At 68.7% G+C, this 115,343-nt stretch carries 89 protein-coding genes and 4 pseudogenes (2 of these 93 running past the window's edge); 53 read left to right on the top strand and 40 right to left on the bottom strand.

Translation table 11 applies throughout. The annotated features are described in order from the left end of the window. On the bottom strand, position 1 holds a 1-nt sliver of the coding sequence (locus tag OG734_RS35740) for a bifunctional [glutamine synthetase] adenylyltransferase/[glutamine synthetase]-adenylyl-L-tyrosine phosphorylase (RefSeq protein ID WP_330291557.1). It extends 3,008 nt beyond the left edge of the window; a 1-nt sliver of its 3,009-nt coding sequence is all that appears in the window; the start codon is cut by the window's left edge — 1 of its three bases falls inside, at position 1; the stop codon falls past the left edge of the window. A gap of 182 nt (positions 2-183) precedes the next feature. On the opposite strand from OG734_RS35740, the gene OG734_RS35735 reads away from it, so the two are divergent. Together OG734_RS35735 and OG734_RS35730 are read left to right on the top strand one after the other, a co-directional pair. Continuing rightward, entirely contained in the window at positions 184-699 is a 516-nt protein-coding gene (locus OG734_RS35735; protein WP_330291556.1) for a pyridoxamine 5'-phosphate oxidase family protein, read from the top strand. 44 nt (positions 700-743) lie between these two features. Continuing rightward, entirely contained in the window at positions 744-1,187 is a 444-nt protein-coding gene (locus tag OG734_RS35730; protein ID WP_330291555.1) for a VOC family protein, read from the top strand. 91 nt (positions 1,188-1,278) lie between these two features. Here OG734_RS35730 and OG734_RS35725 read toward each other — a convergent pair whose 3' ends face one another. Then, positions 1,279-2,640 (bottom strand): glutamine synthetase family protein, encoded by a 1,362-nt coding sequence (locus OG734_RS35725; RefSeq protein ID WP_330291554.1) that lies wholly within the window; start codon positions 2,638-2,640, stop codon positions 1,279-1,281. Positions 2,641-2,975: 335 nt separating this feature from the next. Here OG734_RS35725 and OG734_RS35720 point away from each other — a divergent pair, with 335 nt between their 5' ends. The 3 genes from OG734_RS35720 to OG734_RS35710 all read left to right on the top strand — a co-directional run bounded on the left by OG734_RS35720 (position 2,976) and on the right by OG734_RS35710 (position 6,396). Beyond that, the gene (locus OG734_RS35720; RefSeq protein ID WP_330291553.1) at positions 2,976-3,653 is read left to right on the top strand and encodes a DUF3105 domain-containing protein; all 678 of its coding nucleotides are present in this window, start codon (positions 2,976-2,978) and stop codon (positions 3,651-3,653) included. Continuing rightward, positions 3,650-4,270 carry a DUF305 domain-containing protein gene (locus OG734_RS35715; protein ID WP_330291552.1) on the top strand — a complete coding sequence of 207 codons (621 nt, stop codon included), beginning with the start codon at positions 3,650-3,652 and terminating at the stop codon, positions 4,268-4,270. Before OG734_RS35720 ends, OG734_RS35715 begins: the two co-directional genes overlap by 4 nt. Before the next feature lie 182 nt (positions 4,271-4,452). Beyond that, positions 4,453-6,396 (top strand): S53 family peptidase, encoded by a 1,944-nt coding sequence (locus OG734_RS35710; RefSeq protein ID WP_330291551.1) that lies wholly within the window; start codon positions 4,453-4,455, stop codon positions 6,394-6,396. 43 nt (positions 6,397-6,439) lie between these two features. On the opposite strand, the gene OG734_RS35705 is transcribed toward OG734_RS35710, so the two are convergent. Then, complete coding sequence (locus tag OG734_RS35705; protein WP_330291550.1) at positions 6,440-6,769, bottom strand: hypothetical protein; 330 nt, start codon at positions 6,767-6,769, stop codon at positions 6,440-6,442. 302 nt (positions 6,770-7,071) lie between these two features. On the opposite strand from OG734_RS35705, the gene OG734_RS35700 reads away from it, so the two are divergent. Further along, positions 7,072-8,826, top strand: coding sequence for an NAD+ synthase (locus OG734_RS35700; protein WP_330291549.1), 1,755 nt, complete (start codon positions 7,072-7,074; stop codon positions 8,824-8,826). 458 nt (positions 8,827-9,284) lie between these two features. Further along, positions 9,285-10,784 carry an arabinofuranosidase catalytic domain-containing protein gene (locus tag OG734_RS35695; protein ID WP_330291548.1) on the top strand — a complete coding sequence of 500 codons (1,500 nt, stop codon included), beginning with the start codon at positions 9,285-9,287 and terminating at the stop codon, positions 10,782-10,784. Positions 10,785-11,052: 268 nt separating this feature from the next. Here the strand turns inward: OG734_RS35695 and OG734_RS35690 are convergent, their stop codons facing one another. From OG734_RS35690 to OG734_RS35685, 3 genes are all read right to left on the bottom strand, one after another. Then, positions 11,053-11,595 (bottom strand): DUF4231 domain-containing protein, encoded by a 543-nt coding sequence (locus OG734_RS35690; RefSeq protein WP_330291547.1) that lies wholly within the window; start codon positions 11,593-11,595, stop codon positions 11,053-11,055. Between the two features lie 197 nt (positions 11,596-11,792). Then, positions 11,793-12,098, bottom strand: a complete 306-nt coding sequence (locus OG734_RS48130) for a DUF7660 family protein (protein ID WP_443065123.1) — start codon at positions 12,096-12,098, stop codon at positions 11,793-11,795. After that, the gene (locus OG734_RS35685) at positions 11,998-12,360 is read right to left on the bottom strand and encodes a hypothetical protein (protein WP_330291546.1); all 363 of its coding nucleotides are present in this window, start codon (positions 12,358-12,360) and stop codon (positions 11,998-12,000) included. Before OG734_RS35685 ends, OG734_RS48130 begins: the two co-directional genes overlap by 101 nt. Before the next feature lie 276 nt (positions 12,361-12,636). Here OG734_RS35685 and OG734_RS35680 point away from each other — a divergent pair, with 276 nt between their 5' ends. Next, positions 12,637-13,050, top strand: a complete 414-nt coding sequence (locus OG734_RS35680; RefSeq protein ID WP_330291545.1) for a hypothetical protein — start codon at positions 12,637-12,639, stop codon at positions 13,048-13,050. Positions 13,051-13,706: 656 nt separating this feature from the next. Here OG734_RS35680 and OG734_RS35670 read toward each other — a convergent pair. The 5 genes from OG734_RS35670 to OG734_RS35650 form a co-directional block, all read right to left on the bottom strand. Next, on the bottom strand, positions 13,707-14,567 hold the full coding sequence (locus OG734_RS35670; RefSeq protein WP_330291544.1) for a phosphotransferase enzyme family protein: 861 nt from the start codon (positions 14,565-14,567) through the stop codon (positions 13,707-13,709). Between the two features lie 200 nt (positions 14,568-14,767). Beyond that, the gene (locus OG734_RS35665) at positions 14,768-16,033 is read right to left on the bottom strand and encodes an MFS transporter (protein WP_330291543.1); all 1,266 of its coding nucleotides are present in this window, start codon (positions 16,031-16,033) and stop codon (positions 14,768-14,770) included. A 108-nt stretch (positions 16,034-16,141) separates the two neighbouring features. Then, a complete protein-coding gene (locus tag OG734_RS35660; protein WP_443065122.1) occupies positions 16,142-17,122 on the bottom strand; it encodes an endonuclease/exonuclease/phosphatase family protein in 981 nt (326 codons plus the stop codon). Positions 17,123-17,420: 298 nt separating this feature from the next. Next, positions 17,421-18,083, bottom strand: coding sequence for a TetR/AcrR family transcriptional regulator (locus tag OG734_RS35655; protein ID WP_330291541.1), 663 nt, complete (start codon positions 18,081-18,083; stop codon positions 17,421-17,423). 79 nt (positions 18,084-18,162) lie between these two features. Then, positions 18,163-19,761 (bottom strand): MFS transporter, encoded by a 1,599-nt coding sequence (locus tag OG734_RS35650; RefSeq protein ID WP_330291540.1) that lies wholly within the window; start codon positions 19,759-19,761, stop codon positions 18,163-18,165. 207 nt (positions 19,762-19,968) lie between these two features. On the opposite strand from OG734_RS35650, the gene panB reads away from it, so the two are divergent. From panB to OG734_RS35635, 3 genes are all read left to right on the top strand, one after another. Next, complete coding sequence (panB, locus tag OG734_RS35645; RefSeq protein WP_330291539.1) at positions 19,969-20,844, top strand: 3-methyl-2-oxobutanoate hydroxymethyltransferase; 876 nt, start codon at positions 19,969-19,971, stop codon at positions 20,842-20,844. Positions 20,845-21,188: 344 nt separating this feature from the next. Beyond that, positions 21,189-22,223 carry an ATP-binding cassette domain-containing protein gene (locus OG734_RS35640; RefSeq protein ID WP_330291538.1) on the top strand — a complete coding sequence of 345 codons (1,035 nt, stop codon included), beginning with the start codon at positions 21,189-21,191 and terminating at the stop codon, positions 22,221-22,223. Further along, positions 22,220-23,065 carry an ABC transporter permease gene (locus tag OG734_RS35635; protein ID WP_330291537.1) on the top strand — a complete coding sequence of 282 codons (846 nt, stop codon included), beginning with the start codon at positions 22,220-22,222 and terminating at the stop codon, positions 23,063-23,065. Before OG734_RS35640 ends, OG734_RS35635 begins: the two co-directional genes overlap by 4 nt. A 33-nt stretch (positions 23,066-23,098) precedes the next feature. Here OG734_RS35635 and OG734_RS35630 read toward each other — a convergent pair whose 3' ends face one another. After that, entirely contained in the window at positions 23,099-26,569 is a 3,471-nt protein-coding gene (locus tag OG734_RS35630; protein WP_330291536.1) for an AfsR/SARP family transcriptional regulator, read from the bottom strand. Between the two features lie 224 nt (positions 26,570-26,793). Here OG734_RS35630 and OG734_RS35625 point away from each other — a divergent pair, with 224 nt between their 5' ends. Next, complete coding sequence (locus OG734_RS35625) at positions 26,794-27,594, top strand: site-2 protease family protein (RefSeq protein WP_330291535.1); 801 nt, start codon at positions 26,794-26,796, stop codon at positions 27,592-27,594. On the opposite strand, the gene OG734_RS35620 is transcribed toward OG734_RS35625, so the two are convergent. Genes OG734_RS35620 through OG734_RS35610 form a run of 3 tightly spaced genes read right to left on the bottom strand, consistent with a single transcriptional unit; the run spans position 27,584 to position 29,688 of the window. After that, positions 27,584-27,826 (bottom strand): hypothetical protein, encoded by a 243-nt coding sequence (locus tag OG734_RS35620; protein WP_330291534.1) that lies wholly within the window; start codon positions 27,824-27,826, stop codon positions 27,584-27,586. The genes OG734_RS35625 and OG734_RS35620 overlap by 11 nt on opposite strands. A 25-nt stretch (positions 27,827-27,851) precedes the next feature. Continuing rightward, positions 27,852-28,577: an NADPH-dependent F420 reductase gene (gene npdG, locus OG734_RS35615; RefSeq protein WP_330291533.1), complete on the bottom strand. Its 726-nt coding sequence runs from the start codon at positions 28,575-28,577 to the stop codon at positions 27,852-27,854. Positions 28,578-28,614: 37 nt separating this feature from the next. After that, on the bottom strand, positions 28,615-29,688 hold the full coding sequence (locus OG734_RS35610) for a sialidase family protein (protein WP_330291532.1): 1,074 nt from the start codon (positions 29,686-29,688) through the stop codon (positions 28,615-28,617). A 124-nt stretch (positions 29,689-29,812) separates the two neighbouring features. Here OG734_RS35610 and OG734_RS35605 point away from each other — a divergent pair, with 124 nt between their 5' ends. Together OG734_RS35605 and OG734_RS35600 are read left to right on the top strand one after the other, a co-directional pair. Further along, positions 29,813-30,415, top strand: coding sequence for a hypothetical protein (locus OG734_RS35605; protein ID WP_330291531.1), 603 nt, complete (start codon positions 29,813-29,815; stop codon positions 30,413-30,415). Between the two features lie 174 nt (positions 30,416-30,589). Beyond that, a complete protein-coding gene (locus tag OG734_RS35600) occupies positions 30,590-31,897 on the top strand; it encodes an MFS transporter (protein WP_330291530.1) in 1,308 nt (435 codons plus the stop codon). Positions 31,898-32,085: 188 nt separating this feature from the next. Here OG734_RS35600 and OG734_RS35595 read toward each other — a convergent pair whose 3' ends face one another. After that, entirely contained in the window at positions 32,086-32,316 is a 231-nt protein-coding gene (locus OG734_RS35595; RefSeq protein WP_330291529.1) for a hypothetical protein, read from the bottom strand. A gap of 60 nt (positions 32,317-32,376) precedes the next feature. Here OG734_RS35595 and map point away from each other — a divergent pair, with 60 nt between their 5' ends. Further along, entirely contained in the window at positions 32,377-33,234 is an 858-nt protein-coding gene (gene map / locus OG734_RS35590; protein WP_330291528.1) for a type I methionyl aminopeptidase, read from the top strand. Between the two features lie 80 nt (positions 33,235-33,314). On the opposite strand, the gene OG734_RS35585 is transcribed toward map, so the two are convergent. Beyond that, positions 33,315-33,959 (bottom strand): PhzF family phenazine biosynthesis protein, encoded by a 645-nt coding sequence (locus tag OG734_RS35585; protein WP_330291527.1) that lies wholly within the window; start codon positions 33,957-33,959, stop codon positions 33,315-33,317. A gap of 350 nt (positions 33,960-34,309) precedes the next feature. On the opposite strand from OG734_RS35585, the gene efeO reads away from it, so the two are divergent. From efeO to OG734_RS35565, 4 genes are read left to right on the top strand one after another with little or no spacing between them, the layout of a single operon-like run. Then, positions 34,310-35,449 carry an iron uptake system protein EfeO gene (gene efeO / locus OG734_RS35580; protein WP_330291526.1) on the top strand — a complete coding sequence of 380 codons (1,140 nt, stop codon included), beginning with the start codon at positions 34,310-34,312 and terminating at the stop codon, positions 35,447-35,449. Between the two features lie 15 nt (positions 35,450-35,464). Next, positions 35,465-36,730: an iron uptake transporter deferrochelatase/peroxidase subunit gene (efeB, locus tag OG734_RS35575; protein WP_330291525.1), complete on the top strand. Its 1,266-nt coding sequence runs from the start codon at positions 35,465-35,467 to the stop codon at positions 36,728-36,730. Positions 36,731-36,732: 2 nt separating this feature from the next. After that, on the top strand, positions 36,733-37,653 hold the full coding sequence (efeU, locus tag OG734_RS35570; protein WP_330291524.1) for an iron uptake transporter permease EfeU: 921 nt from the start codon (positions 36,733-36,735) through the stop codon (positions 37,651-37,653). A gap of 25 nt (positions 37,654-37,678) precedes the next feature. After that, on the top strand, positions 37,679-38,617 hold the full coding sequence (locus OG734_RS35565) for a hypothetical protein (protein ID WP_330291523.1): 939 nt from the start codon (positions 37,679-37,681) through the stop codon (positions 38,615-38,617). Positions 38,618-38,687: 70 nt separating this feature from the next. Here OG734_RS35565 and OG734_RS35560 read toward each other — a convergent pair whose 3' ends face one another. Together OG734_RS35560 and OG734_RS35555 are read right to left on the bottom strand one after the other, a co-directional pair. After that, complete coding sequence (locus tag OG734_RS35560) at positions 38,688-39,437, bottom strand: bifunctional DNA primase/polymerase (protein ID WP_330291522.1); 750 nt, start codon at positions 39,435-39,437, stop codon at positions 38,688-38,690. Between the two features lie 190 nt (positions 39,438-39,627). Then, complete coding sequence (locus OG734_RS35555; RefSeq protein ID WP_330291521.1) at positions 39,628-40,269, bottom strand: TetR/AcrR family transcriptional regulator; 642 nt, start codon at positions 40,267-40,269, stop codon at positions 39,628-39,630. 110 nt (positions 40,270-40,379) lie between these two features. On the opposite strand from OG734_RS35555, the gene OG734_RS35550 reads away from it, so the two are divergent. Continuing rightward, positions 40,380-40,646, top strand: coding sequence for a DUF6243 family protein (locus tag OG734_RS35550; protein ID WP_330291520.1), 267 nt, complete (start codon positions 40,380-40,382; stop codon positions 40,644-40,646). 10 nt (positions 40,647-40,656) lie between these two features. Here OG734_RS35550 and OG734_RS35545 read toward each other — a convergent pair. Continuing rightward, positions 40,657-41,259, bottom strand: a pseudogene (locus OG734_RS35545) (DUF5937 family protein); the annotation flags it as partial. A 4-nt stretch (positions 41,260-41,263) separates the two neighbouring features. Between OG734_RS35545 and OG734_RS35540 the strand changes: the two are divergent. The 3 genes and pseudogenes from OG734_RS35540 to OG734_RS35530 all read left to right on the top strand — a co-directional run. After that, positions 41,264-41,569, top strand: a pseudogene (locus tag OG734_RS35540) (MFS transporter); the annotation flags it as partial. A 17-nt stretch (positions 41,570-41,586) separates the two neighbouring features. Continuing rightward, on the top strand, positions 41,587-42,009 hold the full coding sequence (locus tag OG734_RS35535) for a cytidine deaminase family protein (protein ID WP_330291519.1): 423 nt from the start codon (positions 41,587-41,589) through the stop codon (positions 42,007-42,009). Between the two features lie 97 nt (positions 42,010-42,106). Beyond that, the gene (locus tag OG734_RS35530; RefSeq protein ID WP_330291518.1) at positions 42,107-42,700 is read left to right on the top strand and encodes a hypothetical protein; all 594 of its coding nucleotides are present in this window, start codon (positions 42,107-42,109) and stop codon (positions 42,698-42,700) included. Between the two features lie 307 nt (positions 42,701-43,007). Here the strand turns inward: OG734_RS35530 and OG734_RS35525 are convergent, their stop codons facing one another. Both OG734_RS35525 and OG734_RS35520 read right to left on the bottom strand, forming a co-directional pair. After that, positions 43,008-43,388, bottom strand: a complete 381-nt coding sequence (locus OG734_RS35525; RefSeq protein WP_330291517.1) for a VOC family protein — start codon at positions 43,386-43,388, stop codon at positions 43,008-43,010. A gap of 522 nt (positions 43,389-43,910) precedes the next feature. Continuing rightward, positions 43,911-44,930, bottom strand: coding sequence for a small ribosomal subunit Rsm22 family protein (locus tag OG734_RS35520; protein WP_330291516.1), 1,020 nt, complete (start codon positions 44,928-44,930; stop codon positions 43,911-43,913). 387 nt (positions 44,931-45,317) lie between these two features. Between OG734_RS35520 and OG734_RS35515 the strand changes: the two genes are divergently transcribed. Both OG734_RS35515 and OG734_RS35510 read left to right on the top strand, forming a co-directional pair. Then, positions 45,318-46,670 (top strand): chloride channel protein, encoded by a 1,353-nt coding sequence (locus tag OG734_RS35515; protein ID WP_443064980.1) that lies wholly within the window; start codon positions 45,318-45,320, stop codon positions 46,668-46,670. A 222-nt stretch (positions 46,671-46,892) separates the two neighbouring features. Next, entirely contained in the window at positions 46,893-47,630 is a 738-nt protein-coding gene (locus OG734_RS35510; RefSeq protein ID WP_330291514.1) for a class I SAM-dependent methyltransferase, read from the top strand. 22 nt (positions 47,631-47,652) lie between these two features. On the opposite strand, the pseudogene OG734_RS35505 reads toward OG734_RS35510, so the two are convergent. Further along, positions 47,653-48,727 (bottom strand): annotated as a pseudogene (locus OG734_RS35505) (serine hydrolase domain-containing protein). 59 nt (positions 48,728-48,786) lie between these two features. Further along, complete coding sequence (locus OG734_RS35500) at positions 48,787-50,061, bottom strand: multidrug effflux MFS transporter (RefSeq protein ID WP_330293912.1); 1,275 nt, start codon at positions 50,059-50,061, stop codon at positions 48,787-48,789. 167 nt (positions 50,062-50,228) lie between these two features. On the opposite strand from OG734_RS35500, the gene OG734_RS35495 reads away from it, so the two are divergent. The 4 genes from OG734_RS35495 to OG734_RS35480 all read left to right on the top strand — a co-directional run bounded on the left by OG734_RS35495 (position 50,229) and on the right by OG734_RS35480 (position 54,774). Further along, the gene (locus tag OG734_RS35495) at positions 50,229-51,233 is read left to right on the top strand and encodes a Gfo/Idh/MocA family protein (RefSeq protein ID WP_330291513.1); all 1,005 of its coding nucleotides are present in this window, start codon (positions 50,229-50,231) and stop codon (positions 51,231-51,233) included. Beyond that, positions 51,230-52,006, top strand: a complete 777-nt coding sequence (locus OG734_RS35490; RefSeq protein WP_330291512.1) for an SDR family oxidoreductase — start codon at positions 51,230-51,232, stop codon at positions 52,004-52,006. The genes OG734_RS35495 and OG734_RS35490 overlap by 4 nt, the downstream gene beginning before the upstream one ends. A gap of 462 nt (positions 52,007-52,468) precedes the next feature. Then, positions 52,469-53,977, top strand: a complete 1,509-nt coding sequence (locus OG734_RS35485) for an ABC transporter permease (RefSeq protein ID WP_330291511.1) — start codon at positions 52,469-52,471, stop codon at positions 53,975-53,977. 107 nt (positions 53,978-54,084) lie between these two features. Then, on the top strand, positions 54,085-54,774 hold the full coding sequence (locus tag OG734_RS35480; protein ID WP_330291510.1) for an ABC transporter ATP-binding protein: 690 nt from the start codon (positions 54,085-54,087) through the stop codon (positions 54,772-54,774). A gap of 30 nt (positions 54,775-54,804) precedes the next feature. On the opposite strand, the gene OG734_RS35475 is transcribed toward OG734_RS35480, so the two are convergent. After that, positions 54,805-55,842, bottom strand: coding sequence for an aldo/keto reductase (locus tag OG734_RS35475; RefSeq protein ID WP_330291509.1), 1,038 nt, complete (start codon positions 55,840-55,842; stop codon positions 54,805-54,807). A gap of 83 nt (positions 55,843-55,925) precedes the next feature. Next, positions 55,926-56,249 (bottom strand): nuclear transport factor 2 family protein, encoded by a 324-nt coding sequence (locus OG734_RS35470; protein WP_330291508.1) that lies wholly within the window; start codon positions 56,247-56,249, stop codon positions 55,926-55,928. 101 nt (positions 56,250-56,350) lie between these two features. Here OG734_RS35470 and OG734_RS35465 point away from each other — a divergent pair, with 101 nt between their 5' ends. Both OG734_RS35465 and OG734_RS35460 read left to right on the top strand, forming a co-directional pair. Further along, positions 56,351-56,926, top strand: coding sequence for a DoxX family membrane protein (locus OG734_RS35465; RefSeq protein ID WP_330291507.1), 576 nt, complete (start codon positions 56,351-56,353; stop codon positions 56,924-56,926). 113 nt (positions 56,927-57,039) lie between these two features. Then, the gene (locus OG734_RS35460; RefSeq protein WP_330291506.1) at positions 57,040-57,663 is read left to right on the top strand and encodes a TetR/AcrR family transcriptional regulator; all 624 of its coding nucleotides are present in this window, start codon (positions 57,040-57,042) and stop codon (positions 57,661-57,663) included. A gap of 135 nt (positions 57,664-57,798) precedes the next feature. On the opposite strand, the gene OG734_RS35455 is transcribed toward OG734_RS35460, so the two are convergent. Continuing rightward, on the bottom strand, positions 57,799-58,182 hold the full coding sequence (locus tag OG734_RS35455) for a hypothetical protein (protein WP_330291505.1): 384 nt from the start codon (positions 58,180-58,182) through the stop codon (positions 57,799-57,801). Positions 58,183-58,233: 51 nt separating this feature from the next. Further along, positions 58,234-58,749, bottom strand: coding sequence for a DUF1269 domain-containing protein (locus OG734_RS35450; RefSeq protein WP_330291504.1), 516 nt, complete (start codon positions 58,747-58,749; stop codon positions 58,234-58,236). A gap of 186 nt (positions 58,750-58,935) precedes the next feature. Here OG734_RS35450 and OG734_RS35445 point away from each other — a divergent pair, with 186 nt between their 5' ends. Next, on the top strand, positions 58,936-59,262 hold the full coding sequence (locus tag OG734_RS35445; RefSeq protein ID WP_330291503.1) for a MazG-like family protein: 327 nt from the start codon (positions 58,936-58,938) through the stop codon (positions 59,260-59,262). 216 nt (positions 59,263-59,478) lie between these two features. Here the strand turns inward: OG734_RS35445 and OG734_RS35440 are convergent, their stop codons facing one another. Next, a complete protein-coding gene (locus OG734_RS35440) occupies positions 59,479-60,087 on the bottom strand; it encodes a helix-turn-helix transcriptional regulator (protein ID WP_330291502.1) in 609 nt (202 codons plus the stop codon). A gap of 275 nt (positions 60,088-60,362) precedes the next feature. Between OG734_RS35440 and OG734_RS35435 the strand changes: the two genes are divergently transcribed. Beyond that, entirely contained in the window at positions 60,363-63,302 is a 2,940-nt protein-coding gene (locus tag OG734_RS35435; protein WP_330291501.1) for a helix-turn-helix transcriptional regulator, read from the top strand. A gap of 36 nt (positions 63,303-63,338) precedes the next feature. On the opposite strand, the gene OG734_RS35430 is transcribed toward OG734_RS35435, so the two are convergent. Further along, the gene (locus OG734_RS35430; protein ID WP_330291500.1) at positions 63,339-65,789 is read right to left on the bottom strand and encodes a right-handed parallel beta-helix repeat-containing protein; all 2,451 of its coding nucleotides are present in this window, start codon (positions 65,787-65,789) and stop codon (positions 63,339-63,341) included. A gap of 222 nt (positions 65,790-66,011) precedes the next feature. Further along, entirely contained in the window at positions 66,012-67,061 is a 1,050-nt protein-coding gene (locus OG734_RS35425; protein ID WP_330291499.1) for a DUF6183 family protein, read from the bottom strand. 219 nt (positions 67,062-67,280) lie between these two features. On the opposite strand from OG734_RS35425, the pseudogene OG734_RS35420 reads away from it, so the two are divergent. From OG734_RS35420 to OG734_RS35385, 8 genes and pseudogenes are all read left to right on the top strand, one after another. Next, positions 67,281-68,027 (top strand): annotated as a pseudogene (locus OG734_RS35420) (putative T7SS-secreted protein); the annotation flags it as partial. 149 nt (positions 68,028-68,176) lie between these two features. Then, the gene (locus OG734_RS35415) at positions 68,177-68,449 is read left to right on the top strand and encodes a type II toxin-antitoxin system Phd/YefM family antitoxin (protein WP_330291498.1); all 273 of its coding nucleotides are present in this window, start codon (positions 68,177-68,179) and stop codon (positions 68,447-68,449) included. Next, positions 68,446-68,709 (top strand): Txe/YoeB family addiction module toxin, encoded by a 264-nt coding sequence (locus tag OG734_RS35410; protein WP_330291497.1) that lies wholly within the window; start codon positions 68,446-68,448, stop codon positions 68,707-68,709. Before OG734_RS35415 ends, OG734_RS35410 begins: the two co-directional genes overlap by 4 nt. A gap of 683 nt (positions 68,710-69,392) precedes the next feature. Further along, the gene (locus OG734_RS35405) at positions 69,393-70,622 is read left to right on the top strand and encodes a serine/threonine protein kinase (RefSeq protein WP_330291496.1); all 1,230 of its coding nucleotides are present in this window, start codon (positions 69,393-69,395) and stop codon (positions 70,620-70,622) included. 215 nt (positions 70,623-70,837) lie between these two features. After that, positions 70,838-73,762 carry a DEAD/DEAH box helicase gene (locus tag OG734_RS35400; protein ID WP_330291495.1) on the top strand — a complete coding sequence of 975 codons (2,925 nt, stop codon included), beginning with the start codon at positions 70,838-70,840 and terminating at the stop codon, positions 73,760-73,762. Between the two features lie 60 nt (positions 73,763-73,822). Next, positions 73,823-79,099 carry a class I SAM-dependent DNA methyltransferase gene (locus tag OG734_RS35395; RefSeq protein WP_330291494.1) on the top strand — a complete coding sequence of 1,759 codons (5,277 nt, stop codon included), beginning with the start codon at positions 73,823-73,825 and terminating at the stop codon, positions 79,097-79,099. A gap of 73 nt (positions 79,100-79,172) precedes the next feature. Then, a complete protein-coding gene (locus tag OG734_RS35390; RefSeq protein ID WP_330291493.1) occupies positions 79,173-80,420 on the top strand; it encodes an AAA family ATPase in 1,248 nt (415 codons plus the stop codon). Further along, positions 80,420-81,094, top strand: coding sequence for a hypothetical protein (locus OG734_RS35385; RefSeq protein ID WP_330291492.1), 675 nt, complete (start codon positions 80,420-80,422; stop codon positions 81,092-81,094). Before OG734_RS35390 ends, OG734_RS35385 begins: the two co-directional genes overlap by 1 nt. Before the next feature lie 25 nt (positions 81,095-81,119). Here the strand turns inward: OG734_RS35385 and OG734_RS35380 are convergent, their stop codons facing one another. From OG734_RS35380 to OG734_RS35355, 6 genes are all read right to left on the bottom strand, one after another. Beyond that, a complete protein-coding gene (locus tag OG734_RS35380; protein ID WP_330291491.1) occupies positions 81,120-81,332 on the bottom strand; it encodes a DUF397 domain-containing protein in 213 nt (70 codons plus the stop codon). Further along, complete coding sequence (locus OG734_RS35375; protein ID WP_330293911.1) at positions 81,329-82,168, bottom strand: helix-turn-helix domain-containing protein; 840 nt, start codon at positions 82,166-82,168, stop codon at positions 81,329-81,331. The genes OG734_RS35380 and OG734_RS35375 overlap by 4 nt, the downstream gene beginning before the upstream one ends. A gap of 449 nt (positions 82,169-82,617) precedes the next feature. Beyond that, a complete protein-coding gene (dcd, locus tag OG734_RS35370) occupies positions 82,618-83,133 on the bottom strand; it encodes a dCTP deaminase (RefSeq protein ID WP_330291490.1) in 516 nt (171 codons plus the stop codon). A 33-nt stretch (positions 83,134-83,166) separates the two neighbouring features. Further along, positions 83,167-83,679 (bottom strand): dCTP deaminase, encoded by a 513-nt coding sequence (locus tag OG734_RS35365; RefSeq protein WP_330291489.1) that lies wholly within the window; start codon positions 83,677-83,679, stop codon positions 83,167-83,169. Further along, on the bottom strand, positions 83,676-84,284 hold the full coding sequence (locus OG734_RS35360) for a hypothetical protein (RefSeq protein WP_330291488.1): 609 nt from the start codon (positions 84,282-84,284) through the stop codon (positions 83,676-83,678). Before OG734_RS35360 ends, OG734_RS35365 begins: the two co-directional genes overlap by 4 nt. Beyond that, positions 84,281-86,467 carry a hypothetical protein gene (locus OG734_RS35355; RefSeq protein WP_330291487.1) on the bottom strand — a complete coding sequence of 729 codons (2,187 nt, stop codon included), beginning with the start codon at positions 86,465-86,467 and terminating at the stop codon, positions 84,281-84,283. Before OG734_RS35355 ends, OG734_RS35360 begins: the two co-directional genes overlap by 4 nt. A gap of 249 nt (positions 86,468-86,716) precedes the next feature. Between OG734_RS35355 and OG734_RS35350 the strand changes: the two genes are divergently transcribed. From OG734_RS35350 to OG734_RS35310, 9 genes are all read left to right on the top strand, one after another. Further along, positions 86,717-88,213 carry a serine/threonine-protein kinase gene (locus OG734_RS35350; protein ID WP_330291486.1) on the top strand — a complete coding sequence of 499 codons (1,497 nt, stop codon included), beginning with the start codon at positions 86,717-86,719 and terminating at the stop codon, positions 88,211-88,213. A 495-nt stretch (positions 88,214-88,708) separates the two neighbouring features. Further along, on the top strand, positions 88,709-89,803 hold the full coding sequence (locus OG734_RS35345) for a hypothetical protein (RefSeq protein ID WP_330291485.1): 1,095 nt from the start codon (positions 88,709-88,711) through the stop codon (positions 89,801-89,803). A gap of 229 nt (positions 89,804-90,032) precedes the next feature. After that, entirely contained in the window at positions 90,033-91,628 is a 1,596-nt protein-coding gene (locus tag OG734_RS35340) for a hypothetical protein (RefSeq protein WP_330291484.1), read from the top strand. A gap of 269 nt (positions 91,629-91,897) precedes the next feature. Then, on the top strand, positions 91,898-92,320 hold the full coding sequence (locus tag OG734_RS35335; protein ID WP_330291483.1) for a hypothetical protein: 423 nt from the start codon (positions 91,898-91,900) through the stop codon (positions 92,318-92,320). After that, on the top strand, positions 92,317-94,386 hold the full coding sequence (locus tag OG734_RS35330; RefSeq protein ID WP_330291482.1) for an Hsp70 family protein: 2,070 nt from the start codon (positions 92,317-92,319) through the stop codon (positions 94,384-94,386). The genes OG734_RS35335 and OG734_RS35330 overlap by 4 nt, the downstream gene beginning before the upstream one ends. Before the next feature lie 198 nt (positions 94,387-94,584). Continuing rightward, a complete protein-coding gene (locus OG734_RS35325) occupies positions 94,585-95,811 on the top strand; it encodes a DUF262 domain-containing protein (protein WP_330291481.1) in 1,227 nt (408 codons plus the stop codon). Further along, positions 95,804-96,931, top strand: a complete 1,128-nt coding sequence (locus OG734_RS35320) for an AAA family ATPase (protein WP_330291480.1) — start codon at positions 95,804-95,806, stop codon at positions 96,929-96,931. Before OG734_RS35325 ends, OG734_RS35320 begins: the two co-directional genes overlap by 8 nt. 72 nt (positions 96,932-97,003) lie before the next feature. Further along, positions 97,004-97,930: a hypothetical protein gene (locus tag OG734_RS35315; protein WP_330291479.1), complete on the top strand. Its 927-nt coding sequence runs from the start codon at positions 97,004-97,006 to the stop codon at positions 97,928-97,930. Between the two features lie 114 nt (positions 97,931-98,044). Beyond that, positions 98,045-98,521, top strand: a complete 477-nt coding sequence (locus tag OG734_RS35310) for an ATP-binding protein (protein WP_330291478.1) — start codon at positions 98,045-98,047, stop codon at positions 98,519-98,521. Here the strand turns inward: OG734_RS35310 and OG734_RS35305 are convergent. The 3 genes from OG734_RS35305 to OG734_RS35295 form a co-directional block, all read right to left on the bottom strand. Further along, positions 98,507-99,811 (bottom strand): hypothetical protein, encoded by a 1,305-nt coding sequence (locus OG734_RS35305; protein WP_330291477.1) that lies wholly within the window; start codon positions 99,809-99,811, stop codon positions 98,507-98,509. The two genes, OG734_RS35310 and OG734_RS35305, sit on opposite strands and share 15 nt — an antisense overlap. Before the next feature lie 371 nt (positions 99,812-100,182). After that, positions 100,183-102,837: an AAA domain-containing protein gene (locus OG734_RS35300; protein WP_330293910.1), complete on the bottom strand. Its 2,655-nt coding sequence runs from the start codon at positions 102,835-102,837 to the stop codon at positions 100,183-100,185. Between the two features lie 548 nt (positions 102,838-103,385). Further along, on the bottom strand, positions 103,386-104,441 hold the full coding sequence (locus tag OG734_RS35295) for a beta family protein (protein WP_330291476.1): 1,056 nt from the start codon (positions 104,439-104,441) through the stop codon (positions 103,386-103,388). A 248-nt stretch (positions 104,442-104,689) separates the two neighbouring features. Here OG734_RS35295 and OG734_RS35290 point away from each other — a divergent pair, with 248 nt between their 5' ends. The 3 genes from OG734_RS35290 to OG734_RS35280 all read left to right on the top strand — a co-directional run. Continuing rightward, positions 104,690-111,769 (top strand): DEAD/DEAH box helicase, encoded by a 7,080-nt coding sequence (locus OG734_RS35290; RefSeq protein ID WP_330291475.1) that lies wholly within the window; start codon positions 104,690-104,692, stop codon positions 111,767-111,769. Then, complete coding sequence (locus OG734_RS35285; protein WP_330291474.1) at positions 111,766-114,021, top strand: UvrD-helicase domain-containing protein; 2,256 nt, start codon at positions 111,766-111,768, stop codon at positions 114,019-114,021. Before OG734_RS35290 ends, OG734_RS35285 begins: the two co-directional genes overlap by 4 nt. 192 nt (positions 114,022-114,213) lie before the next feature. After that, positions 114,214-115,343 carry the 5' portion of a DUF262 domain-containing protein gene (locus OG734_RS35280; RefSeq protein ID WP_330291473.1) on the top strand. Its footprint extends 721 nt past the window's final position, so the window shows 1,130 of its 1,851 coding nt (coding positions 1-1,130); it begins with the start codon at positions 114,214-114,216; the stop codon falls past the right edge of the window.

Genomic DNA, 115,343 nt, shown 5'->3' with positions numbered 1-115,343 from the left:
TCCTGGGCCTCCCGTCGGACCATCGGATCAAGGTCGTACGGGCACGAGCCTAACCGGAGAGTCCGTGGGAAGCGCCGGACGGATCGAAGCGATGTTCACTGGTCGGACCGATGATTTCCGCCGCGGTACGAGGTCTGCACTTCGACACTTCGACGGGATCACCGACATCGAGGAGGCCGTCCCATGCCCGACATCGCTGCGCCGCAGAGCAGCCTCGACCCCCGCTACAGCGACAGCGCCGCCACGGCGACCGCCTGGGCCGACGCGGAGGGGATGCTCGCCGAGGCCGAGCTCTTCTGGATCTCGACGGTACGGCCCGACGGCCGCCCCCACGTCACGCCGCTGCCCGCGGTCTGGTCGGAGGGCGCTCTGCACTTCTGCACGGGCCCCGAGGAGCGCAAGGCCCTCAACCTCGCCGACAACCCGCACGTCGTGCTGACGACCGGCGCCAACACCTGGAACGAGGGCTACGACCTGGTGGTGGAGGGCGAGGCGGTTCGGGTGTCGGACGACGACCGTCTGCGTGAGCTGGCCGCGGCCTGGGAGGCCAAGTACGGCAGCTTCTGGCACTTCGAGGTGCGGAACGGGTTCTTCCACCACGGCCCCGGAGACGCCTTGGTCTTTTCGGTGGCGCCCCGCACGGTTTTCGGCTTCGGTAAGGGGGAGCCGTTCAGCCAGACGCGCTGGCGGTTCGGCTGACGCCCCCGTCAAGGGCGACGTGAAGGCGATCTGGAGGACCAGCGATGCAGTACACACTCGAAGTGATCCCGCTGCCCGTGACCGACATCGACCGGGCCCGTGACTTCTACCGCGACAAGGCCGGTTTCCACGTCGACATCGACCAGGAGGTCATGCCGGGGATGCGCATCGTCCAGCTCACGCCACCGGGCTCGGGCTGTTCGATCGCCCTCGGCGACACCATCTGGGAGACGATGGACGGCCCGACGCCCGCGCCGGGCTCGTACCAGGGCCTCCAGCTGTGCGTCGCCGACATCAAGGCGGCCCACGCCGAGCTGACCGAACGGGGCCTGGAGGTGTCGGAGCCGATGCAGTACTCGCCGGACGACGGCGCCACGTTCATGTACTTCAAGGACCCGGACGGCAACGGCTGGGCGATCCAGGAGTACCGCCAACGGGCGGCGAAGCCGCTGCACGCGCTGCTCACGGAGATGGCCCCGCGCCCGTAGCGGCGCGGGGAACTGCGCGACAAGCCCCCACCGGCCGCACGAAGGAAAGCGGCCGGTGGACCCGAAGAATCGACCCCTACAGCACCGGCAGTTACAGCACCGGCAGGTTCTTCCGCAGCTCGAAGGCCGTGACCTCGCTGCGGTACTCCTCCCACTCCTGGCGCTTGTTGCGCAGGAAGAAGTCGAACACGTGTTCGCCGAGCGTCTCGGCGACCAGTTCGCTGCGCTCCATGAGCGTGAGCGCCTCGCCCAGGTTCTGGGGAAGCGGCTCGATGCCCATCGCACGGCGCTCCGCGTCCGAGAGGGCCCAGACGTCGTCGTCGGCGCCCGGCGGGAGCTCGTAGCCCTCCTCGATGCCCTTGAGACCGGCGGCCAGCAGGACGGCGTACGCCAGGTACGGGTTCACGCCCGTGTCCAGGGAGCGGACCTCGACGCGCGCCGAGCCCGTCTTGCCGGGCTTGTACATCGGGACGCGGACCAGGGCCGAGCGGTTGTTGTGGCCCCAGCAGATGTACGAGGGGGCCTCGCCGCCGGCGCCCGCGGTGCGCTCCGAGCCGCCCCAGATGCGCTTGTAGGAGTTCACCCACTGGTTGGTGACCGCCGCGATCTCCGCCGCGTGCTTCAGCAGGCCCGCGATGAACGAACGGCCGACCTTGGAGAGCTGGTACTCCGAGCCGGACTCGTAGAACGCGTTGCGGTCGCCCTCGAAGAGGGAGAGGTGGGTGTGCATGCCGCTGCCGGGGTGCTCACTGAACGGCTTCGGCATGAACGTCGCGTGGACGCCCTGCTCCAGCGCCACCTGCTTCATGACCAGGCGGAACGTCATGATGTTGTCCGCCGTGGAGAGCGCGTCGGCGTAGCGGAGGTCGATCTCCTGCTGGCCGGGAGCGCCCTCGTGGTGGGAGAACTCGACCGAGATGCCCATGGACTCCAGCATGGTGATCGCCTGGCGGCGGAAGTCCTGGCCGACGTGGGTCGGGGTGTGGTCGAAGTAGCCGGAGTTGTCGGCCGGGGTCGGGCGGGAGCCGTCCAGCGGCTTGTCCTTCAGGAGGAAGAACTCGATCTCCGGGTGGGTGTAGAAGGTGAAGCCCAGGTCGGAGCCGCGGGTGAGGGCGCGCTTGAGGACGTAACGCGGGTCCGCGAAGGACGGCGAGCCGTCCGGCATGAGGATGTCGCAGAACATCCGGGCGGTACCGGGGGCCTCCGCACGCCACGGGAGGATCTGGAACGTCGACGGGTCCGGCTTGGCGATCATGTCGGATTCGTACACACGAGCGAATCCCTCGATCGCGGAGCCGTCGAAACCGATGCCCTCGTCGAAGGCCTGCTCGAGCTCGGCCGGGGCCACGGCCACGGACTTGAGGAAGCCCAGCACGTCCGTGAACCACAGCCGGACGAACCGGATGTCACGCTCCTCCAACGTCCGGAGCACGAACTCCTGCTGCTTGTCCATCTTCCGCTTCCCCATCCTTGCTGGTCAGGCCGACTGTCTCCCGCACCACAGAAGGCGGTCGGGCACCTGAGCATCCCACCACGACAGCATTTCATGCGCGTTGCGCACCTTGATCGTCCAGCCGACCCCGGAGTGAACGCCTCGCGTACGGCAGGTGTACCGCTCTGCCTCTCATCTTGCCTGTTCGCGGCGACATCCGTAATGGGTGATCCCTGACCGGAACCGTTGCGGGTGGCCGCGGATTACGATCAGTGGCCACGGATTACGATCAGAGACCGATCGACCGGCCAACCGACCGGTCACCGACCGCCCCTTTCCCCAGAAGGATCGATCCCATGGGTTCCGCCAAGAAGAGCGCCAAAGACAGTGGCAGCGCGGCGCGCAAGGCGCGCATAGAGGAGATGCGACGCGCCGAGCGCTCGCGTGAGCTCCGGAACCGGATCCTCACGATAGGCGTGAGTGTTGTCATAGTCGCCGGCCTGGTCGTCGGCGCGACGGTGCTCGTGAAGAAGCAGTCCGACGACAGTGACACCGCGGCGACCGACTCCAAGGGCGCGGGCAAGTTCGTCACCGGTGCTGACGGCGTGAAGACCTGGGACAAGAAGCTCACCCAGAACCACGTCACCAAGACCGTGAACTACCCGATGGAGCCCCCGGTCGGCGGTGACCACAACCAGGTCTGGATGAACTGCAACGGCGACGTCTACGCCAAGGCGCTCAACAACATGAACGCCGTGCACTCGCTGGAGCACGGGGCCGTGTGGGTGACGTACAACACCAAGGCGTCGAAGACCGACATAGACGCGCTCGCGGCCAAGGTGAAGAAGACGCCGTACACGCTGATGAGCCCCGACGACAAGCAGGCGGACCCGATCATGCTCTCCGCCTGGGGCAAGCAGCGCACGGTGGCCAGTGCCACCGACCCGAACGTGGACAAGTTCTTCGAGGAGTTCGTCCAGGGCAAGCAGACCCCCGAGCCGGGTGCCGCCTGCACGAACGGGCTGGCCCAGTGAGGCGGGCTCCCTGGATCGCCGGTGCCGCCGCCACGGCGCTCGTCGCGGCCGGCGCGATCACCTACGCGGTCGCCGACGGCGACGACTCCGGGATGCAGGCCCCCGCCGCCGACTCGGCGGACGCGGGCTTCGCCCGTGACATGGCGGTCCATCATCAGCAGGCCGTCGAGATGTCGTACATCGTGCGCGACCGGACGAGCAACGAGGAGATCCGGCGGCTCGCGTACGACATCTCGCAGACGCAGGCCAACCAGCGCGGCATGCTGCTGGGCTGGCTCGATCTGTGGGAGCTGCCGAAGGTGTCCTCGGACGCGCCCATGACCTGGATGGACATGGCGGGCATGGCCGACGGCAAGGACGGCGCGCTGATGCCGGGCATGGCGACCAACACCGAGATGACGAAGCTCGGCAAGCTGAGCGGCAAGCAGGCCGAGGTCTTCTATCTCCAGCTGATGACCAAGCACCACCAGGGCGGTATCCACATGGCGCAGGGATGTGTGGAGCGGTGCGAGGTGGGGGTGGAGAAGCGGCTCGCGCAGGGCATGGTCAACGCGCAGGAGTCGGAGATCTCCCTGATGGCGGGGATGCTGAAGGAGCGCGGCGCGAAGGCGAGTTGATAGATTTATCGACGTTTCGCCGTCGGACGTAAGCCTCAAATCGCTTGCGTATACGTTCCCTTGGGTGCTTCTTGGCACAGCCATTCCCCCTGGATTCCCCTGGCATGAACAGTTCATCGCGAGAGTGGCCAGCGGCGAGTGATCACTCGTCTTGCTCGCGTTGAACCGCATCAGGGGGTTCCATGAGATCCAACCGCGCCATCAAGCGCGCCGGTGTGAGCCTGGCAGCGACACTGCCTCTGCTCGCCGGCGCGCTGGCGCTCGGCATTCCCGCGGCCCATGCCGCGGACGCCCCGGGCCGGGACACGCTCGCCGGCACCAGGCCCGCGTGGGCCACCGCCAAGGCGGACAAGGGAGCCACGCCCGACGGTTCCAAGGTGACCGCCCGGGTCTACTTCGCCGGCCGGAATGCCGCCGGTCTGACCGCGTACGCGAAGGCCGTCTCCGACCCGGCGTCCGCCGCGTACGGCAAGTACCTCACCGCCGCGCAGGTCCAGCAGCGCTTCGGGGCCTCCCCGGCCCAGGTCGCCGCTGTCAAGGCGTGGCTGAAGGCGTCGGGCCTCACGATCACCGGCGTCACGGCCCACTACGTCACGGTCACCGGTGACGTGGCCGCCGCCGAGAAGGCCTTCAGCACGCAGCTGCACAATTACGCCAAGGGCAAGAAGACGTACCGGGCGCCCGCGAAGGCCGCCTCCGCGCCGGACAGCCTGAACGGTGCCGTCCTGACCGTCACGGGTCTGGACAACGCCCCGCACCACGCGACCCACGACGACACGTTGCCCGCGCCGGAGACGGTGTTCCGCAACTCGGGTCCGTTCTCGACGTACTACGGCTCGAACACCGCCGCCTCGCTGCCCACGGCGTACGGCGCTCAGATCCCGTACGCCATCGAGGGCTACTCGGGCAAGCAGCTGCGGGCCGCATACGGCGCGGGCAGCTGGACAGGCAAGAAGGTGCGCGTCGCCATCACCGACGCCTACGCCTCGCCGTACATCGCCGCCGACGCCGCCACCTACGCGGCCAAGCACGGCGACGCCGCCTACCGGGCCGGCCAGCTGAAGCAGGTCCTGCCCGCGAAGTACACGAACACCGAGGACTGCTCCGCTGCCGGCTGGTACGGCGAGGAGACCCTCGACGTCGAGGCCGTGCACGCGGTCGCGCCGGGCGCCGACATCACGTACGTCGGCTCCGCGTCCTGCATGGACGACGACCTGCTCGACTCGCTCAGCAAGGTCGTCGACAAGCACCTTGCCGACATCGTCTCCAACTCGTGGGGCGACATCGAGGCCAACCAGACGCCGGACCTGGCCGCCGCCTACGACCAGGTGTTCAAGCTCGGCGCGGTCCAGGGCATCGGCTTCTACTTCTCCTCCGGCGACAACGGCGACGAGGTCGTCAACACCGGCCAGAAGCAGGTCGACACCCCGGCCAACTCGGCGTGGGTGACGGCGGTCGGCGGTACCTCGCTGGCGGTCGGCCGGGGCGACAAGTACCAGTGGGAGACCGGCTGGGGCACCGAGAAGGCCGCGCTGTCGGCCGACGGCAAGAGCTGGACGAACTTCCCGGGCGCCTACACCTCGGGCGCGGGCGGCGGCACCAGCGCGACCGTCGCGGAGCCCTTCTACCAGAAGGGCATCGTGCCCAACTCGCTGGCCAAGGCCAACAGCGAGAAGGGCAACCGGGTCGTCCCGGACATCGCGGCGATCGCCGACCCGAACACCGGCTTCAAGGTCGGCCAGACCCAGACCCTGCCGGAGGGCGGCACCGCGTACAGCGAGTACCGCATCGGCGGTACGTCCCTGGCGGCACCGGTGATCGCGGCCGTACAGGCCCTCGCGCAGGAGGCCCGCGGCGGCGCGCCGATCGGCTTCGCCAACCCGGCGATCTACGCGAGGTACGCCTCGCACGCGAAGGTCTACCACGACGTGACCGACAACCCCACGGGGTACGGACTCGCCGTGGCACGCCTGGACTTCGCCAACGGATACGACGCTGCGGACGGGATCCTCACCTCCGTCCGCAGCCTCGGCAAGGACAGCTCGCTGAAGGCCGTACGCGGCTATGACGACGTGACCGGCGTGGGTTCGCCCGCGCAGGGTTACGTGGAGTCGTACCGCCGCTGAGGCGGCAGCACGGCAACATGCCCGAAGCCCGTCCCCGGAGTGTTCATCGTCCGGGGACGGGCGCTTTTCGGGTACCTCGCTCGATCATGAGGAAGATCACGAAACCCGCGACGAACAGGAGCACGCCGCCGACCAGGAACGGTATGGGGGTGTACTCCTCGGTGCACGTCTGGCCGCCCGACGACGAACGGCAGACATCCCCCGGGCCGCCCCGGTTCAGGTACGCGATGTAGAAGAGTGGCAGCGCCAGACCCGTGAGACCTCCGACAACGGCGTTCCGTGGCCCCTTCCACAGCAGGAGCCCCGCGGCCGCGGCGGCCAGGACAAGGAAGACCAGCCCCACCGACAGGATGGCGGCGAGCCCGACGGCCACGCACGCTCCCACCGCGAACCACGCAAGGAACCAACCCCAGCCCGTCCCGCGGCCTTCACTGTCCACATGTGCCCTGTTGTGCGCCATATCTCTCATTGAAGACGCAGCCATGATGGTGCGGCAATGCACTTCAAGATCCCATTGCCCCACCATCATGGAGAGATGACCCCAAGCCTCTTGCCGCGGGCCCGGCCTGGGTCAGGTGACCGGTAGAACGGGGATGGACTCCCCAGTCCCGGCGTGGGGCGGCCCACACTCCTCCACCACCCCATCGCGTCGCATTGACGATTACACTTGGCGGCGTGCCTCAACTACGCCTCGCCCTGAACCAGATCGACTCGCGCGTCGGCGACATCGCCCAGAACGCGGACTCGATCCTCCGCTGGACCCGGCACTCCGCCGAGCAGGGAGCGCATCTCGTGGCGTTCCCGGAGATGGTGCTGACCGGGTACCCCGTCGAGGACCTCGCACTGCGCTCCTCCTTCGTGGAGGCGTCCCGCGCGGCCCTGCGTTCCCTCGCCGCGCGCCTCGCCGAGGAGGGCTTCGGCGAGCTGCCGGTGGTCGTCGGCTACCTCGACCGGTCCGAGAGCGACCTGCCGAAGTTCGGCCGCCCGGCCGGCTCCCCGCGCAACGCGGGTGCGGTGCTGCACCGCGGCGAAGTGATCCTCACCTACGCCAAGCACCACCTCCCCAACTACGGCGTCTTCGACGAGTTCCGCTACTTCGTGCCGGGCGACACCATGCCCGTACTGCGCGTGCACGGCGTCGACGTGGCGCTCGCGATCTGCGAGGACCTCTGGCAGGACGGCGGCCGGGTCCCGGCAGCGCGCTCCGCGAAGGCGGGCCTCCTGCTCTCGATCAACGCCTCGCCGTACGAGCGCGACAAGGACGACACCCGTCTGGAACTGGTCCGCAAGCGCGCCCAGGAGGCGGGCTGCACGACCGCCTACCTGGCGATGGTCGGCGGCCAGGACGAGCTGGTCTTCGACGGCGACTCGATCGTGGTCGACAAGGACGGCGAGGTGATCTCACGGGCGCCGCAGTTCACGGAGGGCTGTGTGGTCCTGGACCTGGACCTGCCGGCAGCCCTGCCCGACGCTCCGGAGGGGGTGGTGGACGACGGCCTGCGTATCGATCGTGTCGTGCTGTCCGAGGACCCGCTGCCGGCGTACGAGCCCGAGCTGACCGGCGGGTACGCGGAGCGCCTGGACGACGACGAGGAGATGTACTCGGCGCTGGTGGTGGGCCTGCGCGCGTACGTGACGAAGAACGGCTTCAGATCGGTCCTGATCGGCCTCTCGGGCGGCATCGACTCGGCACTGGTCGCTGCGCTCGCGTGCGACGCGGTGGGCGCGGAGAACGTGTACGGCGTGGCGATGCCGTCGAAGTACTCGTCCGACCACTCGATCGGCGACGCGGAAGAGCTGGCTCGACGGACGGGGCTGAACCTCCGTACGGTGCCGATCGCGCCGATGTTCGACGCGTACATGGGCTCGCTGGGCCTGACGGGCCTGGCGGAGGAGAACCTCCAGTCGCGGCTGCGGGGCACGATGCTGATGGCCATCTCCAACGAGGAGGGGCACATCGTGCTGGCGCCGGGCAACAAGAGCGAACTGGCGGTGGGTTACTCGACGTTGTACGGGGACTCGGTGGGCGCGTACGGCCCGATCAAGGACGTGTACAAGACGTCGATCTTCCGGCTGGCGGAGTGGCGCAACCGCGCGGCTGCGGAGCGGGGCCAGACTCCGCCGATCCCGGAGAACTCGATCACGAAGCCGCCGAGTGCGGAGTTGAGGCCGGGGCAGATCGACACGGATTCCCTGCCTGACTATCCGGTGCTGGACGCGATTCTCGAGCTGTACGTGGACCGGGACTCGGGCGCCGATGCGATTGTGGCGGCCGGGTACGACGCCGAGTTGGTGACTCGGGTGCTGCGGATGGTCGACACGGCCGAGTACAAGCGGCGGCAGTATCCGCCGGGCACGAAGATCTCGGCCAAGGGCTTCGGGAAGGACCGACGGCTGCCCATCACCAACGGGTGGCGCGAGTCCGCCTGAGTTGAGGGCTGCGGGCTGAGGTCTGCGGGCTGCGGGCTGCGGGCTGCGGCGAAGGGGCGGGGCAGGTGTTGGCGGGGATCCGCCGTCGACACCCGCCCCGCCCCTTCCGCTGTTACCGGTTCGGAATTTCGAGCAATTCATTCGGTTCGGCATTTCGATCACGCAATGTTCGGCATTTCGACCGAATTCCTACCCACCCTATTTCTCCACAAGAACTTGACGACCTATTGGCCGACACTTGACGACTTGTTAGCGCTCGCATTCGACTCACGCCGGAAATATTGACGCAACTTCACCCCGAAGCCATACTGGCGGCCACCTGACCTCCAGGTACTCTTCCCGGTCGTTCGAAGTCCCGCACAACACCCTTCCCTTGAGCGTAAAAATTGTTAGCGCTCACATTCTGTCCACGACGAAATTCGCCCCGCCGCACATGCACACAGGAACGGAGATCAACGATGATTTCTCTTTCAGGTCGCCAACGTCTGAGAGGAATACTCCTCTCGGCCGGCGCGATCATCGCGGTGGTCGCCGGCCTCCTGGTCGGCACCGCCGGCCCCTCGCAGGCCGCCACATCGCTCCCCTGCGACATCTACGCCGCGGCCGGCACACCCTGCGTCGCCGCGCACAGCACCACTCGCGCGCTCTACTCCGCGTACAACGGCTCCCTCTACCAGGTCAAGCGAGCCTCGGACTCCGCGACGACCAACATAGGCACCCTCGCCGCGGGCGGCTACGCCAACGCCGCAGCGCAGGACACCTTCTGTGCGGGCACGACGTGCATCATCACGGAGATCTACGACCAGAGCCCCCGGCACAACCACCTCACGATCGAGGGCCCCGGCGGCAACGGCGGCCAGGACGTCGGCGCCATCGCCAACGCGCTGCCGGTGACGGTCGGCGGACACGCGGCCTACGGCGTCTTCGTGTCGGCCGGCGTCGGCTACCGCGACAACACGACGACGGGCGTCGCCACCGGTAGCGCCCCCGAGGGCACCTACATGGTGACCAGCGGCCACCACGTGAACAACCGGTGCTGCTTCGACTACGGCAACGCCGAGACGTCCGGCAACGACACCGGCAACGGCCACATGGACGCGCTCAACTTCGGTACGGAGTGCTGGTTCTCGTGTTCCGGCGCCGGATCGGGCCCCTGGGTCGAGGCCGACCTGGAGAACGGGCTCTTCTTCGGAGCGAACGGGTCCCACCCGAGCAACACCGGCAACAGCAGTGAGTTCGTCACGGCCCTGCTCAAGAACAACGGCACAACGACCTATGCCATCAAGGGCGGCAACGCGCAATCAGGGTCATTGACCACCTGGTACGACGGAGCCCTGCCCAACCTGGGCGGATACACCCCGATGCAGAAGGAGGGCGCCATCGTCCTCGGCACCGGCGGTGACAACAGCAACGGCTCCGACGGCTCCTTCTTCGAGGGCGTCATGACCGCCGGCTATCCGACCGACGCCGCCGACAACGCCGTACAGGCCAACATCACCTCCGTCGGCTACAGCACCCCGGCCGCCACCTTCCCCGTCGCCGGCACCGCCTACCGGCTGACCAACACCAACTCGGGCAAGGTCCTGGACGCGGTGAACTGCGGTACTGCCAACGGGACCACCGTCGACCTCTGGGCCTCGCTCGGCAACACCTGCCAGCAGTGGAAGTTCGCCGGCGCGGGCAACGGCCACTACACCATCAGCAACGTCAACAGCGGCAAAGTCCTGGACGACAAGGACTGCAAGCAGTCCAACGGCACGGCCGTCCAGCTGTGGGCCTCGCTCGGCAACCGCTGCCAGCAGTGGGACGTCACACGCGTCGGCAGCCACTACACCATCAGCAACGTCAACACCGGTATGACGCTGGACGTCACGAACTGCGCAACGGCCAACGGCACCCTGGTCCGGCAGTGGCAGCAGCTCGACAACACCTGCCAGCAGTGGGACATCGCCCCCTAGGCGGCAGTCAGCACGACCCCGATGGCCTGCCGGACGGCCCGCACCTCCGGCAGGCCATCGGTCTTCCGCCTGCCCGGAGCGGCGGTCACGCCTGCACCGCTCCTGCCTCCGCCGGAAAGCCCCTCGCTGTCCACTCCTCCGAGACCATCCTAAAGGTCTGCACGTCTGGTCGGCCGTGTGGGTGTGGTCAGCAATGACCGGCTGCGGTCGCGGTGGTTGCTGTACTTCGCTGCTGTACAACAGGTGGGCGGCGGACGCCACTCCTCGTCTACCGCAGCCCTCGACTGGCGCCTGGGATGCCAGGCGGCGTTTGCACATCAGCGCTTACCTGGCCGCCCAGGGTCATCACGTTGAGGGTCGCAGAGTTCTCGTAGGCAATCGCGCTCTCCACACGAGCGACCAAGGTCGTGAATGCTTCGCTCTCCGAGAGATCCGAGTAGGGGCCAACCTTGGTTTTGAAGTAAATCCGCTCATGTCCCAGGAGCTGCTCCGTGGACCTGTAGTTCTTCCACTGTTCGCGGTAGCGGTACACGCTCTCCAAAGAAACGGAACCGACGACGATCAAGCTCAGCACCGTGGCGGTGAGTTTCGCGAATGAAACGTCGAGGTTGACTAACACAGGGACCAAAGCTCCCCCGACAACGGATACCGTCCTCATCCGGAGATGCATGGCCTTCGTCTTGACAGCCTTCCTGTCGTACCACTTCTGGTATTGAGACAGCCTGCCCTCCACGTAATCCTGCGCCGCGGCTACAGGCCGGGAGACAGCGGGGTGAGCTTCCAACGACTGACCATCATCCGTCCCTGACATGCGTGCAAGTACATCGGTGGTGGAATGGCGCAGTCAACACGGCAGTTCAGCCCTGGAGCACCAGTTTGGAAGATCGCCTATGCGGACCCGGCCTGACCCTGGCGAGACGCTGACCTGTGGGTTCTCGGACTGTTCGCCGAGACTCCCCGCTGTTCCCCGTTGGCCGCTTCCTCATCGGGCACGCAGGGGGCACGTCGTCACTCGTAGAACCGCGCTGCACTCAGGGCCCGAGCCATGAACGTCCAGTCACCGTCGGCCGGTAGCTCTTGGCCGTGGTTCGCGTACCACCCCGGGGCGTCGCCCACCCACGCTTCCAGAGCCTCCAAGAAGCTGTCCAGCGTCCGGTTCTCCCACTGGTCGCCCTTACTTCGAAGTCCTGCCGCAGACGCCTCAGAAAGCCGCTCAGGGCCTCGCGGTCGGCAAGGCGTTGTTGGGCCACAGTGGTACTGGCACGCGCTCGTCTCCCCAGTCTTTGAGTCTGAGTCTGACTTGGTAGTTGTGATCAGCGTGTGAGACCACGTTTCCGCTGATCGCGAACCCCACTGGGGGCGGGACGGTTCCATGCGGTGCGGCAAAGACCTCTGCCAGTCCCACCGCGTCCGGCACTCCGTGGATCTGCACGAACACGCCGAAGGGCTGGCGGCCGATGACCTTGCCAGTCACGGCGGCGCCGACTGGCAGCGCGGCCACAGTTGCCGGCCATGCGCGTCGTATGCCCTCTGGTGTTGGATCACCTACACCCGTCGGCCACGTGTACTCCGTCATGCGCCGCATCCCCCGGTGATCGTGTACTTGAACCTCTGGCCCCATCCTTATCAGGTCGACATGAGGAGACGGCGACGTCGGGCGACCGCCTGGAGTCCTCGGCCGATGATCCGCTGAGGTCCAGCGCTGACCGCCGAAGTTCGCGCTTGTTGGTGTCAGCCGTTGATGTCAGACACTGGGTGCCCTCTTGACAGAACCGACCGTCGCGTCGGCAGGCGAACAGGGCAATACCCCTAAGATCCGCCTCGCGTAACAAGCAGCGTGAAGGGTGCACTTATGGAACAGGTGAAGTACGTCCGGTTCGAGGGAACAGTGAGGCATCCACGGGGGCACTTCCCTGGGATCTTCGTGCTGGCCAATGAGTTGGCGGCGCAGGGCAAATTGACTGACCATCAGTATCGGTTCTGGCGGAGCAACAACGACTGGTACGACACCAATTACACCAACCCCACCAGCGTCGATCCTGAGATCTACGACCCGCAGGTGCATCCAGGTGCTGTGGCCTGGTTCAAACCATCTGCCCAACATCTCATCAAGCGTGTGGACGGATATCTAGAGCTTCTAGCCTCGCACGGTGTCGAATGCCGTCGACTGGAGTCTTCGAACCCTGGCAAAGTCATCTACGAGGATACGGATCAGGTCGTGGTCATCCCCGCGGAACAGCCGAGCAGCACCTCCACAACTGCCTGACCACCAACCTCCCCAGCTCCCATCCCGTCCGCCGTCGACCCACACACTGTGGAGCGGGCGTGGTTCATGGCGTCCAGGTGGAGCGCGCCACTGCACGAACGACCTGGACGCCATGGGCCGCGTCTGCTCGGCTCTGCCTGGGTCAGCGGTGGACGGGATGGGAGCTCCCCGCGCACGCCACTACGGGCCCGCAGTCGGGAACGGCGCCCCCTCCATCTCGGTGCCGGCCGATCCCCCGCCGCCCCGCAGCAGACCCTGTACCACCCCACAGTGCGCGAGACCTACTCCGGACTGGAAGCGGCCAAGCGCAGAATGCCGGACACCTTCAACAACTTCGGTTTCTGGCTATGTATGTGATGCTGCGTCAAGCGAAGGCCGGGGCTATCAGCGATGTCTCAGCGGAGCGAGTGCCGCGTCAGGCGACGTTCGTCCCGTTGACGATCTGACGTAACTGCCTGTCGGCGGTGCGCACTTGTTCCGCCGGATGATGTCGCGGCGGATCAGGCTGCCTGTTGGTCACGCCGCCGGTGTTCGCTGAACGCGCCGATCGGGAATGGACCACGATCGGCGCGTCGCGGACCGCAGCGGCACATGCCGTGACCGGCAACGTTCGCCGTGCCTCGATGGAGTCCGGGGCGACTGGATCTCGTCCGCGATCAGCCACGGGTATCCAGGCCGCCGTTTCGATCAAGAGCTGCTCGGATCTGGCTGAGCCACTCTGCGCCCAGCCGGCGCCCGTCCGGGAATTGGTCGCCTCGATCCCAGCGCCACGTCGTGATCATCGCCAGCACGAGGATCCGGCACTCGCGCAGCAGGTCCTGATCGACACCCGGATAGTGATCGCCGACTTCTTCCGGCGCATGGGCGAGGTCGAATTCGACGGGCCCACGGCAACACGTCTCAAGGTCTATGAACAGCAGCCCGTTCTTCGTCGTCAGCACGTTGCCCGGATGCGGCTCGCCGTGCAGCAACTGGTCGGCGCCGCCGCGCTCGCCGATCAGTCGTCTCAGTTTTCGCAACGTGCCGCCGAGTAGTTCCCGGTCCGCGTCGGCGAGCGCCGGAGTGCGGTCGCGGTTCGCCACGAGTTGCTGAGCCTGCTCGACCCGATCCGTGAAGTGCGGGGTCAGGGCCGGGACATCGAGCGTGCGCATGCCGGCATGGAGCTGCTTGAGCGCGTTGGCGTAGTCGGCCGGTGAGACCGCTTGATCTGTCACGGGTTCGTAGTAGGTCCACAACGTGACCACGAAGCCATCCCGCTCATAGACGCGTGGCTCCACTCGAGGCTCGAGAGCGGCCACAGGGCACCCGGCTTCGGCGAGCCGCTGAGCGAGCTCGATCTCGAACTGGGCGACCTGATCGGCTACGGGTGCCACCCGGGCCAGGGTGTCGCAAGGCAGCAGACGCAGAGTGAGCTTGTTCGAGTCATGGAGAACGATCGCGTCGTCGGCTGTCAGGCCAAGTGATGAAGCGATCGACATGGCCGCGGACACCGCACGCGAACCCTCTGACGCCTGCATCGTCGCCCGGCCCCTCTCTCCTGACCGCTGCCATAACTGCTCTTCATGCGGTGCGACCTGACATTCAACCGCCGTCACAGCACGTCTGCCAGCGAATATCCACGCCACCAGTCACCCATCGAGATGGCGTCTATACGCGGGTAGTTCGAGGGCGCCCTGAAAACGGACTGGCAACGGGCCAGTGGGTGGGAGAACACCCCTCAGTGGTGCACCCGATCGGCCGCCCGCGAAGGCACATACGACGCCACCAACCGCTCCCGCCCCACCGACGGAGTCACCCCGCGCCGGTCCACCACGTACGCGACCCCCGCGACACCCAGGCCCAGCAGGGCCAACCCGGCCCCCACCGTCGCCGGAGACGTCACGCCGAAGCCCGCCGTCAAGGCGAGGCCCCCGATCCACGCTCCCCCGGCGTTCGCCAGGTTGAAGGCCGCCTGGTTCGCCGAGGACGCCAGGGACGGGGCCGTCGACGCCCTCTCCATCACCATCAGGTTGAGCGGCGAGCCCGTGACGAACGCCGCCACGCCGAGCAGCACGACCGCCAGGGCCGCGCTCCACGGCGTACTCATCAGCAGCGGGAACGCGCCCAGGACCACGATCAGCGACACCAGGCCGCCGAACAGGGTGCCCCGCATCGCGTGGTCCGCGAGACGGCCGCCCAGCAGGTTGCCGATCGTCGCGCCGACCCCGAACAGGGCCAGCAGCAGGGTCACGCTGGAGTCGGCGTAGCCGGCGGAGTCCGTGAGCATCGGGGTGATGTAGCTGTACGCCGAGAAGAGGGCGCCGAAGCCCGCCACCGTCGTACCGAGGGCCAGCCAGACCGGTACCGAGCGCAGGGCGGCCAGTTCGCCGCGCAGGCCTGCCCGCGGTGCTGCCGCCCGGTCGTGCGGGATCAGCAGCGCCAGAGCCGCTATCGCCGCCACGCCGATCACACTCACGCCGAGGAAGGTCGCCCGCCAGCCCAGCTGCTGCCCCATCGCCGTCGCCACGGGGACGCCGAGCACGTTCGCGACCGTCAGGCCCAGGAACATCAACGACACCGAGCGTGCCTTGCGCTCCGGGGCGGCCATGGTCGTGGCCACCACCGCACCGACGCCGAAGAAGGCGCCGTGCGGCAGCCCACTCAGGAAGCGGGCGGCGAGCAGGTAGTCGTAGTCAGGTGCGAACGCCGACAACGCGTTGCCGACCACGAACAGGCCCATCAACCCGATCAGCACCTTCCGGCGCGACATCCGGGCCGTGACCGCCGCGAGCAGCGGGGCGCCGATGACGACACCCAGCGCGTACGCCGAGACCAGGTGCCCGGCGGACGGGATCGAGACGCCCAGGTCGTCGGCGACGTCGGGCAGCAGGCCCATCATCACGAACTCGGTCGTGCCGATACCGAAAGCACCCACGGCGAGGGCGAGCAGGGCCAGGGGTGTGGTCCTGCGGGCGGACAAGGAGGTCGGCGTGGGCCGGGACATCAGAGCGGGGGCCTTTCGAAGGGTGCGGTGGGCGTAGGTCCGTACAGTTTATGTTCAAGTACGGAACAAAGACTCCCACGCCCAGTATTCCCCCGGCGTCCCCCCGGGTTACGAGCCGGTTGCCGACGCCGGAATCTTCACCCTCGCCACGATCGGCAGGTGGTCGCTCGCCGTGCGCGGCAGCGACCACGAGCTGACCGGCTCCACGCCCTGGACCATGATCTGGTCGATCCGCGCCATCGGGAACGACGCCGGCCAGCTGAACCCGAACCCGCTGCCCGACGCGCCCTGTGTGGAGCGCATCTGGGCGGTGACGGCGTTGAGGGCGCGGTCGTTCATCGTGCCGTTCAGGTCGCCGAGCAGGATCTTGCGCGTCAGCTTCTCGTCGAAGAGCGCCTCGCCCAGCGCGTTGGCGCTCCTGTCGCGCTGGCGGGCCGTGAAGCCGGCCTCCATCTTCACGCGTACCGACGGGAGGTGGGCGACGTACACCGCGACCGGCCCCTCCGGCGTCGCCACGGTGGCGCGCATCGCTCGCGTCCAGCCCAGCTTGATGTCCACCGGGCGGGAGGCGCTGATCGGGTACTTGCTCCACAGGCCGACGGTGCCCTGCACCGAGTGGTACTTGTACGTCGACGCGAGGGCCTTCTCGTACGTCGGGACCGCCGTCTCCGTCAGCTCCTCCAGGGCGAGGAGGTCGGCGCCGGAGCCGGCCACCTCGCGGGCGGTGCCGGACGGGTCCGGGTTCTCCGCGTTGACGTTGTGGGTGGCCACCGTCAGGTTGCCGCCGGTGCCGGCGTTGCTGCCGAGCAGCCCGCCGAAGAGGTTGAACCAGACCGCCGTGGGCAGCACCACCGCGATCAGCGCGGTCGCGGAGCGCCGGACCAGCGCGACGATCAGCAGCACCGGTACGGAGACGATGCCGAACCAGGGCAGGAACGTCTCGCTGAGGCTGCCGAGGTTGCCGATCCGGTTGGGGATCTGCGCGTGCAGCAGCATCACCAGGGCGAGCAGTATCGCCAGCGCCGCCGTGATCAGCCCTCGCCGCCAGATTCTCGGATCGCCCCGCCAGCCCGCCGCCAGACGGCTCATCAGGCGCCGAAGCCGGGGTCCCCGGCGCTCGGGTCCCGAGCCTCCGTTGTCCGTCTCCGTCATGTACGCCTGCTGGGCCATACCGTCGCCTCACAACCTGCCGTGCTCACCGTCCGTCCCCCGCCTCTAAGACCCTAGGGGATGATCGGTTCCGATCTCGCCGTCCCATGACGGCCGTACGGGGACGATGACGAACAAGTCGGCGCGACCAGTTCCGGTTGTCGTCCACAGGTTGTCCTCTGTGACGAAACACGCACAGTCGAGCGTCTACTGTCCCAACAGACGTACGAATTCCCGCTTACGGGGCGATCGGCCGCAAACCTTCCAGCAGCGTGTCCACGATCTGCTCCGCGAGGCCCTCCGGCAGTTCCGCCTCGGGGCGCAGTACGGCGCGCAGGAGCATGGGGCCGAGGAAGAGGTCGTACATCATCGTGACGTCGATGTCCGGGCGCACCTCGCCGTTCTGCTGGCCTCGGCGCAGGAGTTCGGCTCCGAGCAGGCGGCGCGGTTCGACGACGGTGGCGTGGTAGGCGGCCCAGAGCTTGGGGCTGCTCTTCATCTGGGCCTGGACGTTGTGCAGGAACGCCGAGGACCGGTGGGCCAGTCCGCGCCGGCGCAGCGTCTCCAGCAGGACGACCAGGTCGTCGCGCACCGATGTGCCGGGCAGCTTCGGGTCCGCGGGCTCCATGACGCGCATGACGTCGACGAAGAGCTCCTCCTTGCCCGGCCAGCGGCGGTAGATGGTGGCCTTGCCGACACCGGCGGTACGGGCCACCCGCTCGATGGAGATGTCCGCGAGCGGTACGCCTTCCTCCAGGAGCTGCATCACGCCCTCGATGATGGAGCGCTCCACGGCTTCGCTCCGGGGACGGCCGCGGGTACTCGTCCGATCGGTACTGCTCCGCTCGGTGGCGGTCCGATCGGTGGCGGTCCCGTCGGCCAGATCGTCCGCGAGGTTCACGCGACCTGCTCCTTTCGTTGTCATGCGTACTGCGTATTACGTACTACGTATTGCGTACTCCCTTGATTCTCCCCGCTGTTCAGTGGTCCGCAGACGCCAACTGCGGCTTCCCCTCGCCTTCTTGGGGTTCGGCCGGGCGGCCCGGCAGGCACAGGGCGACGACCAGGGCACCCACGAGGGCGACACCCGCGCCGCACAGCGCGGTGATGTGCATCGCGTGCAGGAACGCGTCGTTGGCGGGGGCGACCAGGGCATCGCCCTTCGGGCCGAGCTTCGCGGCGACGCCGAGGGTGGCCTCGATGGACTCGCCCGCGGTGTGCCGTAGGTCGGCGGGCAGCACGCCGAGCTTGTCCTCGATGTCGCTGCGGTAGGCCGCCGAGAGGACCGAGCCGAGTACGGCGATCCCGAGCGCGCCGCCGACCTGGCGGAAGGTGTTGCTGAGCGCGGACGCCGAGCCGGCCTTCTCGCGGGGCAGCGCCTGCATGATGACGACGCTGGTCGGCGTCATGATGTGCGCCATACCGGCACCCATCAGGAAGAAGACGACTTCCAGCACCCAGATCGGGGTGTCGGTCTCGAACGAGGCGAACGCGGCCAGGGTCGCGGCGATCAGGAGCATGGCGGCGGTGGTCGTGGCCCGGTTGCCGAACCGGTCGACGGCCAGCCGGGCGCGCGGCGCGAAGATCAGCTGGGCGGCGGCCAGCGGCAGCATCAGCAGGCCGGTCTGGAGGGGCGAGTAGCCGCGCACGCTCTGGGTGTAGAAGACCGAGAAGAAGGTCACGCCCATCAGCGCGAAGAACACGAGCGCGATGACCGACATCGCCGCCGAGAAGGTCTTGTTGCGGAAGTACGTCACGTCGATGGACGGGTGGTCGCTGCGCTTCTCGAACAGCACGAAGCCGACGAGTACGGCGAGACCGGCGCCGATGGTCGCCAGTACCTGCGGGTCGGTGAAGTCGGCGAGCTGGCCGCCCTTGATGATGCCGTAGACGAGCAGGACCAGTCCTACGACGGACAGCAGGACCCCTACGGGGTCGATACGGCCGGGCTTCGGGTCGCGGGAGTCGGGCACCAGGACGGTCATCAGCACAAGGGCGATGATCACGATCGGCACGTTGATGAGGAAGACGGAGCCCCACCAGAAGTGGTCGAGGAGGACGCCTCCGGTGATCGGTCCGATGGCGATGGCGAGGCCGACACCGCCGGCCCAGATGCCGATGGCCTTGGGCTGCTCCTCGCGCTCGAAGACGTTCATGAGGACGGCGAGAGTGGCGGGCATCACAAAGGCGGAGCCGAGGCCCATCACGGCCCGGAAGACGATCAGCTCGGTGGGTGAGCCGGCGAAGGCGGCGAGGGCGGAACCGAGACCGAACACGGCGAGACCGCCGAGCAGCACCTTCTTGCGGCCCAGCCGGTCGCCGAGGATCCCGGCGGTGAACAGCAGCCCGGCGAAGACGAGGGTGTAGGCGTTGATCGCCCACTCCAGCTCGCTCTGGGTGGCGCCGAGGCCGGTCGGGGCGGGGGTGGAGATGGTCTTGATGGCGACGTTGAGGATGGAGTTGTCGAGCACCACGATCAGCAGGCTGAGCATGAGCACACCGAGGATCGCCCAGCGTCGCCGGTGCACGGCCTCGGGGATCCGGGGGCCGGGGGTCGGTGGGCCGACAGGAGTAGTCATGCCGACCAGCCTAAAGCCTATTTCGATACGATACCGTCTCGTATCGAAATCCTTTACCGAGATCTTACGCATGGGAGTGCGAGACGTTCAGCACACAGGGCGCCCTCCATGGGCGACCACTAGCCGTTCCCGGACGAGAGGTGCCACCATGGAGGCGATCCGGGGACGCCGTCAGGGCGCCTCGAGATGATTGAAGGAGCCGTTGCGATGACGCAGCTTCAGCCTGCCCACCAGACCCCCGCCGGCAGCACCAACGCGACGAACGCGCTGTACGGGGGCAAGGGCACACGCCGCATCACGGTCCGGGACATCACCGCCGCCAAGGAGCGCGGCGAGAAGTGGCCCATGCTCACCGCGTACGACGCGATGACCGCGTCCGTCTTCGACGAGGCCGGCATCCCGGTCATGCTGGTCGGCGACTCGGCGGGCAACTGTCACCTGGGATACGAGTCGACCGTACCCGTCACCCTCGACGAGATGACCATGCTCTCGGCGGCGGTCGTCCGGGGTACGAGCCGGGCACTGATCGTCGGCGACCTGCCCTTCGGTTCCTACCAGGAGGGCCCGGTGCAGGCGCTGCGCTCGGCGACGCGGCTGGTGAAGGAGGCGGGCGTCGGTGCCGTCAAGCTGGAGGGCGGGGAGCGTTCGCACCGCCAGATCGAGCTGCTGGTCGAGTCCGGCATCCCGGTGATGGCCCACATCGGGCTGACCCCCCAGTCCGTGAACTCCATGGGCTACCGCGTCCAGGGGCGCGGCGAAGAGGCCGCCCAGCAGCTGCTGCGGGACGCGAAGTCCGTGCAGGACGCGGGGGCGTTCGCGGTGGTCCTGGAGCTGGTGCCGGCGGAGCTGGCCGCCGAGGTCACGCGGACGCTGCACATCCCCACGGTGGGGATCGGGGCGGGGGCGGAGACGGACGCGCAGGTGCTGGTGTGGACGGACATGCTGGGGCTGACCGGGGGGCGGATGCCGAAGTTCGTCAAGCAGTACGCGAATCTGCGTGAGGTCATGGGGAACGCGGCGAAGGCGTTCGCGGAGGATGTGACCGGCGGGACGTTCCCGCTGGAGGAGCACTCCGTCCACTGACCGTCCGCCGGTCGTCCACTGACGACCACTCGGTTCACGGAGCCCACTGAGCGACTGCGGCACGAGAGCAGCCCGCCGACTTCCCCCATCGGCGGGCTGCGGGCTTTGGTTCTCGCCCCCGCCGCCCCTAACCGGCCCCTGCTCGGGGGCTGCGCCCCCCGAACCCCTGCTACGGCCCTGAACGGGCCTTGTCCTCAAACTCCGCCAGAGGGGAGACCCCCAGACGGGCTGGAGATGCGGGTCGGCACCAAAAGGTGAACACCGGGTGGGGCCGATTGGCGCTGCCGGTGGTCCTGTCGGTGGTCTGTAGGTGGTTTGTCGGTGGGGGGTGACAGGTTCGGTGCATGACGCGAATCGACAACCGCCCCGCCAACGGGGCCACGAGTGCCGTTTCCGTACGGGGGCTGGTCAAGCACTACGGCGAGACCAAGGCGCTGGACGGCGTCGACCTGGACGTCCGGGAAGGCACCGTACTCGGGGTGCTCGGGCCCAATGGCGCCGGCAAGACCACCCTCGTACGCATCCTGTCCACCCTGCTGCAGCCCGACTCCGGGCACGCGACCGTCGCCGGGTACGACGTCCTGCGCCAGCCCCGGCAGCTGCGGCGCGTGATCGGTCTCACCGGTCAGTACGCCTCCGTGGACGAGAAGCTCCCGGGCTGGGAGAACCTGTACATGATCGGGCGGCTCCTCGACCTGCCCCGTAAGGACGCCCGCGCCCGGGCCGACGAGTTGCTGGAGCGGTTCTCGCTCACCGACGCGGCCAAGCGGCCGGCGAGCACGTACTCCGGCGGTATGCGGCGGCGGCTGGACCTGGCCGCCTCGATGATCGGCCGGCCAGTCGTCCTCTTCCTCGACGAGCCCACCACCGGCCTCGACCCCCGTACCCGCAAGGAGGTCTGGACCGAGGTCAAGCGGATGGTCGGCGACGGGGTGACCGTGCTGCTCACCACCCAGTACATGGAGGAGGCCGAACACCTCGCATCCGAGCTGGCCGTCATCGACCGGGGGAAGGTCGTCGCCGGTGGTGGCATCGACGCGCTGAAGGCGAAGGTCGGCGGCCGTACCCTGCGGATCCGGCCGGCCGATCCGCTGCAACTGCGCCCGCTCGCCCGTGACCTCGACGACCTCGGCATCACCGGTCTCGCGACCACGGCCGTGGACACCGAGACCGGCAGTGTCCTGGTGCCGATCCTGAGCGACGAGCAACTCACCGCCGTGACCGGCGCGGTCGTCGCGCGCGGTATCACGATCGCCTCGATCTCCACCGAACTGCCCAGCCTGGACGAGGTGTTCCTGTCCCTCACCGGCCACCGCGCCGGCGCTCCGCAGGACGACGCCGTCACTCCCGCCGATACCCGAGAGGAGGTCACCGTATGAGCGCCACGACCGCAACCGCGACCAAGACGCCGACCACTGCCGTGAAAGGCATTCAGGACGACGGCCGTATTCCGCTGCGCGGACATCTCCGCCACACCAGTGCCCTCGTCCGTCGCAACCTGCTCTGGATCCGGCAGGACCCCGAGTCCATGTTCGACGCTCTGCTGATGCCGATCGTCTTCACCCTGCTGTTCGTGTTCGTCTTCGGCGGCTCGATCGGGCAGGCGACGGGCGGCGGGCAGGACGGGTATGTGCAGTACGTGATCCCCGGCATGATCGCGATGATGAGCATGACGCTGTCCCAGGGCGTCGGCACCGGCTTCAGCCAGGACTTCAACTCCGGTGTCATGGACCGTTTCCGGTCCCTGCCGATCGGGCGCGGCTCGGTGCTGTTCGCGAAGATCTCGGTCGAGCTGATCCGGATGCTGTTCGCGACCACCGTGCTGATGATCGTCGCTGTGCTGGTCGGTTTCGACATCAAGCACTGGGTCGGCCTGTTCGCGGCCGTAGGCCTGTCAACGCTGTTCGCCTCGTCGATCATGTGGGTGTTCCTCACCCTGGGCGTGATCCTGAAGAACGCGCAGTCCGTGCAGGCGATGGGCTTCCTGGTGCTGTTCCCGCTGCAGTTCGGTTCGTCGATCTTCGCCCCGACGCAGTCGATGCCGGGCTGGCTCCAGGCGTTCACCGACTACAACCCGCTGTCCACGCTCGCGGACGCGGCGCGCGGACTGATGGTGGGCGGTCCGGTGGCGCACGACCTGTGGGTGACCATCGGCTGGTCGGTGGCCATCACCGCGGTGATGGCGCCGGTCGCCATCCACAAGTTCCGTACGAAGAGCTGAAGAGCCGAAGAGCTGGCAACGGCGCGTCGGATGTCAGATGAGGGCGGTCGCCTCCCCGGGGGAGAGGCGACCGCCCTCCGCGTACGCGGCCTCGTACGCCTCGTCGCCGAGCACGTCGCGGACCGCGCGGACGGCGCGGGTGCGCACCTCACGCTCCACGCGTCCGGAGACATGGCCGGGCGGCAGCAGCCCGTCGGCGGCGCCCAGACAGCGGGCCGCGTCGCGGGCGCGGCCGGGGTCGGAGCCTACGAGGGCGGCGGCACCGGTGGTCAGGATGGTGGGACGCAGGTGGGGGGCGATGGCGCGGGACAGCTCGTCGTCGGCGCGGGCCGCCGCCTGTCGCGTCTTGGCGAGGGCTTCCTCGTACTGGCCTTCCACGACGTCCAGCCAGGACTCCGAGCTGAGGATGAACGCGTCGAAGACGACGAACGAGGCGGCTCCGAACTCCTGGCGCAGCAGCCGGAGCTGCTCACGCGCCTCGGGGACCCGGTCGGTGATGCCGAGCCAGGCCGCGAGGAAGAGCCGGGCGGCGGGCATGGCCTCGTTGACCATCCCGGCCGCCTTCTCGATCACGTCGCGCAGCATTTGTTCGCCCTCGTCGGTCCGGCCCGCCTCCAGGAACACGTTGCCGAGCCGGGCGGCGAGTACGGTCTTCTGGGCGCGGGCGCCGAGTTGGTCGGCCAGTTCCATCGCGTCCCGGAAGTCGGTGGCGGCGCTGTCGTACTCGGCCTTGCGTTCGTGGGCCTCGCCGCGTGCGGAGAGCGCCTCGGCGGCGCCCCAGGCGTCCCCGAGACGGCGGAAGATCTCCAGCGCCTCGTCGGCGTCGCGGGTCGCGTCGCCGGCCCAGTCGCTGCGGTTGGCGAGGATGTTGGCGCGCATCTGAAGACAGGCGGCGAGTTCCCACTCGAAGTCGGGGGCCGCGCCGCGGCAGGTGCGCACGGACTCGCTGACGATGACGCTGAGCCGCTCCATGTCGCGGGTGAGCAGGACGGCGTAGAACCAGAGGAGGCCGGGGTAGCGGCAGGTCTGCGGGACGCCGGGTTCGTAGACCTCGGTGATGGCGCGCAGTTTCTGCCGGGCCTCCGGCGTCTGCCAGGCCTCCAACTCCAGGTCCATGGAGGCGAGATGGATGAGGTGGACGCCGCGCCGGGCCTCTTCGAGGAGCTCCCCGCGCCAGGGGGGCGGGGTGTCCGTGCAGCGCTCCCACACGGGCTGGGCGGGGCGGATCGGGTCGGCGAAGGGGTCGGGGCCGAGGTTCATGACCTCGCGGGACCAGTTGCGGCCGGCGAGACGCAGATCGCGCATCTGCCAGTACCAGGAGATCGACAGGACCAGGCAGAGCCCCTCCTGTTCGTCGCGTGCGGTGACGGCGTGGCGGAGGGCGGCGCGGATGTTCTCGCCCTCCCGCTGGAACACGTCGAGTGCGGCGAGCTGGCCGGGGCCGCGCAGCAACGCGTCGGTGGCGCGGGCGAGTTCGCGGAAGTACGTGAGGTGCGCGCGCTCGGCTTCGGGGCGGGCGCCGGCCTCGTCGAGGCGCTCACCGGCGTACTCGGCGACGGTCTCCAGGAGCCGGTAGCGCATCGCGCCCGCACCGTCCTCGTCCTCGTCCTCGTGCGAAGGGGCGGCCACGACAAGGGACTTGTCGACGAGCGAACCGAGCGCTTCGAACGCGGCGGGCCCGCACACCGCCTCGGCGGCGGCGAGGTCGCAGCCGCCCGCGAAGACGGACAGCCGGCGCAGGACGTCCCGTTCGTCCGCGTCGAGCAGGTCCCAGGACCAGTCGACGACGGCCCGCAGGGTCTGCTGGCGGGGCAGGACGGTACGGCTGCCGGAGGTGAGCAGCCGGAAACGGTCGTCGAGCCGGTCGGCGATCTGCCGCAGCGACAGCATCCGCAGCCGGGCGGCGGCCAGTTCGATGCCGAGCGGCAGCCCGTCGAGCCGCCGGCAGATCTCGGCGGCGGCCTCCGGGTCGTCCTCGACCCGGAACCCGGGCCGGGCGGCGGCCCCACGGTCGGCGAGCAGCCGTAGCGCGACGGGCTCGGGGAGCGGTTCGACGGGACGCACCAACTCCCCTGGTACGCCCAGGGGTTCACGGCTGGTGGCGAGCACGGTGACTCCCGGGCAGCGCACCAGCAGTTCCGCGACGAGATGCGCGGCGGCGTCGACGACGTGCTCGCAGTTGTCGAGGAGGATCAGCATCCGCCGGTTCGCGCAGTGCTCGACGAGGCGTACGAGGGGGTCGTCGTGGCGTTCGGCGGAGGCGACACGCATCTCCTCGGCGCCGGCCCCGCGCAGCACGGTCTCGCGGGCACCGACGGCGGTGAGCACGGCCTCCGGTACGGCGTCGGGGTCGACGACGGGCGCGAGTTCGGCCAGCCACACCCCGTCCGGCGCCCCGTTCCTCGTCCCGTCTCCGCTCCCGTCCCGCACGGCTTCGGCGGCCTCCTGCGACAACCGCGTCTTCCCGGCCCCGCCGGGCCCGAGCAGCGTCACGAGCCGGGCCGCCGCGAGGTCCCCCCGGATGGCCTCGATGTCCGCCTCCCGGCCGACGAAGGAGGTGAGACGGGCCCGCAGGTTGCCCGGGGGTGGAGGGGACGGCTGGGGTGCGGTGCGGGCCCCGGCGGAGGCTGCGGCGGACTCGGCGATGCCGGAGCGGGGGCCGCCGTCCGGCCCTGGGGCAGGTCCCGGCGCGGAGGGGGTCCCTGGGCCGGCCGCCCGTAAGGCGTGCGCACGCGCATCGTCCGGGCCGGGGGCCGCAGTGCTGCCGGCCCGTCCGGATATGCCGTCCGGTTTCAGCAACTCCGCGTACAGCGCCCGGAGTTCGGGACCCGGGTCCGCGCCGAGCCGGTTCGCCAGCAGCTGTCGTACGTCCTCGTACGCGGCCAGTGCCTGGGCCGGGCGGCCCGCGTCGCGCAGGGCGCGCAGGCGGAGGGCCTGGAGGGGCTCGTCCAGGGGGTGGCTGTCGCACAGGGCGGTCAGTTCGGGGAGCGACTGCTCCGCGGCGCCCAGGGCCAGGGCGGCGGTGAGGCGGGCGCGGCGCGCGTCCAGGCGGCGGGTCTCCCAGCGGGCGGCCTCGGCGGTGCGGTCGGGGAGGTCGGCGAGGGCCGGGCCGTGCCAGAGGGCGAGGGCGTCGTCGAGGGAGACCGCAGCCTTGGCGGGGTCGCCGTCGGCCAGCGCGCGCGTGCCCTCGCCGGCCAGCCGCTCGAAACGGTGCAGGTCGATGTCGTCGGGCGCGGCGCACAGCCGGTAGCCGCCCTCGGCCGAGGCGATGGCGGCCGGGCCGAGCGCGCGCCGCAGCCGGCCGACCAGCGCCTGCAGCGCGGCCGGCGCGTCGGCGGGCGCGTCCCCGTTCCACACCTCCTCCACCAGGACGCCCGCGGGCACGGTGCGGCCGGGTCGCAGGGCGAACACGGTCAGCAGGGCGCGCAGCCGCGCCCCGCCCACCGGGACGAAGGTGCCGTCGGGACGGAGTGCCTGGGTGGTGCCGAGGATGCGATAGCGCACGGATCCATTCTCTCTGGGGCCGGGTGCGGAGCGCGCGTGGGTTTACCCGCCTGTGAACTGGGCGAAGTCCAGGATCGCCGGGAACCTCCAGGAACCTCCGGCCCTCGGTGGGACGTTCTTCCCAGAGCACCGGTACCGTCGTCCCGCCCGTACAAGCTGCTCAACGCATGGTTCAGTGCACGGTTTGCACCGTTTTCCGCCGAGTCCTCCAGGAGCCCCACCCCATGACCACCGCCACCACCCGCAACAGCGACCGGCGGATCAGCCCCGTCTTCGTCGGGATTCTGGCCGTCACGGCGGTCACGGGCTGGGCCACCTGGACCGGGTTCGCCGAACAGCCCGGCGTCGCGGTGTTCCTGTTCGTGACGGCCGCGTGGATCGTGTCGCTCTGCCTGCACGAATACGCGCACGCGCGTACCGCCCTGCACAGCGGTGACATCTCGGTCGGCGAGAAGGGCTACCTCACCCTCAATCCGCTCAAGTACACGCACGCCCTGCTCAGCATCGTGCTGCCGGTGATCTTCGTGATCATGGGCGGGATCGGGCTGCCGGGCGGTGCCGTGTTCATCGAGCGCGGGCGCATCCACGGACGCTGGAAGCACAGTCTGATCTCGGCTGCCGGTCCGCTGACGAACGTACTGTTCGCCGTGGTGTGCACGGCGCCGTTCTGGCTGGACGCGCTGGACGGCGTACCCGCCGAATTCCGGTTCGCGCTCGCCTTCCTGGCCCTGCTCCAGGTGACCGCCGCGATCCTGAACTTCCTGCCGGTACCCGGGCTCGACGGTTACGGGGTCATCGAGCCCTGGCTGTCGTACAAGGTCAAGCGGCAGGTGGAGCCGTTCGCGCCGTTCGGGCTGCTGTTCGTGTTCGCGGTGCTGTGGGTCCCGTCCGTGAACAGCGCGTTCTTCGACGTGATCGACACGGTGCTGCGCGGTCTGGGGATCGACGCGTTCGACACGTACTGCGGTCAGGAGCTGTTCCGCTTCTGGCAGGGGACGAACGAGTTCTGCTCGGTCAGCCAGTGACGGACTTCCGGGTCCTGTCCTGCTTGCCCCGCTTGAAGTAGTACCAGGTCATGTTGGACGACAGGCCCGCGAGCAGCACCCACACGATGCCCAGCCAGTTTCCCTGGACGAAGGACACGACGGCCGCGGCCACCGCGAGCAGGCAGACGACCAGGGCGTAGAGGGCGAGGCGGGGCATGGTCGGGGGCTCCTGTCGGGGGACACTGACGGCGACCCGTCCAGTGTCCCCCATCGCCCGCTGCCCCTCGTACGCCTGCCTAGATGTCGGTGACGCGCAGGCCCGCGTGGGCCTTGTAGCGGCGGTTCACGGAGATCAGGTTGGCGACCAGCGACTCCACCTGGTGGGCGTTGCGCAGTCGGCCCGAGAAGACGCCTCGCATGCCGGGGATGCGGCCGGCGAGGGCCTGCACGATCTCCACGTCCGCGCGCTCCTCGCCGAGGACCATCACATCGGTGTCGATCTCCTCGATCTCCGGGTCCTGGAGCAGTACGGCCGACAAGTGGTGGAAGGCGGCCGTGACCCGGGAGTCCGGCAGCAGGACGGCGGCCTGTTCGGCGGCGCTGCCCTCCTCCGGCTTCAGCGCGTACGCGCCCTTCTTGTCGAAGCCGAGCGGGTTCACACAGTCGACGACGAGCTTGCCCGTCAGTTCCTCGCGCAGGGATTCGAGGGTCTTGCCATGTCCGTCCCAGGGCACGGCGACGATCACGATGTCGCTGCGGCGCGCGGTCTCGGCGTTGTCGGCGCCCTCGACACCGTGGCCGAGTTCGTCGGCGGCGGCCTGGGCGCGGTCGGCGGCGCGCGACCCGATGATCACCTTCTGTCCGGCCCTGGCGAGCCGGTAGGCGAGGCCCTTGCCCTGCGGCCCGGTCCCGCCGAGCACGCCGACGACGAGCCCGGAGACGTCGGGAAGGTCCCAGGGGTCCTTCGCGGGAGCCTTCGCAGGAGTCTCGGCGGGGGTCTGTGCACTGTCGGTAGAGGTCATGGGCCGACTTTACGTCCGTGTCCGGGCGCCCATGGGCTCAGGTGAGGTCCGTCACGGGCACCCGGCGGAAGGTGATCGTCTCGTAGGCGCTGAAGTCGCCGGTCTCGAAGAGGAGTCCGACGGTGTCGGCGTCGACGCGGACCAGGTCGGAGTAGGCGGCGGGCAGGCCGTTCACCGTGTGCGCCGGGCGCCAGGTGGTGCCGGCGTCGTTGGAGACACGGATGGTCATCAGGGCGCGGAAGGCGGGGTCGGCGGGGCCGGAGTAGAGGAGCACGTCGGGGTCGCGGAGCTGGAGCACGCTGCCCTGGCAGATGGGGGCGGGCAGGCCGGCCTGCGGACGGAAGGGTTTGACGAGGGTCTGGCCGCCGTCCGTGGAGTGGGCGTCGGCGCGGTTGCCGGGGGACGGGGAGTCGTTGCGGGTGTTGAAGTAGACGCGTCCGTCCGGGAGTTCGGCGGCGGTGGTCTCGTTGACGTTGATGTAGCCGTTGGTGTTCTCGTCGAGGTATCCGATGCGCCAGGTCTTGCCGCGGTCGTCGCTGAGCAGGCAGTGGCCGCTGTTGTAGTGGGGCTCGTTGCCGAGGTCCTTCCCGGTGGGCGGGATGGTGTGGTTGGCGGCGACGACGACCCGGCCGGTGCTCAGCTGGATGGCGTGGCCGGGGGTGGTGGCGTACCAGCGCCAGTTCGGCTTCTTCACCTGGGCGGTGATCTCCACGGACGAGGACCAGGTGACGCCGTCGTCGTCACTGTGGCGGACCCAGACGCGGCGCCCGTCGGCCGCCGGCACCTTGCCGAGCAGGAGGTCCTTCTCGGTGGCGGTGGCCTTGGCGCGGATGTACACGAGGAGGATGCGGCCGGTGTCGAGGACGACGGGGGCGGGGTTGCCGGCGAGATGGGCGCCGTTGTCGGCGGCGAGGGTGAGCGGGCCCCAGGTGCGGCCGCCGTCCGTGGACCGTTTCAGGACGATGTCGATGTGACCGTGGTCCGAGGCGGAGTCGCGCCGGCCCTCGCAGAAGGCGAGCAGGGTACCGGCGTGGGTGGCGACGACGGCCGGGATGCGGTAGCTGGCGTAGCCCTCCTGGCCGGACCTGAAGGGGATGCTTGTCTCTGCCATGTACGCCTCCTTGGCTAGGACGGTGACTGTACGTACGGGTAGTGGTTCGTGTTCTTACCCATGTTGGGCGAAATCATGGTGAAGGGCGCGTCCTGAGTTGTCCCTTACGGCAGGATGCGCGGTCATGGACGCCGTACGGGTCGCGTTGTTGCGCGAAGTGCTCGCAGGAACCGAGTGGTTGGGGGCCACACGGAGGTTCGCGGGGGCGTTACGAGGCTCCGTGGTGTCGTACGGGGGCGGATTGCTGTTGGTCGGTACGCCGGTGTACGAGCCGTGGCACCTGGCGGCGCATCTGGTGGACGAGGCGGCGTGGTCGGGGACGCCCGAGCTGGCCCCGACCCTCGTACGGCATGACACGCGGGCGTCCGGTCCCGGGCAGCTGTCGGTCGGGCTCGGCCGGATCGAGGCGGCGCGCCGGGGTGAGACGTTGCTGGTGGTGGCGCCGGAGGGGGTGGGCGGCGCTCTGCTGGAGCGGGTTCATGATGCTCGGCGGGGTGGGGCGAAGGTGCTGGTGCTGGGGTCGGGTGAGGGGGAGTTGGTGTCGATGGCGCATGAGTCGCTGGCGGTGCCGGATGGGTTGGAGTTGGACCTGGACACTGTGCAGCACTTGGTCAGCGCGGCGGCCGGGGAGAACGGGGTGCCTGTCGGTCGGGGGCGGCGGGGTCTCCGTGACCGTCTGGCCCGGCTGGCGGAGGTTTTGACGGCGCCGCCGCCGTCCCGCTGGTAGAAGCATTTCCCACCCGCCCGTCTCGGCACCTCACCCGTCTCGGCGTCTCACCCGTCTCCGGCAGAACAACAAACGGCAAACCCCCGACAGGCGCCGCAGAACCAGGCCGGTCGTCCTCCCATCCCGGCGAAAAGCAGTTGCCCCCACCTCCCCCACCGCTCAGCATGACCCCACGTGACAGACGACTCCCCCGCAGCCGAGCAACCTCCCTCCGGCCTTCGTGCCCTCCTCCCCGACCTCTCCCCCTGGCGGGCCTCCGTCGATTTCCGGAAGCTCTGGTTGTCGGGGCTGATCACCAACTTCGGGAGTTTTCTGACCTTCGTCGCGCTGCCGGTGCAGATGAAGGAGCTGACCGGGTCCGCCGCCGCGGTAGGGGCGATCGGGGCCGTGGAGTTGGTCCCGTTGATCGTGTTCGGGCTGTACGGCGGGGCGCTGGCCGACGCGGCGGACAAGCGGAAGCTGATCCTGTGGACGGAGGCGGGGCAGGGGGTGCTGTGCGCCGTGCTCCTCGTGAACGCGGTGCTGCCCGATCCGCTGATCTGGCCCCTGTTCCTGGTCGCCGCGCTCACCTCCGCCCTCGGGTCGGTGCAGCGGCCGGCGCTGGATTCGCTGATGCCGCGGATCGTCGCCCATGAGCATCTGCCGGCCGCCGCGTCGCTCAACTCCCTGCGGTGGACGGTCGGCGGGGTCGCGGGGCCGGCCCTCGCCGGGGTGGTCGTGGCGTACGCCGGGCTCGGGTGGGCGTACGCCGTCGATCTCGTCACCTTCGCGGTGTCCATGCTGTTCGTCATCGGACTCGCCTCCTCCCCCGCGTCCCACGAGGCGGCGAAGCCGTCGCTGCGGTCCATCGCGGAGGGCGCCCGGTACGCGTGGAACCGTAAGGAGCTCCTCGGGACGTACGCCATCGATCTCGCCGCGATGTTCCTCGCGATGCCGCTCGCCGTGCTGCCGTTCCTCGCCGACGAACTGGACGCCGAGTGGTCGCTCGGCCTGATGTACGCGGCGATCCCGGCCGGTTCACTGTTCGTGAGCCTCACCAGCGGCTGGACCTCACGGGTGCACCGGCACGGACGGATGGTGGTGATCGCGGCGGCGGGGTGGGGGCTGGCGATAGCCGCGTCCGGGGTCGTCGGCAATGTATGGCTGGTGCTGCTGTTCCTGCTCCTTGGCGGCTGTTTCGACATGGTCAGCGGGATCTTCCGCGGCGCGATGTGGAACCAGACGATCCCTGACGAGCTGCGCGGACGCCTCGCCGGCATCGAACTGCTCTCCTACTCCGTCGGCCCTCAGCTCGGCCAGGTCAGGGCCGGTGGCGTGGCCGCGTGGCGCGGGGTACGGGCGTCCGTGTGGTCGGGCGGCCTCGCGTGTGTGGCCGGGGTGGGGCTGCTGGCCGTGTGCCTGCCGGGCCTGATGCGGTACGACGTCCGGACGAACGAGCACGCGGTACGGCTGCGAAGGCAGCGGGAGGAGGCTGCCGCGTGACCAGGCGGCTCGATGAGCGCCTCTCCAGGGGCGCGGGGCTGTGACATTTGCGGCTCCGCCGCGATGGGGGTCCCCCCGCTCGAGCGAAGCCGAGAGATGGGGGAGCGACCAGCCACAGCGCACCCGCAGACAACAGGCGGCCGGGCGGCTCAGCCAGGCCGGCCGAGCCGCCCGGACACGCGGTTCCGTCAGCCCTCGTCTGCGCCGCGCGCCTTCGCGTCGTGCCACTTGGGGTCGTTCTCCCACTGGAGGTTGCGGTCGCGGGCCGTTTCCATCGCGTGGTCGGCCTCGGCTCGGGTGGCGTACGGGCCGAAGCGGTCCTTGCCCGGGCAGTCCGGGCCCTCCTCGACCTTCTTGTGCTCCAGGCAGTAGTACCATTCGCCCGGTTTGCCGACCGTGCGCTTCTTGAACAGGGCCATGGTTCGGGCTCCTTTCCCCAGGGTCATCGTCCCCCACTCGGGCTCGTTAAACTCGCTGGCATGTCTGGCCAGTCGCTGCTCGTACCAGGGGAGCTCTCTCCCATCCGTTCCGTGCCCGGAAACATCCGGCGCCCCGAGTACGTCGGCAAGCCCGCGCCGACCCCGTACACCGGGGCGGAGGTGCAGACGCCCGAGACGATCGAGGCGATGCGGATCGCCGGGCGGATCGCCGCGCGGGCGATGGCGGAGGCCGCCAAGCTGATCGCGCCCGGGGTGACCACCGACGAGCTGGACCGGGTGGCACACGACTACATGTGCGACCACGGTGCCTATCCGTCGACCCTCGGCTACCGCGGCTTCCCCAAGTCGCTGTGCACCTCCGTCAACGAGGTCATCTGTCACGGCATCCCGGACTCCACCGTGCTGCGGGACGGCGACATCGTCAACCTCGACGTGACGGCGTACATCGGCGGGGTGCACGGCGACAACAACGCGACGTACCTGGTCGGGGACGTCGACGAGGAGAGCCGGCTGCTCGTCGAGCGGACCCGGGAGTCCCTGGAGCGGGCCATCAAGGCCGTCAGGCCGGGCCGGCAGATCAACATCATCGGCCGGGTCATCGAGTCGTACGCCAAGCGCTTCGGATACGGCGTCGTCCGGGACTTCACCGGTCACGGGATCAACTCGTCGTTCCACTCCGGGCTGATCGTCCCGCACTACGACAGTCCGCACGCCACGACGCTCATCCAGCCGGGCATGACCTTCACCATCGAGCCGATGCTGACGCTGGGTTCGCACGACTACGACATGTGGGACGACGGGTGGACGGTCGTCACCAAGGACCGGAAGCGCACGGCCCAGTTCGAGCACACGCTGGTGGTGACGGACTCGGGCACCGAGATCCTGACACTGCCCTAGCTCACCGCACCCCCGGGGCTGCGCCCCCCGGACCCCCGCTGATGCGGGCCCGGGGGCGGGAGAGGGGCCGTACGCCAGGCCTAGCGTTCCAGGAACACCCGCCCCCCGACCTCCACCCACCCCATCGGCTGCGGCGCCGTGAGTATCTGCGACCCCTTGCCCTGCGTGATGTTGAGCGCCCGCCCCAACTCGTGCGTCAGCAACAGCGCCGCCGCCCCCGTCGCCTCGTCCTCCTCGATGCCGTCGTCGCGGCCGGGGAAGGCTCGGGCCCGGACCCGACCTCCCGCCTCGTCCTCCCACGCCCACGCGTAGATCCATTCCCCCGGCGGCGGCACCGCCAGCGCGTCGACCTCCGCAGCCGACCCGTACCGCCGCAGCGTCCGCCCCGGTACCCACTCCGCCCGCGCCTCGATCCAGCTGAACTCCCCGTCCAGGCGGGCCCCCACCAGCCCGGCCGGCGTGACCAGTTCGGGCACGTCGAGCAGCCAGGCCGTCCCGACGCAGGGGTGGCCGGCGAAGGGCAGGCGCAGGGTGGGGGTGTAGATGTCGATGATCCCGCGCTCGGGGTCGTCGACGAACACGGTCTCGCTGAAGCCGAGTTTCGCCGCGAACGCCTGTCGCTCGCTCCGCTCCGGCATGACGGAGCCCTCACGGACCACGCCCAGCTCGTTGCCGTATCCCCCGTTGGGCGCGCAGAAGACGCGGAGTACGTCGTAATCAGTCACGCGCGCATTCAAACACCCTGGTGGCAGCCGTCACCAACTACGCGTCCCACGCCTCCGCGACCCTGCCGGGAGCGGCTTCCGCATCCGCGCACAGGAGCTGTCCTGATCTCGCCGGTCCGGGACTCTTGACCTGTGCATTGCCTGTGCATGGGGTTTTCTTTAGGTCACCTTTAGATGGCGATTAATCGGCCGTGATCGGAGCGTGCCCATACACCGTCCATGAGAGGTGAATCACCGATTGTCCGGGTATCACTGAGGCAAGCCTTAGGTAAGTTAGGGCCGCCTCACCAAACCTGTGTGAGCCTTGACACGTCGTTTTTTCGCCACTCATCTCTTTGCCGGGAGCCCGCATGCGAGCCGTCAGACTCTCCGTCGTCACCGCCGCCGCCACCGCAGCGGCGCTGGCCGCCGTCACAGGCTGCACGGAGAAGGGCAGTTCCGGGAGCGGCGAGGGGGTCATCAGCGTCACCGCGACGGATGACAAGTGCGAGGTGTCGAAGAAGGAGTTCCCGGCCGGACACGTCGAGCTGGCCATCGAGAACAAGGGCTCCAAGGTCACCGAGGTCTACGTCCTCTTCCCGGACGACCGGATCGTCACCGAGCGCGAGAACATCGGCCCCGGCACCAAGCAGAAGGTCACCGCCGAGGTGAAGGCCGGCGACTACACGATCGCCTGCAAGCCCGGTATGAAGGGCGACGGCATCCGGCAGGCCGTCAAGGCCACCGGCGGCAAGGTCGCCAAGCGCGACCCGCGTCTGGACGCGGCCGTCGCCGCCTACCGCAAGTACGCGCAGGAGCAGGCGGACGCCACGCTGCCGCTCGCCGAGACCTTCGCCAAGGCGGTCAAGGACGGCGACATAGAGGCCGCGAAGAAGGCGTACGCGCCCTCCCGTATCGGCTGGGAGCGCACCGAGCCGATCGCCGAGTCCTTCGGCGACATCGACCCTGAGGTCGACGTCCGCGCGGACGGTCTGGAGGCCGGCCAGAAGTTCACCGGCTGGCACCGCCTGGAGAAGTCCCTCTGGGAGGACAAGAAGATCACCGCCGAGGACAAGACCCTCGCCGACAAACTGATCACCGACCTGAAGGACTGGCAGAAGCGGGTCGGCAAGGCGGTCATCACCCCGACCTCGATGGGTAACGGCGCCAAGGAGCTCCTCGACGAGGTCGCCACCGGCAAGGTCACCGGCGAGGAGGAGCGCTACTCGCACACCGACCTCGTCGACTTCAAGGCCAACGTCGAGGGCGCCGAGCAGTCGTACGAGCTGCTGAAGCCGGTCGCGAAGGAGAACGACGCGGCGCTGGTCACGGAGCTGGACAAGCAGTTCGCGGCCCTGAACACGCTGCTCGACAAGTACCGCGCGGACAAGAACTCGTACGACTTCACCTCGTACGACAAGGTCGGCGACGCCGATCGCAAGCAGCTCTCGGACGCGGTGAACGCGCTCGCCGAGCCGCTGTCCAAGCTCGCCGCCGCAGTCGTGAAGTAGAGGGGACCGACTGTCATGACGGAGACACCGGAGAAGACCGAAGGCAGTACCTCGCGGCGCGCGCTGATCGGCTGGGGCGGGGCCGGGCTCGCGCTCGGGGCCGCCGCGGCCGGGGGTGCCGTGGCGATGACCCGTGGCAGCGACGACGTGCAGACGGTGGCCGCCGACGCGGGCGGGGCCGTCGAGTTCCACGGCGGCAACCAGGCGGGGATCGCGACGCCGGTGCAGGACAGGCTGCACTTCGCCGCGTTCGACCTGGAGACGGACGACCGCGCCGAATTCGTCACGATGCTCAAGGACTGGACGGCGGCGGCCCGGCGGATGACCGCCGGGCAGGCGGTCGGCGAGGGCGCGTACGGCGGTCTCGCCGAGGCGCCGCCGGACGACACCGGTGAGGCGCTGGGGCTGAAGCCGTCGCGGCTGACGCTGACGATCGGGTTCGGGCCCGGCCTGTTCGAGAAGCTGGGGATGGCGGAGCGGCGGCCAGACGCGCTCGTCGACCTGCCGCAGTTCCCCGGCGACAACCTCGACAAGGCCCGCAGCGGCGGCGATGTGTGCGTGCAGGCGTGCTCGGACGATCCGCAGGTCGCGGTGCACGCGATCCGCAACCTGGCCCGGATCGGCTTCGGCAAGGTCTCGGTGCGCTGGTCGCAGCTCGGCTTCGGCAAGACGTCGTCGACGACCCCCGAGGCGCAGACCCCGCGCAACCTGCTGGGCTTCAAGGACGGCACCCGCAACATCGCGGGCACCGAGACGGCCCGGCTGAACAAGTTCGTGTGGGTGGACGGCGCGGACACCGACGACAACTCGGCCTGGATGGACGGGGGTTCGTATCTCGTCGCGCGGCGCATCCGGATGCACATCGAGCCCTGGGACCGGACCTCACTGCAGGAGCAGGAGGACATCATCGGGCGCGACAAGGGCGAGGGCGCCCCGGTCGGCAAGGCCAAGGAGCGCGACGAGCCGTTCCTGAAGGCGATGCTGCCCGACGCGCACGTCCGCCTCGCGCACCCCGACTCCAACCACGGGGCGACCCTGCTGCGCCGCGGCTACTCCTTCACGGACGGCACGGACGGCCTCGGCCGGCTGGAGGCGGGCCTGTTCTTCCTCGCCTACATGCGGGACGTCCGCAAGGGCTTCATCCCCGTGCAGCGCAACCTCGCGACGGACGCGCTCAACGAGTACATCCAGCACGTGGGTTCGGCGGTCTTCGCGGTCCCGCCGGGCGTCCGGGACAAGGACGACTGGTGGGGCCGAGCACTGTTCTCTGAGGGGGCCTAGCCGTGTTCGCGAACTATCTGATCGGTCTGCGCGAGGGCCTGGAAGCCAGTCTCGTCGTCTGCATCCTCATCGCCTATCTGGTGAAGACGGACCGGCGTGACGCCCTGAAGCCGATCTGGATCGGCATCGGGGTCGCCGTCACACTGGCCCTCGGCTTCGGCTGCGCGCTCGAATTCGGCTCCCAGGAGCTGACGTTCGAGGCGCAGGAGGCGCTCGGCGGGTCGCTGTCGATCATCGCCGTGGGTCTGGTGACGTGGATGGTCTTCTGGATGCGGCGCACCGCCCGGCATCTCAAGGCTGACCTGCACGGCAAGCTGGACGCGGCCCTCCAGATGGGCACGGGCGCGCTGGTCGCGACCGCGTTCCTGGCGGTGGGCCGGGAGGGCCTGGAGACCGCGCTGTTCGTGTGGACGTCGGTGCGGGCGTCCGGCGACGGCACCGAGGGGCCCCTGATCGGCGCGCTGTTGGGCATCGCTTCGGCGATCCTCCTCGGCTACCTCTTCTACCGGGGCGCCCTTCGCATCAACCTGTCCAGGTTCTTCACCTGGACCGGCGGCATGCTGGTCGTGGTCGCGGCGGGTGTCCTCGCCTACGGCTTCCACGACCTCCAGGAGGCCGACTGGGTGCCTGGCCTGACGAACAAGGCCTTCGACATCAGCGGGACGATCCCGCCGGACAGCTGGTACGGCACGCTCCTCAAGGGCGTCCTCAACTTCCAGCCGGACCCGACCGTCCTCCAGGTCACCGTGTGGGCGCTGTACCTGATCCCGACGCTCGCGCTCTTCCTCGTCCCGGTAGGGTTCGCCTCCGGGAAGGGGAAGGTGAAGCCAGCTGATGAGCAGGGTGAGCAGGGGTCGCAGCCCTCGAAGTCCACAAACGCCTCGAACGTCACAGAGTCCTCGAACGCCTCGGAGTCTTCTTGACCGGAGCGCTCTCGCGGCGGTCTCGGTGACCGTGTTGTCGCTGGCCGCGAGCGGCTGTGTCGTGGTGCACGGCGAGCGCGAAGTGCTCCCGGCGGCGACCCCGACGGAGGCGGCCGAGGCGCTGAAGGACTTCACGGCGGCGTACAACAAGGCGGACAAGGCCTACGACCGTGCCGCGGACGCCGACTACGTCACCGGCGCCCTCGGCGCGATCGACGCCGCCCGGCTGGACGCCGGTCACGAGATCAGCCCGAGCGGCAACCCGTCGTACGTACCGCTGGAGTTGACGGACACCAGGTTCACGATCCCGAAGAAGGCGGGCTGGCCTCGCTGGTTCGTCGCGAACGCCGACGCCAACAAGGGCGACGACGCGCGCTGGCTGCTGGTGTTCACGCGCAGCAACGTGGCCGAGCCGTGGGCGGTGGCGTATCTGACCCTCCTCGACCCGGACGACGTACCGGCGTTCAAGACGGACAAGGACGGCCTCGCGGAGCCGGTGACGGCGAACTCGGCTGAACTGGCCGTCGCCCCCAAGGACTTGGGCCAGGACTACGCGACGTTCCTCAAGGACGGCAGCGGGAACGTCTTCGCGCCCGGGGTGCACACCAGCGCCTGGGTGGCGCAGCGCAAGGAGAGCGCCATCAAGCCCGGGCTCGTCACCCAGTACATCGACGAGCCGCTCGGCAAGGGCGACTTCGCCCCGCTGGGCCTTCGGACGGCGGACGGCGGCGCGCTGGTCTTCTTCGCCACGCACCACTACGAGAAGCAGACGGCCGCGCTGGGCACGTCGATCCCGGCGCCGGGCGACAGTGTGCTGGCGCTGACGACGGGCGAGATCAAGCAGTCGCTGACACTGGAGTTCGTGTCGAACCAGGCGGTGCTGGACCCGGGCAAGGGCGCAGCGAACCAGGGTGTGGAGTTCCTGAGCCGCATCCAGGGTCTGACGGCGGCGCAGGGAGAGTAACGCCAACTCCGGCTTGCCGGGCGACCGTTCGGCCTCGGCCTCAGTCGTCGTTCGCTCAGTCGTCGTTCTTTCAGCCTCGGTGGGGCCAGGCCGCGGTGGCGTGGTCGGGCTCCTCGCCGGCGTACCGGGCGCAGGCGTCGGTGAGGACTTCGAGCAGGCTGAGCGGGTCGGGCAGGGCGAACTCCGGCCCGCGTACCCAGTACACGCCCTGCTCACCGGGCAACTGGGCAGGCGGCACGAGAACGTAGGAGCCCCGGCAGTGCCAGCGCAGCCCCGGATGCTCGTCCGCGGTCTCGGGGTGGCAGTCCAGTTCGCAGGGCCACCACTCGTCCTCGTCGTCCGGGGTGCCGCGTGTGAGGGTGAAGAACAGCAGCCGTCCGTCGTCGCTCTCGGCGACCGGCCCTACCTCGATCCCGGCCCCGAGCAGCCGCTCCAGCGCCTCGCGGCCCGCTTCGAGGGGCACGTCGAGGACGTCGTGGACTATGCCGGTCGCGGTGATGAAGTTGGCCTGCGGCTGGTGCCTGGCCCAACGCTCGATCTGGGCGCGGTCGGTGGTGGACTGCGTCTGCCAGGCGAAGGAGATCGGGTGCCGGGCGGGCGTGGGACACCCGACTCGGTCACAGGAACACCGGTAGGCGGAGGGGTGCGCGGCGGGCGCGAGGGGCAGTCCGGCACGGGCGGCGGCGAGCAGCAGTTCCTCCCGGCGCCCGCTCTCGGCGCGGTTGGCGGCGTCCTCCCGGTCATTCGTACGGCGTCCACGCAGCCACTGGGAGATCCGGCCCTGCCGGCCCGTCGTACGACCGTCGAACTCCGCGCTCATGTATCGCCTCGCCTCGCTGCTGTTGTGCGGACAGCCTGCTCCATGGTCCCACCATCCTGCGGTGCTGGGGGCCGGAGCCGACATCCGGGGTACGTGGGACGAGGCGCGCGGGGAGTGGGATCGACCGATTTCCAGTCGATTAGCAGGATTTACCACCCACTGTTTTCAGCCGTCTTGGCGCTGAGCACTGCTACTTGCCGCCGGGCGGGGCGATCCCGCCCAGGGCGTAGTCGACGAGGGTGTCCGTGTACTCGTAGGAGATCGGCCCGGTGTACTGGAGCCAGCGCTGGGCGAGCGGGGAGATGAAGAGTTCGAGGGCGATACGGGGGTCGATGTCGGCCCTCACCTGTCCGGCCTCCTGGGCGGCACGCAGTCGCCGCACATAGAGCTGGAGGGAGGGTTCGAGCAGCTTGGCGACGTACCTGCGGCCGAGTTCCTCATTGATGAGGCCTTCGGCGGCGAGGCCGCGGGAGGGGACCGCGAACGCGGGGTCGAGCAGTTGGTCTACGGTGAGGCGCAGTACGGCCTTGAGGTCGGCGGCGAGGTCACCGGTGTCGGGGAATTCGTACGCCCGTCCGGGCGCGGCAGCCTCGGCGGCCCGCTCGCTCAGATCGACGAAGGCCTCCATGAGTACGTCCCCCTTGGAGGACCACCACCGGTAGATGGTCTGCTTCCCGACGCCCGCCCGGGCGGCGATGCCCTCGATGGTCGTCTTCTGGTACCCGATCTCACCGATGAGGGCGAGGGCGGCCTCATAGATGGCGCGGCGGGACTTCTCGCTGCGGCGGGTGGAGTCGGGGGCGGGTTTGGCTGGGGTGGACTTCTGGACCATGTCGGCAATTTATCAGGTTGACAAGACGGAGCGTCTCGCCGCAGAGTAAAGAGAGCGACTAAGCGAGACGATACGTACCGTCAAATACTCTCAACAGAAGGAGACTTGTCATGGCACGAAGTGGCGGAAACATGCTCGGAGTGGGTGGCACCCGCAGCAACCTGGGCAAGGGCGCCCTGCGAGGCGGCGCCCGCGGCAAGCAGGTGGGCGGCGGGACGGACCCGCAGGCCCAGAAACGCGAGCTGGTGCGCAAGTTGCAGGAGAAGCGCGCCGAGGAGGAGAGCGCGCAGGAAGAGGGCGTAGAGGAAGAGAGCGCCCAGGCCGAGGGCGCACAGGAGGAGAGTACGCCGGACCGGGCCGACCCGACGGCCCGGTGACCGAAGCCGCTCAGCGCAGTACGGCTGCCAGCAGGTCGGTTCCCAGCGCCGTCAGGCCGGGCAGATTGAGGGTGTAGCGGACGTAACGACCGTGCCGCCGGGCCGTGAGCAGGTCCGCGCGGCGCAGGACGGCGAGATGGCAGGAAACCTCCGGAGGTGAGAGGTCCCACACATGGGCCAGCTCACCGGTGGTGTGCGGACCGCGGGCCAGGGTCCGCAACAGCCGCAGCCGTACCGGATGGGCGAGTGCCTCCAGCCGCAGGGTGACCGTTTCCAGCGACACCGGCTCCGCAGGACCCGGCTCGGCCACGGGATACTGCACCACCGGCTGCCACCCGGGCGCGTGGACCGCGACCAGGTGCGGGCGGCCGAAGACGCTGGGGATGAACGTGACCCCGGTGCCGTGGGCGGCGGTCGCCTTGTCCTGCAGCTTGTCGACGACGATGCAGTCGCCGTCCGGTGCCAGGGCGACCGCGCCGGAGACCGACGCCAGTGCCGCCCCGACGCCCTGGCGCTTCAACAGGTCGTTCTTCAGGCGCAGGTCGGTCGCGAGCCGCACGGCGACGTCCGTCCAGGCGGCGTCGAAGAAGGCCTCTGCGCACTGTTCGAGGGTGTCGCTCTACGCCGGCAGCGCCACCGCGCTGGTCACGGCCCTCGCCCCGGCCCATGTCCTGGGCCGCACCCTCGCCCGCTTCGGACTGTCCACGGGCTTCGGCCTCGCCGTCTCCCCCGCGGTCATCACCTCCCTCGCACCCCACGGCCCGACGGCGCTGTGGGGCGGCCTCGCGGCTGCGACGCTCGTCTCCGCGGCAGCCGTGGCCGGCGAGAAGGACGAGGTTGACGAGAAGGACAAGAATCGGGAACCGCGGCCGATATCGGCTTGCGCACCCTCGTCACCTGGGTCAACGTCTTCTAACACCTGACGAAGGCAGAGAAGCAGATGACCGCGCAGACCCACCCCGTCGACCACGAACTCATCCAGGCCGCAGCCCACATCGCGCGCACGCGCTGTCGGGGCGAAAACCACACGATGGCAGCCGCTGCCCGTGCGCGGGACGGCCGGATCGTCACGGCGGTGAACGCCTACCACTTCACCGGCGGCCCCTGCGCCGAACTCGTCCTCATCGGCACGGCAGCCGCCCAGGGCGCCTACGACCTGGACACGATCGTCGCCGTGGGCGACCGCGACCGAGGGGTGGTCCCTCCCTGCGGCCGATGCCGTCAGGTCCTCCTCGACTACTTCCCCACCCTCAAGGTCATCGTCGGCACGGGCGACCACACCAGAACCGTCCGCATCACCGACCTGCTGCCCGAGAGCTATGTCTGGGCGGACCACCAACTCGACGCCGGGCAAGCCGAGTAGGCAGCATGGACGTCGTACGCCGCCGATTTCCGCTTGCCTGACGTGGGCATGATTCAGGGAGGGGAGGGGCCAGTACCGGCACTCACGGGGGCGGCGCATGCTCGACAGCATCAGGAACAACCTCAGGCGGAGAGACATCACCCAGGCATGGTTCTGGGAAGAGGTGTTCGACGCGGTCTCCGGTTTCATACGGTCCCGCGCGGTGTGGGTGGTGGTGGGCAACGCGGGCACATTCCTCAGCGCTCTCACCGTGTTGGTCTACTACTGGTCGCGACCGATCTGGTTCGCGGGGTACGCCGTCGCCCAACTCGCCTGCCTGGTCTGGCAGGCGGTCGCCCTGATCCCGCTCGTGTGGCCGGGACGGGACGACGCCGATTTCTCCGATCTCCACGAGGGCCTGACGGTGACCACCGGCGTCGGTTCGTGGCTCTTCGGCGTGTTCCCCGGCGTGATGCTGTTCATACTCTTCGACGTGGACACCAGCAGGCCACCGTGGGCCACCCTGTTCTTCTCGGGGATGGCCCTCATGATGGCCTGCATAGCGGGCGGGATCACCGGGACGATCCTCTCCGCCAATGCGAGCACACGGCTCCGCGAAACGTCCGGGCCGCCGGACGGGCCCGGCTGGGGAGACAGCGGACACAGCGGACACAGCGCCGACGTGGACTCGGGCGGCTTCGACGGCGACTGAACGGCGGCATCGACCATGACCGGCGCGCTGCCACGAGGGGACCGCGACCGCGCCCAGCCATCAGTCCCGCACTCCCAGGAGCACCCTCTTGTCCCCCACACCATCGTCCACCGCCACCCGCGCCGGACTGGTAGCCGCGAGAAAGGCTGGGCGGCGCAGCAGAAAGCCCCACCATGCTCCCTCCTGACGGGGAGCGCGGCGGGGCCTTCTGCTGCTGCGCGCTACGTGCCGAGCCAAGCGGTCGGACGGCGCCGGACTCGCCGACCACGTCGACAACGCCGACCGCTACGCAAGCGCCGTTACGGCATCAGAGTGGGTTGAGGCGGGCCTTGAGCAGGCAGAACTCATTGCCTTCGGGGTCGGCCAGGACATGCCACTGTTCCTCCCCCGTCTGGCCGATGTCGGCCGGGCGCGCGCCGAGCTTCAGCAGGCGTTCGAGCTCGGCGTCCTGATCGCGGTCGGTGGCGTTGACGTCGATGTGCAGCCGGGTTTTCCCCGGCTCCGGCTCGTCCCTGCGGCTGAGGATGATCGTCGGCTGCGGACCGCCGAACCCTTCGCGGGGTCCGATCTCATACATGTCGTCGCCCTCGCGATCGAGCACGACGAAGTCCAGGACCTCGCACCAGAACCGCGCCAGCACCTCAGGGTTGCGGCAACCGAGCACGAGCTCACTGATACGACATGCCATTGAAAAACCTACTCTCGGCCTGGGAACCGCCGGGGAGGCCACACGCGAGCTTGATGGGCCCCCGGCAGTGAAAACAACCCCGCGACCGTATCGAACGAGGCGAGCACGGGCGAATGATTTCAGGGCAGGAGGTGGAGGGCGGAACGGCTGACCGGGCGGCCAGACGGCCGGCCGGCAGGCAATGCCGGCAGGCCGGCAACTCGACCGGGACGACTCGGGCGGGTGGGTTCTCCCCCAAGTCCTTTGGCAAGCGCCCGTGTTACAGCGAACCTGTGCCGGCCGGCGCCGAAACACAACAAGTTCCGGTGGCGCCTTGGATGTTGCATGATCGAAGGGTGCTGATCGAACTGGGGAAGATCGCAACTCTTTCGGAGGTCCCTGGCTCGCCGGGCTCCGGGCCTCGTTCGGCCACGCCGCGGTCCGCTGGTGCGGGGACCCGGCCGCGGAGCCCGGCAAGTACCACGTCGAGTGTGAGCGAATGTGTGCATCACCGAACCGGCCCGCACACGCTCGGCATACCAGTCAGCGATCGTGTCCCAGGCCTCCGTCATCGCCCTCCCCCACCGGCGGCCAAGCATCCCCCCAGTCCGCATCCCGTGCCGCCCGGTAAAGAACCCCATGCCGCTTCGTGACCGTTTCCCGGCGGAGCGAAGGCTCCGTCTCGCACAGGTCGAGGAGGACCTGGCCCTTGCGGATCTGCGGCTTGCGTACGACGCGGGCGGGGGCCGGGGTCACGGGGAAGCGGGTGGCCGCGACGTAGCTGAACTTCTCGTCCTCGTACGGGAGGGAGCCGCCCTTCACCTGGCGGTGGAGGGAGGAGCGGCTGACCCGGGCCGCGAAGTGGCACCAGTCCTCGCCGGGGACGATCGGGCAGGCCGCGCTGTGCGGGCAGGGGGCGGCGATGTGGAATCCGGCGCGGATGAGCTGGTCGCGGGCCTTGATGACGCGGAGGTAGCCGTCGGGGGTGCCTGGTTCGATGACGACGACGGCCTGGGCGGCACCGGCCGCTGTGTCGACCACGGAGGTGCGGTCGGCCTCTGTCAGTTCGCCCAGGACGTAGGAGATCGTGACGAGATCAGTGCTCTCGATTTTGAGCGCCGCTCCGATCCGAGAGCGCTGCCACTCCGCACCCTTCAACTCAGGGTTGGCAGCGGCGATCTCCCGCCCGAGAGCGAGCGCCGGCTCGGCCCAGTCCAGCACGGTCACGGGCCGTACGCCCTCCCACACGGCGTTGACCGCCCAGGTCGCGGCCCCCGTCCCGCCCCCGACGTCGACATGACTACCCGGCACCCATCCGGGCGCCGCCTCGGCGAAGGCGTCCAGCGCCGAGCACACCGCCTCGAAGGTGGCCGGCATCCGGTAGGCGGCGTACGCGGCCACGTCGGAGCGGTCCCGCAGCACGGGCGCGTCGGTCGGCGTCCGCCCCCGATAGTTGGCGATCAGCCGCTCGACCGCTTGCGCGGCCACCTTCGGCGGCAGCCCGTCGAGCAGACCGGCGAGGGAGGCGCGCAGGGCGTAAGCAGGGGAAACGGGGGTGTTCACGGAGTGATTCTAGGGGTGGGTGCGAGGGTGACGACTTTCCCTCGGAAATGGCTGCGAGCCGCAGGAATGCCGGGCCGGTGCCCCGTACACACAACGCTTGACGCTTTCAGCCGTGTTCGTTGATCCGGCGCAAAACGTTCGTGCGTGCTCGTGGTCGGGGTCGAGGTCGGTCATGAGTTTCTCCGGAGGCCCTTCCTCCAGGAGTCCGGTTGGTCAACGGCGACACGTCGGAGCTACACGCATGGGCGGCGTTGAAATGCCTGCGGGGCAGCGGCGTGCCAGGCTCGGAACCGCGCCGCTCGCATCTGGTGGCGGGGGGACTCCTAGGTTCGCTGAGAGCAGCCGGTGAGACCACGACGAGGTCCGCATCGCGAGGAGGCAATGCGCATGCCGGTTGCCGGGACTGAATCCGAGGCCGCGTCCCCCCTGGACCCGCTGACACTTCTTCGGAGCCGCGCGTACCTGGTGCTTCTGTTGATGGCAGCGCTGATCGGCGTGCCGGTGTCCGCGGCGGCGTTCGGCTTCCTCGCGCTGGTCGGCGAGGTTCAGCCGTTGATCTACACGGATCTGCCCAAGTCGCTGGGGTTCGAGGGACCGCCATGGTGGTGGCCGCTGCCGCTGCTCGCCGTAGGGGGACTGCTCGTGGGACTGACGGTTCAGTACCTGCCGGGGCACGGCGGCCATGAGCCGACAGCCGGGTTCAAGGCCGCCGGCGCGCCCACCCCCGTCCAGTTGCCCGGCATCTTTTTCGCCGCTCTGGCGACGCTCTGCTTCGCTGCTGTCCTGGGGCCCGAGTCCCCTCTCCTGGCGCTCGGTGGCGGGCTCGCCGCCGGTGCCGTGCGCCTGGTCAAACGGGACCCCCCGGAACAGGTGAGCGCGGTGTTGGGCGCGGCGGGCAGTTTCGCGGCCGTCAGCTCGCTGCTGGGATCACCTCTGCTCGGCGCGTTCCTCCTGATGGAAGCCTCGGGGTTGGGCGGGGCGATGATGGCGCTGGTGTTGGTGCCCGGTCTGCTGGCCGCGGGTATCGGCGCACTCATCTTCGTCGGGCTGGGTTCCTGGACCGGGCTGGGCACCTACTCGCTGGCGCTGCACGACGTACCCGAGGCCACGCGCCCGACAGCGGCGGAATTCGGCTGGGCTCTGGTCATCGGACTGTCGGCAGCACTCGTGGGAGTGGGAATCCGATGGCTCGCCGTCCGGCTCAGGACGCGCGTCGAGAGGCGACGGGTGCCGGCCACGGTGGTCATGGGCCTGGTCGTGGCGGGGCTGGCGATCGGTTATGCGGAGGGCACCGGCAAAGCGGCGACCGACGTGCTGTATTCGGGGCAGACAGCGCTGGATCCGCTCCTCACGCACAGCGCCGCGTATTCGGTGGGAGCGTTGTTGCTGCTGGTGTTGTGCAAGAGTCTGGCCTACTGCGCGTCGCTCAGCAGTTTCCGGGGTGGCCCGATCTTTCCCGCGATGTTCGTGGGAGCGGCGGGCGGCATCCTGATCTCCCACCTGCCAGGGCTGACCCTGGTCGCGGGGTTCGCGATGGGTATCGGAGCGATGAGCGCCGCGATGCTGAGACTTCCGCTGGTCTCCGTCCTGCTCGCCACACTGCTGATCGGGGCGCAGGGAGTCATCGTCATGCCGCTGGTGATCGTCGCGGTCGTGGTCTCGTACGTCGCGACGGCGAAGCTCACACCTCCTCCCGCCCCGGAGCCGGGGCAGGAACCGGGGCCACGTCGGCAGCAGTAGCCGCGAGCTCGCTGACAGACCCTCGCCCGTCCGCGGTGTCGTCAGAGTCGCCGGGCCGCCCGGTGATCCCTGCGAGAGCGGTGCTCACGAGGAGGATCGGCGCTCATGGACGGGAGCAGCGCACGCTTGGGAGAGCGGCGCTCACGGACGAGATCGGCGCTCACTCATCAAGGGCCGTAATAGGGAGGCCCGCACATCCCTGACCCCAGTACCTTCGCCCCCATGCCCAACGAGTGCTTCCAGCATCCCCGCCTCGCCGCGATCTACGATCCCCTCGACCCGGACCGCTCCGACCTCGACGCGTACGTCGACCTCGCGGCGGAGTTCACCGCGCACCGCGTCCTCGACATCGGCTGCGGCACCGGTGTGTTCGCGCTGCTGCTGGCGCACCGAGGGATCGACGTGGCCGGCGTCGACCCGGCCCTGGCCTCCCTCGACGTCGCCCGTGCCAAGCCCGGTGCGGAACGCGTCCACTGGATCCACGGCGACGCGACGACCCTGCCGCCCCTCCGGGTCGACCTCGCGACGATGACCGCCAACGCCGCCCAGGAGATCACCGACCCGCACGTCTGGCGGCGCACCCTGAGCGGCGCCTACGCGGCCCTCCGTCCCGGCGGCCACCTCGTCTTCGAGACCCGGGACCCGTCGAAGCGAGCCTGGGAGCAGTGGAACCGCGACGCCTCGTACCGCGTGACGGAGCTCCCCGGCGTCGGCGCGGTCGAGAGCTGGGTCGAGGTGACCGGCGTCAACGGCCCCCTCGTGACGTTCCGTTGGACCTTCGTGTTCGTGGCGGACGGCGAGGTGCTGACCTCCGACTCCACGCTGCGTTTCCGCGAACGAGGTGAGATCGAGAGGGAGTTGCTGTCCCAGGGTTACGAGGTACGGGAGGTGCGTGACGCACCCGACCGCCCTGGCCGGGAGTTCGTGTTCCTGGCCCGGCGGCCCGCACGGACACCGTGACACCCACCGTGACAGACACCCCTCATCTCCCCCGCACCCCCCGAGCCACCCGGTCCCCCACCGCCACCCGGGGCCCGTTCCCCACGGGGCCCCAACTCCGCTTCGGATGCACCGCGTTCGTCAGCAGCACGACGAAAGTGTCCGTGGCCCGGTCCAGGACGAGGGAAGTACCCGTGAAGCCGGTGTGGCCGGCCGCCCCGCTCCGCCAACTCCCCCATGAACCATGGCTGGTCGATGCCGAAGCCCAGGCCCGGCGGGGTCAGCAGCAGCTCCACGTAGTCCGGGCCCAGGATGCGGGCCGGGCCGTACGCCCCGCCCGTGAGCAGGCAGCGGCAGAAGACCGCCAGGTCGTGGGCCGTCGAGAACAGGCCCGCGTGGCCCGCCACCCCGCCCAGCGCCCACGCGTTCTCGTCGTGGACCTCGCCCCGCACCATCCCGCGCTCCGCCTTGGCCCACGGCCTGCGCTGGTCCTCCGTCGCCGCCGCGTCGGGACAGGGGCCGAAGTCGGTCGCCGTCATGCCGAGGGGGCGGGTGATGCCCTCGTGGATCAGGACATCCAGGGAGCGGCCCGTGATGCGCTCCAGGACGTACTGGAGCAGGAGCATGTTGAGGTCGGAGTAGGCGTGGACACCCGGTGCGGACGACGGCGCCTCCGCCCGCAGCAGCGCGCGGCGGGCGGCGGCGTCCGGGCAGTCGTACAGCGGGAGTTCGGGGCGCAGGCCCGAGGTGTGGGTGAGCAACTGCCGTACGGTGATGCCGTGTTGGGCCGCCGCCGTGAAGTCCGGCAGATACGCGGCCACCCGGGCGTCCATGCCGAGTGTGCCGCGTTCCAGTTGCTGCACCGCCGCGACCGCCGTGAACAGCTTCGTCAGGGAGGCGAGGTCGAAGGGCGTCGACATCGTTGCCGGGATCCGTGCGGCCGCCGGGAGTTCCACTCCGGTGTCCGTGCGCTCGTCGTACGACGCGTACCGCAGCGCCCAGCCCGCCGCCGCTTCCACCGCGATCACCGGGCCGCGCCCGACGATCACGACCGCGGCCGGGGCCCAGGGGCGCTCGCCGGTGGTGAGGGCGCGTACCTCTCGTACGAGGTGACGCATCTCCTCGGGGTCGAGGCCGGCCCGTTCCGGGGTGTCGACGCGCAGTCTCGGTGCGGCGGTCAGCTCTCCGCTCCCTCCAGGGTCGTACGTCTGTTCCAAGGACGGCACAGTCCCACGAAGCAGCCGACCGCCACCAGTGCTGCCGCCAGTTGGACGACCGCCATTGGGACGGCCGTCCCCTCGCCGGCGATGCCCACGAGCGGGGAGGCGATCGCGCCGATCAGGAAGGAGGTGGTGCCCAGGAGGGCGGATGCGGCGCCCGCGGAGTGGCGCGTTCGCATCAGGGCGAGGGTCTGGGTGTTGGGCAGCGCCAGGCCCATCGCCGACATCAGGACGAAGAGCGCGGTGGCCACCGGGAACAGGCCCGCCTCGCCGAACACGCCCGTCGCCAACAGCAGCAGCGCCGTCGCCGCGAGGGTGATGACCGCCAGGCTCAGTGTCAGCACCTTGTCCATCGACACCCGGCCGACCAGGATCTTGCCGTTGATCTGGCCGACGATCACCAGCCCGATCGAGTTGACGCCGAACAGCAGGCTGAACGTCTGCGGAGAGGCGCCGTAGATCTCCTGGATCACGAAGGGGGACGCGGCGATGTATGCGAACAGGGCCGCGAAGGCGAAGCCGCCCGTCAGGACGTATCCGGTGAAGACCCGGTCCGCGAGGAGGGTGCGCATGGAGCGGAGCGCCTCGCCGACTCCGCCGCTGTGGCGGTCGGCAGAGTCGAGGGTCTCGGGGAGGCGGAACCAGACCAGCACCGCGAGTGCGATCCCGACCACCGTGAGGACGACGAACACGCCCCGCCAGTCCGTCACGCGCAGGATCTGGCCACCGATGAGCGGCGCGACGATCGGGGCGACCCCCGAGATCAGCATGAGGGTGGAGAAGAAGCGGGCCATGGCCACGCCGTCGTACAGGTCCCGTACGACCGCCCGGGCGATGACTATGCCGGCCGAGCCCGCGAGTCCCTGCACCAGCCGGAAGGCGACCAGGAACTCCAGCGAAGGAGCGATTCCGCACAGGACGGTGGCCACGACGTACACCGCCAGGCCCGCCAGGAGGGGGCGTCGGCGGCCCCATCGGTCGCTCATCGGGCCGATCAGGAGCTGACCGAGGGCCATGCCCGCCAGGCAGGCGGTCAGGGTCAGCTGGACGCTCGCGGCGGGCGCGTGCAGGGAGGTCGTGACCTCGGGCAGGGACGGGAGGTACATGTCCATCGCCAGCGGAGGCGTCGCCGTCAGCCCGCCGAGGATGAAGGTGACCAGGAGGCCGGTACGGCGGAGGGAGCGGGGGGAACGAGGGGTGTCTTTCCGTATCTCTCCCTGGAGGCTCTTCATCTCTCCCTGGAGATTCTTCTCGTCCCACGTGGTTCGGCCACGCTCGGGCATGCGCCCTCCCTTTTCGAGTAATCCGCCACCTATGCTCTCAGCTCGTACAGGCGGTTCGTACCTTCCGTTCGTACAGGGTGTTCGAGATAACAGAGGTCACGGAACTAGGGGCAGGCATGTCGGCTGAGCTCGTGCGGTGGGGAATTCTGGCTACGGGAGGGATCGCGGCGGCGTTCGCGGCGGATCTGGTGGATCTGCCGGACGCGGAGCTCGTCGCGGTCGCCTCGCGGACGGAGGCCTCCGCGAAGGCGTTCGCGGAACGGTTCGGCATCCCCCGCGCCTACGGCGACTGGGCGTCGCTGGCCGAGGACGCCGACGTGGACGTGGTGTACGTCGCCACTCCGCACGCGGCGCACCGGGCCGCCGCGGGCCTGTGTCTGGAGGCCGGGCGGAACGTGCTGTGCGAGAAGGCGTTCACGCTGAACGTGCGGGAGGCGGAGGAGCTGGTCGCGCTGGCGAAGGAGCGCGGCGCCTTCCTGATGGAGGGCATGTGGACGTACTGCAACCCGGTCGTCCGGCGACTGAAGGCGCTGGTCGAGGACGGTGCGATCGGTGAGGTACGGACCATTCAGGCCGACTTCGGGCTTGAGGGGCCCTTCCCGCCCTCGCACCGGCTGCGTGATCCGGCGCAGGGCGGCGGGGCGCTGCTCGACCTGGGCGTCTACCCGGTGTCGTTCGCGCATCTGCTGCTCGGGGAGCCCGACGGTATCTCGGCGAGAGCAGTGCTCTCCGAGGAGAACGTCGATCTCCAGACGGGGGCACTGCTCTCCTGGGAGAGCGGCGCTCTCGCTTCGGTGCACTGCTCCATCGTCGGCGGTACGTCCATCGGCGCGTCGGTCACCGGCTCCAAGGGCCGGATCGACGTACCCGACGGGTTCTTCTTCGCGGACCGGTTCGTGCTGCACCGCGACGGCCGCGCCCCCGAGGAGTTCGTCGCCGCCCCCGACCACGGCGCCCGCAACAGCTTCCGGCACGAGGCCACCGAGGTGATGCGCGCCCTGCGGGCCGGCGAGACCGAGTCCCCGCTCGTCCCGCTCGACGGCACCCTCGCCGTGATGCGGACGATGGACACCATCCGGGAGCAGATCGGCGTCCGCTACCCGGGCGAGGCCCGCGCATGAGTGAGGGGAAGGTCGCGGTCGTGACCGGTGCCGGTTCCGGTATCGGGCGCGCGGTCGCCCTCGAACTGCTCGGCGCGGGCTGGTCGGTGGCGCTCACGGGACGCCGTACCGAGCGCCTGGAGGAGACGGCGGCGCTCGCACCCAAAGGCACCCGCGAGGGCACACACGTGGGCACCTCTCTCGTCGTACGCGCCGATGTGGCCCAACCCGATGACGTGGCCGCCCTGTTCGCGGCCGTGAGTGAGCGGTTCGGGCGGCTCGATCTGCTGTTCAACAACGCGGGGACGTTCGGTCCCGGCGGGGTGGCAGTCGAGGATCTGGCGTACGAGGCGTGGCGGCACGTCGTGGACACCAACCTCAACGGGGCGTTCCTGTGCGCGCAGGCGGCGTACCGGCAGATGAAGGCGCAGGATCCGCAGGGCGGCCGGATCATCAACAACGGGTCGATCTCCGCGCACACACCCCGGCCGCACTCGGCGCCGTACACCGCGACCAAGCACGCGCTGACGGGGCTGACCAAGTCGCTGGCGCTGGACGGACGGCCGTACCGCATCGCGGTCTCCCAGATCGACATCGGGAACGCGGCGACGGACATGACCGCGCGAATGCAAACGGGTGCATTGCAGGCGAACGGGGAGATGGCGCCCGAGCCCGTCATGGACGTGGCGGACGTGGCGCGCACCGTGCGGCACATGGCGGAGCTGCCGTTGGAGGCGAATGTGCAGTTTGCGACGGTTCTGGCGACCGCGATGCCCTACGTGGGGCGCGGCTGACGGAACCTCGCGCACGCATTCGAAGACTCAACCTGCACAAGTGGAATTGATTGGTCCGTAGCGTTCGGGCCGGTCGCAGGCATATGCTCAACACGCCTTCTCCACCAGAGCTTCACACTTGACGCTCTGTGGTTCCGGTAACACACAACGGACCAACCCGAGGGGGGGAAGGCGACAGCCGCTCCATGGCGTATCCGGGTGGGGGTGGATCTCGCGTGGGACCGCGGGGTACGCACCGGGTCATGGAGCGGCTGTCGTGTGCTCAGGCACACGAGCACCACGGGCCGCGCGGCGCACATTAATTGTTCGTGATCGTTTCGGCCCGGTTTTCTCAGCCCCCGCACATCCATTACCCAGTTCCCCACAAAGGTTCCTCCCTAGCTTGTGGCAGCGCCCACAGTGGGCGTCGTCCGCAGCCGGACCTCGTCCGCAGCCGGTCGCCATGAACCTTTGAGGAACGGGATGTTTGGCATCTATCTCAAGCGTGAGCTGAGCCGGCGCAAGAAGGCGGCTCTGGTCATCGCCATGGGTCTGGCGCTCGGTATCGCGCTGGTCATCACCGTCAACTCGGTGTCGGCCGGCATGCAGCAGGCACAGGACAAGGTCCTGCAGTCGCTCTACGGTCTCGGCACGGACATGACCGTCACCAAGGCCAGATCGGCGCCCACCGGCACCCAGTCGGGCCGGCCGAACTTCGAGTTCGACGCCAGCTCGAACGACTCGGACGACACGCAGAGCAGCGACCGCGTGATGACCCAGGGCGGGCAGACCCTGAAGTCGGCGCTGGTCGCCACGGTCGCCGACCAGAAGGGCGTGTCGGCGGCGGTGGGCGCGCTGAGCCTCAACGTCACGAAGGTCGACGGCTCCTTCACCCAGGGCAAGGCACAGACCGACACCTCGTCGTCCTCGTCGTCCTCGTCGTCCTCGTCATCGTCCTCCGGTCAGCAGGGCGGTCCCGGCGGCGGACAGGGCGGCGGCTCCGGCAGCACCGCCCCGCCCCAGGTGCAGGGCGGCGGCGCCTCGTTCGACGTCAACTCCTACTCCGTCATGGGCATCGACGTGACGAACCAGGAACTCGGCCCGCTCGCCACCACGACGATCACCAGCGGCAAGACGTTCACGACGGCGCAGGCGAACGCGAAGGTCGCGGTGCTCAGCAAGTCGTACGCCAAGGAGAACAAGTACACGGTCGGCAAGACCATCACGATCTCCGGTACGAAGTACCAGGTCATCGGCATCGCGACGCCCGAGAGCGGCGAGGCCACGACCGACGTCTACCTGCCGCTCAAGCAGGCGCAGACCCTCGGCGACTCCGCGAACCTGGTCTCCACGATCTACGTCCAGGCGACCGACTCGAAGCAGATCGACACCGTCAAGTCGACGATCCAGAAGAACATCTCGGGTACGACCGTCACGACCTCCGCCGACCTCGCGGAGACCGTCTCCGGCTCCCTCTCCACGGCCTCCAACCTCGCGACCAGCGTCGGCAAGTGGCTGTCCGTCGCGGTGCTCGCGGCGGCGTTCCTGGTGGCCGCGCTGCTCACCTCGTCGGCCGTGTCGCGGCGGGTGCGGGAGTTCGGCACGCTGAAGGCGCTGGGCTGGCCCTCGCGCAGGGTGACCCGGCAGGTCGTCGGCGAGTCCATCGTGAACGGTCTGCTCGGCGGGGCGCTCGGCATCGGCCTCGGTTTGGCGGCGGCGTACGCGGTGACCACGTACAGCCCCAAGCTGACCGCGCAGCTCGGCAACACCGGCGGCGGTGGCGGCATGGGTGGCGGCCCCGGCGGTGGGGGCGGCCCGGGTCGGCAGTCGGCGGCCAACACGATGGAGATCGCGCTGTCGGCGCCCGTCTCCCTCACCACCATCGCGCTCGCGGCGGGCCTCGCCATCACCGGCGGTCTGATCGCCGGGGCGATGGGCGGCTGGCGGGCCTCCCGGATGCGCCCGGCGGACGCGCTGCGCAGCGTGTCGTAGCCTCCCTGGTTTCCCCCTCCCCTCCCCTCCCCAGTCTCCCCAGCCCCCCATTCCCCTACTTCCCCTCCCTCCCCCTGCCTCAATTCCCGTACGTCACGGAGTAGTTCATGTACAAGCTCACCGGTGTCACCAAGAGATACACGCGGGGCAAGGAGACGGTGGAGGCGCTGCGCGGCATCGACCTCGTCATCGAGGACGGCGACCAGCTCGTCATCCAGGGTCCCACCGGCGGTGGCAAGTCCACCCTCCTGCAGATGATCGGCGGCCTGGACCGGCCGACCGAGGGCAGCGTCGAGCTGGGCGGTGTCGATCTCGGCGCCATCAGCGAGGCCAAGCTGACCCGGCTGCGCGCCGAGAAGATCGGCATCATCTTCCAGGCGTTCAACCTCATCCCGACGCTCACCGCGCAGGAGAACGTCGAGACGGCCCTCGTACCGCTCGGCGTGAAGCCCGCCGAGCGGCGCGAGCGGGCCGCCGAGGCGCTGGCCTCGGTCGGTCTCGGCGACCGCCTGACCCACGCGCCCGCCGAGCTGTCAGGAGGCCAGCAGCAGCGGGTCGCCATCGCCCGCGCCCTGGTGAAGAAGCCGAAGGTACTCCTCGCGGACGAGCCCACCGGCAACCTCGACGAGGGCACGCGTGACGACATCATGGCGCTGCTCGAAGGGCTGTGGCGCGAGCACGGGCTGACGTTCATCCTGGTCACCCACGACTCGTCGATCGCCCGGCGCGCACCCCGCGTGGCGACGATCAGGGCGGGTCAGCTGACGGTCACGCAACAGGACCAGTACGTGGGCTGACCCGTACGAGAGAGGCTCCCGATGGGCCGTTCACCGCCCCAGCAGCTGGTCGATCTCGGCCAACTGCCCTGCGGTGAGCGGCCCTTTCGCGATCGCGCCGGCGTTCTCCTCGGCCTGTGCGACGGACCGGAAGCCGGGGATGGGGACGGTACGGGGGCTGCGCGCCCACAGCCAGCCGAGGGCGCCCTGCGCGAGTGTACGGCCGCCGCTGGTGAGGACGGAGCGGAGCCCGTCGACTTGCGCCAGCCAGTCCGCGTCGGCGCCCGCCCCGGCCGTGAAGCCCGGCAGCCAGGCAGGCGGCGCGTTACGGATGTCACCGGCGTCGAGGACCTGCCCGGCGGACCGCTTCCCCGTCAGCAGCCCCATGGCGAGCGGACTGCGGTTGATGCTGGCGAGCTCCAACTCCTCGCAGAGCGCGAGCATTTCGGGCGCGTCCTGCATCACGTTGAGGCAGTGCTGTACGGCGGCACAGTGCGGCCCCTGGGCGAAGAGGGCGGCACGGGCCGGGTCGTCGGTGCTCCAGGCGTAGGCGCGGATGAGCCCCTCGGCGACCAACTCCTCGCAGACTTCCCGAAGTTGGGCAGCCGCGCCCAAGTCGCCCTCAGACAGGTGCAGTTGGTACAGGTCGACGTAGTCGGTGCCGAGGCGGGCGAGGGAGGCGGTGAGGGCGCGGCGGACGTGCTCGGGGCTGTCGTCCTGGCCGTCCGCGATCCGTGTCCGCTCGTCGAAGAGGTTTCCCCACTTGGTGGCGAGCACGACATCCGTACGGTGCTTGCCGAGGGCGCGGCCGAGGACGCGCTCGCTGTGTCCGGTGCCGTACACGTCCGCCGTGTCGAAGAAGGTGACGCCCAGGTCGAGGGCGCGCCGGATCGCCCGTACGGACTCGTCGTCGTCGACCTTGCCCCAGCCGAGGGGCTGTCCGTCGGGCCTTGCCCACTCACCGCCGATGGCCCAGCAGCCGAAGCCGAGGGGGCTGACCTCGATACCGCTGCGGCCCAGGGTCCGGTTCGCGAAGGCCTGTGTCGTGCCTGTGCTGTCCGTGCTGCCTGTGCTGTCCGTGGTCTCCATGGGTCAGGACAGTAGGAGTTGGAGCCCACTTCAGCGCAAGGGACGTAGCAGGGGGACGTACCGGCGGCTCGTACGGCCGGCTGTCAGGCCTGGCCCGTCTCGAAGCGCAGGATGCGGCCGTCGTCGACGGTGAAGCTCCACTTCGTGCGCATCTCGCCCCAGGTGTCGTTGCTGTAGTTGGCGACGAGGACATGGCCTCCTCGCCGCTCGTTGGCGACGTCCATGTGCCCGTGGGAGGAGAAGATCTCGCGCTCGGCCCAGTCGGTGAGGTCACGGTCCGAGCCGTCGTCGGACATCGTCGCGTCGGGTGCCAGGACGGCCTGGAAGGCCTCGCGGTCGTGCGCGTTCACGGCGTCGACGAAGGCCCGGACGGCCGGGTCGCTGAGCTTGGCGGTCTGAATCGTCATGCCGGCCACACTGGCACCGCCCCCGGGCACCCGCCACCCGAACGGCAGGCACGGACGACCTCCGCGGGTGCGGTGGACGGGATCGGTGCGACGGTGGAGGCATGACCTGTTACGGCCGACACAACAGACGACACCACAGATACGACCGGCGTGATCTGGGGCTGCTGTTGCTCCGTCTGGGGACGGGCGGGGTGCTGGCGGCGCACGGCACGCAGAAGCTGTTCGGATGGTTCGGCGGGCACGGCCTCGAAGGCACCGGCGCCTTCATGGAGTCCGTCGGCTACGAACCCGGGAAGGCCAGCGCCACGGCGTCGGGCCTCGCGGAGACGGGCGGCGGTGTGCTGCTCGCGCTGGGCCTGGCGACTCCGGCGGCCGGCGCGGCGGCAGCGGGCGCGATGGCGGGCGCCACCGCCGTGCACGCGCCCAACGGGTTCTTCAACGCGAGCGGCGGCTACGAGTACGCGGCGACCCTGGGCCTCGCCGCGGCGGGCCTCGCGGTGGCGGGCCCGGGCCGGCTCTCCCTGGACCACGCGCTGGGCCACGTAGTCGACCGCGGCTGGATGGTCCCGGCGGCCCTCGCCGGCACGGCCGCGGTCACGGCGCTGGTCGTGGGGGCGCGCAACCGGCGAGTACGGGAGCGTCAACAGGGCACGCAGGAACCGCTGTTCGAGGAGTAGAGGAGTACGGGAGCAGAAGAGCATGGGAGCAGCGGAGCAGGGGCGACCATGTGGAACCGACGACTGCCTGCTCAATCGACTTGCTCGAAAGACTAAGTCGATACGATGGGCTCATGGCTCATGTCTCAGCGGCCGAGCGCCGCCCTCAACTGATCAAAGCAGCGATCGACCTCATGACGAGAGAAGGGGTCTCGGCCGGCAGCACACGTGCCATCGCCACCGAACTGGGCGTCGCCCAAGCCACCGTGCACTACACGTTCGGCACGAAGGAGGAGCTCTACCGCGCCGTCATGGAACAGCTCACGGCGGAGCTGGTGGCGCAGGTCGAGCAGTCCGTTCCGGAGGACGCCGGATTCGAGGAGACGGTCGGCACATTGGCCTCGGCCCTCTGGAGCACCGTGCGCGAGAAGCCGGGCCACCACCTCCTCCTCACGGAGCTGAGCGTGTTCGCACTGCGCACGCCCGCACTCAACGAAGCTCTTGAGAGCCACTATCGGGGCGTGGTCGAAGTGACGGCGAGGCTCGTGACGCAGGCCGCCGAGCGCACAGGTCAACCCCTGGCCCAGCCCGCGGAAACAGTCGCGCGGTTCTTCCTCTCCGGTTTCGACGGGCTCGTCATGCAGCGACTGACCCACCCCGACGAGAAGGCCGAGACAACTTGCCTGCAAGCCTTCATCGCCGCAGTTGTGGCACTGGCCCGCGGCCGGCTGAATCTGGCGACCGTCCCGGCATTCTGACGGCAGATTGCTCTTTGGTCCTGCTGAGGCCGGGCCCGGAGGCCGACGGCCCTCTACCGGGACCGCGAGGAACCTGACGAAGGATCACGGATTCGGTCGCGTGAATTCGGGCTCCTTCTCCGAGGCGACCGAGGTCTAGATCCCCGCTCCAGCTTCGGTCCCGCCCTCCGCCCCTGCTTCTGCCTCTACCTCTACCTCTGCCTCTACCTCTGCACTCGCACTCGGCCTCGTGACGACTCGTACGCTGTGCCGCGCGCCGTCGACGACCGGCCGGCGGGCCCGGCCGGTGTGGGCCCATTCCTCGTGCACGCCGGAGGCGAGGAACACCTCGTAGTCCATGACCTGTCCGGACAGCACGCCGGTCAGGATGACCGGCAGGAAGCTGACGACGGGGCCGCTGTGCGGTACGTCGAGGACGTCGGCCAGCCGGCCCCCCTGGAAGACGGCGACGACCAGCCCGAGCGAGGCGCCCACCGAGAGCAGAAAGCCGACGGCGGCCTTGACGGGGATGACCGGCATGGTGCGTTGCGCGGCGTCAGTGACGGGCCGCTGACGCCACGCGCGTCGGGGTCAGGCCGCGGGCCATTCGGCCGGGTGGGGCCGGGGGTTGATCGCTGAACGGAGTCGCTGCTCCTCGGCCAGGGTGAGCGAGGCGTGCAGAAGATCGCCGCCGAAACCGGCGATCCGGGGCAGCACCTTTTCTTCTGTGGCGTCAATGACCAGGGCGACCACGGCCGCACCACCAGGCTGCAGGCGTTGGCCGAGCTGGGCGATGAAGGCAGCGTTGTCGTCGTCGCTCTCCGTGATCGAGGCAGTGACACCTCCGGTTGCGGCACCGATCGCGGCACCCAGCAGCGGCTGCAGGAACAGCAGTCCGATCAGGCCGCCCCAGACTGCGCCGGAGACGGCGCCGGAGACGACCGGGTTGCCCGAGGAGTGAATCTCGACCTTGCCCTCCTCGTCGCGGGTGACCAGGACCGAGTCGGCAAGGTGGAGGGAGTGCTCCGTGTTGAGGGAATGCAGTTCGGCCAGCACCTGCCGGGCGGTGGTCTCGTCGCGGTAGGCCACAGCGATCATGTCGGTCATGAGGCTTCTCCTGCTCTCGGGAAAGGAAGACGTGTGGCGGGAACACGGGGTCCGAGCCAACGGATCGGTGTTGCTTCCGAGATGAAACTCCTATTGAAAGATGAAACTCCTGAGGAGAGAAGGGGGAGGGAATCAGGAGAGCAGAAACGGATTCTGGCGGTCGAGGCCACATGGGAGGCTTCTCCCATGGCCGATGACAACGTCTGGGCAACGATCGACGACCTCTGGACCTGGCTCGAGGCCAACCAGGCGCATCCCGGCCGCGAAGCCCTTCTCCTGCGCATGCTCAAGCTGACCGAGGAGGTCGGCGAGGTCGCGCAGGCGGTGATCGGCGCGACCGGCCAGAATCCGCGCAAGGGGACCACTCACACCTGGGACGACGTCCAGGCGGAGCTGTGCGACGTCGCCCTCACGGCGCTGGTGGCCCTGCGCACCCTGACCCCGGACGCCCGGGAGGTCTTCACGACCCACCTGGAACGGGTCAGGGAACGCTCACTGGGCCCTGCATCCTGACCGGCACGACGCTTTGCGGTACTCCCGTTCCGGGCCCTCCACCAGATCCGCCGAGCAGACCCCCGTCGAAGCAAGCGAAGTCAGCGAAGCAAGCGAAGTCAGCGTTCCGTCGTCGGCGCCCGCCCGCGCAGGCATCCGCAGGCGCGGCCAGGCACGCAAGGGACGGGCGGCGGGCATGAGTTGGTGCCCGCGCGTCGTGTTCGATTGCCCGTTCGGTCAGATGTAGCCTTCGCGCAAGGCATAGGCCACAGCGTGCGCCCGGTTGCGCAGATGCAGCCGGGTGGTGAGTCCATGCATCACGTTCTTGACTGTGCGCTCGGAGTAGGACAGCTTGCCCGCGATCTCCCCCGTGTCGAGTCCCTCGGCGACGAGGCGCAGGACATCGACCTCGCGCGGCGCGAGGCCCGAGGTGGGGGCACCGGGCTGGCCGGCCGCCGTGCGGTGCAGCGTGCCCACCTGGCTGATGAGCCGGCCGAGCAGGTCGGAGGGCAGGTCGCCGTCCCCACGGGCAGCGGCGAGTACGGCCTGCGCCAGCCGGTGTCCGGTGGCCTCGTGGCGCCAGACGATGGCTCCGACGCCGCACTCGATGACGTCCAGGAGTTCGTTCTCACGCAGGACACCGACCACGAGAACGGCCTTGGCTCCCTCGCTGCGGACGAGTCGGCGCAGCCGCGACAGGGTCGCCTCGTCGAGGGTCTCGCTGACCAGCAGGGCCACGACACCTGGGCCGCTGTCTTTTTCGTCCCGGAGTTCGACCACCGGGTGCTGCCTCAGCTGGCTGACCGCACCGGCGCGGGATATCGGGTCGGCCGCGTGCACGGCCACGGGTACACGGCGTCCGGGTTCGGACGGCCCGGTACTTGCCCTCGTACCGGCCCCGACCCCCGCGCCAGGGCCTGTGGTGCTTTGTGTGGTGCGCAAGAACTGCCCCCAGGGTCAGGTGCCGCCACCTTCGAGGGGTCGGTGGCAGACGTGCACACCCAACACTTCTGTCCCACATGGGGCGCACGCAATCGTGGACCACCACGAGACACACCACGAGATCGGCCACCAGTTCGACCACGAGGCCGGCCAGTACCTACCCAAGACAGGAGGCAGGCATGCAGTCATCGTCATCCGCGCCCTCAGCGCTGTATGAACGCCGGGAGGCCCTGGCGCTGATCGCCGACGAGGCAGCCCGCGCCCGCGAGGGAACGGGCCGCCTGGTCCTGTTGCGCGGCGCCACCGGCACCGGCCGCACCGCACTCCTGGAGGCCGCCACCGCCCATGCAGAGGCGCACGGCATGCGCGTTCTGCGCGTCCGCTGTTCTCCCCGGGGCAGCGTCGCGACCGGCGACCACCTCCCCGTCGTAGAGCAACTCCTGTCCCCCATAGAGGAGTTGCCCGCAGAAGAGTTGACCACCGGCGCTCCGGACGAGTCGCTACCGGCCGCCGCCCGGCTCTGGCGGCTGCTGCGCGAGTACGCGGCCGGGGGCCCGGTGTTGGTCGCCGTGGACGACGTACACCTCGCGGACGAGAACTCGCGCTGCTGGCTGACCGAGGCGGCGCGCAGGGTCGACCGATTACCAGTACTGCTGCTGGTGACGGAACGCAGCCAGTACGACGTGGACCCGCCGACCGCCGGCCTGGTCCACACCCTCTCCCCCGCCCTCGTACGCACCCACACGCTCGCCCCGTTGAGCGGCGACGCGGCGTCGGACCTGGTGCGTTCGGCCGTCGGCGACGCGCCGGAGGAGTGGGTGGCGGACTACGTACGGGCGGGCGCGGGCAACCCGCTGCTGCTGCGCGCCCTCCTGGAGGACCTGAACGCCACCACCGGCGCACCGGCGGCGCTCCCGGAGACGTGCGCGGCGCTGTATCCGGGGGCGTACCCGGCGGCGGTGTCCTGGTGGCTGGACTGCGCCGGGGCCGCGACCGCCGACGCGGCGCGCGTGTTCGCCGCGCTGGACGAGCTGCCGGAGGGCGCCGACGTCGAGCTGTTCACCGAGACCGCCGGGGCCGTCGGGGCCGATCCGGCGCGGGTACGGGGCTGGCTGACCGCCATGACGCGGCTCGGCCTGCTGCGCCACGACGCCGACGGGCGCCCCCGCTACGCCCACCCCCTGCTGCGGGACGCGGTCCTCACCGGCTGGCCGGCCGCCGACCGGCACGCGGCACACCGGGCGGCGGCCGAGGCGATGCTGCGACGCGGCGACCCGACCGAGACGGTCGCCGGGCAGCTCCTGCGGTCGGGCCCGGTGGACGAGGTGTGGGCGACGGACGCCCTGCTCGACGCGGCCACCGGCGCGGTCCGCGACGACCGTACCGACGACGCGGTTGTCCTGCTGCGCCGAGCGCTGACCGAGCCGATGTCGGCGGGGCGCCGGGCCGAGGTGCTGACCGAGCTGGGCTCGCTGGAGTTCGCCGCCGTACGTTCCTCGGCGGGCATCCCCCGCCTGACGGAGGCGATGCGCCTGCCCGGCCTGCCGCAGTACCGCGTACAGGCGGCGGTGGCACTGGGCACGGCACTGGCCAGACGTGGCGAGGCACGCGCTGCGGTGACCCTTCTCCGTAACCTGGACGGCCAGTTGACGGACCACCCGGATCTCCTCCGCACGGTCCAGACGACCTCGGCGCTCCTCTCCGACCACGACCAGACGATCCGTGAGGAGATCTACCGCTGGCTGCGCGACACCGCCGAACACTCCCCGCAGTCACTCGGCCCCGCCGGCCGCGCCCTCCTCGTACGGTACGAGGCGACAGCTGGCCTGACCTCGGCGGACGCCGCCATGAAGCAGGTACGCGCCCTGCTCGCGGAGCCGGCCGGCCCACTGGCGGAACCCTTCCTGCTCGGCACGGCGGCGGCGGTGGCCCAGTGGGCCGACGAACTGGACGAGGCCGAACGCCTGACGGACCGAGGCCTGACCGGCCAACGCCCGACGCTGCTCCACCCCATGCACGAGGCCTTGCTGAACGTACGCGCCGACATAGCCGCCGCCCGCGGTGACTACGGGCAGCTGCTGAGCGATCCGGAGTCGTGGCGGAGGGAGCGGCGGGAAGGTGCCGGGACGGGGGCCGGTGCCGCTGCCGGGTCCGGACCGGGGTTCAGGTTCGGGTTGGGGTGGGCGACCGGGCCCGGTGAAGCCAAGGCTGCGACTGAGCCCGGCACCGGATCCGGAAGCGGGATCGGGATCGGGATCGGGACCAACACCGGCACCGGCACGGGCTCCGGCACCGGACCGACGAACATGGAGGCGCACGTACTGCTCGCACTCGTCGAGACCGGCCGCCTCGACGAGGCCAGGCAACTCGCCGCCGCCTTCGACCTGCGGGAGGCGCACGACTCCTGGGAGTTGAACCGTTTCCTGTACGCGCGGGGCGTGGTGCGTGGCGCCTCCGGCGATGCGGCCGGCGCCCTCGGTGACTTCCTGGAATGCGGACGCCGCCAGTCCGCCCGCGACGTACTGAGCCCGGTGGTCACCCCCTGGCGGGCCGCCGCCGCACAGTGCCAACTGGCCCTCGGTCACCCGCGGGAGGCGCTCGCACTGGCCGAGGAGGAGCTCAGGCTGGCCCGGCTGTGGAACACCCCGCGCCTGGTGGGCCGTTCGCTGCGGGTACTCGGCACGGCGACGGGCGGCCGCCATGGCCTCGACCTGACCGACGAGGCGGTACGAGTCCTGCGCGAGGCCTCCGTCGAAACGGAACTGATCCCGGCCCTGATCGCCCGGGGCCGCCAGCTCATCGCCACCGGCGAACGCACCCGCGCCCGCAAGTCGCTGCGCGAGGCAGCCGAACGGGCCGAACGCCTGGGCGCCGTAAGCCTGCGCTCCGCCGCCGACGAGTCCCTCCGCGAGAGCGGCGCCCGCAGCACGGCGACAACGCTGACGGCGAGCGAACGCCGGATAGCGCAACTCGCGGCGGAGGGCCGTACGAACACGGAGATCGCGGAGTCGCTGCACCTGGCCCGACGCACGGTGGAAACCCATCTGACCAGCGCCTACCGCAAGTTGGGCATCCGCCGCAGGGGCGAACTGACGGCGGCGCTGGTCAGAGTTCCGTAGAAGCGGAGCCGCGCGAGGACAACTACAGCCTGGCGGTCAGCGCCGCCCGGCGGCCAGCGCCCCCACAACGGAACCGTCCGTGCCCGCCGTGTTCAACGGGCTGTGGCGGGTCGGACGGAGGAAGGCGCCGTGGCGCGGAGTGCCGTCCCGGTTCCGTTCGTACGTGGCGGGCGGGGTGAGCGAGCAGAAGTCGGCGGCCGTCGCGAACGTCGTACCGTCGGAGTTCACGGCCTGTTCCCCGTCGAAGAGGACGTTCGTACGGTCGACGTCTCCCGAGAGGAAGTCCCGAACGGGTTCGGCACCGCCAGGCCCGCCCGCCGTGCGGAAGGAGAGATTGTCGCGGTAGACGCCCTGCTCGTCCGCCGTGAAGTACGGATTGAAGCGGGCGATGTAGTTGAACCGCTTGTTGTCGAAGGACGTGTTGCCGGTCAGCGTCATCCGGCCCGGGTTGAAGTTGTCGGTGAAGCCGTCGAGGTTGTTGTCGTAGGCGATGTTGCCCCGTACGACGTGGTCGACGGGCAGCCCTTCCCCGCCCAGCTTGAATCCGCTCCCCCGGTTGCTGTCCTCGTCGTACCCGTTGCTCAGGCGGCCGTTGGCGTAGGCGACGTTGTCCACCAGGGTGATCGGCAGGTTGGCGCCTTCGTTCGTACGGTTGTAGAGGTCCCAGCCGTCGTCGATGTTGTGGTGGGCGATGTTCCCCCGGAAGACGTTGCCGGCGCCGACCCCGAGCTTGGCGGCGAACCCGTCGGCGTTCTCGTCGTCGACGTCCCGGTTGTCGTGCGACTCGTTGCCCTGGACGAGGTTGTACGACGGCCACAGAGCCGGGTCGCTGCCGCTGCCGGTGATCTGGAAGCCGGTGTTGCCGTTGTAGTCGAACAGCATCCGCTCGACGAGGTTGTAACTACCGCTGACGCGCATGGCGTTGGCCTGCGCGTGGGTGATGTGGAAGCCGCGCACGTTCCAGTGGTCGGCATCGAGCCGCAGCACGACGTCGAGGGCGTCGCGCCCGTCGATGACGACCGACTCGTTCCGGTACGGCTTGAGCGTCTTGGGCTTCCCGTCGAGCCCGCTGTACGAGGCATCGAGGTTGAGCGTGCCGGCCGGCTGATAGGTCCCGCCGTGCAGGAGCACCTCACCGCCCGGCGCGACGTACTTGAGGGCGGTGGCGAGATCGACGGGATCGGAGACGGTACCGGCGCCCGCGCCCGTACCGCCCGGGGAGGCGTGGATGACCCGCCCGTCGCCCTTCTCGCCGTACGCCTTCCTGACAACCTTGAGCGACTTGCTGACCGGGGTACCGGGAGACGAGGCCGCGTCCGGCGTGAAGGTCAGATCGAAAACGAAGTCGGTCTGATCGGCGGCAAGTTGGACCTGCTGCCCGAAGATCTCGTTCGCGGCTACCCGCGCCTCGGCGATCCGCTCACCACTGCTGGTGTCGGTGACGACGAGGGTGCCGTCGTAGTTGGGGCGTGCCCGGATCGTGTAGTCACGGGTGCTGGTCTCGGGCGCCGAGAACAGCGTCAGGGCGGGCGCCACGGGGGTCGTCTGAACCGGCGTACGGGGCTGGGTGTGCGCCTCGCTCAGCTCAAGGCGGGCGTTGGCGAAGCTGACCTTGGCGTTACGGGCGGCGTAGAACCCGACGTACATGTGGTCGGGATCGATGTCCTGAACCCAGTCGGCGCCGGCCACCCGCTGCACGAAGGTGGCGGGCTCGCCGGCGTGTGTGAAGGTCGCCGACATCACGAACTCGGTGTCGGTGCGCTCCAGTCGGAGGGTGACGGGCGTGCCGGTGGGCAGCGCGTACTTGGCGTCCTTGGTGAAGGTGGTGGCTTTGAGGGCGCCGCCGGGGTTGCCGTAGGGCTTGACGACACCGGTGCGGCTGAAGCCACTGAGCCCGGTCTTCATCATGCCGGCGCCGAAGATGTTGGAGGCGGCGGGCACCTCTTCGAACCCCAGAACCATCGGCTCCTGACGGGGCGCCCCGTTCACGTCACGCACCATGATCCCGGCGCTGTCGGCCGAGTTGACGGCTGCCCCGGTCTCCGGCCCGAACTGCTCGACGGTCATGTCGGCGGTGAGGACGAAGTTGTCGGTCTTCGGATTCAGGGCGGTCTGGTAGAAGGTGAGGCCGTCGTGCCCAGGCGCGAGCTTGCCACCCCGGCTCTCCAACTCGATCCGGCCGTCGAGGGTGCCGGGGTGCTCGGGCTTGGCGTAGTTGGTGCCGACCTTCTCGGGGAGCACGTTGGAGGCGAAGTTGAGGTCGGTGGACTGACCGAAGGTGATGGGGGACCAGGTGAGGTCGGCGGCCGCGGTGCTTGCCGCTCCGGGGGTGGGGGTGTCGGCGGCGGCGGCAAGGGCTGAGGGGGCGGTGAGTGGGGCGGCCATCAGGAGCAGCGCGGTGGCTGCCGAGGCGACCAGTCTGGTGGCTGATGGCATCGGGGGGAGCGCGGGCATCGAGGGCATCGAGGGCATCGCTATGGGTCTCATCGTCAACTTTCCTTAGAGGGCCGCCTGTTCGGCCCTGGTCGCCCCCCCTGCATCCCCTGCGTCCCCGGTTCATCGCTTGAGCCGGGGGTGCCTCGCCTCACCGCCGACGTCATGATCAGTCTTGCTAGGTGGGGTGGCTGGGTCAACAGTTGACGAGCCCAAGATCCCTCTGGGGGCGCCGAGTTGGCAGGAACGCGTCGCCCTGTCACGGAAGTGACGGAACTAGAAGTGGGCGTCGGCGTCGGTGTCCGTCGCCGCCAGCACCGCGACCCGGGTACGACGAGGATCGAGTACGGCGAAGGCCACGTCCGCCGTGTCGTGGTGGAACCAGTCTGTGAACGCCATGAAACGCAGCCACCGACAGTCGGCGGCGTGCCGCACCGCCTCCGGGAACGGAAGGTCGTCGGGCAACCCCATCAACGCGTACAGACTGTTCCAGGCGTGCAGTCGGGCGTACGCGGCACCCTGCCCCTGGCCGTTCACCCCGCCGTTGTGCGCTGCCGCGAACAGTTCATTGATCACATCGTCGACTGTGGTGTGACAGGTGAGGGCACCGCCCCGGCGCGTGCCCTCACCCTCCAGGCACTCCAGGGGCAGTTCCTTGATGAACGCGATGTTGAAGTCGCGAGGATCGAGCGGGCCCGCCAACGTGAAGAAACGCACCTCGGGCTCCCGGGACCAGCCACTGACGGTGAAGGGCTCGGCAGCCACCCCCGCGCGCCCGGCGTCGGGGCTCTCAACGGCCGTACGTCCGACCACGGCGGCCCTGTCGGTGGGGGGAATCTCCGGGAAGCGGGACCGCAGCTGGTCGGGGGTCTTCACGGCCCCGAGGCCCCGTACGCGGACCCCGAACCGGTGCTCGACGTCCAGGCGAGTCCTCGGCAACCGGGCCAGCGGGTGCCCCAGCTCGCGCAGCCTCTCCGCGTAGGCATCCAGGACGGGCCGACCTCGCCCGGCGCCGATCATGGCGAGCTCGCCGAGGATGCAGGCCCGTACCTCCACCGCAGGGTCATCGAGCCGCTCCGGCAGCTCCCCGAACAGAGCTTCCAGATCCCGCAGTTGCTGGGCCTTGACCAGCTTCTCGGCCACCGAGCGCCGCACCCGGTCGCCTTCCTCCCGGCCCTCGGGCCCGCCCGGCAGCAGCCCCGCAACGTCCACGGCAAACCTCGCGCAGTCCCTGGAGCGCGTGTCGGCGAGAGCATCGGCGATCCGTCCGACGGCCTGCGCCGCGGAGAGCCCCGCGGGCCCTTCGCCGAACGCCGTGAGGCTCAACTGCGGTGCCGCTTCGTACAGTTCCGCCGGGGTGACTCGGCCAGCTGCTTCAGCTCCGCCGGGCTCGACCGATCCCAGTGGGGCCGATGGGAAGCGGCATCGCCGGGCGTCACATCGTTGTCGTTCACGCCCGAAGTCTACGAGCAGGGATCGAGTAACTTTGCTGAGGCATACGCGCCTTGAGTGACCTTGAGTGAAGCAGTGCGACGGGGGACGAACGTGGGATATCGGCCGACGGACTGGCACGTTCTTGATCTGGACAAGGACCCGACGCCGGGCGACCCGACCCGGGTACGGTCCCTGGCGAGGATCCTGCACGACTTCGCCGACGACGTCTCGGAAGCACTCCGGCTGGTGAAGGGGATGGCGGGGGAAGACGCCATTCTGACGTCGGTCGGGAAGACCGCCGATGTCTTCCGTGACGAGTTCTCCAGCGTTCCGAAGAACCTGCAGAAGCTCAAGAAGTCCTACGACCTGGCCGGGGACGCGCTCGCGGGGTACTGGCCGCAGCTCGAGCGCGCCCAGGCGCTCGCGGACAGGGCACTCGCCAAGGGGCGGGAGGCGCAGTCCGACCTCTCGTCCGCCAAGTCCCGTCTGTCGTCCGCCGACTCGTGGATGGGCCGGGCGACCAAGGAGGCCGACAAGTACAAGGACGACCCGACCGGCTCGAAGGACGTCGACAAACCCGACGAGGCGAAGGTGCGGGCGGCCACCCGGGACGCGCAGAACGCCAAGTCCGCGCAGAGCTCGGCTCAATCGGACGTCACCTCGGCCTCCAGCGCGCTGGATGCGGCGAAGAAGATGGCCGAGGACGCGCGGAAGATGCGCGAGGAGGCGGCCGGCGAAGCCAAGCGGCAACTCGACGAGGCCTCCGACGCCGGAATCCAGAACCGCAGCTGGTACGAGGAGATCGGCGACTGGGTCTCCGACAACTGGGACACCATCGTCGCGGTGTGCAAGATCGTTCATACGGCTTATCCGGTGTGAGGGGGCTGGGTCGCCGCCACCTCACGGCTTGCCGGGATATCCCGGGCGTATCTCGCCATGCTTCCCGTACGGATTTCCGTACCAGTCCGGTACGGTATTAAGTACCAGTCTGAGAGAGGATGTGCGTCATGGCCCTCACCGCAAGCGAGGCACGCAGGGACCTTTTCCCCCTGATCAAGAAGGTCAACGACGACCACGCGCCCGTACGCATCCATTCCAAGAACGGCGACGCCATACTCATGTCCGCAGAGGACTACGACGCCTGGCAGGAGACCATCTACCTCCTACGTTCCCCGGCCAACGCCCGCCGTCTCATGGAAGCCGTCGCCCGCGACCGGGCGGGCCAGACAGGGGTCACGAAGACCCTGGAGGAACTCCAGGAACTGGCCGGTGAGGAGTGAGGGACGTCAACTTCGACCCGGCCGCCTGGGACGACTTCCAGCACTGGCTGGAGACCGACCGCAAGATGACGCGCCGTGTCGTCCGCCTCATCGCCGAAATCCAGCGCGACCCGTTCAACGGCATCGGCAAGCCCGAACCGCTCAAGGGGGACCTGTCCGGCTACTGGTCGCGACGCATCGACGACGAACACCGCCTCGTCTACCGAGCCGACGACAAACAGGTCAAGATCCTCAAGGCTCGATACCACTACACGGACTGACGTCGGCCGCGAAAATGCTGGTCACAACCTCTCACCGAGAACTGCGACCAGCACGGTCGCCTCGTAGCGGATGGCAGGCGCGCCACTCACCCCACACCGTCACCCGCCGCCCAGGCCGCACCAGAACCGCCGCGACCTCCTTCCCCACGGGCTCGGCCACGAGGTCCGGCGCCTTCAGCTCGGCCCACACCGTCTTCCCGATCCCACCCACGCGTTCCTCAACTCCCCACCGATGAGCCAACGCCTCGACGAGCAACAATCCCCGCCCGCAGGTCTCCCTTATCACCGGGCGCCCGCACTTCGGGCCGACCCGAGCCCGCATCACTGAACTCCAGCCGCAGCAACCCCCCACCTCATCGCCGCCCGCGCCCGCAAGCCGCTCCGCGACGCGGCGGAACGCGCCGAACACCTGGGCGCCGTACGCCGGAAAAGTGCCGACTGCTAAGACGGTCTGAAGCGGAACCTATCCGGTGCGCACCTGTCGACGGATCACCAGTGCGTTGCAGCCACGATCTGGACCCTCTGGCTACCGCTGTGCGCAACCTGTTCCAAGCCGGTAGCGAGTGCAGGCCTCCGCCGGGGGATGTGGCCGCCAGACGCGGCGGGCTGTCGGACGTATCGACTAGCTTGTTCCCCACCCTCTTCGACAGTTCCCCCATGAGGGACCCGACCGAAGGACAAAAGTGCAGACGACGCCGCTCAGCCCCGAGGATCCCGCCCACATCGGCGGCTTTGAGCTGCTCGGCCGGGTCGGCCAGGGCGGTATGGGTCAGGTGTATCTCGGTGAATCGCCGGGCGGCGAACCCGCAGCGGTCAAGGTCATCAAGCCGTCCGTGGTCGATTCGACGGCTCGGCTGCGTTTCGCGCAGGAGATCGAGATCCTCAAGACGGTCTGGGGTGCGCGGATCGCGCAGCTCCTCGACGCGGACGCGGAGGCGGAGCAGCCCTGGCTGGCCACCGAGTACGTGGACGGGCCGGACCTCGGCAAGCATGTGTCGACGCACGGCCCGCTGCCCGCTCTCCTCGTCCTGTCACTCGGGGCGACGCTCGCCGAGGGTCTGGGCTATGTGCACAAGCAGGGGCTGCTGCACCGGGATCTGAAGCCCGCGAACATCCTGCTCGGCCCGAACGGCCCCAAGATCATCGATTTCGGCCTCGCCGTCTTCGCCGAGTCGGGCGTTTCCCTCACCGCCGCCAACACGGTCGTCGGTACGCCTTCCTGCATGCCGCCGGAGCAGGCAAACGGTGTGAAGCCGCTGACGAGCGCCGTCGACGTGTACGCGCTCGGCGCGCTGCTGCTGTTCGCGGCCACGGGCCATCTGCCGTATCACGCGAACAACATCCACGTGCTGTTCCACATGGTGACCGACCCGGCGACCAACCCCGATCTGACGGGCGCCCCGCCCGAGCTCGTCCCCCTGCTGACGGCCATGTTGTCCCACGACGCACAGGACCGCCCGGCCCTCACTGAGGTCGTCCAGCAGTGCCGTGCCCTCGTCGAGGCGCAGGGGCTGAAGCTCGCCCAGGCGCGCCGCCGTCTCACCACCTACACCGCCGCACCACCCCAGGACTTCCCCACCCTGCTGCCGGCACCGCCGGCCGACAGCACGGGGACCTCCACCCCCACGGCGCTCGATCCGACAGTCGCGCCGTCCCACGACGAGACCCCGGCCGCTACGACGATCCCGGATGTGTCTGTCCCGGATGCCCACCCCACCGTGCTCCTCACCCCGCCGTCCCAGGCGGCGGACGAGCCCGCACAGCAGGAACCGACGCCCCCGGCGCAGGAGGACACACCCCGACGGGCTCGTCCCGACGGCAAGCCCCGGGCCCGTTCGCTGCGCCACTCCGCCCAGGCCCGGCGCACCGCCCAGCAGTTGCGCGAGGCCTACTCGGCGCGGGCCGCGTTCTGACCCCTGCACGCCCCGCCGACGCCAGGCCGGGAACCTCCACGGGCTTGGTCGCGCCCTCATTCATTGACCTGCGGGTCTGTCCCAGTGAGGGTGGTTCACGCACTTTGCCGTACGTACGGCAAAGTGGAGCGGTACAACAGCGTGAGCGGTACGTCGGCCCGAGCTGGGCAGCGACCGCGACAACAGCACAGGACGACGGACACGGGAGGCAGCGGGTGACCGCCCAGCAGAGCAGCACCGCACCGGTGGACCCTCGCCCCGACGGGGAGGACCAGTTTCCGGCGGGCGCTCAGGTCTTTGTGCGCGACGAGGTGTGGCTCGTGCGGAACTCCGCGCGCACCGAGCACGACGGCGCGAAGGTCGACGTCGTCGGCGTGTCCGACTTCGTACGGGACCAGGAGGCCGTGTTCTTCACGGGCCTGGACACGATCGAGCTGATCGACCCCCGCCGTACGAAGCTGGTCCGGGACGAGTCGTCGAACTTCCGCCGCTCCCGTCTCTTCCTGGAGGCGGTCCTGCGGAAGACCGCGCTGCCCCAGTCCGAGCGCCGCCTGGCCCTCGCCGACTCGTTCCTCCTCGACTCCCTCCCCTACCAGCGCCGCCCGGCCGAGTTGGCCCTGTCGGGCCGCAATCTGCGTCCGCGGCTGCTGATCGCGGACGTGGTCGGTCTGGGCAAGACCCTGGAGATCGGGCTGACGCTGGCCGAGCTCATCCGGCGGGGGCGTGGTGAGCGGATCCTGGTGGTCACGCCGCAGCACGTCCTGGAGCAGTTCCAGCACGAGCTGTGGACCCGGTTCGCGATCCCTCTCGTACGGCTGGACTCGGTCGGTATCGAGCGGATCCAGCGCGAGATCCCGGCGGGCCGCAACCCCTTCACGTACTTCAAGCGGGTCATCGTCTCGATCGACACCCTGAAGAACACCGACCAGTACAAGCATCACCTGGAGCGCATCAACTGGGACGCGGTCGTCATCGACGAGTCGCACAACCTGATCAACCGCGGCTCCCTGCGCAACCAGCTCGCGCAGATCCTCGCTCCGCGCACGGACGCCCTGATCCTGGCCTCGGCGACCCCGCACAACGGCGACGCGAAGTCGTTCGCGGAGCTGATCAGCCTCCTCGACCCGGCGGCGATCCGCGATCCGGAGCACTACCGCGCGCAGGACATCGAGCACCTCTTCATCCGCCGTACGAAGGTCAGCCCCGAGGTCCGCGAGCAGATGAAGGGCCAGTGGGCGGATCGTGGCCCCTCCGAATCGCTGCGTTGCCCGGCCAGGCACGCCGAGGAGAGGATCTTCGAGGAGCTGGCGGAGGTCTGGCTGCCCGGCGAGAACGGCACCTCGGTGAGTGGCGTGCCGCTTTTCCCGTACACACTGCTGAAGTCGTTCCTGTCCTCGCACGCCGCTCTGAAGTCGACGGTGGCCGCGCGCGTCAAGACGCTGGAGAAGAAGGACGACCCGACGGCGACCCGGGCCGAACTCGCCGCGCTGCGCACGCTCCAGGAGCTGGCCGCGCGGATGACCGAGGCGGACTCCGCGAAGTTCGCGAAGCTGGTCGAGCACCTGCGGGAGACGGTCAAGGTCGGCCCGAAGTCGGACGCCCGGGTCGTGGTGTTCTCCGAGCGGGTGCAGACACTTGAGTGGCTGCGTACGGTCCTTCCGGCCGCGCTCGGTTTCCGGGGCAGGGCGGCCGAGGAGTCGACGCGGGTGATGCACGGCGGGCTGTCGGACGAGCAGCAGATGCAGTGCGTGGAGGACTTCGGTCTGGCGGACGCGCCCGTACGCATCCTGCTGACAGGTGATGTGGCGTCCGAGGGCGTCAACCTCCACCGCCAGTGTCATCACCTCGTCCACTACGACGTGCCGTGGTCGCTGATCAGGATCGAGCAGCGCAACGGCCGTATCGACCGCTACGGCCAGGCCCACGAGCCGCAGTTCGGCGCGCTCATCCTCACCAGCGAGGTCGAGGGCGCGAAGGACGACACGGTGGTCGCGGAGCGGCTGCTGGACCGCGAGGCGGAGGCGCACGACAAGCTGGGCTCGGCAGAAGCGGTGACGGGTCTGTACCGGGCGGAGGCCGAGGAGAAGTCCCTCATCCAGGATCTGCTGCGCGGCCGTACGGTGGACGAGTCGCTGGACGCGCGCCGGGCGGAGGCGGAGGCGGACTCGGTCATGGACGACTTCCTGGCGGACTTCTTCGGTTCGGTGGGTGATCCGGAACCGCCGGCCGAGGACGGTGCCGCGGCAGCGGCCCACGGAGGCGCCGGGGCGGACTCCGGCTCCACAGAGTCGGGCAACGCGGTGGTGCCGCGTCTCTTCACCTCCACCGCTGAGTTCCTCGACGAGGCACTGCGCGAGGTGTTCCCCGACGCGACCACCAGCCTGGACCTGCACCGGGATACTGAGTCGGGGCTGCTTTCGTTCCGCCCGCCCACCGACCTGGTGCACCGTCTCAAGGCGCTCCCGCTGGACTACGTACGCGAACAGCGCCTGCGGGAACGGCTGTTGGTGACCTTCAACCGCCGGCTCGCCGAGCACTCGCTGAAGCGGGCCCGGGAGTCGTCCACGTCCAGCTGGCCGGAGATCTCCCTGCTCACGGATCTGCATCCGGTGGTGGAGTGGCTCACGGACAAGGTCCTGGTCCGCCTAGGCCGCCAGGAGGCCCTGATCATCACGGCCGACGTGCCCGAGCCCACGTACCTCGTGCAGGGCGTCTACTCCAACGCGTTGGGCCGTCCGACCGTCGTCAAGTGGATGGGCGTGACGCGGGGCGGCACGGTCGAGGACGACATGGTCGGGCTGCTGCGCCGCTCCGGGGTCGGACCGACCATGGCGAACCCCATGCGCCACAGCGAACAGACGACCGCGCTGGAGGCCGGCATTGCCGACGCCCTGGCCGCCGCCGAACAGTTCCTCGACCGGCACCGCGACGCCTGGGACGAGCCGCTGCGCAAGCCCATCGATGACTACAAGGCCCGTCTGGGCGACTGGGAGCAGCCCACCCTCGTCGGGGAGCGGACGAAGAAGTCGCTCGCCTCGCTCGCGGACTCGCTGCTGACCACCGGCCGCCCACTGCTGCGGGTCCTCGCCGTTCTGGTCCCCGACCCGGAGGCATCCTCTCCGGCGCCGTCCACGGCCTGAGCCGACGCCCGCCAGACCGCCCGACCTCCTGACCTGTGATTCCCTGAGAAGAGACCGGACATGACGTACGACTCCCTGGTCAACCGAGGAGACTACTTCTCGGCGCACTACCTCGCCGAAGTGCTGCCCAAGGACCTCAAGTCGGGCCTGCTGGCCGCCTGGAAGCAGCGCGAGGACGAGGCGAGGGCGGAGGCGGAGCGGGCGGCCACTGCGGCCAACTCGCCAGCGGCCGACGGAACGTCTGGAACATCCGGAACGGCTTCGGGGGAGCCGGACGCCGACGCCCTGCCGGTCACCCCTCGTGCGGGCCTGCGCGAACTGCGCCGCCCCTACTTCCGGGCCCGTTCCTCCTTCGCGCTGCCCGAGGACGAGGACGGTACGGCGGCGGCCCAGGACACCGAGGACGACTCGGCGACGTACGACTCCCCCGCCTGGGCCGAGCGCGTACGCGCCCTGAACGCCGAGGTCCTGCGAGCCCTCGGCTACGACGCCAAGCCGCGCACGATGACGGTCACGCGCGCCGACCAGCCGTACGAGGTACGGGTGGCGCACGCCGAGAAGGGCCTGGTCGCGGTCGACTGCGGCTGGGCCGCCGAACCGGACGCCGCCCTCGACCCGGAGGGCCCCGGCCGCCTCCTGGAACCGGTACCGCTGAGCGGACAGAACACCGTGCCGACGGGCTCGAAGCTCGCCTCGTTCCTCTTCGCCTGCGAGGACGCGCCGCGTTACGTGCTGCTGCTGGTCGGCGGGGTCGTCGTCCTCGCGGACCGGATGGTGTGGGGCGAGGGCCGCTACCTCGCGGTCTCCCTGGACGCGGCCCTGCAACGCAACGACACCAAGGCGGGCGGCGAACTCGACACGATCGCCGCCCTGTTCGGCGCGGACTCGCTGCGCACACCGGAGGAGGGCGGCGAGAACCCCCTCGCGGAACTCGTCGGCAAGTCCACCAAGCACGCGGTGGGGGTCTCCAGCGAACTGCGCGACGGTCTGCGGCTCAGCGTCGAGCTGATCGCGAGCGAGGTCCTGGCCCGGCTGCGCGACCAGGGCGTACGCCCCGAGGACATCGGCGAACTGCCCGATCTGGGCAAGCAGTTGACCCGCGAGTCGCTCCGCTACCTCTACCGCGTCCTGTTCCTGCTCTACGCGGAGGCCCGCCCCGAGCTGGGCATCCTGCCCGCCGACTACCCCGAGTACCAGCAGGGCTACGGCCTCGGCCGCCTCGGCGAACTGATCGCCGAACGCGACCTCGTCGACGAGAAGTCCCGGCAGGGCACGTATCTGTACGAGTCCCTGGACCTGCTCTTCCGCAAGGTCCAGGAGGGCTACCGTTCCCGCCGCACACATGGCCCCGCGGCCGTGGATACGGACGACGGCATCGAGCTGGACGCCGTCAAGGCCAGCGAGGACGTGGGCCTGCGTTTCGAGCCGCTGCACTCCAAGCTGTTCGAGGCGGAGTCGATCCGGCTGATCGGCCTGGGCGCGATCCCACACCCGCACGACGACGACTCCGACGAGGACGACGCCGAGTCCGGCCTTGAAAGCTCAGGCCGCCTCCTGGACACCCGGCTGCGCAACGCCACCCTCTACAAGGTGCTGCGCCTGCTGATGATCACGCGCGGCAAGAAGGGCGAACGCGGCGGCTTCATCTCGTACGCCCAGCTCGGCATCAACCAGCTCGGGGCCGTGTACGAGGGTCTGATGTCGTACAGCGGGTTCATCGCGGCCGACGACGAGGATCTGTACGAGGTCGCGAAGGGCGGCGATCCGAAGGACGGTTCCTGGCTGATCCCGAAGTCGAAGATCGACGACTACACGCGCGACGTGTTCGTGTACCGCCGCGACGAGGAGACCGGAGAGGACGTCCGCGTCACCTACACCCCCGGCTCGTTCGTCTACCGCCTCTCCGGCCGCGACCGCCAGACCTCCGCCTCGTACTACACCCCCGAGTCCCTCACCAAGGTCACGGTCCAACTGGCCCTCCAGCACCGCCTGGACCAGGACGGCACGACGACCGAGGCACGCGAGCTGCTCGACTGGAAGATCTGCGAGCCGGCGCTCGGCTCGGGCGCGTTCCTCAACGAGGCCATCAACCAGGTCGCGGCGGAGTACCTGCGGCGCCGCCAGGAGGAGCTGGGCACGCCGATCGACACGGAGAAGTACGCGATCGAGCTCCAGAAGGCCAAGGCGTACGTCGCCCTGCACAACTCCTACGGCGTCGACCTCAACGAGACGGCCGTGGAGCTGGCGGAGGTGTCCCTGTGGCTCAACACCATGCACCCTGGCATGGAGGCCCCGTGGTTCGGCCTGCACCTGCGGCGCGGCAACTCGCTGATCGGCGGCCGGCGCGAGGTGTACCCGCCGGAGAAGCTGAAGAAGGCGGCTTGGCTAGGTACGACCCCGGAACGCTTCCCCCTGACGGAGGCGGCGAACGGCCTCCCGACGACGGTGACCGAGCGCACGACCCGGAGCGGTTCGGTGCAGCGGGTCACAGAGAACGCCGTCCACCACTTCCTCCTTCCCGCGAAGGAGTGGGGCGCTGTCGCGGCCGAGAAGGAGGCGAAAGCCCTCGCTCCGGAGACGGCACGCACGCTGGGCAACTGGCGCAAGATGATCACGCGTACGCCAACTGCCAAGCAGGCGGAGCGACTTCAGTCCCTGGCCCGGCGCGTCGAGTTCCTGTGGGAACTGGTCGTACGGCGCCTGGAGATCTCCGAGCGGGACATCTCGCGGCGGATCGACGTCTGGGGCGCGGAGGACGGTTGGCTGCGGTCCCCGGAGGTCGCGGTACAGCGGGAGAAGGTCGTCGCCGACCTGACGGCACCGGACACCCCGTACTGGCGCCTGAAGACGCTGATGGACGCGTGGTGCGCGCTGTGGTTCTGGCCTGTGCAGGAGGCCGGACTGCTGGACGGTACGGCGGCGGTGTACGAGCGGGGGCTGGACCAACTCCCGTCCGGGGCCGTGGCTGAGGGGCTGCGGGCGGCGGACGAGTCCGGCGTGCTGATGTCCTGGGAGACGACCGACCTGTTCGGCGAGGTGACGGGCGCCGGCGAGCTGACGGCGGCCTCGGTGGAGCGCCGCCGGACGGGGCGCCGCAAGGAGGCCATCGGGGGCGTGCGGAAGCGGGCGGTGGTTCCGCTGGCGGGGCTGGACGACTGGCTGGAGTTCGCCGAGTCGCTCATCGGCACGGAGGATGTGCCGGCGGACTCGCTGGTGGCGGAGTTCGGATCGCTGGCGGAGCTTGAGCCTTATGAGGATGCGCTGCCAGACTTGATGGGCATGGAGCATTTTCAGCAGCTGGAGCTGCGGTTCCCTTGGGCGGGGGTTGCGGGGGATGTGGCGAGGGCGCAGGGGTTCTTCCACTGGGAGCTGGACTTTGCGCAGGTATTTGCGCGGGGTGGGTATGACTTGCAGGTGGGGAATCCGCCTTGGGTTCGGCCTCGGTGGCAGGAGGACGGGATCTTGGCGGAGTTGGAGCCATGGTTCGTCCTGGCGGACAAGCCGAGCGCGGCGGAATGGCACCTCCGCAAGGAAGATGTGCTGGCCACAGACGCGGACGGCCAGGCTTTTCTCCTCGGTGAGCTTGCCACCCACGCAGGGGCCGTCGCCACGCTAGGCAGCCCGGCTGCGTATCCGCTCCTTGTCGGCACCCAGGGCGACCTGTACCGGGCCTTCATGACTCGAGTGTGGCAGCACATCGCACCACACGGCAGTGCGGGCATGATCCATCCGGACACGCACTTCGGTGGGGTTCACGAGGGCATCATCCGGGCCGCCACGTATCGCCATCTACGAGTACACGCACACTTTGTGAACTCGGCCAACTGGGCGTTCGAAGATCTTGACCGTGCCCAGCAATTTGGGATGCACATCTACGGCACGTCACAAGATCCGGACTTCTTGCACGTTAGCCAGCTCCGCGACGCCGAGGTCCTGCCTGCTTCGCTGGCCCATGACGGACGCGGCGTAGCCCCTGGCATCAAGTACAACGGCTCATGGGACATCCGACCACATCACGAGCGCGTGGTACGTGTGGACGCTGCTTTGCTGACCAGTTGGCAGGATCTGACAGGCTCGACAGCTAAAGCGGAACAGACCCCTCTGCTGTACCCGCTTCTCGTCGGCGAGCAGGGAGCGATCGAGGCGCTGGCCGCCTATCCCAGTAGCCTGGCTGATTACCACCCCATGATCTCAAGGGGATACGAGGAGTCCGGAGCTAAAAAGGACGGGCTGATCCGCTGGGGCAACCAAGGCGTCCCGAAACTCATGGATGTCATCCTTCAAGGGCCCCACTTCGCATCGGCGCTTCCCTTCTCGAAGGAGCCGAGAATCCCTTGCCGGAGTAACAGGGACTGGAACTCGCTCGCGCTTATGGAGCTTCCCGAAAGCCACATCCCGGTGACTAACTATGTAAGGGCCACCGACGAGACGATGTACCTATCAGCTCAGGACACCTGGCTCGGAAAGCCGTTCACTACGTACTTCCGGCTGGCCTGGCGGAGGATGATCCCCTTCAACACCAGCCGCAGCCTGCAAGCAGCTCTCATCCCGCCCGGTCCTGCGCATGTCGACGCGGTGCATTCAATGGCCCTGCCAGACAACCACCTGACCGTGCTTGCTGCAGGTTTCTGGGCTTCCCTACCGCTCGACTACCTGCTGCGCATCACCGGCCGTTCCGACCTGCGCGTTGCGGAGGCCCGCAAGATGCCCGCTCCCAATGCGAAACACCCGCTCGCGAGCGCTCTCCTCCTGCGTGCTCTCCGCTTGAACACCCTCACGGCCCACTACGCCCCCCTCTGGACCGAGCTGTTCGACATGCGCTGGGCAGGTTACGAAGATTGGGCCAACCCTCACTGGCCAGGTCTTAAGTTGCTCGCCGCCGGCCTCACGTCAACCTGGGAGTACAACACCCCTCTCCGCACCGAGCACGAGAGGCGGGCCGCGCTGGTCGAGATCGACGCCCTAGTCTCCGTCTGGCTCGGCATCACCGCAGACCAACTCGTCGCCATCTTCAATTCGCGATACCCGCAGTTGCACGACTACGAGGCGGCCACGTACTTCGACGCCAACGGCCGCAAGATCGCTGCCGACTTCAACACCTACGGCCACGGTCAGACGAAGCAGGACTACCTCGATCTCCTCGCGCATCTGGAAGCCCCTGAGCAGACCCCGCCTCCGGTCGGCTATCAGGCCCCCTTCTACAAGGCGGACCGTGAGTTCGAGATGACAGCCGCGCACGCGCACTTCCAAGCCCGACTGGATGCCGAGATTGCCGCCGGGCGTTGGACCCCACCCGAACCGGCCGCCGATCGCCACAAGGTCCGGGCAGATGGTTGACCGTCAGCGACCCGCGCCAACGAGAGCCACGCCGTCCCCCCGGCCACCCGACACCTCCCGATAGGTTCCGTCCATGCCAGGACAGTTGCTCGAACTGCACGTGGAGAACTTCCGGAGCCTTCGGGACGTCACCATCCCGTTAGGTCCTCTGACAGTTCTCGTCGGCGCGAACGGTGTCGGCAAGTCGAATGTCCTCAAGGTCTTCGACCTGCTCGCCGACATCATCAGAACCGACCTCGAACCCGCCCTCGAAACCCGGGGCGGGTTCGACGAGGTCGCGTTCTGGGGTGGGCCCAAGCCTCCGACCACCCTCCGGATTCGGCTCAAGGCGACCTGGACAACCCACTCCAGCCCGAACGCCCCCGACGAGTACGACCTGAAGGTCCGGCGCTACTCAGCCCCCAGCAACCGGGACGACGGGCGTTATCGACTCACCCGCAGCGAGAGCTTCCAGTTCAAACGCACCAGGGGGAAGGGGCGTCGCATCACCGTGTCGGGCGAGCGCGCCACAGTCGCCGACACGCGGTCAAGCGCGGGGTTTGAGGACAGCAGCGAGTTCGGCATCCAACGGCTCAGCAGTGGACTTTCCACATTGCCCCGGCTGGCCAAAACAGAGGGCGGCACTGAGGTGTCTCTGGTGGCGGACCAGCTCTCCTCCTTCCGCGTCTTCGACGTGAACGTGGACGCTGCCCGGCAGCCTTCTCGCCCCGAAACCCTCTCTCATCTGGTGCAGAGAAACGACAAGTTGTCCTCCAGGGCGGAAAACCTGGCCGCCTTCATGTATTTGCTCAGCCAAGACGAAGACCGCTGGCAAAGGCTGGTCGACGACGCCTGCTCGGTGCTCCCTCAGCTGGCAGACATCACGTTCGCGCACACAGGCGGAAGCGCAGAACGCGTGTCCGTCGTACTACTGGAGCGCGGACTGCGCCGCCCAACCTTTCTTGCCGACGCCTCATACGGAACCGTCCGACTACTCGGCCTCCTGGCCTTGCTCTACGACCCAGCTCCTCCCGCCCTCACATGCATCGAGGAGATCGACCACGGTCTTCATCCGCAGGCGCTGCGGCTGATCGTGGAGCGATTGCGCGAGGCCAGCGCGCTCACCCAGTTCATTGTCGCCACCCACTCCCCCGCTCTCACGGATCGCCTCCTGCCCGAGGAGATCGTGATCTGTGAGCGCGACGACGACGGCGCCTCCCTCATCCCCGCCATCACCACGAGCGACGTACGCGCGATCGTCGAGGAGAGCGGAGACCTGCCACTCGGCGAGTTGTGGTTCTCGGGGGTACTCGGAGGCGACCTGACGGGAGACGAGCTGTAGTGGCCGGGAACAGAGGGCAGCAAGAGCGCGGTGTCATCGTGCTCGCCGGCGAGGACTCCAACGACTGCCGGATCGTCGCCGAGGTCGTCAAGCAGCACCACGCGGACCTCGGCAACGCCCGGCTCGTCGAGATCAGTGACAAGACCAGGCTCAAGACAGCCACCGGTCCCGAACTCGCCGCCCGCATCCGCACGATCATCGGCAAGGCAAAGGGTCGGGCACTCCGGGCGAAGGGCCCGCTGGTCGGCCTGGTGATCCACGAGGACCTGGACGGCTACACGGATGCCACGTACAGCCGTATCCGCGCGAACGTCGCCGGAGCCCTCGCCCGTGAGAGCCCCTGCAACTCGGCCCTGGCGCTTGCCGCTTGGGAGTCGGAAGCGTGGCTCTTACTCTTCCCGGACGCCTTTCCGGCCGTCCGGCCCAACTGGAAGGTTCCCGCGCAGCTCCGGGGTCGCGACACTGGATCCATCAAGAGCCCCAAGGAAGAGCTCAAGCGCAGGCTCGTTTCCGCAGCCTTCCGGGAGAGCGACGGGCCCAAGGTCGCCGAGCAGGCCCGGTCGCTAGGCCTGCTGGCCTCGGGCCCGACCGGAACCAACCTCTCCTACACGGACTTCGTCCACGAACTCGGCCAGTGGTCCGCCGCGTCTGCCCCAAGTCCCCGACGCAGATGAGCAGTTCATTGCGGAGCCATGCGACTCAGTCGAGCGCGCGGATCGTGTACCCGACGAACATCGTCCACGCGTCCGTGCCAACAGTCAGACCGGGACGGGCAGTGTCCTTGGAGTCCCGCACATGGATCGTTTGCGGGGAAGTAGCCGCCTCGACACAATCACCGCCCTCAGCCCCGCTGTAACTGCTCTTGAACCAGGTCAGAGACGAGTCAGCCGTGTTCTTGGTTCGGGGCGTCATGGTTCTCCCAACAGCTTCTCGATGTAGGACAACGACTCACGGGGAGCGAGTGCTTGCGCTCGGATAATCCCATAGCGCGCCGACAGCACGCGCACCTCTTCTCGGTCGGTGACCAGCGTGCTTCGTCCCTGGGTCTCCAAGTAGCCCACCTGTTCCCCGCCCTTACGCATGTAGAGCGTGAAGCCTCCGTCGACGCCCGCATTGTCCTCTCGGTCCAACGGCATGATCTGAACCTCGACGTTGCGCTGCTGGCCGGTGAGGAGAATCTGTTCCAACTGTCCCCGCATGACATCTGGACCGCCGAGTCGGCGCAAAAGCACGGACTCCTCCATCACGAAGCTGAACAGCGGTCTGTCAACTCTGGCGAACACTTCTTGTCGTGCCAGCCGAGCCGCCACTCGTTGCTCGATGATCTCTTCGGTCAGGAGCGGCCTCCTCATGCGCAGGAGGGCTCGTGTGTACTCCTCGGTCTGCAAGAGGCCTTTGACGACGTGCGTGTCGTAGGCGTGCAGTTCAACCGCCTCCGCCTCCAACCGAGCCGCATCCCGAAAGAACGCCGGGAACTGCGCCTTCGCGACCTCCTCCTTCATCTCCTGCAAGACGCAGCCCGCGTCCAGCACCTCATCCGCCACGTCGATGAACCGAGGCGGCGGCACTCGCCTCCCCTGTTCGAACGCCGCGATCGTGGACGCCGAGTAGCCCGTCCGCGCCCCGAACTCGGCGCGTTCCAGGCCCGCCCGCAGCCGGAACCGTTTCAGCTGGCGTCCGAAGACCCGGAGGATGCCCGAGCCTGGTTCCGGCGATCCCGTCGCCTCCGTCTCGACGTCCGAGCCCACGTCCGCAGCCCTGGTTTCGTCCGGCTCCCGCACCCGTTCACTCACCGCCCGCTCACCTCCACCGCCCGTACCGACCGATGCCTACGCTAGGAAGCACGCGCTCACCACACCGCCGAACCTCGAAAATTCACCCGCACAAATACCCACCGTCGGTCCCGGCGCAGGCAGCCGAGTGGACCCGCTTCGGACTTGTGGCGGCCCTGGCGTTCCAGAGCGGTTCCTGCCCCCGTGACGCCGCGGGACAGGCCGCCGTAGAGCAGGGCGAAGCACGCCGTGGGGAGGGTGACGAGCGTGGAGATCACTGGTTCCGCCCAGGAGTGAGGGGCGCGAGGGTGAGGTGGTCATCCGGCATGCGTACGAGTCAACTCGCCTGCACGGCCCAGCACGTGGGCGCAGATGACTCAGGTCCGCCGGAGGCGGACCGGCTCGGTTCCGTGGAGCCGGGTGCCTCAGAAATCGCGGAAGGCTTCGGACGGACGCGGTCCCACGGATCCCTGGTACTTGCCCGCATACAGTTTGATGGTGCCGACCGGGACCCAGAAGGTGACTTGGCCGATGCGCATTCCCGGGTAGATCCGGACCGGCTGCACCGCGTGGAACTGCAGCGTCCAGTTGTTGTGCGAGCCGATGTCGATCAGATCGGCTGTGATGTTCACGAAGAGGCCGAGCCTGCCGAGTGACGACTTGCCCCTGATGATGGGCACATAGTGGTCGCTGCCCATCTTCTCCATGGTGGAGCCGAGGTACACACGGTCCGGCTGCAGGACGAGACCCGTGTCGGTCAGCTGTGTGCGCACGGTGGGCTGTTGGACCTGGACGTCCAGCTCCTTGTTCCGGTAGGTCAGTATTTCCGTACCGAGCCGGAAGTCGTAGCTGTTCGGGTTGACCTGTTCGGGGTCGAACGGCTCTATTTCAATCCGCTGCAGGCGATGCTGCCGGATAATCTCTTTGCCGGTCAATATCACAGTGCGCTCGCTCTCCCAGAGGAGTCCGCCCTCTCAGGCGAGGCTCTGTGGCCAGAAAGGCGTCGGTGATGAGGTCTGCCCGTACATACCTTCGTAGGCGGTGACGGATCCCGTTGTCGTCCAGAAACTGACTTGCCCCAGTGGCATGCCGGGCACGACTCGCAATGGTTGGACAACGGTGAGTTCCAGGGTCCAGCAGTGGACCGCTCCTTGATGTCCGAGGTCGGCGGTCACTTGGACGAAGAGCCCGAGCCGGCCGAGCGACGACCGACCGATCAGACTGGTCACGTACGTGTCACTGCCAATCACCTCAGCCGTACTGGCGAGGTAGAGCTGGCCTGGCACGAGGAGATAACCCTCGTACCCGATGGTGATCGAGTGCCAGGTCACCTCACGGCGGGCATCAAGGTCACCTTCTGTGAATTTGAGCTGCCTGCCGAGCGTGTAGTTGTAACTGTTCGGGTTCATGCGACTGGGGTCGAAAGGGTGAATGACGATCTCCGCGGCATCGACGGCCGCTTCGATCTGGCGCCCGGTCAGTATCACCTGGCCACAGAATCCAGCAGTGCGGTGACGGCGGCGGCGAAGTGCTGGAGTGTGCCGCTGTTGTCCACCAGGGTGCTCGGGTGTATCCGCTCCACCCCGTTCTCCGTCGAATGCCGGGCGTCGCCGAGCGTCAGGTCGCCCCGCGCTTCCTTTCGCTTGGAGGCCACCTCTTCGTCGACGGTGATCACCACGGGATGGAAGCCCCCTTGGCGCAGGTAGCGGAGGTCGGCGGGCCGGGCGTCGGAGCAGATGACCACCTGACGCCGGGTGCTGCCTTCGCAGACTGCGTGGATGCGCGCGGTCTCCGCCAGGAAATGCTCCTCGAGGACATGCGGGTTGATCTTCCGCATGTGTGAGCCGAGGAAATTGAGCAGGGCGCCGTCCTGTCTTCGTTCCGCCGTCCGCATCGGACGTCCGGCGGACTCGTAGACCGCAGCCTGAGCGCGGTATAACGGTTCCGCGAGAGTGATGATGTGCACGGTGGCATCGTTCTCGGCGGCCCACGCCTTCGCCAGGGACGAGAACGTGCTCTTCCCTGAACCGGGCAGCCCGAACAGGGCGAGGCGACAGGTACGAGGGTCTGTGAGTTGAGAGTGCCGGGTCATGGCCGGCCACCGATCTCCACGTCGATCGCGGCCAGGGCCGCCTCCACCGTCGCTCTCAGTTGCGTGTCTGAGGCGTTTCCGATGACCGTGCCCGTGAAGGGAGGGGCGTCCATCCCCAGCAGCGACCAGGGGATGTTGGTCACTTCGTGATGAGGGTGAACGGAGACAGGGACAACCGGGTAGTCGGCGGGGGACGAGGATCGCCGGTCGTGCATGGTGCGGATCTCATGCATGATGTTTCCGTTCAGCTGGGTGGAGCACCTTTGCTGATAGGAGCGCGAGGCAACCAGGATCGCCGAATCGGTGTTCATGACACCGTCGATGCTATTGCGGGCCGTCGTGCCTCCGATCCCCTGATTCGCTTCCATGATGACGAAGTAGCGCCGCCGGAAGTGATGCAACTGCGACACCAGACGGCGCACCTCCGTGATGTCATCGGTGCAATAGGAGATGAAGATCGTCGGGCCGTTGAAGCCCTTCAGGCTCCTGGTGTCCGGGGGAATCGCGTCCCACTCGTTTCTGGCCTTCTGCAGCAGGGCGGCCCGCAGGGTGCGGTCTGTGTAGGCGGCCCGTACCGCTTTGATGTCCTCACCCTTGCTGTTGTGCGGATAGAAGACCAGGACGTCGCCGAGGATGGGCAGCGTCGCCCTGGCATTGCTGGTGACTCCGAAGTGAGGGCCGTTGCATTCCTCTATGTTGGTGAGTTCCACCTCGCCGTCGGGTCCCTCCGTGGAGAAGCGGACCCCACTGCTCGGGGAAGCGTCGGCCCCGAACACCTCGAAGAAGAGATCGTGGGGCACCGGAATGTCAGCTGTTGCGGCGGGGGCGTCCGCGGCCTCCACGTCGCGCAGCCAGAAGTGCCGGTACAGTTTCGTGCCCGTCGTGAACTCCGTGAGAGCCGTACCGGCCCTTTTGCTCAGCCTGCTCTTGAGGACGTTCTGGCTGAGCTTGGTGATCTCTTCCTCCAGGCGGACGTCGTCGACCTCCAGGAATGAATCGGTACTCATGTACTGGTTCGAGATCAAGGGGAAGGCCAGCCGCAGCTCCTGGGATTCGCGTACGCCCCTGAGAATGCTCTTGACCAGCATGACTCTGAACCGGTTCTGCGGTGCGAAATAGACCGTGGAATACAGATGCGCTCGCGTAGCCAGGAAGTTGGCGAACGGGGCGGGGTCCGAGCAGATGGGGCCTTGATCGTCGTAGGTGAGGACTGCGGAGATGACGTCGTCCGAGCTTCCGAGCATCCCGACGGTGTGGTGCGCGTCGCGGTGTACGTAGTCGATCCGGTCGGCGTCGATCTCGCCGTCCAGCATGTGGCGTACAGGCAGGAACGCGGTGGCCAGATCGGCGTCGGGCCAGTAGTCGGCCGTCATGAGGAAGGCGATGAAATTGCTGTTCAGCGGCGCCAGGAAGGGGTCGATCTCGGGCCCGAACAGGCAGGCCAGAGTGAAGACCGGTTTGGCCGGCCAGAGCGAGGTGTCCTGGCCGATCTTCAGTCCGACCCAGGAGCGGACGTCGTCGTCGGGGACAAAGAGCCCTCGAGTGGCGCTCTGGTAGGGGAGTTCACCCACGTCCTGCAGCAGTGCCGCGATCAGGATGTGCTCGTAGAGCCACTCCGTCTCGGCTGGCTGGTCCGGTTGATAGACGCGGTTGTACTCGGCTTCGAGGGAGGCAAGGAACTCCGAATCCGCTGCCCCGACCTGGCGCAAAAGCTTGCGCATGATGTGCATGGTGCCGATGGCGTGCGCGTACCTGCTGTGGTCCGCTCCCACAAAGCTGTGAGAAGCGAAGCCCAACTGCTTTACCCGCCTCAGCCGCTGAACGGGGCGCGATTGAATGACGCGGTCGATGATCGGTGACGCGAAACCGGCTGCGGTGTCGGAGGTGTCGATGAGGCCGTGCACGGAATCACGCACAGGGGCGAGCGGATTGCGACTCACCCGCTCTGTTCGCACATGCTCCGATACCATTCGCACTTCTTCTTTCGCCGTGATCGGGAAGGTCCCGGCACCCACCCGCACGTGGCAGCCTCGCCTTGACTCCTCACGATCTGTCCCTGCCGGATGCCGGGTAAACCGCCGTCCGACTACATGCATGGGGCACCTTTCTTCGGCAGAGAGGAAGCTCCGCCGGTGCGGGGAGGGGAGAGCAGTCGGTCCCACGACTGCCCCCAGCCCGGGCAATCCGTTCCGCCACGTGCTCATCAACACCCACTCCCCCGGCGTCGTCCAACTCGTGTCACGAAAGACCGACTCAGGCGACCCAGTGGACCGTTCCGCCTTGTGGCGAGCTATGGCGTTCCCCGGAGTCGCGGCAGAGTGTGCAGATGATCTGGTCCGGCATCGCGGCCTCCAGTCCGTGCTGCCAACCTCAAGGATCGGAATCGGGAAGTAGCTCTGTGCCTGCCATCACTGGTGTGGTTATGTGCACTCATGGCGGATACAGATACGGTTCCAGTCGTTGACAGCAGGTATCAGCTGAAACGACGACTGGGGGCCGGCGGTCAGGGGGAAGCTTGGCTCGCGTACGACGTGCGCCTGCGCCGCCAGGTAGTGCTCAAACAGTTCAAGGTTCCTGAGGGGCTGTCAGCCAAGGACCGTGAGGTTCTCCTGGCCCGGGCCGAACGTGAGGCCCGTGCGGCCGGAAAGCTCAATCATCCGAACATCGTCACCGTGCATGATCAGTTCTCCGACAGCAGCGGTCTGCCCTGGATGGTGATGGAATTTGTGGACGGGCGTTCCCTTCGGGAGGTCCTTGACGAGGGACCGCTCCGGGTCGACGAGGCGGCGCGCATCGGCACACAGATCGCGGCGGCTCTGGCTGCCGCGCACGCGGCCGGAGTGGTCCACCGCGACATCAAGCCGGCCAACATCCTCCTCGCGGAAAACGGCCGGGCGGTGATCGCCGATTTCGGGATCGCCACAATGTCGGGCGAGATCACTCTCACGGCCACGGGAACACTGATCGGGACGCCGCAGTACATGTCCCCGGAGCAGATCAGTGGCGGGTCTGCATCTTCGTCTTCGGACATGTGGTCCCTGGGAGCGACGTTGTACCGCGCCGCGGAGGGGCGTTATCCGTTTCCCGGTGACTCCCCTCTGCAACTGTTCCACGCCATCACCCACGGTGTTCCGGAGCCCATGCGCACCGCTGGCGCCCTACAGCCCCTGATCGGTCAGCTCATGCGGTTCGAACCGGCTGAGCGCCCCGCCGCAGCCGTCGCGGCGGCCTCGATGAGGGAGGTGGTCGAATGCCTCCCAACGGCCGGTCCAGGGCTGGCCGAAATTGACAGCCTGCTCGAACAGGCAACCAAAGAGCGCGACAAAGGCGCCCTCGACCAGGCCGAGGACCACTACTGGTCGGCTCTCGACCTCGCCATAGAACACCGCGCCAGGCAGAAGGAAGGCTGGGCATGGGACGGCCTCGGCTCCTGCCGCTGGCGAAACGGTGACCCCGAGATGGCACTGAGGTTCTTCACCCGGGCCCATCGCCTCGCCGACGAGACCGACGACACACATCTGCAGGCCTGGAGTCTGTACAACTTCGCCGTGTACCGGCGCTCACGCCGTGAACTGGCAGCGGCCAAGGACTTCTTCGAGCGAGCCCTGGCGGTGTCGGACGCCCATGATTGCCCCGCAGCCGCAGGCTGGACGCACCACCAGTTGGCCGAGGTGGCCCAGGACGAGGAAGACGCCCGCCAGGAGGAGAAGCACTACGCAGCCGCTCTACGTGTCGGCCTGGATTCCGGCGACGACAAGCTGACCGGCTGGAGTCTGATTCACGTCGCCAGGTGCGCGGAGCGCTCCAGCGATGTCTCACAGGTAGGCGAGAACTACACGCGCGCCTTGGAGATCGGCGCTCGAATTCGCGACAAGTGGATGATCAAAGAAGCCGAGGAGGGACTCGCGCGCATCGCCGATCCCAACTGACAAGCACCAAATTTCTCGTGGCGGTCCGTCGAGTGCAGTCCTGCCGGAGCCGCTCTCTGTTTACGGTTGTGGGCGGCTGCGCTACCTCATCACCCAATCTGGCGACGCTCCCGTCACCCGAACGAGTGGCGCCCCAACTCGCGCAGGTCCATGCCGGGTTCGGTGGGGTTGGTTGTTCACACAAGGGCCTTGGCGAACATCGGGCGCGACCGGGTCACGGGATCCGCGTCCCGGTACCGAGCTGGGCGAATGCCCGGTCCCTGAGCCGTCCGACGGCCGCCTCGATCACGCGCAGGCACGCACCTCTCCACCTGCCTCGGCAAGCGGCTCCCGCCCCTTCGCGTCCTCTCCTTGGGCCTTCCGAAGGCGCGAGACGAACCCCCCAACTCACTAAGCTCCGTTGACCCGCGAGCAGTCCCGCCGGTCGCATGGATCACCGTCGTAGGGATGAGCGCCGTACGGATCAACTGCCGCCCTCCGAAAGGCGTCCCGGCCATGCCCCACACCGCACCCGCCCCAGGCTCTCCGCCGTCGCCGCCCGCCAGCCCGCCCCGCACGCCCTGGTGGCGAACCGGGCGGGCCCGCGTCGGCTTCGTGCTGGCCGTACCGGTGCTCGGCTTACTGAACGCGTTCCTCGGGTTCCTCATGCTGCTGGTCGCGCTCTTCCTCCTGTGGTGGGGCAATGCCTGGCGGAAGCGGTGGAAGGCGACCGCGACCGTCGCGGCCGTCGTCCTGTTCGGGGCGGTCCTGCCGCCGGCACCCCGGGACAACAAGACGTCGGACACCGTGGCGGAGGCGGACGCGAAGACACGGAGCGCCGGAGGATCGGTCAGCTCGCCCTCACCGAGGAACGCGGCGGACAGCGGGCAGGAACCGAAGCCGACTCCCGGCCCGGAGATCCCGAACTACCTAGGCCTGCGGCTGGACAAGGCGGAGGAGAGAGCACGCGCCGACGGGTTCTCCACCGGCGACCACGACGCGTCCGATCAGGACAAGGCCATCTGGATGCGCTCCAACTGGACCGTCTGTTTCCAGCAGGCCGACACATCGTCGGACGGCGCGAGGACGATCGACTTCGGGGCGGTGCAGACCGGCAGTCCGTGCCCCGCGCGAGACGGCGGCCCCATCCCCTGGCCGAGGATGCCGGATCTGATCGGCGAGACGTGGAAGGCGGCTCTGAAGGAACTCTCCGCTGTCCACGTGCCGTCCGATCGCGCGTACGCGGTCCCGATCTACGGAAACGACACCCTCCCCGACGCGGGCGAGTACGACGAGTGGGAGGTGTGCGCGCACGCTCCGGCCCGACGGGAACAGATCACCGACGGCGCGTCGGTGACGCTGCGGCTGGCTGCGCCGGAGAACGGCTGCCCGGCCCAGACGGGGGACGACAACGGCTCGGCCCTGCTGCCCGACAACGACGACGACGGGGACCCGGACTACCTCGACCCGTTCCCGCACGACCACACCCGCAACAGCACCTTCCCGGACGGCCTGACCGGCAGCTCGGGAGGGTCAAGTGGCTCAGGTGGATCGTCGAACAGTTCGTCCGGCGGGGGCGGTTGGGGCGGCTGTCACTCCCGTTGGTGCTGAGCAGAAGACCTGGGCGGCTCCGGCAGGGCCCCGACCGGGTGCGCTGAAATGCGCCATCGTCCATGGTCACGATATGCGCGAGGCCGTATGGATTGTCAGACCGCGCCGATAACCTGCCGGTGTGTACGACATCACGGACCCGGTCGCCGCTCGTCAGGCGGCGAAAGCCGCTGAACAAGAGCGGCTGAGACGTGCGCGTGAACGCAGGGAGAGCCAGAGCTCCTCAGGCGTGAGCGGATTCGTTCAGCGCAAGTGGCGTTGGCTCGGCGTCGGAGGCAGCGAGGCGGTCGAAGCCGTGCTGGCCATGCTCACGGAGGCGGCGGCCGTCGCCGGGATGGCAGAGGCCGAGCGGAGTGTCCTCACACAGGCCATCGAAGGCGACCCGGACCGCGAAAGCCTGTTGCCCGCTGTGCAGGCGGGGTTGAGGCTCCTGCCGCCGGAGTCGGTTCTCGGCCATCTGCGCAACCTCTGGGCGAACGGTGTCCGTTGGCTCAACGAGGCAGGGCTGGAGCGGTGCAGGGTGTTGTGTTCGACGGCGCCCCGCCTGGACCTCGTCAGCAAGCGTTCTCACGCGGTCTCGGGCGGACCTGCCTTCAGCCTCTTCGCGACTGCGGCCACACGCGGCGCGATACCCGTGCCGAACCGGTTTCTCGACGAGCTTCTCGCGTGGGCACCCCTGTCCGTCATCGACGATCTCGTCGACCACGGTGGGCTCATGCCCGAGGACACGCCCTGGACGAGCCGGGACAAGCCGGAAGGCCTGTACCTGCGCGCACGTCTCGCCCCGGCAAAGGTCACCGGCGAGCAGGCCGAAGAGCTCGCTTGGCAGGCGTATCTGCGTCGGCGGTCCTTCCTCCTCGGCGAGGCCTTCGTCCGGCACGAACCTGACGGCGTGTGGGATCTGCTGTACGACGCGGTCATGGACGGCGACGTGACGGCCGTGGACGCACTCGACGCCGCCCTGCCCCGGCCGCAGCAGATCGAGCTTCGCGACCTCAAGTCGGGTGCGTTGTCGGGGCAATGGCCTCCGAGCATGACCGAGGACCGAGGACTCTGGCTTCTGATGGACTCCCTGTGGAGCCCAAGGAGTCTCGTCGACGCGGGACGGAGTCCGTTCTACGCCCTCGTCGCCCTGAACCGTGCCTACGACCTTGTGACGGCCAGTGACCTGGAGGCAGCGGCCGAGCAGGCTCTCTCCCTCACCCGGGACAGCACGAGCAGCCGTAAGGTCCCTGCGGACCTGGTACAGGAGGCCAACGCCCTCGCGGCGTACGTGGCCGTGGCACAGAGCGAGCAGCTCGATTCGCCCGCGGGACGGGACAGGCTTCTCGACTCGGCCGAGGAGTACGCCGTCACGGCCGCCGCGCAGGGAGGAGCCACCGCCGAAGGCAACCTCCGGCTCCTGCGCGCCTGGAGGAGGACGCGAAGGAACGACCGCGGTCCGTTCAGCAATCCGTTCCTCGACATCGGCCTGGATCACGGAGCCGACGGGTGGGAGGAACGGTGCCGGGAGATATTCCGGCAGCGCGAGGGTGACGCCAGGGCCCAGTCGGAACTGAACATGGCCGAGGAGCGCATTCGGGGCGCGCTACGCGGAGAGGCGGGCTGGGACGTCTTCTACCAACTGCCGCTCGACCGGGCCCGATACGACTTTCCCTCTCAGGTGCCGAAGCATCTGGTGCCTCCGTTGGAGGCCCTGCCGCGCCGGACGCCGGTCACCAGTGGCGGCGAGCTGGAGTCCATCCGTGCCAGTGCCGCCGTAGAGCTCCTCGACGACTTCCGGACCACCGCGCCGCGCCTCGACCGCCACAGTCCCGCGCCATGACCGTGTCGTAGTTCCGACCAACCGTCCGAGCCGAACGAAGCAGAGCAGCACTGATGCCTCCCAAGAAGATCCCAAAGATCCCCAAGAGAGAGCGGCCGCATCGCCGCTGTCCCGCATGCGGCCAGACGCAACCCGGGGCGCAGGGCGCGCCGGCGCCGCACAAACCAGGAGGTCTGAAGCGCCGCCGGGAGCAGCACACGGATGCCGGCGCCAAGCCCGCGGAGACCGGTGTCGTCGAAGCTCCACCTCGACCTGATCCGATCGACGCGATGACGGTCATCAAAGGGGTGACCGCCCGCGTGCCGGAGGCACTGGAAGCTGCCGGGGCCGACGAGGTGCCCCCGGTCGGAGCGCTCACCGCTGCGGTGCGCAGGGCTGTCCTGGACGAGTTCCGCACACGCGCCCAGTTCGCCGGCCGTCTCGCCGAGATCGACGCGCTGCTCTGGTCCCGGGCGGGAGACAGCCGCGAGACCGTCGGGGGCGCGATGACGGCGCACCTGCGGGAACTGCGGCTGCTGCGGGTGACAGAGCCCGAGGAGAGCGACCGGTTCGTGGTGACGGAGGGCGAAGGAGACGCCTTCGAGCTGCTGAGTCCGGCGTATGTGGATGAGTTGACAGGAAAGGTCATCCTCGCGGGCCAACTGCGGCGTATCGCCGGGCCGGTGGGTGTGACGGTGGGGGAGGAAGCATGACGGCAGCGGGAATCGACTTCGGGACCACCAACTCGGTCGCGGCCCAGTGGAACGGCGAGTACGTCGAGGTGCTGGAGATCGGCGGGCAGGCCCTCGACGCCAACTGGAGGCGCGAGGGGTTCGAGCTGCTCTACCCGTCGGTCGTCGGGACGAGTTCCCTGCGGCCGGGCACCTTGTTCGGCTGGGAGGCGAAACTCCGCTCCGAACAGGCCGTCGAGGCGTGCAAGCGGATGCTTCGCGAGGAGCCCTTCGTCAAGCTGGGCGGCCAACGGTTCGCCGCGACCACCGCGGCGGCAGGTGTCTTCCACGCCATCGCGGGCGCGGCGGAGGAGGAGGCAGCCACCGAGATCCGTGAGGCCGTGATCACCGTGCCCGCCAACGCGACCGGCGCGGCCCGTTTCCGGACCCGCGAGGCCGCGCGTGCCGCCGGCCTCACAGTCCGCACTCTGCTGAACGAGCCGACGGCCGCCGCGATCGCGTACGCGCACGAGATGGAGATCGACGGGGAGTTCCTGGTCTTCGACTGGGGTGGTGGCACGATGGACGCCACTCTCCTCCTGCACGACGACGGGTTCTTCGACGAGAAGGCGAGCCGGGGCGTCAACCGCCTGGGCGGCCTGGAGATCGACGCCCGGCTGCGCCGCATGGTCCTCGAACGGGCGCCCGCACGCGGGCGTTGGAGCGATTCCGAGAAGCGGATGTTCGCCCTGGAGATCGAACGGGCCAAGATCCTCCTCTCCCACCAGGAATCAGTCCGCGTCCAGACGCCCGACGCCGTCACCGTCGAGATCGGACAGGACGAGTTCTCCGAGGCCATCCAGGACCTCATCAACCAGGCCCTCGACCCGGTCGAGGAATGCCTGGAGCAGGCTCGGATCGACCCGCAGGACCTCACAGCAGTGCTGATGATCGGTGGCAGCAGCCAGATCCCGGCAGTGCGCGCCGCTGTCTCCGAAGCACTCGACTGCGAACTCGTGGACACCTCGCTGTGTGACCCGATGACCGCGGTCGCCGAGGGAGCCGCGATCTGCGCAGCGACCATGGACGGCGACCTGACGAGCATCATCCGGGTGGTCAACACTCACGCCCTGGGCACGATCACCAAGGACCGCGAGGGCAGACGGAGTTTCAGCGCCCTCATCGACCGGAACCAGCGGCTGCCGCAGCAGCGCGTGAAGTCGTACGAGCCTACGAAGGACAACCTTTCCCAGCTGACCGTCGAGGTCTGGGAGGGAGACCCGGACCGCGAGGTCGGCCATCCGGACAACGTCAAACTGACTGACCTCGTCCTGACCTACCCCCGACGTTGCACGGCCAAGGACGGTGTATTCGACCTGGAGTACACCTACAGCAAGGAGGGTCTGCTGGCTGTCAGGGCGACCCTGCAGAAGACCGGCGAGGTCGTCCTCGACGGCGAGGTGAAGGTGTTCGGGGACGGCAACGTGCTGCCGGAGGTGAAGAAGGAGCTCGACCGGCTGCTCAACCTCGCCCCGGCCGCCCGTCTCGAGACGACTCCGACCCATCCCCAACAAGCAAACACCGCCGGCCGGAACAACGGTGTGGCCAAGCCCGCTCCTCCTCGTACCGCAGCGCCGACGGTCGCCTCGGCCGTGGTCGCGTCGCCACTCGTCATCGACGGATCCAACCTCGCGTGGAACGGACGGCCTCCGCGTACGGCGGGCGGCAAGCCGAGCTTCGCGGCGCTGGAAGCCGCCGTACGGTCGCTACGGTTCAAGCACGCCGACCGCGACATCCACGTGGTGGTCGACGCCACCCTTCGCCACGACGTGTCCACCGAGGAACGGCCCCGCGTGGAGTCGGCCATCGCCGACGGCACCGTGGTGCAGCCCCCGGCAGGAACCGAGGGCCGGGGCGACGCGCTGGTGATCAGCATCGCCCACGAGGTCGGCGGGGTCATCGTCTCCAACGACAACTTCGCGCCCTTCCAGCGGGCGAACCCATGGCTGAGGGACGCGGGGCGGGTCATGGGGGCCACTCACTCCCAAGGGGTGTGGGTGTTCAACCGACGTGTGCCCAATCCGGCGGCACCTGCGCAGCGAAGGTGACATGTTCGGGCGGACAAGGACGGGGGCGTCCGCGCCAGGCCGAGAACGGATACGCCATACGGCCGTCCGACGGTCGCGGGCTGCCCGGACAACGCGCCTTCGTCCGTGCAGAACACCAGGCGCTGCCCGTAGTCGATCAGCTACTGTACGGACACGTTCGATTCATGGGCGGCCGGTACGTATACGGAGGGGCACATCTTGGTCGGCAGCGCTCCCGTGCCGGAGCCGGAACAGTCGTCAGACGTTCCCTCCGCCGAACACGCGACACCGCAGGCGGACGAACCGCCGGTCGAGTTCACCGACACCGGACGCAGCACTGGTATCGAAGTCGAGGACATCGGTGAATCCGGGCGATTGCCCTTCGACCCGGAACTGATCGAGGTCCATCCCCGTAACCCCACGGTCGACCTCGTCATCCAGCGGCTGAAACGGGGGCTTATCGACCTCCAACCCGACTTCCAGCGGCAGTCCGGTATCTGGAACGAAAGAGCGCAGAGTCGTCTGATCGAGTCGCTCCTGCTGCGCATCGCGCTGCCGACGCTCTACGTGGCAGAGGAAGACGATGAGTCGTGGTCCGTGGTCGACGGGGTGCAGCGGCTCACCACCATCGTCAGCTTCGTCAAGCCCGAGGTCGCCGGTCTGGGGCCGCTTCGACTTGGAGACCTGGAATACCTCACCCAGTTCAATGGCAGCCGCTTCGAAGACCTGCCGGGACGGATGCAGACCCGCATCCTGGAGACGGAACTCTCCGTCCTGCTCATCCGGCGAGGCACCCCTGAAGAGGCCAGATTCAACATCTTCGCCCGGATTAACACGGGCGGCCAACCGCTCACGCGGCAGGAGTTGCGGCACGCGCTCATTCCCGGTCCCGCTCGTGAGTTCCTGGCCAAGCTGGCGGACAGTCACTTCTTCCTTCAGGCGACGGGGCACAGCGTCAACCCCGCCCGAATGGCAGAACGCGAGCTGTGTCTCCGCTTCCTCGCATTCTGGATGACACCGCCGGAGCGGTATGTGACGCAGGACTTCGACGGCTTCCTGCGCACGACCATGCACTCCATCAACGCGCTTCCGGCCCAAGGACTAGAAGTCCTGGAGAGGCGCTTTTACATCGCGATGAAGCGCAGCCGGGAAATCTTCGGAAGCAAGGCTTTCCGGAAACAGTTCCACGACGTCACCCGCCGCTACCCCATCAACAAGGCGCTCTTCGAGGTGCAGGCAGTGAGCATGGCACGGTGTACGCGCGACGAGGTCGACGCCCTGCGCGAGCGGGCTTCGCTCGTTGAGGAGAAGTTCAAGGACCTGATGGACGAGCCGGACTTCTACGACGCCATCTCCTCCGGCACCGGCGACGCCAACAAGGTCAACTACCGCTTCCAGTCCATGAAAGACCTCCTCCGCGACGTGTTGGAGTCCACGGATGCTTGAGTCGCTCACTCTCACCAACTTCAAGGCGTTCGCCCACCAGGAACTCCGTCTGGCCCCCTTCACCCTGCTCACCGGACTCAACTCCTCAGGCAAGAGCTCCGTACTCCAGTCCCTGGCGCTGCTGCGGCAGTCGTACGAGTCCGGCGACCTCGCCCCGGTCGGCGGCGCCCAGGCCGGGCTGCTGCTCAACGAGGAGCTGGTGCAGCTCGGAATCGGACAGGACGTACGGCATGAGTCGTACGACGACACCAGTCCGCACATCACGCTGGCGGTACGTGACAACGGAGCTGCCCTCCAGTGGAGTGCCGTCTACGAGCAGGAAGCCGACCATCTGAAACTGCTGCCGGGCGAGGGCAGGGGAGGCCATGACCCTGCTGGTCTGCTGCCGACCCTGTTCGGGCCGGGCTTCCAGTACCTGAAGGCCGACCGCGTCTCGCCCCAGGTCAGCTACCCGCGCTCTCACCACGCCGTGTCCACGCGCGGCTTCCTCGGCGCACATGGCGAGCACACCGTGAACTACCTGCGCGCCCACCAGGACGACCCCGTCGAGGCGTCTGCGCTCCTCGTCCCCGAGGCGGCGTCGGTCACGCTGCTCGGTCAGACAGAGGCCTGGATGCAGAAGCTCTGCCCCGGAGTGAGCCTGGAGGCGGCCGGCATCGACGGAACCGACACGGTCAGGCTCAGTTACCGCTTTGGTTCGGGTGTCTCCCAGTCCAACCGGTACCGCCCCACGAACGTCGGGTTCGGGCTCACGTACGTTCTGCCGATCGTCGTCGCCTGCCTGTCGGCCAAGCCCGGCTCACTGATCCTGCTGGAGAACCCGGAGGCGCATCTGCACCCGCAGGGCCAGACCTGGATGGCGTACCTGGCGAGCGCGGCGGCGGCGAGTGGCGCGCAGCTCGTGATGGAGACGCACAGCGACCATGTGCTCAACGGGCTGCGGCTCCGCGTCAAGCAGGGGCTGCTGAGCACCGACGCGACCGCCGTGCACTACTTCCGCCGCAAGGGTCAGACCTCTGAGGTCGTCAGCCCGGTGATCGGACCGGACGGGCGGCTCTCCGAGTGGCCCGAGGGCTTCTTCGACGAGTGGGAGAACTCCCTCGACCAGCTGCTCGACTGAGCGGAAGCACGGAGTCATCGAAGCGCCCCGGGGGGTCGGGGCCATCGGCGCGGAACAAGAATGGGGTGGGGCGTGCCGCTGCAGGTGTTTCTCAATGAACTGTCCTGTGCGTCCGAGTGCGGGGCGGACGAAGTCGCGGAGGGTATGCGGACCTTCGTGGCGGTGCTGAAAGAATTACGGCGTTGGCGTGACATCAGCCTCGCGACGCAGAGCCCCCTCGACCAGGCGGAACTCGCGCGGGGCTACTACTACGCACAGTGGCGCAATGATGCCCGCAACAAAGACGAGCATCGGTTCATCCAGCGGATGCGCGACCGCTGCACAACCTTCACCGCGGCTCTCCACGAGGCGGCATCTCCCCACCACGATGGCCTGTGGCACCGCCACAACGGGCTGGACGTGCAGGGACTCGGCGCGGCCCGGCTGGCGAAGGGAATGGCCGTGAGTCTGCCGCTCGCCCCGTACTGGGACGCACCCTGGCTGGAACTGGATATCGAGGAGCTGTCGGAGGACCCCGAAACCGGTGAGCCCGTGGCGAAGGCGTCCTCGGAACAGGTGCGCCATGCCTCGCGCCCGGCCCACCTCGATGAGCACGAGGCGTGGGGGCGCCTCGACGGCCTGGACCATGTCACCTCCGGCGCGGAACTGTGGTCGGGCCGTGCCGACTTCTTCCCGAACCTCCAGTTCCTCCCCCATGTGCAGGACCATCTGGAGAAGCTCGACCCAATGTGGTTCAAGGGGGCACGCCAACTGCTGAGACAGCTTCAAGCCACCGCGGCCCAGTGGGATCCCGACTCCCCCACAGGCCCGCACTGGGAAGCTCCGAACATCAGAGGAGAACACGAGAACGCCCGCAGCGAGCGCATGTGGGTCGACAACGGCAAGGAGGAGTGTTTCCAACTCCACGGGAACCTCAACCGCAACGCCGGCCGCATCTACTTCCGGCTCGTCCACGAGGAGAAGGCTATCCGTATCGCCCACATCGGGCACCACCTCTGAAATGGACCACTGGCGCACACCGCCGCGTACACGCAACACGCCATCGCCTACGGCGCCTTGCTGTGTGCGCGTCGGACCTGGGCACATCAGGGTGCTCCCGGCAGCGTTGGCGGCATGAACAGCGAGCACTCACCCACCTCCACGGCGGCGACGGCAACCCGTGGCGCGGCAGAAGTGGGCACCACGACTTACGAGTTCACGATGCGCTTCAGCTCGACTCCCCGGGGCGCCCGCCTCGCCCGCCGCCTGGTCGCGGAGCGGCTCGACACGTGGGGGCATCCCCATACGTCAACCGCCAGCGAAACCCTGACGCTCATCACGGCGGAACTGGCAGCCAACGCCGTACGCCACGGCCACGTGCCCGGACGGGACTTCGAAGTGCGGCTGACAAGGACCCGTGGCGTACTGCGCCTGGAAGTTTCGGACACCCGCACGGAACGCGTACCGCTACTGTCCCTGGACGAACCACCCGGCGACGCCGAGTCCGGTCGGGGCCTGATGCTGGTCGCCGCACTGGCCGACAAATGGGGAACCGGGCCGCGTGTGAACGCACCCGGGAAGACGGTCTGGGCGGTCCTAGCGTTTCTCTGACTGCACGTCACTCACCGCACAGGGTGCTGTCCCCGACTCGGCCGGCTTCAGCCATATCCGGCTCGCCGGGATTTTCACCGGACTCGCGGCCGACCTGTCCCAGAGCACCGCGTTGTTTCCCGATGTCCCGAAGGACAGGTACGGAGTACGCGGGTGCAAGGGAGGGCCTTCGCCAGACAACCGGTCGAGCTCGACCACAGGTTGCACACACATCCATGCCGGTTCGACCCCGAAATAGGACGGTGGACCCTCACCCCGCGCGACTGCCTCAACCGTGAGGTTCACGGCGGCTTTGGCCGACTGGAGAGCCTGCAGCGTCGCACCGCCGAGCATCAGCAGTAGGACGAACACGTACAGGACGATGTTGAAGCCGTCTCCCGGAGCGGCGTAGCCGTGGTGCCGGTGCCGGGCAAAGCCCCACCAGGCCGGCAGCACCATCACCAGGCTGAACATCATGAGCAGCTTCCCCCCAGCCAGCACCTGCCAGATGGGCGGTACGCCGAGGTCGTCCGGAGAAAGGCTCAGCCCGTCGGCGTACAAGGCATGGAGAACGGATCCGGCGGCCACGAACGAGGAGATGGCCACAGTCGCCACCAGAGGCACCACCCAGGCGACCCACTCACCCCAGGACCACTGGCGAACGAGAAGCCTCAGGCCGGCTATGACACCGATCACGGTCACAGTGACCACGATCTGTTCCGGTGTCCAACCCGTTCCATCGCTGTCGAAGACACCCAGGCCCATGACGGTGAAGACCAGCACCAGCAGTAGGGCGAGCCCGACGTCAGCCGGTCTGCCCTCCCGGTACAGCTCCCACCCCGCGCGTGCGGTTCGGTAGGCGCCGAGGCATGCCACAAGGATCCAGAAGCACTGGGCAAGACCGATGGCGCCGAAAGCGAAGACGATTGCCGCGGCCGGCAGAAACGCCCCGAACACCAAGCGGAACAGTCGGTGTTCGAACTCCTCTTCCCGCCAGTACCTCACGGATTCCCGCCAGCGGCCGTCGAGCGGCCTGACAGCCACAGCAGCGGGTGCGTCACGGCCAAAGGGCTCTGCGCGTGCCAGTCGCAAAGCCTGGCGCGGTGTACCCGAGACGATGCCATCGATGTCGTATCTGCCCAGCAACACGGCCCTGCGCATGAGAAATCGTCTCCACCGCGGACGACCGTCGAAGTGCCTGTGGTCCGTGCTGACGACCCGCCAGTTCGAGAGCATATGGCGGTCGCGGTTCAGCGGCTCGGCGCGGCGGACGTACGCTTCGATCCTGGCTCTGCGCATGACCTTGCGCATCCGGTCGGCAGCCCCGCGATCGCACCGCTTCGCCGCGCCGAACAGGCGGACCTCGACCTCGTAGACGCGCGCCCCGTGGTCCTGCTCCAGTGCTGTGACCAAGGGCCCTTCACCCTCGGAGTGGAACCCACGAACGGGCCAGCCGTGCGCGTCGAAGCGCCCCTCCGCCTCTTGCCAGTCGTCGGGACCGCCCCAGACCTCGACGAAGACGCGTACGCGTTGGTCGTAGCGCACGTGGGTCACAAGAGCCCTCCCGGTTTCTGATGGTGAGCTTCAGGCAGCTGTTGGTGAGGGCACAGTGAGAAGACAGCCCTTGAAGGCGTGGTGAGAGCAGCGGCGAAGCAGTCGACACTCACTCGGGCACGAATTACTCAGCTCTTGGGTCCCAGCCAGCGATGTGCCTGCGCCCGCGAGACCCTGCTCGCGTCGACGTACCACAGGACATTGTCCCTGTCCCACTGGGCCTTGAGCGTGGCCTTTGCCTCCTCCTTCTCGTCTCTCGGGACGTTCAGATAAAGGCGGCCCCAGACGACGGCCCCCACTTCGACGCCCTCGTCCGCAGGCGGATTCTTCTTGCGTGCGCCGGACGAAGAGCCGTTCGGACCGGCGGCACGCCGGTCCCGGAACACGGGTTTCTCCCGCCGTGCCTGATCCATGACGTGCCGTGCCTGTCGGCACGCCTCGGGGTCCTCCAGCCGCATCATCAGGTCGGTCGGCCCCATGGCGGCCAGCAGGTTCATTGAGCCGTGCCACAGCACTCTGTCATCCACGATGAAGACCTTCTCGTGCATGCGCTCCCGGTACTCGACAGTGCAGCCCACCGATCTGAGCCGCGTCACGAGTTCCGCATGCCGTTCGGCCGCCGACTCGTTCGGCTGTTCTTCGGGGGCACGGGTGTGAATCACGACCTGGACGCCTGCTGCGGCTCGCGCGGCCAGGAGCCGGGACCATCTGGGCACGCGGACCTTCGACAGCAGAAACGTGTAGATGTCGATGCGCGACCGTGCCCTCTCGATGTCCCACTGGACCGCCCGGTCGACCTCATTGGCCGGGAAGAACGCGGGGCGCGTCAGATCCTCATCGGGCAACCTGGCCAGATCTGCCGCGCTGCGGATCGGAATGAGCTGGTCGACCGTGAGTGTCTGAGCGTGCGCCTCCAGATGGTCGAGCATGGTCCGTGCCTCGCTGCGCGGCGGCAGCTTCGCTCGGAGGCGCTCGACGTCCGCGATCACGACCAGATGGTCCTGGGCCCGGCTCAGTGCCACGTTCAGGAGACGACAAGTCTCCGAGTTCAGGCCAGCGCCCTGGTAGAAGCGCCCCAGGAAGTCCGCAGAACCTGCCACCGTGTCGAGGACGATCACCGGGCGCTGGCTACCCTGGAACCGGTGCACGGTTTCCACCAGGCCGTCGTGGTCTGCTCCCAGCCGTTCCTTCAGCGTGCTCTTGAGTGCTGTGACCTGGTCCCGATACGGCGCGATCACCCCAAGACGGTCGGTCGCCCGCTCACCCGACACGACATCGTCCTGTTTACGGGCGGGCAGCACACCGTCGTACTGAAGGCCGCGCACCAACTCGTGCACCACGGCCTGATGGACCGCGTTCGTCCTGTGATTGGGACCGGCGATACGGTGCCCAGAGGTATCGATCAGCATGACGGGGGCGTCGACGAGTGGGCTGAACGGAATACGGCTCCCGTCGCTCCGGCCGGTCAGCAACGGCGCGTCCGGGTAGGCGACGGTGTTCACGAGATCACAGATGGGCGCGCGCATGCGGTACTGGGTGTCCAGCGCCACCATCCGCGGGTCGTCCTGCTGCACAGCTCCGGCCGACGTGACCACACCGGCCTGACGGAACACGTCCGTTGCGGACCAACGGCGCGCGTGAGCACGTTCCTCGGGGGTCGCACCAGCATCGTCCGCCGCCTTCGTGATGGCGGGCAGTTGGCGAAAGTCCCCCGCCACGACGACGCGTTTACCGGCCAGGCCTGCCACGTACCAAGCAGATGGCAGGTCGATCATGCCGGCTTCGTCGATCACCACGACGTCCGTGCGTTCCAGCAGGGACCGGGACTGCACGGTCTTGGCCACCGTGGCGCCCAGGACCCGGCAGCTCGCACGTATGGCGTCTGTGATGCGGCGTAGCTCCTTCTCCGCCTCGTCAATCCGCCGCTGAAGAAGCTCGGTCTGCCGCACAAGATCGGGACGGGCCGGTACGCCGGTAAGTCCAGGCATCCACTCCGTGATGTCCGCTCTGAGGCGGGCTATGTCGGCCGTGGCCTTTTTCTGGGCGGTCTCGGCAGCCGTGAGGGCTGTCTTCGCGTCCCCTGCCTGGTCGTTCGCCGCGCGCAGCTCAACGAGGGCCGTGTCGAGCTTCGTCTGCTGACGCGAGGCAAATATGCCGGACGGCTGTCCGATCGCCCGAATACGCGCGCTTGTCTTGGTGGCGGCATCCACGGCTCGGCCGTGCGCCTGGGCCGCGGCCTGTCTCGCCTCACCCGCCGCCCGGTATGCGTCCCGCGCGGCGGCGAGCGCCTCCTCCAGGCCACGTATCCGGTCGTAGAGCGCGATCTGGGGCCGAAGTGTCGTCAGGGCAGTGGTGAACCGGGTCAGTTCCTCCTGAAGTTGGGCGGAAAGGCGGACCGCGATGCGCTCGGGGTCGACGTAGTCGCCGTAACGGTCCCGCAGGGACTCGACGTCGATCTCGCCTGCACGCTGCACCAGCCCCGAGCCGAACTCCGCGTCCGTGAAGAGCAGATCACAGACCCGTTCCAGCGCCTGGTCGACGGCAACCTTCGTGGGAGCAAGGAAGAGAACGCTGAGGCCTTGGCGGCGGCACCCTTCGACGATGTGCGCGACCACATCGGTCTTGCCCGTACCTGGCGGGCCCCACAGAAAGGTCACCTCGCTGGCAAGAGCCTGCGCCACAGCGAGACGTTGACGTGAATTGAGCTGTTTGGAGGGCCAGTTGGCGATCCAACGCGCTGGATCGGGTTCCCGTCCCACCTTGGGACTGCCGAGTCCGACCATCCACCCGGCGCTCTCCAGACGGACCGGGTGGTTCGCCTCGCCGATGGTTGTCAGTCGTTCCGCAAGGACTCTCCACGTCGTGGATTCGTCCGCACGCAGCTGCACCGGTCCCGGGCTCTGCCCGAAGTCGGCACTGGTGACGACCCGGACCTTGTTCTCGGGCAGGCGAGTGACCTCCGCTTGGGTCCAGGCTCCTCGCGATCTGGAGGGGCGCGCCAGCAAGGGCCTGCCGTCGAGAAGTTGTGGCCAGCGCGAGAAGCGGAATTCGTATGTGTGCTGACCTCGCGCCGTCGACACTCTTCGACCGCTGTGCAGGGAGGCCTTCGGGGCGTTTCCGCCGTCGCTGCGTAGTTCCGCATCGATCTCGATACGCGTCGCTCTCAGCAACTCGTTCACCGGGCTGGGCTGCCCGTAATGCGGCATTGATGATCCCCCGATCCCCCTGAGCGGCCGGGTGGCCCGCCTCGGCGTGAGGCTACGACCAGGGCGTCAGCCGTAAGACATATCCAGCCACCCCAGTCAGGGAGCCCTGAGTGGGATGCTTCCGGTCATCGAAGAGGACTCCGCTCACCGAGGCTCCGCACCACGAACGTCATGTGCTGGAAGTTGCCCACCCGGTTCCACGTCGAGTGGTTGCCGATGCTGACGGTGCCCTCGGTCCGGTCGCGCAACCACCGCTCCCCCGCTCCCGCGTCCACGCCCCGGAAGTCCGCGAGACTGGTGAGGCAGCGCGCCGCCTGCCGGTTGGCGTCGTCGTACTGACTCCCGTGCGGCACCTTGGACAGGTGGTAGGAGCGGGCAGTGGTGTAGCGGAGGATGCCCCACGGCGGGCCCCCGTCACGTGAGGGCGGGGGCTGGGTGACGTAGGCGGCGGGGTGGATCCCGTAGTCGCCGTAGCGCAGTCGGGGCAGGTACGGGCGTTCGCTGTGCTGGATCTCGTGCCAGGTCTCCCAGTCCGTGCGTGGGGCCTCGTACGGGACGCCTTCCCGGAAGTCGTCGGGCGGTTCGGGGAAGCCGCCGGCCAGGACGGTCACCGTGTGCCATGAGGTGAGCGGAATCAGGGTGTCCAGGGCGCGGACAGCCTCCTTGGCGGCGTCGGGGCGGTCGGGCAGGACGGTGGCGAGGTCGAGGAACAGGTCGGCGGGGTGGCCTGTGGGCATCCGGTCGAGCAGCGCGGCGACGTCCGAGGCCGTGCTGTCGTTCCAGTCGCCGGGGAGCCGAACACGGATGCCGAGTCCGTCTTCTCGGTGCCGGGCCGCGGCGAGTGCGAGTGCCTGTTGGGCGCCGGGGCGGCCGGGTCCGGTGACCGGCCGCAGGTTGCGGTGGTCCCACCACTCAGGGGTCAGGATGTGGGCGAGTACCGCCGCTTCGTCCTCGTCGGCGAAGGGCGCGTCCAGCCACCCGGAGCCGAGGCGCTGTGCGGTGGAGGTGTCACCGGCCTCCTTGGCCAGGCGTTCGGCGAGCGGTTTCGGCAGCATGCCGGGGCGGGGCGGCAGCGTCCACAGGGGAGCGACCTGACGCAGTAGGTCCGGCGCCAGCGCGCGGTAGGCGGCCGCCGCGTGCGGCCGGGTCGGCAGGACAGGAACGTACAGCGGTACGGACATGGCGTTCCCCCTCGGCGCTGCCCGTGCTCGGTTCTTCCTTCGCTCTCTCCTGTGCTTCTCTCGTTCGCCTTCAGGGTGAAACCCGTAAGGAAAGCCCGAAAGGGCGCCAACCAGCCATAGCCGGGAACGGAAGGTGTACCCGCCCCGTCACACACTGTCCGACCTGCCCTATACGGTTGATCCGCACCACTCGGGGCGAACCGCTGCCGCGCGAGCGCCTCGGGATCCGCAGACGTAAGGGGAACGTCGTGAAACCCACTCTGGCCGCCGCGCAGCTGCGCGGCAGTCTGACGCAGTACCTCACGACGACCTACGCGCTGGCCGACGACGACACCCGGCGAGCCCTGGAGCGGTTCCTGGGGGATCCGGAATCGGGGATCTTCCGGGGGCCGTACCTGCGGATCAGGACGCCGTTCCACAAGGCGGACGACGGGTGGGAGCGGCATCTGGAGTGGCGGCCCGGGTTCACGCCGTGGCGGCACCAGGCCAAGGCGTGGCAGCGGCTCAGCACACTGGGCGGCCGGGAGGCCGAGCCGACGCTCGTGACGACCGGCACGGGTTCCGGCAAGACGGAGTCGTTCCTGGTGCCGGTGCTGGACCACTGCCGACGGCAGAAGGCCCTGGGGCGGCGCGGTGTGAAGGCCGTACTGCTGTATCCGATGAACGCGCTCGCCACCGACCAGGCGGGCCGCATCAGCGACTACCTGACCGCGCCCGACCTCGCCCAGGTGACCGCGGGTCTGTACATCGGTGACCGGCCGGACACTGACTTCCGGCGGGTCATGACACGGCGCGAGGAGATGCGCGTCTCCCCGCCGGACGTACTGATCACCAACTACAAGATGCTGGACCTGCTGCTGCAGCGTGGGGAAGACCGGGCGCTGTGGGAGGGCGCGGACGTCGCGTACGTGGTGCTGGACGAGTTCCACACCTACGACGGCGCTCAGGGCACCGACGTGGCGATGCTGTTGCGCCGGCTGGCGACGGCGGTCGGCGCGACGCGGCCGGACCGGCCGCTGGGGCGGATCTGCCCCGTGGCGACCTCCGCGACGCTCGGGGCGGGGCGGGCGGGCACGTCGGCCGGCGGCATCCTGGACGTGGCGGCGCAGGTGTTCGGCATGCCGTTCACGGCGGACGCGGTCATCGGTGAGGAGCGGATGACCGCCAGAGAATTCACCGGCGAGGTCGACTACGCGCTTCCCGAGCCACCCACTCCGCAGGAGGTCATCGCGGCGTCGGGCGGCGTCGGTGTGGAGGCAAAGCCGGACCTGCTGGACCTGGACGGGCTCGCCGCCCGCATGCTGGGGCGGCAGGGCCTCGACGTGTTCCGTATCGGCCGTCTGCTGAAGCGGCACGACTTCACGCAGGGCGTGCTCGCGTTGCTCGACGGCGAGCCGCTGGACGAGTGGGGCCTGCGGGACCGGCTCGCGCGCTTCGGATACGCCTGGGGGCGCACCGCCCGGGAGAATCCGCAGCTGGTGCTGCAGGCCCTGGCCCGTTTCGTGGCCTTGCTGTCCGTCGCCAGGGACCCCGACTCCGATGAACGGCGCCCGCGTCCCCTGCTGCACGTGGAGGCCCACCTCTGGGTGCGGCCGGTGACGCGTGTGCTGCGCGGGGTCGGCCGGACACCGGAGTTCCGCTGGTACGAGGACGACCGCGCGCAGGCCCGGCGCGCCGCCCTGGCCGCCGCACCCCCGTCGGACGAGGAGGACGGCCCCTCCGCCGGCCATGGATCCTCGGGCGGGGCGAACCGGCCGCAGCCGCTGGCGGGCACGGACACGGCGGTGCGCCCCGCACAGGTGCACCTGCCCGCCGTGTACTGCCGCGCGTGTGGGCGATCCGGCTGGGCCGCGCTGTCCCCGGAGGCCGATCCGCAGCAGCTCGTCATGGCGCAGGACCGAATCTGGCGGGCTGGCGTCGGCCGTGACAAGCGCCGCATCCGCTACTTCGTCTCCGCGACCGAGCCGGAGCGGCGCCAGGCGCTCGATGCCCTGGCCGGGCGACTGCCCGCGGGCAGCGGCGTCGATCCGCTCTCCGTGGTGGTGCTCGACGGGGCGCGGGGTACCTACCGGCTGCCGACAGCGGGAGACGACAGTGACCTGGTGGACGCCTGGTTCACGCTCGCGCTGCTCGACAAGAAGACCGCCGACAAGGCGGCCAGGGACGACCGCTGTCCGGCATGCAACACCGACAACAGCATCCGGTTCCTCGGTACGGCGCAGGCCGCGCTGGCCTCGGCCACGGTCACCCAGCTCTTCACGGGCGGTGACATCGCGCTGGTACCGGAGGAACGCAAGACACTACTGTTCAACGACTCCACGCAGGACGCCGCGCACCGCGCCGGATACGTCGCCAACGCCTCATACAAGTTCTCGCTGAGGTCGCTGCTCGCGCACAACCTCGACGAGTCCGGGACGGCGACCGCGCTCAACGACCTGATCGGCAACGTCCTCGACTCGGTGGACGATCCCGAGGCGCTGGCCGCCGTGGTCCCGCCGGATCTGCACGACGAGCCGGGCGTCGACCGGGTGCTGTCGGGCCGCGGCACCGGAGACGCCCGTACCTGGCGGCTGATCGGTGAACGGCTGGCGTTCGCCACGATCATGGAGTTCGGGCTGCGGTCACGGCTCGGCCGCACCCTGGAGCTCACGCGGACGGCCGCCGCCGAGGTCGTCGTCGAGAACCCTGAGCGGGTCACCGATCTCGCCCGCGATCTGCACCTCGCGTTGCCGGGCCAGCTGGTGATGACGGGCGGGCTCCCGACACCTGAGCGGTATCTCGCCTATGTGCGGGGCCTTCTGGAACGGCTGCGGCTGCGCGGCGCGGTCCGGCACCGTTGGCTGGAGCAGTGGATGCGAGAGGCCGGTGCCGACCGGTTCCTGATCAGCGGACGGCGGCCCGACGGCATGCCCGCCTTCCCGGAAGGAGTCGCCCCGCCGCGATTCCTGCTGGACGGGCAGAAGGACAGGACCGAGTTCGACGTGGTCACCGGTCGGCAGGCCTGGTTCCAGGACTGGACCCGTCGCTGCCTCGGGCTGGACGCCGCCGGGGCGACCGAGTATCTGCGCCGACTACTGCCCGCCCTCGCCGACGAGCACGTGCTCAGCGTGCGGACGGCGAAGGACCGCACCACGCGCGTCTACGGTCTCCAGCCCGGCCACATCCAGGTTCGGCTGCTGGACGACTCGATCGTCAACAAGGCGTTCGTGGCGTGCGAGGACTGCGGCTGGCAGCAGGTCGTACCACCGGAGCGGCGCACCCGCTTGTACGGCCACCCGTGCCCGCGCTACCGATGCAAGGGATACCTGACACCGCCGCAGCCTGGCATGCAGCGCTCGCCGTCGGCCGACTCGCACGGCGGCAGCGGGGGTGTCACCGGCACGGGCGTCGGTGCTCTCCAGGAGCGCGACTACACGAACGACTACTACCGGCGCCTGTATCTGACCGGTGGCACCTTCCGTGTCGTGACGGCCGAGCACACCGGCATGCTGACCCGCGCACAGCGGGAGCAGGTCGAACGGACCTTTCGGGCCGGCACGCACTACACCGACCCGAACGTGCTGTCCTGCACCCCCACACTGGAACTCGGCATCGACATCGGTGACCTCTCGGCCGTGCTGATCGGCTCACTGCCGAAGGGCCCGGCGAACTACGTGCAGCAGTCGGGCCGCGCGGGGCGAAAGACGGGCAACGCACTGATCGTCGCCTTCGGCGGACGCCGTGCCCGGGACCTGTACTACCTGGATCAGCCGCAGGAGATGATCGCGGGCGACATCGTGCCGCCGGGCTGCTATCTGTCGGCGGTGGAGATCCTTCGCCGCCAGTACACCGCGTGGCTGCTGGACCTCGCCGCGCGCGGCGAGCTCGCGACCGCGGACGGCGAGCGCCTGCAGCCGGTGCCCCGGCTGGCCTCCGCGCTCTTCGGTACGACGGGCTGGTGCCAGGACCTCGCGGACGCCGCGCAGACACACGCGGCGGCGCTCGTCGAGCGCTTCCTGGCCCTGTTTCCCGGAAGTCCCGGAAGTCCCGGAAGTCCCGGAAGTCCCGGAAGCGTTGCCCACACGCCGACCACGGACGGCCTCGCCGCACCGGAAGGCGACGACACCGGGGTGTCCGCGCACGCCGCCGACGAACTCCGGAAGTACGCGACCGGGGGCATCGTACGAGCTCTCCAGGAGGCGGAGGAGGACTGGACGGGGCGGCGGGAGGAACTGCGGCGCAGGATCGCCGCGATCGACGAGGCCGTCGACTCCCTGGCCCGTACCGACGAGGTCCAGGACCGGGAACGGCGGGAACTGCTCGCCGAGCGCCGCAGCACCGGGAACCTGCTACGGGAGGTGAGCCGGACCAGCGCGCACGGCACGCTCGTCGAACTGGGCCTCCTGCCGAACTACAGCCTGGCCGACACCACGACCCAGCTGGAGGCCACCCTTTACTGGTCCGAGGTTCCCTCGGACAGCGACGACCCGGCCGAGACAGGAGCCCCGAGGGAAGCAAGGCCGCCCGCCGGTCCGGAGCGCGTCCATCGCAGCGAGACCCGCGACTACGAACGCTCCCGCAAGACGGCCCTGACCGAACTGGCCCCCGGCAACAGCTTCTACGTCAACGGCTACAAGCATGTGGTGCGCGCCCTCGACATCGGCAGCCCGGAACGCCGCGCCTGGTCGGTGTGGCGGCTCTGTCCCTCCTGCGGATACGTGCGCACGCGGAACGCGCAGACCGACACCTCGCCCTGCCCGCGCTGCGACGGGCGGGAGATCGCCGACGCGGGCTGTGTCCAGTACGTGCTCCAGCCGCGCCGGGTCATCGCCCGGGACAAGCGGGACGACGCCCGGGTGCGGGACGACCGCGACGAGCGGGCCCGCCGGCAGTACGCGGTGCTCACCACCGTGGACATCGACCCCGACCATCTGGCCATCGACTCCTGGCGGCACGACACGGCGACCTTCGGCGTGGACTTCTCCCGTAAAGCCGTCATCAGGACGCTGAATCTGGGACTCGACCGGCAGGACGGCAGTTCAACGGTGCCGCTGGCCGGCGAGGAAGTACGGATCAACCCGTTCTACGTCTGCACGACCTGCGGTGGCGCGACAGCGGAAGGCCGGCCGGTCGTCGACCAGCCGCAGCACGCGCTGACCGACTCGGGGGCCGCCGCCACGAAGGGCAGTCTCCACCATCTGCTGTGGTGTCCCCGGCGGCGCCGCACAAACAGCTCCGGGGGCGGAGGGGGGCAAGGGGCAGCGGGCCAGGACGTACCGCTGCTGCTGGCGCACGAGCTGACCACGGAAGCCGTACGGATCCTGCTACCCGCCTCGGTGACACGGGCCCGGGAACGGCTCGCCTCCTTCACCGCAGCTCTGTTCGCCGGTATCGCCGCACGCTACGGCGGCGACCCCGACCACATCGACATCGCCGCCGCCTCGATGCCGGACAGCCCGGACCAGCTCGGCGCGGACTTCCCACGGCGCTTCCTCGTCGTCTACGACCGGTTGCCCGGCGGCACCGGCTATCTGCACCGGCTGGCGTCCTCGGACGGCTTCCGCGAGGTACTCCTCAAGGCACGTGAGGTGATCGACAACTGCGCGTGCCAGCAGAAGGAACTGGACGGCTGCCACCAGTGCCTGCTGCGCAGGGTGCCCCCGTCGGACTACGACCGTGTCTCCCGCCGGGAGGTGCAGTCCATGCTGGACGAGCTCCTCGGCGCCGACGGCGAACGCTGGCAGACCTCACCGGTCTCGACGACCCGTCAGATCCCGCTGGAGCGGCAGGCGGAGAGCGATCTGGAGATCATGTTCGTCGACACGCTGGAGGAGTGGGCCAAGCAGCCCGAGTCCCGGGCCACGGCGGACACGTACACCACGCCGGCGGGCACGCGGGCGCTGGATCTGCGGCTGACCACCGGTGACGGAACGACCATGAGCTGGCGCGTGTCGCAGCAGCGGGTCCTCGACGGGACCCGGCCCGACGTGCTCTTCGAACGGCTCGACGCACCGGGCCCACGGCTCGCCGTCTACCTGGACGGATACCGCTACCACGCGAGCATCGAGCACAACCGTCTCGCGGACGACGCGACGAAACGCGCCCGGCTCAGGGCGGACGGACTCCGGGTTTTCCAACTGACCTACCACGACATAAAGGAGTGGCGGAACCGGGTCCGCGACACCGGATACGCCGGGGTCGCGCCCACAGACCCGGTGTGGCTGCCCTACGACGTAGAAGCGCAGAAGCGGGCACGGGCCTACTACGAGCGCACACGCGGTGGCCTGCCCGGCGAACTGTCGGAGACCGTGTGGGTCAACCCGGCAGAACTGCTGCTCGCCTACCTCCGTGCCCCCGACGCCGGGCGGTGGCACCACCGGGCCGAGGCCGCCGTCGCCGGGATCGTCGGGACACCTGGTCTGCGGGACACGCCGGTGCGGGCGGACACAGTCGGGCAAGCCGTGGAAGCGGCGCTTCGGGGCGAGGACTCCGACACTCCGAAGGGGCCTCTACGCGTCCTGACGGCGACAGACCGGTCCGGATGCCGGCTCGTCCTGGTCGCCGACGTACGGCACCGACCTCCCGTCTGGACGGGGCTCACTCTCCTGGACGACAGCGCCCAGGCCATCACGAACGAGCAGATCCACAAACGGCGTTGGCGGGCCTGGCTGTACTGGAGCAACGTGCTGCAGTTCCTGGAGCACGGTGGAGGCGACAGCGCGCAGCTCACCACCGCTCTGCTGGACGGCTTCTCCGCCGACGTGCTCACCGTGACCGGCGGGGCGGGATGGCTGTCCTCGACCCGGATCATCTCTGCCGCGGCCGACGGGTCACAGCGGGTGCCGGACAGCCTGCCGCCGGTGACAGTCACGACCGGCCTGCCCGCGGTACCTGCGAGGGCGGCCGGGGAAACGCCCTCCGGGGCCCGGCCGAAGCGCGACAGCGCCTGGGACGCGGTGCTGGAATACGTGGACCCCGACGAGGCCGGGCTGGCCGAACTGGCCCACGCCCTTGCCGAGTTGGGCGTTCCCGCGCCCGAGGACGGCTTCGAACTCGACGAACACGGCTGGCAGGCCGAACTTGCCTGGCCGCACGCCCGGCTGGGTGTGGTCCTGGCACCGCAGGGCACGGCCGGGGAACCGGACATCGAGGCCCAGGACCGCGACCATGCCTTCGCCGCCGCGCAGTGGGACGTACGGCCGGCGGGCGGGTGGACGGCGGAGGAGATCGCCAAGCGTCTGGACGTCAAGGGCGAGCGGACACCGACCAGTCCCAGGGATCACGGTCAGCCTGGCATGGGTACGACCGGGCATGACGAGAACAAGAACGAGAACGGGGAGTCAGCATGACGAAGACCGGGGGCGTGACGCTGCGCCTGCTCGACAAGGCGGACAAGGAGATCCTCCGGCTCCCGCGCACCGTCAAGGGCGCCCTGTTCGACTTCCAGCACAAGTTCAAGGACAACCCGCGCACACCCGGGCTCAAACTCAAGCAGCTCAAGGGCGACAGCAGAATCTGGTCCGCGCGCATCAACGACGAGTACCGGGCCCTGCTGCTCCGACTTGCCGAGGACGACTGGCTCATCGTCTCGGTCAAGCACCGCAAGGAGGTCTACGACCGGCTGGTGTACGGGATCAACCACGTCACCGGTGGCATCGAGTATGTCGACCTCCAGGTGGTGGAGGACAGCATCCTGCGGCGCATCCCGCCGCAGGAACCGTCACCACCCACCGCCCCCGCCACGCCCGTCGAGGCCCCGCCTCCCTCCGCTCAGCCGCTGTTCGCGGCCTGGAGCGACGAGCAGCTGAGCGAACTGGGTGTGGCGGAGCCCCTGGTGCCGGTCATCCGTACCCTCACCACCGAGGAACAGCTCCTCGGGCTGATCGAGTACGCACCGCAGCTCACCGGTGAGGTCCTGCTGGCGCTGTATGACGGAAAACCGTTCGGCGAGGTACGGGACGAGGTCACCGCACCCGTCGCCGCCCCGGAACCCGTCGACACCGAGGACTTCCGCACGGCCGCCGAGCGACCCGCCACGGTCGTCACCACTTCCGACGACGCGCTGCGCGAGGCGCTGGAGGCCGGGGACTTCGGCCGCTGGAAGGTCTTCCTCCACCCTGCCCAGTCCAAGCTGGTGGAGCGCCGCTACTCCGGCCCGGCCCGGGTCGGCGGTGGCCCCGGCACGGGCAAGACGATCGTCGCCCTGCACCGCGTCCGGCACCTCGTGTCCCAGTTGCCGCCCGGCCACACCAAGCCCGTGCTGTTGACCACCTACAACAAGAATCTCGCCGCCGACCTGCGCTCCCGGCTCCTGGAACTGGGCGGCGAGCAACTGCTGTCGCGGGTGGAGGTCAGCCACGTCGACCAGCTAGCACTGCGCGTCGTGCGGGAAGCCGAGCCCGGCAGCCGTAAGCAGACCATCGACGACAGCCAGGCCGTACGGGAATGGCGGGCGATGCTCGACGAACTCGGCGAGAGTGGCTGGGACGCGGAGTTCCTCCACGACGAATGGACGCAGGTCATTCTCGGGCAGGCCGTCGGGACCCGCACCGACTACTTCCGAGCGCGTCGCGCCGGACGCGGCAAGAACGTGGGCCGATCCGATCGAGCCGCCATCTGGCAGCACACCGAGCGCTTCACCCAACGTCTGGACCGGCTGGGACGCCAGACGTGGGACCAGGTGGCCGAGCGCGCCGCCCGCCTGGAAATAGGGCGGGAACAGCGCATCCGCGCCATCGAACGCCAGCGGGAGGAGGCAGGCGGCCTGGACAACATCCATCTCCAGGACGGCTCCGGCGGCTGGCTGCGCCACCGGTACCGGCACATCGTGGTCGACGAGGCGCAGGACCTGCGCCCCGCCCACTGGAAGATGCTGCGCGCGATGACGGCCCGCGACACGGACGACCTGTTCCTGGTCGGCGACACCCACCAGCGCATCTACAAGAACCAGGTGACACTCGGCAGCCTTGGCATCAACATCCGTGGGCGGTCCGCGAAGCTCAGCCTCAGCTACCGGACGACGCGGCAGATCCTGCGCTCCGCACTGGAGGTTCTGGGCGAGGAAGCCTACGACGACCTCGACGGCAGTTCGGAGACCCTCGCCGGGTACCGTTCCGTGCTCAGCGGCGGCAAGCCTGGCATACACCCGTGCCCCGACTGGCAGGCGGAACGCGAGGCGATCGCCGCGCACATCCTGGCCTGGGACGCCCATCCGGACGAACGGATCGCACACGAGCAGATCGCTATCTGTGTCCCCACCAATCGCATGGCGAGCGAATTGGGGAGCACGCTGGGGGAACACGGCATCCGGGCCCTGGAGATCGGCGCCGACGGCGCCCGGGGCGAGCCCGGGATCCACATCGGGACCATGTTCCGGTTCAAGGGTCTGGAGTACCAGCGCATGGTCATCGCCGGGGTCAGTGATGGTCTGGTCCCCCGTGAGCAGGTCAACCAGCTACGCCACGTGGACCCTGCCCGCTACCGCAGGGAAGTCCAGCGGGCGCGGTCCCTACTGTTTGTTGCAGCGACCCGGGCACGTGACAGCCTCGACGTCTTCTGGCATGGCAGCCCGAGCCCGTTCCTTCAACGCCTTCTCACCTAGACCCTTCGAAACCTGAGTTCCTTTCACCCTCCTTCTCGTCCAAGCGGAACAAGCTCACACCACCTGGCCGGGCCTCGCGCGTGCGCCGGCGCTCGACCACACTCCTCTCGCCAGGGGCGGGTTCGCTGATCAGCCTGAGACGACGCCCGGAGATCGATACCGTGGTACGAAACGCGAGCGATGTGGGGGGCCATGAGAGCGGACACCGTCGATCTGCGGCGCATCTTCGGCAGGGATATCCGGTACACGGTGCCCTTGTTCCAGCGGCCGTACGTGTGGGACAAGGACGACAACTGGGCAGCCCTGTGGGAGGACATTCGCCGCACCGTCGAGCGGGTCGAACGGGCTGCGCAGACCGGGGACACGGTGGCGCCGCATTTCCTCGGCGCGGTGGTCTTCGACGAGACGCCCTACCCTTCGTCGAGCCTGGAGACCCGGCAGGTCATCGACGGTCAGCAGCGGCTGACGACACTTCAGTTATTTCTTTTCGCGGCCCGCCTGTCGGCGACGGCACTCGACCACGAGAGGTCCGTACGGCTGCTGGGCAAGTTCCTGGAGAACGACAAGGACTTGTTCGACAGCGGCCAGCACCCGGACCACTTCTACAAGGTCTGGCCCACCAACGCCGATCGCGACGAGTTCCGCTCCGTGATGCTCGGAGAAGGAGGAAACGGCCGTCTCGCTGGGGCTGTCGCCTATTTTCAGCAGGAGATCGACGCATGGCTGGCGGAATGCCCTGAACCTCACGAACGCCTCGGAACGCTCGTACAGACAATGCGGGAGCAACTGCGTCTGGTCATCATCGACCTGGAGGAGCACGACGACGCGCAGGTCGTCTTCGAGACGCTCAACAGCCGCGGTACGCCTCTGGAAAACGCGGATCTGATCAAGAACCTGCTCTTTCGCAGCGCCGAACACTCCGGAGCGGACGTCGACCGGCTCTACAAGGCGTACTGGGCTCCCTTCGACCAGGACGAGTGGCGCACCGAGCAGACGACCGGCCGCATCAAACGCAGCCGCCTCGACGTCTTCCTGACCTACTGGCTCACGATGCGCACACGGCGCGAGTTCACCGCTTCCTCCCTGTTCAAGGAGTTCGAGCACTGGGTGAACTCGGCCAACGCCCCCAGCGAGGAAGTCTTCGCCGAACTCGCGCGTTACGCCGAGATCTATGACCGGATAGACCAGCATCCACTGCACGGCATCGAGGGCCGTTTCCTTTACCGGATGAAGGTCATGCAGACCTCCACCCCGATGCCCCTGCTTCTCTTCCTCTACGGCCTCGACGACGCCGTACTACCGGTGGAGCGGCGACACCGGGC

The organism is Streptomyces sp. NBC_00576, from assembly GCF_036345175.1.
Classification (GTDB): Bacteria; Actinomycetota; Actinomycetes; order Streptomycetales; family Streptomycetaceae; genus Streptomyces.
Note: the sequence above shows the minus strand (reverse complement) of the source record. Positions and strands in the feature narration are given on the sequence as shown.

Coding starts and splice junctions, on each gene's coding strand:
- OG734_RS35735 (WP_330291556.1), top strand. CDS start 184: ATGCCCGACATCGCTGCGCCGCAGAGCAGCCTCGACCCCCGCTACAGC.
- OG734_RS35730 (WP_330291555.1), top strand. CDS start 744: ATGCAGTACACACTCGAAGTGATCCCGCTGCCCGTGACCGACATCGAC.
- OG734_RS35725 (WP_330291554.1), bottom strand. CDS start 2,640: ATGGACAAGCAGCAGGAGTTCGTGCTCCGGACGTTGGAGGAGCGTGAC.
- OG734_RS35720 (WP_330291553.1), top strand. CDS start 2,976: ATGGGTTCCGCCAAGAAGAGCGCCAAAGACAGTGGCAGCGCGGCGCGC.
- OG734_RS35710 (WP_330291551.1), top strand. CDS start 4,453: ATGAGATCCAACCGCGCCATCAAGCGCGCCGGTGTGAGCCTGGCAGCG.
- OG734_RS35695 (WP_330291548.1), top strand. CDS start 9,285: ATGATTTCTCTTTCAGGTCGCCAACGTCTGAGAGGAATACTCCTCTCG.
- OG734_RS35690 (WP_330291547.1), bottom strand. CDS start 11,595: ATGTCAGGGACGGATGATGGTCAGTCGTTGGAAGCTCACCCCGCTGTC.
- OG734_RS35685 (WP_330291546.1), bottom strand. CDS start 12,360: ATGACGGAGTACACGTGGCCGACGGGTGTAGGTGATCCAACACCAGAG.
- OG734_RS35680 (WP_330291545.1), top strand. CDS start 12,637: ATGGAACAGGTGAAGTACGTCCGGTTCGAGGGAACAGTGAGGCATCCA.
- OG734_RS35670 (WP_330291544.1), bottom strand. CDS start 14,567: ATGCAGGCGTCAGAGGGTTCGCGTGCGGTGTCCGCGGCCATGTCGATC.
- OG734_RS35665 (WP_330291543.1), bottom strand. CDS start 16,033: ATGTCCCGGCCCACGCCGACCTCCTTGTCCGCCCGCAGGACCACACCC.
- OG734_RS35660 (WP_443065122.1), bottom strand. CDS start 17,122: ATGAGCCGTCTGGCGGCGGGCTGGCGGGGCGATCCGAGAATCTGGCGG.
- OG734_RS35650 (WP_330291540.1), bottom strand. CDS start 19,761: ATGACTACTCCTGTCGGCCCACCGACCCCCGGCCCCCGGATCCCCGAG.
- panB (WP_330291539.1), top strand. CDS start 19,969: ATGACGCAGCTTCAGCCTGCCCACCAGACCCCCGCCGGCAGCACCAAC.
- OG734_RS35640 (WP_330291538.1), top strand. CDS start 21,189: ATGACGCGAATCGACAACCGCCCCGCCAACGGGGCCACGAGTGCCGTT.
- OG734_RS35635 (WP_330291537.1), top strand. CDS start 22,220: ATGAGCGCCACGACCGCAACCGCGACCAAGACGCCGACCACTGCCGTG.
- OG734_RS35625 (WP_330291535.1), top strand. CDS start 26,794: ATGACCACCGCCACCACCCGCAACAGCGACCGGCGGATCAGCCCCGTC.
- OG734_RS35620 (WP_330291534.1), bottom strand. CDS start 27,826: ATGGGGGACACTGGACGGGTCGCCGTCAGTGTCCCCCGACAGGAGCCC.
- npdG (WP_330291533.1), bottom strand. CDS start 28,577: ATGACCTCTACCGACAGTGCACAGACCCCCGCCGAGACTCCTGCGAAG.
- OG734_RS35610 (WP_330291532.1), bottom strand. CDS start 29,688: ATGGCAGAGACAAGCATCCCCTTCAGGTCCGGCCAGGAGGGCTACGCC.
- OG734_RS35605 (WP_330291531.1), top strand. CDS start 29,813: ATGGACGCCGTACGGGTCGCGTTGTTGCGCGAAGTGCTCGCAGGAACC.
- OG734_RS35595 (WP_330291529.1), bottom strand. CDS start 32,316: ATGGCCCTGTTCAAGAAGCGCACGGTCGGCAAACCGGGCGAATGGTAC.
- map (WP_330291528.1), top strand. CDS start 32,377: ATGTCTGGCCAGTCGCTGCTCGTACCAGGGGAGCTCTCTCCCATCCGT.
- efeO (WP_330291526.1), top strand. CDS start 34,310: ATGCGAGCCGTCAGACTCTCCGTCGTCACCGCCGCCGCCACCGCAGCG.
- efeB (WP_330291525.1), top strand. CDS start 35,465: ATGACGGAGACACCGGAGAAGACCGAAGGCAGTACCTCGCGGCGCGCG.
- OG734_RS35560 (WP_330291522.1), bottom strand. CDS start 39,437: ATGAGCGCGGAGTTCGACGGTCGTACGACGGGCCGGCAGGGCCGGATC.
- OG734_RS35555 (WP_330291521.1), bottom strand. CDS start 40,269: ATGGTCCAGAAGTCCACCCCAGCCAAACCCGCCCCCGACTCCACCCGC.
- OG734_RS35550 (WP_330291520.1), top strand. CDS start 40,380: ATGGCACGAAGTGGCGGAAACATGCTCGGAGTGGGTGGCACCCGCAGC.
- OG734_RS35535 (WP_330291519.1), top strand. CDS start 41,587: ATGACCGCGCAGACCCACCCCGTCGACCACGAACTCATCCAGGCCGCA.
- OG734_RS35530 (WP_330291518.1), top strand. CDS start 42,107: ATGCTCGACAGCATCAGGAACAACCTCAGGCGGAGAGACATCACCCAG.
- OG734_RS35525 (WP_330291517.1), bottom strand. CDS start 43,388: ATGGCATGTCGTATCAGTGAGCTCGTGCTCGGTTGCCGCAACCCTGAG.
- OG734_RS35515 (WP_443064980.1), top strand. CDS start 45,318: ATGCCGGTTGCCGGGACTGAATCCGAGGCCGCGTCCCCCCTGGACCCG.
- OG734_RS35510 (WP_330291514.1), top strand. CDS start 46,893: ATGCCCAACGAGTGCTTCCAGCATCCCCGCCTCGCCGCGATCTACGAT.
- OG734_RS35500 (WP_330293912.1), bottom strand. CDS start 50,061: ATGAAGAGCCTCCAGGGAGAGATACGGAAAGACACCCCTCGTTCCCCC.
- OG734_RS35495 (WP_330291513.1), top strand. CDS start 50,229: ATGTCGGCTGAGCTCGTGCGGTGGGGAATTCTGGCTACGGGAGGGATC.
- OG734_RS35490 (WP_330291512.1), top strand. CDS start 51,230: ATGAGTGAGGGGAAGGTCGCGGTCGTGACCGGTGCCGGTTCCGGTATC.
- OG734_RS35485 (WP_330291511.1), top strand. CDS start 52,469: ATGTTTGGCATCTATCTCAAGCGTGAGCTGAGCCGGCGCAAGAAGGCG.
- OG734_RS35480 (WP_330291510.1), top strand. CDS start 54,085: ATGTACAAGCTCACCGGTGTCACCAAGAGATACACGCGGGGCAAGGAG.
- OG734_RS35475 (WP_330291509.1), bottom strand. CDS start 55,842: ATGGAGACCACGGACAGCACAGGCAGCACGGACAGCACAGGCACGACA.
- OG734_RS35470 (WP_330291508.1), bottom strand. CDS start 56,249: ATGACGATTCAGACCGCCAAGCTCAGCGACCCGGCCGTCCGGGCCTTC.
- OG734_RS35465 (WP_330291507.1), top strand. CDS start 56,351: ATGACCTGTTACGGCCGACACAACAGACGACACCACAGATACGACCGG.
- OG734_RS35460 (WP_330291506.1), top strand. CDS start 57,040: ATGGCTCATGTCTCAGCGGCCGAGCGCCGCCCTCAACTGATCAAAGCA.
- OG734_RS35455 (WP_330291505.1), bottom strand. CDS start 58,182: ATGCCGGTCATCCCCGTCAAGGCCGCCGTCGGCTTTCTGCTCTCGGTG.
- OG734_RS35450 (WP_330291504.1), bottom strand. CDS start 58,749: ATGACCGACATGATCGCTGTGGCCTACCGCGACGAGACCACCGCCCGG.
- OG734_RS35445 (WP_330291503.1), top strand. CDS start 58,936: ATGGCCGATGACAACGTCTGGGCAACGATCGACGACCTCTGGACCTGG.
- OG734_RS35435 (WP_330291501.1), top strand. CDS start 60,363: ATGCAGTCATCGTCATCCGCGCCCTCAGCGCTGTATGAACGCCGGGAG.
- OG734_RS35430 (WP_330291500.1), bottom strand. CDS start 65,789: ATGAGACCCATAGCGATGCCCTCGATGCCCTCGATGCCCGCGCTCCCC.
- OG734_RS35415 (WP_330291498.1), top strand. CDS start 68,177: ATGGCCCTCACCGCAAGCGAGGCACGCAGGGACCTTTTCCCCCTGATC.
- OG734_RS35395 (WP_330291494.1), top strand. CDS start 73,823: ATGACGTACGACTCCCTGGTCAACCGAGGAGACTACTTCTCGGCGCAC.
- OG734_RS35390 (WP_330291493.1), top strand. CDS start 79,173: ATGCCAGGACAGTTGCTCGAACTGCACGTGGAGAACTTCCGGAGCCTT.
- OG734_RS35380 (WP_330291491.1), bottom strand. CDS start 81,332: ATGACGCCCCGAACCAAGAACACGGCTGACTCGTCTCTGACCTGGTTC.
- OG734_RS35360 (WP_330291488.1), bottom strand. CDS start 84,284: ATGACCCGGCACTCTCAACTCACAGACCCTCGTACCTGTCGCCTCGCC.
- OG734_RS35350 (WP_330291486.1), top strand. CDS start 86,717: ATGGCGGATACAGATACGGTTCCAGTCGTTGACAGCAGGTATCAGCTG.
- OG734_RS35345 (WP_330291485.1), top strand. CDS start 88,709: ATGCCCCACACCGCACCCGCCCCAGGCTCTCCGCCGTCGCCGCCCGCC.
- OG734_RS35335 (WP_330291483.1), top strand. CDS start 91,898: ATGACGGTCATCAAAGGGGTGACCGCCCGCGTGCCGGAGGCACTGGAA.
- OG734_RS35330 (WP_330291482.1), top strand. CDS start 92,317: ATGACGGCAGCGGGAATCGACTTCGGGACCACCAACTCGGTCGCGGCC.
- OG734_RS35320 (WP_330291480.1), top strand. CDS start 95,804: ATGCTTGAGTCGCTCACTCTCACCAACTTCAAGGCGTTCGCCCACCAG.
- OG734_RS35310 (WP_330291478.1), top strand. CDS start 98,045: ATGAACAGCGAGCACTCACCCACCTCCACGGCGGCGACGGCAACCCGT.
- OG734_RS35305 (WP_330291477.1), bottom strand. CDS start 99,811: ATGCGCAAGGTCATGCGCAGAGCCAGGATCGAAGCGTACGTCCGCCGC.
- OG734_RS35300 (WP_330293910.1), bottom strand. CDS start 102,837: ATGGTCGGACTCGGCAGTCCCAAGGTGGGACGGGAACCCGATCCAGCG.
- OG734_RS35295 (WP_330291476.1), bottom strand. CDS start 104,441: ATGTCCGTACCGCTGTACGTTCCTGTCCTGCCGACCCGGCCGCACGCG.
- OG734_RS35285 (WP_330291474.1), top strand. CDS start 111,766: ATGACGAAGACCGGGGGCGTGACGCTGCGCCTGCTCGACAAGGCGGAC.